83 protein-coding genes, 10 tRNA genes, 12 rRNA genes, 1 pseudogene and 1 riboswitch (1 of these 107 running past the window's edge) are annotated in these 115,343 nt (G+C 63.9%); of the genes and pseudogenes, 46 read left to right on the forward strand and 60 right to left on the reverse strand.

From position 1 onward, the window contains the following. Positions 1 to 6: 6 nt before the first annotated feature. From rrf (ACL58G_RS00005) to ACL58G_RS00045, 9 genes and pseudogenes are all read right to left on the reverse strand, one after another. Positions 7 to 119, reverse strand: a 5S ribosomal RNA gene (gene rrf, locus ACL58G_RS00005). Positions 120 to 245: 126 nt separating this feature from the next. Next, a 23S ribosomal RNA gene (locus tag ACL58G_RS00010) occupies positions 246 to 3,138 on the reverse strand. 219 nt (positions 3,139 to 3,357) lie between these two features. Beyond that, a tRNA-Ala gene (locus tag ACL58G_RS00015) sits at positions 3,358 to 3,433 on the reverse strand. Positions 3,434 to 3,444: 11 nt separating this feature from the next. Further along, positions 3,445 to 3,521, reverse strand: a tRNA-Ile gene (locus tag ACL58G_RS00020). Between the two features lie 80 nt (positions 3,522 to 3,601). After that, positions 3,602 to 5,130: ribosomal RNA gene (locus tag ACL58G_RS00025) — 16S ribosomal RNA — on the reverse strand. Together the 16S, 23S and 5S rRNA genes with 2 tRNA genes alongside form the textbook arrangement of a ribosomal RNA operon. A 380-nt stretch (positions 5,131 to 5,510) precedes the next feature. After that, entirely contained in the window at positions 5,511 to 6,356 is an 846-nt protein-coding gene (locus ACL58G_RS00030) for an alpha/beta fold hydrolase (RefSeq protein ID WP_413386560.1), read from the reverse strand. Between the two features lie 8 nt (positions 6,357 to 6,364). After that, on the reverse strand, positions 6,365 to 7,282 hold the full coding sequence (locus ACL58G_RS00035; protein ID WP_440964550.1) for an AraC family transcriptional regulator N-terminal domain-containing protein: 918 nt from the start codon (positions 7,280 to 7,282) through the stop codon (positions 6,365 to 6,367). Next, positions 7,266 to 8,728 (reverse strand): annotated as a pseudogene (locus tag ACL58G_RS00040) (aldehyde dehydrogenase family protein). Before ACL58G_RS00040 ends, ACL58G_RS00035 begins: the two are co-directional and overlap by 17 nt. A gap of 72 nt (positions 8,729 to 8,800) precedes the next feature. After that, on the reverse strand, positions 8,801 to 9,682 hold the full coding sequence (locus tag ACL58G_RS00045) for a LysR substrate-binding domain-containing protein (RefSeq protein WP_440964551.1): 882 nt from the start codon (positions 9,680 to 9,682) through the stop codon (positions 8,801 to 8,803). Between the two features lie 93 nt (positions 9,683 to 9,775). Between ACL58G_RS00045 and ACL58G_RS00050 the strand changes: the two genes are divergently transcribed. Further along, the gene (locus ACL58G_RS00050; RefSeq protein ID WP_440964552.1) at positions 9,776 to 10,783 is read left to right on the forward strand and encodes a YeiH family protein; all 1,008 of its coding nucleotides are present in this window, start codon (positions 9,776 to 9,778) and stop codon (positions 10,781 to 10,783) included. On the opposite strand, the gene ACL58G_RS00055 is transcribed toward ACL58G_RS00050, so the two are convergent. Continuing rightward, positions 10,746 to 13,661 carry a glycosyl hydrolase 115 family protein gene (locus ACL58G_RS00055; protein WP_440964553.1) on the reverse strand — a complete coding sequence of 972 codons (2,916 nt, stop codon included), beginning with the start codon at positions 13,659 to 13,661 and terminating at the stop codon, positions 10,746 to 10,748. The two genes, ACL58G_RS00050 and ACL58G_RS00055, sit on opposite strands and share 38 nt — an antisense overlap. Positions 13,662 to 13,861: 200 nt before the next feature. On the opposite strand from ACL58G_RS00055, the gene ACL58G_RS00060 reads away from it, so the two are divergent. Then, a complete protein-coding gene (locus ACL58G_RS00060; protein ID WP_440964554.1) occupies positions 13,862 to 14,308 on the forward strand; it encodes a VOC family protein in 447 nt (148 codons plus the stop codon). A 572-nt stretch (positions 14,309 to 14,880) separates the two neighbouring features. On the opposite strand, the gene rrf (ACL58G_RS00065) is transcribed toward ACL58G_RS00060, so the two are convergent. The 5 genes from rrf (ACL58G_RS00065) to ACL58G_RS00085 all read right to left on the reverse strand — a co-directional run bounded on the left by rrf (ACL58G_RS00065) (position 14,881) and on the right by ACL58G_RS00085 (position 20,004). Then, a 5S ribosomal RNA gene (gene rrf / locus ACL58G_RS00065) occupies positions 14,881 to 14,993 on the reverse strand. Between the two features lie 124 nt (positions 14,994 to 15,117). Next, positions 15,118 to 18,010, reverse strand: a 23S ribosomal RNA gene (locus tag ACL58G_RS00070). 220 nt (positions 18,011 to 18,230) lie between these two features. Continuing rightward, a tRNA-Ala gene (locus ACL58G_RS00075) sits at positions 18,231 to 18,306 on the reverse strand. An 11-nt stretch (positions 18,307 to 18,317) separates the two neighbouring features. Beyond that, a tRNA-Ile gene (locus ACL58G_RS00080) sits at positions 18,318 to 18,394 on the reverse strand. An 81-nt stretch (positions 18,395 to 18,475) separates the two neighbouring features. Continuing rightward, a 16S ribosomal RNA gene (locus tag ACL58G_RS00085) occupies positions 18,476 to 20,004 on the reverse strand. Between the two features lie 586 nt (positions 20,005 to 20,590). On the opposite strand from ACL58G_RS00085, the gene ACL58G_RS00090 reads away from it, so the two are divergent. After that, on the forward strand, positions 20,591 to 22,534 hold the full coding sequence (locus tag ACL58G_RS00090) for a sigma-54-dependent Fis family transcriptional regulator (protein WP_440964555.1): 1,944 nt from the start codon (positions 20,591 to 20,593) through the stop codon (positions 22,532 to 22,534). A gap of 4 nt (positions 22,535 to 22,538) precedes the next feature. Here ACL58G_RS00090 and ACL58G_RS00095 read toward each other — a convergent pair whose 3' ends face one another. The 7 genes from ACL58G_RS00095 to ACL58G_RS00125 all read right to left on the reverse strand — a co-directional run bounded on the left by ACL58G_RS00095 (position 22,539) and on the right by ACL58G_RS00125 (position 31,886). Then, positions 22,539 to 23,513: an FAD:protein FMN transferase gene (locus ACL58G_RS00095; RefSeq protein WP_413386550.1), complete on the reverse strand. Its 975-nt coding sequence runs from the start codon at positions 23,511 to 23,513 to the stop codon at positions 22,539 to 22,541. After that, positions 23,510 to 25,585, reverse strand: coding sequence for a 4Fe-4S binding protein (locus tag ACL58G_RS00100; protein WP_440964556.1), 2,076 nt, complete (start codon positions 25,583 to 25,585; stop codon positions 23,510 to 23,512). The genes ACL58G_RS00095 and ACL58G_RS00100 overlap by 4 nt, the downstream gene beginning before the upstream one ends. A 7-nt stretch (positions 25,586 to 25,592) precedes the next feature. Next, the gene (locus tag ACL58G_RS00105; protein WP_413342554.1) at positions 25,593 to 26,750 is read right to left on the reverse strand and encodes a porin; all 1,158 of its coding nucleotides are present in this window, start codon (positions 26,748 to 26,750) and stop codon (positions 25,593 to 25,595) included. A 287-nt stretch (positions 26,751 to 27,037) separates the two neighbouring features. Then, a complete protein-coding gene (locus ACL58G_RS00110) occupies positions 27,038 to 28,783 on the reverse strand; it encodes a PQQ-dependent methanol/ethanol family dehydrogenase (RefSeq protein ID WP_440964557.1) in 1,746 nt (581 codons plus the stop codon). Between the two features lie 65 nt (positions 28,784 to 28,848). Continuing rightward, positions 28,849 to 29,229, reverse strand: coding sequence for a DUF779 domain-containing protein (locus ACL58G_RS00115; RefSeq protein ID WP_440964558.1), 381 nt, complete (start codon positions 29,227 to 29,229; stop codon positions 28,849 to 28,851). Positions 29,230 to 29,245: 16 nt separating this feature from the next. Then, entirely contained in the window at positions 29,246 to 30,766 is a 1,521-nt protein-coding gene (gene adh / locus ACL58G_RS00120) for an aldehyde dehydrogenase (RefSeq protein ID WP_440964559.1), read from the reverse strand. Positions 30,767 to 30,944: 178 nt separating this feature from the next. Next, positions 30,945 to 31,886 carry a beta-propeller fold lactonase family protein gene (locus ACL58G_RS00125; protein WP_440964560.1) on the reverse strand — a complete coding sequence of 314 codons (942 nt, stop codon included), beginning with the start codon at positions 31,884 to 31,886 and terminating at the stop codon, positions 30,945 to 30,947. Positions 31,887 to 32,029: 143 nt separating this feature from the next. Between ACL58G_RS00125 and ACL58G_RS00130 the strand changes: the two genes are divergently transcribed. The 3 genes from ACL58G_RS00130 (at position 32,030) to ACL58G_RS00140 (ending at position 35,132) form a co-directional block, all read left to right on the forward strand. After that, the gene (locus tag ACL58G_RS00130; protein ID WP_440964561.1) at positions 32,030 to 34,132 is read left to right on the forward strand and encodes a TonB-dependent receptor family protein; all 2,103 of its coding nucleotides are present in this window, start codon (positions 32,030 to 32,032) and stop codon (positions 34,130 to 34,132) included. A gap of 72 nt (positions 34,133 to 34,204) precedes the next feature. After that, entirely contained in the window at positions 34,205 to 34,936 is a 732-nt protein-coding gene (locus tag ACL58G_RS00135; RefSeq protein ID WP_440964562.1) for a class II aldolase/adducin family protein, read from the forward strand. 10 nt (positions 34,937 to 34,946) lie between these two features. Further along, positions 34,947 to 35,132 (forward strand): 4-oxalocrotonate tautomerase, encoded by a 186-nt coding sequence (locus ACL58G_RS00140; RefSeq protein WP_440964563.1) that lies wholly within the window; start codon positions 34,947 to 34,949, stop codon positions 35,130 to 35,132. Here the strand turns inward: ACL58G_RS00140 and ACL58G_RS00145 are convergent, their stop codons facing one another. From ACL58G_RS00145 to ACL58G_RS00200, 12 genes are all read right to left on the reverse strand, one after another. Further along, positions 35,133 to 35,963 (reverse strand): substrate-binding periplasmic protein, encoded by an 831-nt coding sequence (locus ACL58G_RS00145; protein ID WP_440964564.1) that lies wholly within the window; start codon positions 35,961 to 35,963, stop codon positions 35,133 to 35,135. It lies immediately after the preceding gene. Positions 35,964 to 35,970: 7 nt separating this feature from the next. Then, positions 35,971 to 36,444: a cytochrome c-550 PedF gene (pedF, locus tag ACL58G_RS00150; protein WP_413342425.1), complete on the reverse strand. Its 474-nt coding sequence runs from the start codon at positions 36,442 to 36,444 to the stop codon at positions 35,971 to 35,973. A gap of 118 nt (positions 36,445 to 36,562) precedes the next feature. After that, positions 36,563 to 38,047, reverse strand: coding sequence for a DUF3482 domain-containing protein (locus tag ACL58G_RS00155; RefSeq protein ID WP_413386540.1), 1,485 nt, complete (start codon positions 38,045 to 38,047; stop codon positions 36,563 to 36,565). Next, positions 38,044 to 39,510, reverse strand: coding sequence for a DUF2868 domain-containing protein (locus tag ACL58G_RS00160; protein ID WP_440964565.1), 1,467 nt, complete (start codon positions 39,508 to 39,510; stop codon positions 38,044 to 38,046). Before ACL58G_RS00160 ends, ACL58G_RS00155 begins: the two co-directional genes overlap by 4 nt. A gap of 31 nt (positions 39,511 to 39,541) precedes the next feature. Next, positions 39,542 to 40,648, reverse strand: coding sequence for a DUF1624 domain-containing protein (locus ACL58G_RS00165; RefSeq protein ID WP_440964566.1), 1,107 nt, complete (start codon positions 40,646 to 40,648; stop codon positions 39,542 to 39,544). Between the two features lie 9 nt (positions 40,649 to 40,657). Next, entirely contained in the window at positions 40,658 to 42,715 is a 2,058-nt protein-coding gene (locus ACL58G_RS00170) for a TonB-dependent siderophore receptor (protein ID WP_440964567.1), read from the reverse strand. Positions 42,716 to 42,802: 87 nt separating this feature from the next. After that, positions 42,803 to 43,075 carry a hypothetical protein gene (locus tag ACL58G_RS00175; protein ID WP_440964568.1) on the reverse strand — a complete coding sequence of 91 codons (273 nt, stop codon included), beginning with the start codon at positions 43,073 to 43,075 and terminating at the stop codon, positions 42,803 to 42,805. Positions 43,076 to 43,303: 228 nt separating this feature from the next. Then, positions 43,304 to 43,416, reverse strand: a 5S ribosomal RNA gene (gene rrf / locus ACL58G_RS00180). 126 nt (positions 43,417 to 43,542) lie between these two features. Continuing rightward, positions 43,543 to 46,435 (reverse strand): 23S ribosomal RNA (locus ACL58G_RS00185). A gap of 221 nt (positions 46,436 to 46,656) precedes the next feature. Then, positions 46,657 to 46,732, reverse strand: a tRNA-Ala gene (locus ACL58G_RS00190). 11 nt (positions 46,733 to 46,743) lie between these two features. Then, positions 46,744 to 46,820: transfer RNA gene (locus ACL58G_RS00195), tRNA-Ile, on the reverse strand. Between the two features lie 81 nt (positions 46,821 to 46,901). Next, positions 46,902 to 48,430, reverse strand: a 16S ribosomal RNA gene (locus ACL58G_RS00200). Between the two features lie 467 nt (positions 48,431 to 48,897). Here ACL58G_RS00200 and cobT point away from each other — a divergent pair. The 15 genes from cobT (at position 48,898) to ACL58G_RS00275 (ending at position 63,437) form a co-directional block, all read left to right on the forward strand. Continuing rightward, positions 48,898 to 49,923 carry a nicotinate-nucleotide--dimethylbenzimidazole phosphoribosyltransferase gene (gene cobT, locus ACL58G_RS00205; RefSeq protein ID WP_440964569.1) on the forward strand — a complete coding sequence of 342 codons (1,026 nt, stop codon included), beginning with the start codon at positions 48,898 to 48,900 and terminating at the stop codon, positions 49,921 to 49,923. Beyond that, on the forward strand, positions 49,923 to 50,705 hold the full coding sequence (locus ACL58G_RS00210) for an adenosylcobinamide-GDP ribazoletransferase (RefSeq protein WP_440964570.1): 783 nt from the start codon (positions 49,923 to 49,925) through the stop codon (positions 50,703 to 50,705). Before cobT ends, ACL58G_RS00210 begins: the two co-directional genes overlap by 1 nt. Next, complete coding sequence (gene cobC / locus ACL58G_RS00215; RefSeq protein WP_440964571.1) at positions 50,702 to 51,229, forward strand: alpha-ribazole phosphatase family protein; 528 nt, start codon at positions 50,702 to 50,704, stop codon at positions 51,227 to 51,229. Before ACL58G_RS00210 ends, cobC begins: the two co-directional genes overlap by 4 nt. Beyond that, a riboswitch (cobalamin riboswitch) is annotated at positions 51,224 to 51,457 on the forward strand. Its footprint overlaps the gene before it by 6 nt. Before the next feature lie 62 nt (positions 51,458 to 51,519). Continuing rightward, positions 51,520 to 53,364: a TonB-dependent receptor domain-containing protein gene (locus ACL58G_RS00220; protein ID WP_440964572.1), complete on the forward strand. Its 1,845-nt coding sequence runs from the start codon at positions 51,520 to 51,522 to the stop codon at positions 53,362 to 53,364. A gap of 33 nt (positions 53,365 to 53,397) precedes the next feature. Continuing rightward, complete coding sequence (locus tag ACL58G_RS00225) at positions 53,398 to 54,420, forward strand: FecCD family ABC transporter permease (protein ID WP_440964573.1); 1,023 nt, start codon at positions 53,398 to 53,400, stop codon at positions 54,418 to 54,420. Then, a complete protein-coding gene (locus ACL58G_RS00230) occupies positions 54,417 to 55,196 on the forward strand; it encodes an ABC transporter ATP-binding protein (RefSeq protein ID WP_413344173.1) in 780 nt (259 codons plus the stop codon). The genes ACL58G_RS00225 and ACL58G_RS00230 overlap by 4 nt, the downstream gene beginning before the upstream one ends. Then, on the forward strand, positions 55,189 to 55,815 hold the full coding sequence (gene cobO, locus ACL58G_RS00235) for a cob(I)yrinic acid a,c-diamide adenosyltransferase (protein ID WP_440964574.1): 627 nt from the start codon (positions 55,189 to 55,191) through the stop codon (positions 55,813 to 55,815). The genes ACL58G_RS00230 and cobO overlap by 8 nt, the downstream gene beginning before the upstream one ends. Then, positions 55,815 to 57,113 (forward strand): cobyrinate a,c-diamide synthase, encoded by a 1,299-nt coding sequence (locus ACL58G_RS00240; RefSeq protein ID WP_440964575.1) that lies wholly within the window; start codon positions 55,815 to 55,817, stop codon positions 57,111 to 57,113. Before cobO ends, ACL58G_RS00240 begins: the two co-directional genes overlap by 1 nt. Then, complete coding sequence (gene cobU, locus ACL58G_RS00245; RefSeq protein ID WP_413344179.1) at positions 57,110 to 57,670, forward strand: bifunctional adenosylcobinamide kinase/adenosylcobinamide-phosphate guanylyltransferase; 561 nt, start codon at positions 57,110 to 57,112, stop codon at positions 57,668 to 57,670. The genes ACL58G_RS00240 and cobU overlap by 4 nt, the downstream gene beginning before the upstream one ends. Next, the gene (locus ACL58G_RS00250) at positions 57,664 to 58,605 is read left to right on the forward strand and encodes a CobD/CbiB family cobalamin biosynthesis protein (protein ID WP_440964576.1); all 942 of its coding nucleotides are present in this window, start codon (positions 57,664 to 57,666) and stop codon (positions 58,603 to 58,605) included. The genes cobU and ACL58G_RS00250 overlap by 7 nt, the downstream gene beginning before the upstream one ends. After that, positions 58,598 to 59,599 (forward strand): threonine-phosphate decarboxylase CobD, encoded by a 1,002-nt coding sequence (cobD, locus tag ACL58G_RS00255; RefSeq protein WP_440964577.1) that lies wholly within the window; start codon positions 58,598 to 58,600, stop codon positions 59,597 to 59,599. Before ACL58G_RS00250 ends, cobD begins: the two co-directional genes overlap by 8 nt. Next, complete coding sequence (locus ACL58G_RS00260; RefSeq protein WP_413386524.1) at positions 59,596 to 60,474, forward strand: cobalamin-binding protein; 879 nt, start codon at positions 59,596 to 59,598, stop codon at positions 60,472 to 60,474. The genes cobD and ACL58G_RS00260 overlap by 4 nt, the downstream gene beginning before the upstream one ends. Then, entirely contained in the window at positions 60,471 to 61,928 is a 1,458-nt protein-coding gene (locus ACL58G_RS00265) for a cobyric acid synthase (protein ID WP_440964578.1), read from the forward strand. Before ACL58G_RS00260 ends, ACL58G_RS00265 begins: the two co-directional genes overlap by 4 nt. A gap of 49 nt (positions 61,929 to 61,977) precedes the next feature. After that, a protein-coding gene (locus ACL58G_RS00270; protein ID WP_413381855.1) for an IS5 family transposase occupies positions 61,978 to 62,840 on the forward strand; the annotation gives its coding sequence in 2 pieces (ribosomal slippage) (positions 61,978 to 62,320 and positions 62,320 to 62,840; 864 coding nt in all). 195 nt (positions 62,841 to 63,035) lie between these two features. Beyond that, positions 63,036 to 63,437 (forward strand): DUF2061 domain-containing protein, encoded by a 402-nt coding sequence (locus ACL58G_RS00275; RefSeq protein ID WP_413386520.1) that lies wholly within the window; start codon positions 63,036 to 63,038, stop codon positions 63,435 to 63,437. 3 nt (positions 63,438 to 63,440) lie between these two features. Here the strand turns inward: ACL58G_RS00275 and ACL58G_RS00280 are convergent, their stop codons facing one another. The 9 genes from ACL58G_RS00280 to ACL58G_RS00320 form a co-directional block, all read right to left on the reverse strand. Continuing rightward, complete coding sequence (locus ACL58G_RS00280; protein WP_440964579.1) at positions 63,441 to 64,664, reverse strand: glycoside hydrolase family 5 protein; 1,224 nt, start codon at positions 64,662 to 64,664, stop codon at positions 63,441 to 63,443. A 26-nt stretch (positions 64,665 to 64,690) separates the two neighbouring features. Then, positions 64,691 to 66,733: a beta-galactosidase gene (locus tag ACL58G_RS00285; RefSeq protein ID WP_440964580.1), complete on the reverse strand. Its 2,043-nt coding sequence runs from the start codon at positions 66,731 to 66,733 to the stop codon at positions 64,691 to 64,693. A gap of 100 nt (positions 66,734 to 66,833) precedes the next feature. Further along, positions 66,834 to 68,012: a helix-turn-helix domain-containing protein gene (locus tag ACL58G_RS00290; RefSeq protein WP_413386515.1), complete on the reverse strand. Its 1,179-nt coding sequence runs from the start codon at positions 68,010 to 68,012 to the stop codon at positions 66,834 to 66,836. Between the two features lie 190 nt (positions 68,013 to 68,202). Further along, positions 68,203 to 68,315: ribosomal RNA gene (gene rrf / locus ACL58G_RS00295) — 5S ribosomal RNA — on the reverse strand. 126 nt (positions 68,316 to 68,441) lie between these two features. Beyond that, a 23S ribosomal RNA gene (locus ACL58G_RS00300) occupies positions 68,442 to 71,318 on the reverse strand. A 223-nt stretch (positions 71,319 to 71,541) separates the two neighbouring features. After that, positions 71,542 to 71,617, reverse strand: a tRNA-Ala gene (locus tag ACL58G_RS00305). 10 nt (positions 71,618 to 71,627) lie between these two features. Beyond that, positions 71,628 to 71,704 (reverse strand) — tRNA-Ile (locus ACL58G_RS00310). Between the two features lie 80 nt (positions 71,705 to 71,784). Next, positions 71,785 to 73,313, reverse strand: a 16S ribosomal RNA gene (locus ACL58G_RS00315). A gap of 380 nt (positions 73,314 to 73,693) precedes the next feature. Then, positions 73,694 to 74,470, reverse strand: a complete 777-nt coding sequence (locus ACL58G_RS00320) for an enoyl-CoA hydratase (protein WP_440964581.1) — start codon at positions 74,468 to 74,470, stop codon at positions 73,694 to 73,696. Positions 74,471 to 74,561: 91 nt separating this feature from the next. On the opposite strand from ACL58G_RS00320, the gene ACL58G_RS00325 reads away from it, so the two are divergent. Next, complete coding sequence (locus ACL58G_RS00325; protein ID WP_440964582.1) at positions 74,562 to 75,815, forward strand: MFS transporter; 1,254 nt, start codon at positions 74,562 to 74,564, stop codon at positions 75,813 to 75,815. Between the two features lie 3 nt (positions 75,816 to 75,818). On the opposite strand, the gene mltA is transcribed toward ACL58G_RS00325, so the two are convergent. Then, a complete protein-coding gene (gene mltA / locus ACL58G_RS00330) occupies positions 75,819 to 77,030 on the reverse strand; it encodes a murein transglycosylase A (RefSeq protein ID WP_440964583.1) in 1,212 nt (403 codons plus the stop codon). Positions 77,031 to 77,052: 22 nt separating this feature from the next. On the opposite strand from mltA, the gene ACL58G_RS00335 reads away from it, so the two are divergent. Then, a complete protein-coding gene (locus ACL58G_RS00335; RefSeq protein WP_267873821.1) occupies positions 77,053 to 77,181 on the forward strand; it encodes a hypothetical protein in 129 nt (42 codons plus the stop codon). Here ACL58G_RS00335 and apaG read toward each other — a convergent pair whose 3' ends face one another. Next, the gene (gene apaG, locus ACL58G_RS00340) at positions 77,182 to 77,556 is read right to left on the reverse strand and encodes a Co2+/Mg2+ efflux protein ApaG (RefSeq protein WP_413340250.1); all 375 of its coding nucleotides are present in this window, start codon (positions 77,554 to 77,556) and stop codon (positions 77,182 to 77,184) included. A gap of 110 nt (positions 77,557 to 77,666) precedes the next feature. Between apaG and rpe the strand changes: the two genes are divergently transcribed. The 10 genes from rpe to ACL58G_RS00390 all read left to right on the forward strand — a co-directional run bounded on the left by rpe (position 77,667) and on the right by ACL58G_RS00390 (position 86,850). Beyond that, the gene (gene rpe / locus ACL58G_RS00345; protein WP_413340269.1) at positions 77,667 to 78,347 is read left to right on the forward strand and encodes a ribulose-phosphate 3-epimerase; all 681 of its coding nucleotides are present in this window, start codon (positions 77,667 to 77,669) and stop codon (positions 78,345 to 78,347) included. Continuing rightward, positions 78,347 to 79,045 carry a phosphoglycolate phosphatase gene (locus tag ACL58G_RS00350; protein WP_413386513.1) on the forward strand — a complete coding sequence of 233 codons (699 nt, stop codon included), beginning with the start codon at positions 78,347 to 78,349 and terminating at the stop codon, positions 79,043 to 79,045. The genes rpe and ACL58G_RS00350 overlap by 1 nt, the downstream gene beginning before the upstream one ends. A gap of 206 nt (positions 79,046 to 79,251) precedes the next feature. Beyond that, a complete protein-coding gene (gene trpE / locus ACL58G_RS00355) occupies positions 79,252 to 80,748 on the forward strand; it encodes an anthranilate synthase component I (RefSeq protein ID WP_413386511.1) in 1,497 nt (498 codons plus the stop codon). A 1-nt stretch (position 80,749) separates the two neighbouring features. Beyond that, positions 80,750 to 81,319 (forward strand): anthranilate synthase component II, encoded by a 570-nt coding sequence (locus ACL58G_RS00360; protein WP_413340254.1) that lies wholly within the window; start codon positions 80,750 to 80,752, stop codon positions 81,317 to 81,319. A gap of 115 nt (positions 81,320 to 81,434) precedes the next feature. Further along, the gene (gene trpD / locus ACL58G_RS00365; RefSeq protein ID WP_413386507.1) at positions 81,435 to 82,469 is read left to right on the forward strand and encodes an anthranilate phosphoribosyltransferase; all 1,035 of its coding nucleotides are present in this window, start codon (positions 81,435 to 81,437) and stop codon (positions 82,467 to 82,469) included. A gap of 1 nt (position 82,470) precedes the next feature. Further along, a complete protein-coding gene (locus ACL58G_RS00370; protein ID WP_440964584.1) occupies positions 82,471 to 83,109 on the forward strand; it encodes a LysE family translocator in 639 nt (212 codons plus the stop codon). A gap of 8 nt (positions 83,110 to 83,117) precedes the next feature. Beyond that, the gene (gene trpC, locus ACL58G_RS00375) at positions 83,118 to 83,918 is read left to right on the forward strand and encodes an indole-3-glycerol phosphate synthase TrpC (RefSeq protein WP_413386503.1); all 801 of its coding nucleotides are present in this window, start codon (positions 83,118 to 83,120) and stop codon (positions 83,916 to 83,918) included. Between the two features lies 1 nt (position 83,919). Then, positions 83,920 to 84,405 carry a TonB family protein gene (locus tag ACL58G_RS00380; protein ID WP_440964585.1) on the forward strand — a complete coding sequence of 162 codons (486 nt, stop codon included), beginning with the start codon at positions 83,920 to 83,922 and terminating at the stop codon, positions 84,403 to 84,405. A 76-nt stretch (positions 84,406 to 84,481) separates the two neighbouring features. Continuing rightward, positions 84,482 to 85,288, forward strand: coding sequence for an alpha/beta fold hydrolase (locus ACL58G_RS00385; RefSeq protein ID WP_440964586.1), 807 nt, complete (start codon positions 84,482 to 84,484; stop codon positions 85,286 to 85,288). 5 nt (positions 85,289 to 85,293) lie between these two features. Beyond that, entirely contained in the window at positions 85,294 to 86,850 is a 1,557-nt protein-coding gene (locus ACL58G_RS00390) for a hybrid sensor histidine kinase/response regulator (protein ID WP_440964587.1), read from the forward strand. A gap of 207 nt (positions 86,851 to 87,057) precedes the next feature. On the opposite strand, the gene ACL58G_RS00395 is transcribed toward ACL58G_RS00390, so the two are convergent. From ACL58G_RS00395 to ACL58G_RS00420, 6 genes are all read right to left on the reverse strand, one after another. Further along, a complete protein-coding gene (locus ACL58G_RS00395) occupies positions 87,058 to 88,887 on the reverse strand; it encodes a M61 family metallopeptidase (protein ID WP_440964588.1) in 1,830 nt (609 codons plus the stop codon). Between the two features lie 234 nt (positions 88,888 to 89,121). Continuing rightward, entirely contained in the window at positions 89,122 to 89,712 is a 591-nt protein-coding gene (locus tag ACL58G_RS00400) for a nucleotidyltransferase family protein (RefSeq protein ID WP_413389059.1), read from the reverse strand. Between the two features lie 2 nt (positions 89,713 to 89,714). Beyond that, complete coding sequence (locus ACL58G_RS00405; protein ID WP_440964589.1) at positions 89,715 to 91,934, reverse strand: molybdopterin cofactor-binding domain-containing protein; 2,220 nt, start codon at positions 91,932 to 91,934, stop codon at positions 89,715 to 89,717. A gap of 10 nt (positions 91,935 to 91,944) precedes the next feature. Beyond that, positions 91,945 to 92,403, reverse strand: a complete 459-nt coding sequence (locus ACL58G_RS00410) for a (2Fe-2S)-binding protein (protein ID WP_413338139.1) — start codon at positions 92,401 to 92,403, stop codon at positions 91,945 to 91,947. Between the two features lie 156 nt (positions 92,404 to 92,559). Then, the gene (locus tag ACL58G_RS00415) at positions 92,560 to 93,282 is read right to left on the reverse strand and encodes a DsbC family protein (protein WP_371767897.1); all 723 of its coding nucleotides are present in this window, start codon (positions 93,280 to 93,282) and stop codon (positions 92,560 to 92,562) included. Between the two features lie 27 nt (positions 93,283 to 93,309). After that, a complete protein-coding gene (locus tag ACL58G_RS00420) occupies positions 93,310 to 94,548 on the reverse strand; it encodes an FAD-dependent monooxygenase (RefSeq protein ID WP_413386491.1) in 1,239 nt (412 codons plus the stop codon). Positions 94,549 to 94,684: 136 nt separating this feature from the next. On the opposite strand from ACL58G_RS00420, the gene ACL58G_RS00425 reads away from it, so the two are divergent. The 4 genes from ACL58G_RS00425 (at position 94,685) to ACL58G_RS00440 (ending at position 98,402) form a co-directional block, all read left to right on the forward strand. Further along, positions 94,685 to 94,760, forward strand: a tRNA-Phe gene (locus tag ACL58G_RS00425). Positions 94,761 to 94,966: 206 nt separating this feature from the next. Next, positions 94,967 to 97,810 carry a UvrD-helicase domain-containing protein gene (locus ACL58G_RS00430; RefSeq protein WP_440964590.1) on the forward strand — a complete coding sequence of 948 codons (2,844 nt, stop codon included), beginning with the start codon at positions 94,967 to 94,969 and terminating at the stop codon, positions 97,808 to 97,810. Positions 97,811 to 97,830: 20 nt separating this feature from the next. Then, complete coding sequence (locus ACL58G_RS00435; RefSeq protein ID WP_440964591.1) at positions 97,831 to 98,316, forward strand: hypothetical protein; 486 nt, start codon at positions 97,831 to 97,833, stop codon at positions 98,314 to 98,316. 15 nt (positions 98,317 to 98,331) lie between these two features. Continuing rightward, positions 98,332 to 98,402 (forward strand) — tRNA-Phe (locus ACL58G_RS00440). Between the two features lie 102 nt (positions 98,403 to 98,504). Here the strand turns inward: ACL58G_RS00440 and ACL58G_RS00445 are convergent. Then, positions 98,505 to 99,296: a PEP-CTERM sorting domain-containing protein gene (locus ACL58G_RS00445; RefSeq protein WP_440964592.1), complete on the reverse strand. Its 792-nt coding sequence runs from the start codon at positions 99,294 to 99,296 to the stop codon at positions 98,505 to 98,507. Between the two features lie 283 nt (positions 99,297 to 99,579). Next, positions 99,580 to 100,509, reverse strand: a complete 930-nt coding sequence (locus tag ACL58G_RS00450; protein ID WP_440964593.1) for an alpha/beta fold hydrolase — start codon at positions 100,507 to 100,509, stop codon at positions 99,580 to 99,582. A gap of 137 nt (positions 100,510 to 100,646) precedes the next feature. Between ACL58G_RS00450 and ACL58G_RS00455 the strand changes: the two genes are divergently transcribed. Further along, positions 100,647 to 101,480: a helix-turn-helix domain-containing protein gene (locus tag ACL58G_RS00455; RefSeq protein WP_440964594.1), complete on the forward strand. Its 834-nt coding sequence runs from the start codon at positions 100,647 to 100,649 to the stop codon at positions 101,478 to 101,480. Between the two features lie 15 nt (positions 101,481 to 101,495). Here the strand turns inward: ACL58G_RS00455 and ACL58G_RS00460 are convergent, their stop codons facing one another. Continuing rightward, complete coding sequence (locus ACL58G_RS00460) at positions 101,496 to 102,452, reverse strand: hypothetical protein (RefSeq protein WP_440964595.1); 957 nt, start codon at positions 102,450 to 102,452, stop codon at positions 101,496 to 101,498. Positions 102,453 to 102,492: 40 nt separating this feature from the next. Continuing rightward, on the reverse strand, positions 102,493 to 104,019 hold the full coding sequence (locus ACL58G_RS00465; protein WP_440964596.1) for a carboxylesterase/lipase family protein: 1,527 nt from the start codon (positions 104,017 to 104,019) through the stop codon (positions 102,493 to 102,495). A 199-nt stretch (positions 104,020 to 104,218) separates the two neighbouring features. Here ACL58G_RS00465 and ACL58G_RS00470 point away from each other — a divergent pair, with 199 nt between their 5' ends. Both ACL58G_RS00470 and ACL58G_RS00475 read left to right on the forward strand, forming a co-directional pair. After that, positions 104,219 to 105,211, forward strand: a complete 993-nt coding sequence (locus ACL58G_RS00470) for an alpha/beta fold hydrolase (RefSeq protein ID WP_440964597.1) — start codon at positions 104,219 to 104,221, stop codon at positions 105,209 to 105,211. A gap of 34 nt (positions 105,212 to 105,245) precedes the next feature. Next, on the forward strand, positions 105,246 to 105,662 hold the full coding sequence (locus tag ACL58G_RS00475; RefSeq protein ID WP_440964598.1) for an organic hydroperoxide resistance protein: 417 nt from the start codon (positions 105,246 to 105,248) through the stop codon (positions 105,660 to 105,662). Between the two features lie 213 nt (positions 105,663 to 105,875). On the opposite strand, the gene ACL58G_RS00480 is transcribed toward ACL58G_RS00475, so the two are convergent. Both ACL58G_RS00480 and ACL58G_RS00485 read right to left on the reverse strand, forming a co-directional pair. Continuing rightward, on the reverse strand, positions 105,876 to 109,142 hold the full coding sequence (locus ACL58G_RS00480; RefSeq protein ID WP_440964599.1) for a DEAD/DEAH box helicase: 3,267 nt from the start codon (positions 109,140 to 109,142) through the stop codon (positions 105,876 to 105,878). 80 nt (positions 109,143 to 109,222) lie between these two features. Continuing rightward, positions 109,223 to 109,738: a YgjV family protein gene (locus ACL58G_RS00485; protein WP_413386469.1), complete on the reverse strand. Its 516-nt coding sequence runs from the start codon at positions 109,736 to 109,738 to the stop codon at positions 109,223 to 109,225. Positions 109,739 to 109,832: 94 nt separating this feature from the next. On the opposite strand from ACL58G_RS00485, the gene ACL58G_RS00490 reads away from it, so the two are divergent. Then, complete coding sequence (locus ACL58G_RS00490) at positions 109,833 to 110,207, forward strand: COG4315 family predicted lipoprotein (RefSeq protein ID WP_413338162.1); 375 nt, start codon at positions 109,833 to 109,835, stop codon at positions 110,205 to 110,207. Between the two features lie 16 nt (positions 110,208 to 110,223). Here ACL58G_RS00490 and ACL58G_RS00495 read toward each other — a convergent pair whose 3' ends face one another. Next, positions 110,224 to 110,859, reverse strand: a complete 636-nt coding sequence (locus ACL58G_RS00495; protein WP_440964600.1) for a hypothetical protein — start codon at positions 110,857 to 110,859, stop codon at positions 110,224 to 110,226. Positions 110,860 to 110,866: 7 nt separating this feature from the next. Continuing rightward, entirely contained in the window at positions 110,867 to 112,012 is a 1,146-nt protein-coding gene (locus ACL58G_RS00500; protein WP_413386464.1) for a branched-chain amino acid ABC transporter substrate-binding protein, read from the reverse strand. 152 nt (positions 112,013 to 112,164) lie between these two features. Between ACL58G_RS00500 and ACL58G_RS00505 the strand changes: the two genes are divergently transcribed. After that, on the forward strand, positions 112,165 to 112,608 hold the full coding sequence (locus tag ACL58G_RS00505; RefSeq protein ID WP_440964601.1) for a nuclear transport factor 2 family protein: 444 nt from the start codon (positions 112,165 to 112,167) through the stop codon (positions 112,606 to 112,608). 10 nt (positions 112,609 to 112,618) lie between these two features. On the opposite strand, the gene ACL58G_RS00510 is transcribed toward ACL58G_RS00505, so the two are convergent. Beyond that, a complete protein-coding gene (locus tag ACL58G_RS00510; RefSeq protein WP_440964602.1) occupies positions 112,619 to 112,828 on the reverse strand; it encodes a M13-type metalloendopeptidase in 210 nt (69 codons plus the stop codon). On the opposite strand from ACL58G_RS00510, the gene ACL58G_RS00515 reads away from it, so the two are divergent. The 4 genes from ACL58G_RS00515 to ACL58G_RS00530 form a co-directional block, all read left to right on the forward strand. Further along, on the forward strand, positions 112,827 to 113,669 hold the full coding sequence (locus ACL58G_RS00515) for a CAP domain-containing protein (protein WP_440964603.1): 843 nt from the start codon (positions 112,827 to 112,829) through the stop codon (positions 113,667 to 113,669). The two genes, ACL58G_RS00510 and ACL58G_RS00515, sit on opposite strands and share 2 nt — an antisense overlap. Positions 113,670 to 113,744: 75 nt before the next feature. Beyond that, positions 113,745 to 114,236, forward strand: a complete 492-nt coding sequence (locus ACL58G_RS00520) for a MarR family winged helix-turn-helix transcriptional regulator (RefSeq protein ID WP_413386459.1) — start codon at positions 113,745 to 113,747, stop codon at positions 114,234 to 114,236. Between the two features lie 4 nt (positions 114,237 to 114,240). Then, positions 114,241 to 114,669 carry an organic hydroperoxide resistance protein gene (locus tag ACL58G_RS00525; RefSeq protein WP_440964604.1) on the forward strand — a complete coding sequence of 143 codons (429 nt, stop codon included), beginning with the start codon at positions 114,241 to 114,243 and terminating at the stop codon, positions 114,667 to 114,669. Positions 114,670 to 114,901: 232 nt separating this feature from the next. After that, on the forward strand, positions 114,902 to 115,343 hold the beginning of the coding sequence (locus tag ACL58G_RS00530; RefSeq protein WP_440964605.1) for a catalase. Its footprint extends 1,013 nt past the window's final position; the window shows 442 of its 1,455 coding nt (coding positions 1-442); it begins with the start codon at positions 114,902 to 114,904; the stop codon falls past the right edge of the window.

A 115,343-nucleotide genomic window follows, 5' to 3' on the forward strand; every position in this document is an offset into this window, starting at 1 on the left:
TAACTAGCCTGACGATAACCTACTTTCACACTGGTTGCAGCACTATCATCGGCGCAGAGTCTTTTCACGGTCCTGTTCGGGATGGGAAGGGGTGGTACAGACTTGCTATGGTCATCAGGCATAACTTGTACGAGTGCCGCTTGCATAACGCATGCGTCACTCTGAATCCGGAAGAAGCAGTTTTCGTAATCTGTTGTCTCAACAAACAGCTGAACCCTTGCGTTGGCAATGACTGCCAAGGTTATAGGGACAAGCCGTACGGGCAATTAGTATCAGTTAGCTTAATGCATTACTGCACTTCCACACCTGACCTATCAACGTCCTGGTCTCGAACGACCCTTCAAGGAGCTCAAGGCTCCGGGAAATCTCATCTCAAGGCGAGTTTCCCGCTTAGATGCTTTCAGCGGTTATCTCTTCCGAACTTAGCTACCCGGCAATGCCACTGGCGTGACAACCGGTACACCAGAGGTTCGTCCACTCCGGTCCTCTCGTACTAGGAGCAGCCCCCTTCAAATTTCCAACGCCCACGGCAGATAGGGACCAAACTGTCTCACGACGTTTTAAACCCAGCTCACGTACCACTTTAAATGGCGAACAGCCATACCCTTGGGACCGGCTACAGCCCCAGGATGTGATGAGCCGACATCGAGGTGCCAAACTCCCCCGTCGATATGAACTCTTGGGAGGAATCAGCCTGTTATCCCCAGAGTACCTTTTATCCGTTGAGCGATGGCCCTTCCATACAGAACCACCGGATCACTATGTCCTACTTTCGTACCTGCTCGACTTGTCGGTCTCGCAGTTAAGCACGCTTATGCCATTGCACTATTAGCACGATGTCCGACCGTACCTAGCGTACCTTCGAACTCCTCCGTTACACTTTAGGAGGAGACCGCCCCAGTCAAACTGCCTACCATGCACTGTCCCCGACCCGGATCACGGGCCAAGGTTAGAACCTCAAACGAACCAGGGTGGTATTTCAAGGTTGGCTCCACGAGAACTGGCGTCCCCGCTTCAAAGCCTCCCACCTATCCTACACAGATTGGTTCAAAGTCCAATGCAAAGCTACAGTAAAGGTTCATGGGGTCTTTCCGTCTAGCCGCGGGTAGATTGCATCATCACAAACATTTCAACTTCGCTGAGTCTCGGGAGGAGACAGTGTGGCCATCGTTACGCCATTCGTGCAGGTCGGAACTTACCCGACAAGGAATTTCGCTACCTTAGGACCGTTATAGTTACGGCCGCCGTTTACTGGGACTTCAATCAAGAGCTTGCACCCCATCATTTAATCTTCCAGCACCGGGCAGGCGTCACACCCTATACGTCCACTTTCGTGTTTGCAGAGTGCTGTGTTTTTATTAAACAGTCGCAGCCACCAGTTTATTGCAACCCTTTCACCCTCATGGAGTAAACCATTCAAGCTACCGGGGCGTACCTTATCCCGAAGTTACGGTACCAATTTGCCGAGTTCCTTCTCCCGAGTTCTCTCAAGCGCCTTAGAATACTCATCTCGCCCACCTGTGTCGGTTTGCGGTACGGTCTCGTATGACTGAAGCTTAGAGGCTTTTCTTGGAACCACTTCCGATTGCTTCGTGTCACAAGGACACACGTCTCAACCCCTTGAATTACGCGCCCGGATTTGCCTAAGCGCCTTCTATGAGTCAAGAACCAACTATTCCAACAGTTGGACAACCTTCCGCGATCCGTCCCCCCATCGCATCATACGACGGTGCAGGAATATTAACCTGCTTCCCATCAGCTACGCATCTCTGCCTCGCCTTAGGGGCCGACTCACCCTGCTCCGATGAACGTTGAACAGGAAACCTTGGGCTTTCGGCGAGAGGGCTTTTCACCCTCTTTATCGCTACTCATGTCAGCATTCGCACTTCCGATACCTCCAGCATCCTTTACAAGACACCTTCTCAGGCTTACGGAACGCTCTCCTACCATATGGATCAAAGTATAAATACTAAGAAACATATCCGCAGCTTCGGTGACTGGCTTAGCCCCGTTACATCTTCCGCGCAGGACGACTCGATCAGTGAGCTATTACGCTTTCTTTAAATGATGGCTGCTTCTAAGCCAACATCCTGACTGTTTTAGCCTTCCCACTTCGTTTTCCACTTAGCCAATCTTTGGGACCTTAGCTGGCGGTCTGGGTTGTTTCCCTCTTGACGCCGGACGTTAGCACCCGACGTCTGTCTCCCAAGCTCGCACTCATCGGTATTCGGAGTTTGCAATGGTTTGGTAAGTCGCAATGACCCCCTAGCCATAACAGTGCTCTACCCCCGATGGTGATACTTGAGGCACTACCTAAATAGTTTTCGGAGAGAACCAGCTATTTCCAGGTTTGTTTAGCCTTTCACCCCTACCCACAGCTCATCCCCTAATTTTTCAACATTAGTGGGTTCGGACCTCCAGGGCGTGTTACCGCACCTTCATCCTGGCCATGGGTAGATCACCTGGTTTCGGGTCTACACCCAGCGACTGTCGCCCTGTTCGGACTCGATTTCTCTACGGCTCCCCTATCCGGTTAACCTCGCCACTGAATGTAAGTCGCTGACCCATTATACAAAAGGTACGCCGTCACCCCACGAAGAGGCTCCGACTGTTTGTATGCACACGGTTTCAGGATCTATTTCACTCCCCTCCCGGGGTTCTTTTCGCCTTTCCCTCACGGTACTGGTTCACTATCGGTCGATTACGAGTATTTAGCCTTGGAGGATGGTCCCCCCATCTTCAGACAGGATTTCTCGTGTCCCGCCCTACTTGTCGTACGCTTAGTACCACCGTTCGAATTTCGTGTAAGGGGCTATCACCCTCTATGGCCAGCATTTCCAGGCTGTTCCACTATTCGATCGACTATCACGTACAAGGCTCATCCCATTTCGCTCGCCACTACTTTGGGAATCTCGGTTGATTTCTTTTCCTGCAGCTACTTAGATGTTTCAGTTCGCCGCGTTCGCTTTGCATACCTATGTATTCAGTATGCAATGACCTAAAAGGCCGGGTTTCCCCATTCGGAAATCTGCGGATCAAAGTGTGTTTGCTCACTCCCCGCAGCTTATCGCAAGCTACTACGTCCTTCATCGCCTGTAATCGCCAAGGCATCCACCATGTGCACTTATTCACTTGTCCCTATAACGTTGGCCCCTGCATGAGTATCAGGGAGCGTCATAGCAACAAGGATTCAGCTTACTTTGTTTGTTGATACATACAGATTTTCTACCCTAAGTGTGCATCTGACTTTCGCCAGCTACACGCTTAAAGAAAACTTTACTTCTTCCAGATTGTTAAAGAACGAGAACTACACTTATCTAAAGCTTGTGCCTTACATAAATGCAGTGAACAGAGAGTTGGTGGAGGATGACGGGATCGAACCGACGACCCCCTGCTTGCAAAGCAGGTGCTCTCCCAGCTGAGCTAATCCCCCATTTTGGTAACTGGTGGGTCTGGTTGGATTCGAACCAACGACCCCCGCGTTATCAACACGGTGCTCTAACCGACTGAGCTACAGACCCGAACTGTTCTCGTTTAACTTTATAACAGCCGATAAGCGTGGGCGCTTGATGATGGAGCGTTAGCTCCCGTGCCACTCTAGAAAGGAGGTGATCCAGCCGCACCTTCCGATACGGCTACCTTGTTACGACTTCACCCCAGTCACGAATCCTACCGTGGTAAGCGCCCTCCTTGCGGTTAAGCTACCTACTTCTGGTAAAACCCGCTCCCATGGTGTGACGGGCGGTGTGTACAAGACCCGGGAACGTATTCACCGCGGCATGCTGATCCGCGATTACTAGCGATTCCAACTTCACGCAGTCGAGTTGCAGACTGCGATCCGGACTACGATACACTTTCTGGGATTAGCTCCCCCTCGCGGGTTGGCGGCCCTCTGTATGTACCATTGTATGACGTGTGAAGCCCTACCCATAAGGGCCATGAGGACTTGACGTCATCCCCACCTTCCTCCGGTTTGTCACCGGCAGTCTCATTAGAGTGCCCTTTCGTAGCAACTAATGACAAGGGTTGCGCTCGTTGCGGGACTTAACCCAACATCTCACGACACGAGCTGACGACAGCCATGCAGCACCTGTGTTCAGGCTCCCTTTCGGGCACCCTCCAATCTCTCGGAGGTTCCTGACATGTCAAGGGTAGGTAAGGTTTTTCGCGTTGCATCGAATTAATCCACATCATCCACCGCTTGTGCGGGTCCCCGTCAATTCCTTTGAGTTTTAATCTTGCGACCGTACTCCCCAGGCGGTCTACTTCACGCGTTAGCTGCGTTACCAAGTCAATTAAGACCCGACAACTAGTAGACATCGTTTAGGGCGTGGACTACCAGGGTATCTAATCCTGTTTGCTCCCCACGCTTTCGTGCATGAGCGTCAATCTTGACCCAGGGGGCTGCCTTCGCCATCGGTGTTCCTCCACATCTCTACGCATTTCACTGCTACACGTGGAATTCTACCCCCCTCTGCCAGATTCAAGCCTTGCAGTCTCCATCGCAATTCCCAGGTTAAGCCCGGGGCTTTCACGACAGACTTACAAAACCGCCTGCGCACGCTTTACGCCCAGTAATTCCGATTAACGCTTGCACCCTACGTATTACCGCGGCTGCTGGCACGTAGTTAGCCGGTGCTTATTCTTCAGGTACCGTCATTAGCCCAGGATATTAGCCTGAGCCGTTTCTTCCCTGACAAAAGAGCTTTACAACCCGAAGGCCTTCTTCACTCACGCGGCATTGCTGGATCAGGCTTGCGCCCATTGTCCAAAATTCCCCACTGCTGCCTCCCGTAGGAGTCTGGGCCGTGTCTCAGTCCCAGTGTGGCTGGTCGTCCTCTCAGACCAGCTACTGATCGTCGCCTTGGTGAGCCTTTACCTCACCAACTAGCTAATCAGATATCGGCCGCTCCAGGAGCATGAGGCCCGAAGGTCCCCCACTTTCATCCTTGGATCGTATGCGGTATTAGCGTAACTTTCGCTACGTTATCCCCCACTCTTGGGTACGTTCCGATATATTACTCACCCGTTCGCCACTCGCCGCCAGGTTGCCCCGCGCTGCCGTTCGACTTGCATGTGTAAAGCATGCCGCCAGCGTTCAATCTGAGCCAGGATCAAACTCTTCAGTTTAATCTCTGTTTTTGCTACTTTCGTAGCAGATCGCTCACTCAAAATACTGACCGTTACTCATTGCTGAGCAACGTATTTCTTTTGTGTGAACATTTGATAATTTAAGCATTCAGCAGCCACTTACGCGGCTGCTGGCACTTCATCAAACGCCCACACTTATCGACTGTTGATTGTTAAAGAGCTGTATTCGGTACTGCCTTGCTGCGCTTGCGAATCGTTTTGTTCGTCAGCAGCAGAGAAGCGAGATTATGCAGTGTTTCGCGATGTTCGTCAACTTCTTTTTTCGCTTCGCGGCGTCGATTTCCTCTGGATTTCGACCGTGCCGTGAAGCGGACGCGCAGTATAGCAACCGCCCCGCAACCTTGCAAGCTCAGCCGCAATCAAATTGCCGGCGCCGCGGCATGCTGTTTCAGCCACGCCAGCGCACGCGGTGCCGCACTCAATATGGAGATATGACCATCTTCGGGCTGCAGCCACGACACGGCCGAAGGACAGTGACGCGCCAGCCATTCGGCATGCGACGTCGGCACCATCCGGTCCTGCCCGCCGTGCAGCAGGAGCACCGGCCGCGCAATACGCGCGCAATCAAAACCCCACGGCGAGACATACGCGACGTCGTCATCGATCAGGCCGTCGGACCCGGCCGCCAGCGCCGGCCCGACGACACGATCGAACCACGACCACGGTCCCGCCAACGCATTCCAGTCGGCCGCGATGAACGATTCCCGATCGAATTCCGGGGACGCGGCTTCGTACGCGACCTTCTCCGCCCTGCCCGCCCGCGCGGCGCGCAGGCCCGCGATGCCGGACGGCCGCATCCCGGCGAACCAGTCGAATCCCGCGGCGTCGAAGGGCGCCAGCCCGGCGATGCTGACGGCAGCCAGAACGCGGTCCGGCAACAGCGCGGCACAGCCAAGCGCGTGCGGACCGCCGCCCGAGTGGCCGACAACAGCGAATCGGCCGATGCCGAGCCGGTCGGCGATCCGCGCGACGTCGTGGGCAGCCGACGCGACATCGCGCCCCGGTCGCGGCGTCGAGCCGCCATAGCCAGGGCGGTCGTAGCCGATCCAGCGCAGCCCCAGACTGGCGGCGTCGGCAAACAGCGGCTCGGGCGGCAGACCGATGTTCGGCGTCCCGTGCAGCCAGAAAACCGCCGGGCGGCCACTCTCCTGCGCGTAAACGTGCAGCGTGCGCCCGTCATCCAGTGCCAGGTCTGTTTCCGTCATCTCGACTCCTACGGTTGTGCGCCGACCGGCTGCCGCCGCAACTGCTCCGCATCCTTCAACGGCGGCGCGCCGAACAGGCGGCGGTACTCGCGGCTGAACTGCGACGGGCTTTCATAGCCCACCTCGTAGGCGACACTGGCCGCCTCGACGTCGCCGCTCATCAGCAACTTGCGCGCCTCGAGCAGCCGCACCTGCTTCTGGTACTGCAAAGGACTCATCACGGTGGCGGCCTTGAAGCGGCGGTGCAGTACCGAGGGACTCATGTGCACCGTGCGCGCCAGCGCGTCGATGCTGAGCGGTTCGTTGTAGTGCGTGCGTATCCATTGTATGGCCTCGCCCACCGCGCGCTCGCGCTGGCCGCCGACGACGCCCCGGCTCAGCGTCGCCCCGCCCGGCGCCGTTACGAGGCGATAAATCAGCTCCTGCTTGAGCAGGCGGCCCAGCACGGGCAGGTCGCGCGGCCGGTCGAGCAGACGGAGAAGCCGCACGAACACGTCCAACATCGCATCGTCCGCACGTTCGACCGTGATCGCGGGCGGGTCGGCGTCCGCCAGCTGCAGCTGCAGTTGCATCTCCAGCACGAACGCCGCCACCTCCTTCGGATCGATGTCGACGCGGATGCCGTAGTACGGCGCCGCATCGGTTGCGCGTATGACCTGGCCGGACACGGGCATCGCCACGCCCGCCTGCACATAACACCCGGGGCCGTAGCGCAGCACCTGCGAGCCGACCAGCATCTCCTTCTCGCCCTGCACGAGCAGGCAGACGGACGGCGTCAGGATGCCGCGCCCGGCGGGCGTCGGCGCCGGCCGGCGTATGAGCCAGAGCCAGGGCAGACCCGTCGCCAGGTCGAGGTTGCCCGCGTCCGCGCCGCGCATCGCCTGCCCGACGAGGTCCAGGAGCCGGGTTTCAGAGTGCTGTGTCATGACCCATGATGGCTTTCGGTTCGAGATAGGTCTCCAGGCCGAAGACACCGAACTCGCGTCCCAGGCCGGACTGCTTGAAGCCGCCGAACGGGGCTTCCGGTGCATCATACAATCCATTCACGAACACGCGCCCTGCCTGAATGCCGGCCGCCACGCGGTTCGCGCGCGCCAGGTCCGCGCCGAACACGTACGCGTGCAAGCCATAGGGCGTATCGTTGGCGATGGCGATCGCCTCGTCGTCGCCGCGGTACGGGATGATGGACAGGACGGGCCCGAAGATCTCGTCGCGGGCGATCGTCATGTCGTTGCGGACGTCGCCGAACACGGTCGGCCGCACGAAATAGCCCCGTTCCAGCCGGTCCGGACGCCCAGGCCCGCCCGCCAGCAGGGTCGCGCCCTCCTCGATCCCCTTGCGGATATAGTCCTGCACGCGCTCGCACTGCCTGCGCGTGACCATCGGCCCCACGTTCACACGCGGGTCGTTCGTCGGACCGACGACCAGGTCCGCGAACGCGCGCACCGCCAGTGCATGCGCCTCGGCGACGCGGCTCGCAGGCACCAGCAGCCGCGTGCCCGCGATGCACGCCTGGCCGCTGTTCATCACGGCGGCCAGCGCCGCCAGCGGCATCGCCTTCGCGAAGTCGGCATCGTCGAGCAGGACGGTCGGCGATTTGCCGCCCAGTTCCAGCGTCACCCGTTTCATGGTGTCGACGGCGCCGCGCGCGATCGCCTTGCCGACGCTCGTGGACCCCGTGAACGAGATCTTGGCGATGTCGGGGTGGCGCGTGATCTCCGCGCCGACGACGTCGCCGCGGCCCGTGACGATATTGAAGACGCCCGCGGCAGTCCCGCACCGTGCATCACGCGGGTGATGAGCTCCGTCTGCGCGGCACTCAGTTCGCTGGGCTTGACGACGGCCGTGCTGCCGGCGGCGATCGCCATCGACAGCTTGGTCGCGATGAAACCGATGTTCGCATTCCACGGCGTGATCAGCCCGACGACGCCATGCGGCACCATCGTCACGCGCGCCCCGCCGACCTCGCGCTCGAAGGCATATTCACCCAGCAGGCGGCGCGCGATCACGAACGATGCGGCGGCGCGGCGCGCGGTCCCCGTCGCCATCGCCGTCGTGCCGCCGTATTCGGCGACCATGACGTCGACGATGTCCTGTTCGGCGGCGGCGACGGCGTCGTGCAGGCGCTGCAGCCAGTCCATGCGTTCTTCCCGCGTCGTGCGCGCCACCGCCGGCAACGCCGCCTTCGCCGCTGCGATCGCGCGCTGCGCGTCGACCTCGTCGGCCAGGATCACGGTCGTCGTTTCGCGCTCGGTGACCGGGTCGAGCAGGACGAGCGGCTCGCGCCCGTGCGGGGCAACGAACGCGCCGTTGATATAAATGGTATCGATGGTTTTCATGGCAGGACTCCTCGTGAACGATGGATTCATCATAGGAGTCCGGGCCCGCCCGGCGGTAGCAGGATACTGACGAAGGATTGCCCGATCCTGCCGATCTGGCGCGGATCAGGCAGTGCTGACCAGCGCCTCGAACGCCTGCGCCGCGCGGCTGCGATAGCGTTCGCGGTGGCGCAGCAGGAAGAAGTCGCGCGGCGGCAGGTCCACGCGCACCTTGGCGAGCAAACCCGCCGCGATGTACGGCGCCGCGACCAGTTCCGACAAGACGGCCACGAAGCCCGCGCTCATCACGGCCGCGCGCACGGCCTCGTTGGACGGCAGGGTCAGCGCGACCTGCAGCGCGGCCAGGTCGACGCCCTGCGCCGCCAGCATCTCTTCGAGCGCGGACCGTGTGCCCGATCCCGGCTCGCGCATGATCCAGCGGGCAGCCTGCAGGTCGGCGGCGGCGAGCCTGCGCTTGCGTACCCACGGATGGCCGGGCGCGACGACGATGGCCATGCGGTCCTGGCCGATGCGCTCCGCGACCAGCGCCGCATCGTCGATGCCGCCCTCCACGAGTCCGAGATCGGCCGCGCCCTCGCGCACCGCGTCCGCCACGGACTGCGTATTGCCGACGTCCAGCCGCACGTCGATCTGCGGATGCGTCTCGCGAAAGCGCACGAGCAGCGGCGGCAGCCAGTAGCTGGCGATCGTCTGGCTGGCCTGCAGCGCGAGTACACCGCGCGCCAGCCCGGCCAGTTCGACGAGCACGCGTTCGGCGCCGGCCGCGCGGGCCAGCGTGGCGCGCGCCTCCTCGAGGAAGATGCGGCCGGCGGCATTGACTTCGATGCGCCGCCCGACCCGGTCGAACAACGGCGTGCCGTAACGCTCTTCCAGCGCGCGCAGCGATGCGCTGACGGCGGACGGTGTCAGCGCGAGGACATTCGCCGCCTGCGTCAGATGCTGGCGTTCGGCGACGGCGACGAAGATGCGGAGCTGGTCGAGGGTCATCGTTCGATTGAAGTGAATGATCTGTGCGAAATTTTAAGATGGACCGAACGATCCTGTCGAGCCGATACTGCGGGCTCGAACCAGGAGAACACCATGAACGATAAAATCTTCACTCTCATTCCGGGGATCGCGCTGAGTGCCGCCGTCACGGGCGCCGCCGTCCTGCTGGAGCGCGGCGAGACCGCCCTCTTCGGCCGCGCATGGCTCGAAAGCCTCGTCCTGGCGATCCTGCTGGGGAGCCTGGTTCGCACCGTCGCGACCGTCCCCGCCGCGTGCGAAGCGGGCGTGCGCTTTTCCGCCAAGGTCGTCCTCGAACTGGCCGTGATGCTGCTCGGTGCATCCATCAGCGCCGGCGCGATCGCCGCGCACGGACTGCCGCTGCTGGGCGGGATCGCGCTGTCGGTCGTCCTCGCGATCGCATTCAGCTACACCGTCGGCCGGCTGCTGCGGCTGCCGCACGAGATGGCCGTGCTGGTCGCGTGCGGGAATTCGATCTGCGGGAACTCGGCCATCGCCGCCGTCGCGCCGGTCATCGATGCGCAGGGCAAGGACGTCGCGTCGTCGATCGCGTTCACGGCCGTGCTGGGCGTCGTCGTCGTGCTCGTGCTGCCGCTGCTCGACCGGGTCCTCGGGCTGACGCCCCTCCAGTACGGCATCTTCGCCGGCATGACCGTGTATGCCGTGCCGCAGGTGCTGGCCGCGGCGGCGCCCGTGTCGCAGGCGAGCCTGCACATCGGGACGCTGGTAAAACTGGTGCGGGTGCTGATGCTGGGACCCGTCGTGCTCGGGCTGGCGCTGTTCCGGCGCGACGGCGCGCGCCGCGGCGCGCTGCCGCTGGCGCACCTCGTCCCGTGGTTCATCGTCGGCTTTCTCGCGCTGATGACGCTACGGTCCGTCGATGCCCTGCCGGCCGTCGTACTCGAGCCGGCGCACGTGGCCTCGGGCTGGCTGACCAGCATGTCGATGGCGGCCCTCGGGCTCGGCGTCGACGCCCGCGCCATACTGCGCGCGGGCGGCAAGGTGACGGCGACCGTCGTCGTGTCGCTGGTCGGGCTGGGCGCGATCAGTTGGGGGCTGATTGCGCTGCTGGGGATCCGGTGACCGGATAGTACGGGCTTTCGAGCGGCCCGAGATAACTGGGCCGCAGCCCGCCCGCATCGATGACAAGGCGTTGCAGCACGAGACCCGGATCGAGCGCCCAGAACTTCACCGTGTGGCGGCCGGGGCGTGCGACACGATGCGTGGTGACGAACTGCGCGACGCCGTCCGAGACGATCTTGCTCCAGTGGCGTTCGGAACCGTCCGCATGGACGTTGACCACCTGCGGCGCCTCGTCGTCGATCGAGACGGCGTAGCGGAAGCCCGCGCCCGGCTGGAACTTGAGCGTCGGTCCGAGGACGGCCTGTAGTTTCAGCTCGCCGGCGGTGAACAGGTGCACCTCGTACTCGAGCCGCATGCCATCCGCGACCTTCAGCGCGTCCGCCGCGACCGGCAAAGTGGTCATGCCGGACAGCGTGCGGCCATAGCCGGGAATCCTCAGCCACTGCCGGCCGGATGGCGCCAGCGCGCGGGTGTAATGCTCCGCCTCGATCGCGACGACGCCCTGCGTTTCCACGTGACCCCGCACCGTATCGGGCGCCAGGCCGGCCGGTTTGTGCACGGGCACCTTGACCTCGACCTGCGCCTTGGCCGGACCGCTGATCGTCAGCGATGCCACCGTGGTGCCGGCGGGGACCGCGCTCCAGTCCACGTCGACGACGATGCGCTGCTCCTTGCTCACGCGGCCGGCCTTGTGACTCAGGCGGATCCACGGATGGCTCGCCGTGATGGCATAGTCGAACGGCTGGGCGCTCCGGTTGAACAGCTCCAGATGACGCGGCTGCTTTTCGAAGACGTCCAGCGGCGGCAAGACGAGCTGGCGGATCGGGAAGACGGGCCAGGCGATGGCATCGCCCTGCACCGCGACGCCCATCTGGTCGGACGGGTGAATGCCGTTCCGCGCCGCCAGCTGGCCGGGCGCGGGAACGCGCAGCTCCGACACGGCCGGCATCACGTCGCGGTAGGGCTGGTCCCAGTTGGTGTAGCCGAAACGCGTCTGCGACATCATGTGATTCCATTTGCCGCCGCTGATCTCGCGCTGGTATTGATTCGCGAGATCAGCGTCGCGCTGGAACAACTGGCGCACGCGCGCCGCCATGTCGTTCGTCGTCACGCGGCCCTGGCGTGCGTACAGGCGATTGAGGCCGGTCGACACGTACATGTCGAGCGCATTCGCGGACGCGCGCACGGGATACTCCACGAGCTGGAAGTAGGCGTCGCGCATGTTCGCGGGCAGCGTGCGGCCGACGCGCACCGCTTCGTCGGCGAGCGCGTTGTAGTCCGCGACGACGCGCTCCGCCTCATCGTAGTTGGTGAGGCTGTAGGTCTCGGGCTTCAGCTGTTCCGGATGGCGCCGCGCGTTGTAGCGCGTGTACTTGTCGACGATGGACGCGATGTCTTCCGCATGCGCCGCGCCGAATTCACGGGTGGCCCAGGCACGCAGGTACTCGGGCAGCCGCTCCGCCGGCCACGCTTGCGGGTTCCACGCATACGCCATGAAGAATTCGGTCGGCACCTCCATCGGCTTCAGGTCGCCCACGTTGACGACCCACAGCCGGTTCGCGCCGTACGCGTTCGCGAGGTTCATCTGCTCCCACACCTTGGCGATCTGGGTCACGTTCAACCATTTGTACGAGCGTGGACCGCCGACATAATCGAAATGGTAGTAAACGCCGGCGCCGCCGCTGCGCTTGCGTTCCTCGGCGGTAGGCAGGCGGCGGATATTGCCCCAGTTGTCGTCGCACCAGAGCAGCAGCATGTCGTCCGGGACGCGCATGCCCTTCTCGTAATAGTCCTGCACTTCCTTGTAGAGGGCCCACAACTGCGGCACCTTCTCCGGTTCCTGGCCGAGCTCCTTCCTGATGATCGCGCGCTGGTCGCGGACGATCTGCTGCAACAGGTCGACGTTGGCGTCTTCCGACATCGGCTCGTCGCCGTCGCCGCGCATCGCCATCGTGATCACCTTTTCGTAATCGCGCGTATTGCGCAGGCCCTGCGCCCAGAAGTCGCGCAGCACCTCGCCGTTGCGGTGGTAATCCCACGGCCCCTTGCCGTAGCGCTTCCACTCCTGCTGCGCCCTCATCATCGGTTCGTGGTGGGACGTGCCCATCACGATACCCATCGTGTCGGCGAGCTTGCCGTTTTCCTTGTCGTCGTCATAGAACGACGAGTACCACATGGCCGGCCACAGGTAATTGGCGCGCATGCGGAGCATCAGTTCGAACAGCTTTTCGTAGAACTTGTGATTGAAGCCGCCGAAGCGCTCCTTCGCCCAATTGGTCAGCACGGGCGCCTCGTCGTTGAGGAACAGGCCGCGGTACTGGACGGTCGGTTTTTCCATGATGCGCGTGTCGAGCGGCACGCTGAGCGAGCGGTGATGCACGACCGGCACGTCGGCCCACCAGTACCAGGGCGAGACGCCGATCTGTTCCGACAGGGTATAGATCCCGTAGATCGTGCCGCGCTTGTCGCTGCCGGCGATGACCAGGGCGCGCTGCACACCGGGCATCGGGTCCGCGACCGCCTGGATGACGAAGCCTTCCCACTGGCCGGCCAGCGCGCGCGTGTCGATCTTGCCCTGTTGCGCGAGGCGGTCGATCAGGCCATGGCGCCCGAGCGTGCCCACGATGATCACATCGCCCGACGCCGCCGGACGGTCGACCTGCCATTGCGGCGTCTTGCCCGTCACGCTGCCGATGTCGCGCTGCAGGTCGCGCGCCGCGCGCAGCACGCCGGGATACTCGTCCGTGCCGACGACGATGGGCGCGGCACGTCCGGCCTGGACCAGCGCCACCCCGGCCTTGCCCTCCGTGTCGACGAACCGCGCCGTGCCGATGGCGTGGACCTGGCCTGCGATCAGCAATCCCGCCACTGCCGTCACAAGGCGTCGCCATACATCCCTATTTGTACTTCGCTGCATGAACGTCTCCTCCGTTGAATGACCGACGGCCCCCGGATGTTATAAAACATTGCTTTATCGTTATTTTTGGTAGCGCAATCATTCGAGTCTACCGACTGCCGGGGTGCCGGTCAAACGGCTGCTACACTTCTATTTAGCCAATAAACAACAAAGGGGTCCCTATGCGCCAAGCCATCGTCCACATCGCCCTGCTCGTGCGCGACTACGACGAAGCCATCGATTTCTACGTCGGCAAACTCGGTTTCGAGCTGCTGGACGACACGTACCAGCCGGCGCAGGACAAGCGCTGGGTCGTGGTGGCGCCCCCGGGCGGCGCCGGCACCACCCTGCTCCTGGCCAAGGCATCGAAGCCGGAACAGGTGCCGTTCGTCGGCAACCAGGCCGGTGGCCGCGTCTTCCTGTTCCTGAACACCGACGATTTCTGGCGCGATTACGAACGCCTGCGCGGGCATGGCGTGCACTTCGTGCGCGCTCCGAAGGAAGAGGACTACGGCACCGTGGCCGTGTTCGCGGACCTGTACGGCAACCTGTGGGACCTGCTGCAGCTGCGGCCGGACCATCCCATCGCCGCACGTCTGCACCTTTATCAGCAGAGCAACGATGCATAGAATGCAAGATTCCACATGACCCCGAGGGCGACGCGTGAAACTGATCGGAACGGCGAGCCTGGTCCGGCGACAAATAGACGGCATCGTCCATTGTGAAACCGAGTTGTGCCTGGCCCCGGGCGCATCCGACCGCTACCTGGTCAATCTGCGCCAGGGCCACCTGGGCGAGGACGCATCGCCCGACTCCATCCCGCTGGCGCTCGGCATCCTGGCCACCTACGACGACCGCGACGCAAGCCGGGGCAACAGCCTCCGCACGGCCGGCCGCATGGCGTGGTATGCGGTCGCGCTGCAGGGCGTCGTTGCGCTGCCGTTGAGTCGTAAACTCGACAACAATGTGCCCGCTCTCGCCATGCTGGCGCTGTACTGGCTGTCGGTGCGGGTTCGCCGGATGCTCTGGATTTCCGTTTATCGTCGCGATGGTGCTGATCTGGGCGATGCTGGCGCCGCGCTGAAAAGCAAAAAGCCCGCTCAGTGCGAGGATTGGCAGTGCCAATCCGGGCGAGCGGGCTTCGTTTTTCCAAAACGAAAAACCCCGTCGAGATCACTCGACGGGGTTTTCTTAATAACTAGCCTGACGATAACCTACTTTCACACTGGTTGCAGCACTATCATCGGCGCAGAGTCTTTTCACGGTCCTGTTCGGGATGGGAAGGGGTGGTACAGACTTGCTATGGTCATCAGGCATAACTTGTACGAGTGCCGCAGCTTATGCATGCGTCACTCTGAATCCGGAAGAAGCAGTTTTCGTAATCTGTTGTCTCAACAAACAGCCGAACCCTTGCGTTGGCAATGACTGCCAAGGTTATAGGGACAAGCCGTACGGGCAATTAGTATCAGTTAGCTTAATGCATTACTGCACTTCCACACCTGACCTATCAACGTCCTGGTCTCGAACGACCCTTCAAGGAGCTCAAGGCTCCGGGAAATCTCATCTCAAGGCGAGTTTCCCGCTTAGATGCTTTCAGCGGTTATCTCTTCCGAACTTAGCTACCCGGCAATGCCACTGGCGTGACAACCGGTACACCAGAGGTTCGTCCACTCCGGTCCTCTCGTACTAGGAGCAGCCCCCTTCAAATTTCCAACGCCCACGGCAGATAGGGACCAAACTGTCTCACGACGTTTTAAACCCAGCTCACGTACCACTTTAAATGGCGAACAGCCATACCCTTGGGACCGGCTACAGCCCCAGGATGTGATGAGCCGACATCGAGGTGCCAAACTCCCCCGTCGATATGAACTCTTGGGAGGAATCAGCCTGTTATCCCCAGAGTACCTTTTATCCGTTGAGCGATGGCCCTTCCATACAGAACCACCGGATCACTATGTCCTACTTTCGTACCTGCTCGACTTGTCGGTCTCGCAGTTAAGCACGCTTATGCCATTGCACTATTAGCACGATGTCCGACCGTACCTAGCGTACCTTCGAACTCCTCCGTTACACTTTAGGAGGAGACCGCCCCAGTCAAACTGCCTACCATGCACTGTCCCCGACCCGGATCACGGGCCAAGGTTAGAACCTCAAACGAACCAGGGTGGTATTTCAAGGTTGGCTCCACGAGAACTGGCGTCCCCGCTTCAAAGCCTCCCACCTATCCTACACAGATTGGTTCAAAGTCCAATGCAAAGCTACAGTAAAGGTTCATGGGGTCTTTCCGTCTAGCCGCGGGTAGATTGCATCATCACAAACATTTCAACTTCGCTGAGTCTCGGGAGGAGACAGTGTGGCCATCGTTACGCCATTCGTGCAGGTCGGAACTTACCCGACAAGGAATTTCGCTACCTTAGGACCGTTATAGTTACGGCCGCCGTTTACTGGGACTTCAATCAAGAGCTTGCACCCCATCATTTAATCTTCCAGCACCGGGCAGGCGTCACACCCTATACGTCCACTTTCGTGTTTGCAGAGTGCTGTGTTTTTATTAAACAGTCGCAGCCACCAGTTTATTGCAACCCTTTCACCCTCATGGAGTAAACCATTCAAGCTACCGGGGCGTACCTTATCCCGAAGTTACGGTACCAATTTGCCGAGTTCCTTCTCCCGAGTTCTCTCAAGCGCCTTAGAATACTCATCTCGCCCACCTGTGTCGGTTTGCGGTACGGTCTCGTATGACTGAAGCTTAGAGGCTTTTCTTGGAACCACTTCCGATTGCTTCGTGTCACAAGGACACACGTCTCAACCCCTTGAATTACGCGCCCGGATTTGCCTAAGCGCCTTCTATGAGTCAAGAACCAACTATTCCAACAGTTGGACAACCTTCCGCGATCCGTCCCCCCATCGCATCATACGACGGTGCAGGAATATTAACCTGCTTCCCATCAGCTACGCATCTCTGCCTCGCCTTAGGGGCCGACTCACCCTGCTCCGATGAACGTTGAACAGGAAACCTTGGGCTTTCGGCGAGAGGGCTTTTCACCCTCTTTATCGCTACTCATGTCAGCATTCGCACTTCCGATACCTCCAGCATCCTTTACAAGACACCTTCTCAGGCTTACGGAACGCTCTCCTACCATATGGATCAAAGTATAAATACTAAGAAACATATCCGCAGCTTCGGTGACTGGCTTAGCCCCGTTACATCTTCCGCGCAGGACGACTCGATCAGTGAGCTATTACGCTTTCTTTAAATGATGGCTGCTTCTAAGCCAACATCCTGACTGTTTTAGCCTTCCCACTTCGTTTTCCACTTAGCCAATCTTTGGGACCTTAGCTGGCGGTCTGGGTTGTTTCCCTCTTGACGCCGGACGTTAGCACCCGACGTTTGTCTCCCAAGCTCGCACTCATCGGTATTCGGAGTTTGCAATGGTTTGGTAAGTCGCAATGACCCCCTAGCCATAACAGTGCTCTACCCCCGATGGTGATACTTGAGGCACTACCTAAATAGTTTTCGGAGAGAACCAGCTATTTCCAGGTTTGTTTAGCCTTTCACCCCTACCCACAGCTCATCCCCTAATTTTTCAACATTAGTGGGTTCGGACCTCCAGGGCGTGTTACCGCACCTTCATCCTGGCCATGGGTAGATCACCTGGTTTCGGGTCTACACCCAGCGACTGTCGCCCTGTTCGGACTCGATTTCTCTACGGCTCCCCTATCCGGTTAACCTCGCCACTGAATGTAAGTCGCTGACCCATTATACAAAAGGTACGCCGTCACCCCACGAAGAGGCTCCGACTGTTTGTATGCACACGGTTTCAGGATCTATTTCACTCCCCTCCCGGGGTTCTTTTCGCCTTTCCCTCACGGTACTGGTTCACTATCGGTCGATTACGAGTATTTAGCCTTGGAGGATGGTCCCCCCATCTTCAGACAGGATTTCTCGTGTCCCGCCCTACTTGTCGTACGCTTAGTACCACCGTTCGAATTTCGTGTAAGGGGCTATCACCCTCTATGGCCAGCATTTCCAGGCTGTTCCACTATTCGATCGACTATCACGTACAAGGCTCATCCCATTTCGCTCGCCACTACTTTGGGAATCTCGGTTGATTTCTTTTCCTGCAGCTACTTAGATGTTTCAGTTCGCCGCGTTCGCTTTGCATACCTATGTATTCAGTATGCAATGACCTAAAAGGCCGGGTTTCCCCATTCGGAAATCTGCGGATCAAAGTGTGTTTGCTCACTCCCCGCAGCTTATCGCAAGCTACTACGTCCTTCATCGCCTGTAATCGCCAAGGCATCCACCATGTGCACTTATTCACTTGTCCCTATAACGTTGGCCCCTGCATGAGTATCAGGGAACGTCATATCGACAAGGATTCAGCTTACTTTGTTTGTTGATACATACAGATTTTCTACCCTAAGTGTTCGATACATTTTTCAACGTATTGAACGCTTAAAGAAAACTTTACTTCTTCCAGATTGTTAAAGAACGAGAACTACACTTATCTAAAGCTTGTGCCTTACATAAATGCAGTGAACAGAGAGTGGTGGAGGATGACGGGATCGAACCGACGACCCCCTGCTTGCAAAGCAGGTGCTCTCCCAGCTGAGCTAATCCCCCATTTTGGTAACTGGTGGGTCTGGTTGGATTCGAACCAACGACCCCCGCGTTATCAACACGGTGCTCTAACCGACTGAGCTACAGACCCGAACTGTTCTCGTTTAACTTTATAACAGCCGATAAGCGTGGGCGCTTGATGATGGAGCGTTAGCTCCCAGTGCCACTCTAGAAAGGAGGTGATCCAGCCGCACCTTCCGATACGGCTACCTTGTTACGACTTCACCCCAGTCACGAATCCTACCGTGGTAAGCGCCCTCCTTGCGGTTAAGCTACCTACTTCTGGTAAAACCCGCTCCCATGGTGTGACGGGCGGTGTGTACAAGACCCGGGAACGTATTCACCGCGGCATGCTGATCCGCGATTACTAGCGATTCCAACTTCACGCAGTCGAGTTGCAGACTGCGATCCGGACTACGATACACTTTCTGGGATTAGCTCCCCCTCGCGGGTTGGCGGCCCTCTGTATGTACCATTGTATGACGTGTGAAGCCCTACCCATAAGGGCCATGAGGACTTGACGTCATCCCCACCTTCCTCCGGTTTGTCACCGGCAGTCTCATTAGAGTGCCCTTTCGTAGCAACTAATGACAAGGGTTGCGCTCGTTGCGGGACTTAACCCAACATCTCACGACACGAGCTGACGACAGCCATGCAGCACCTGTGTTCAGGCTCCCTTTCGGGCACCCCTCAATCTCTCGAGGGTTCCTGACATGTCAAGGGTAGGTAAGGTTTTTCGCGTTGCATCGAATTAATCCACATCATCCACCGCTTGTGCGGGTCCCCGTCAATTCCTTTGAGTTTTAATCTTGCGACCGTACTCCCCAGGCGGTCTACTTCACGCGTTAGCTGCGTTACCAAGTCAATTAAGACCCGACAACTAGTAGACATCGTTTAGGGCGTGGACTACCAGGGTATCTAATCCTGTTTGCTCCCCACGCTTTCGTGCATGAGCGTCAATCTTGACCCAGGGGGCTGCCTTCGCCATCGGTGTTCCTCCACATCTCTACGCATTTCACTGCTACACGTGGAATTCTACCCCCCTCTGCCAGATTCAAGCCTTGCAGTCTCCATCGCAATTCCCAGGTTAAGCCCGGGGCTTTCACGACAGACTTACAAAACCGCCTGCGCACGCTTTACGCCCAGTAATTCCGATTAACGCTTGCACCCTACGTATTACCGCGGCTGCTGGCACGTAGTTAGCCGGTGCTTATTCTTCAGGTACCGTCATTAGCCCAGGATATTAGCCTGAGCCGTTTCTTCCCTGACAAAAGAGCTTTACAACCCGAAGGCCTTCTTCACTCACGCGGCATTGCTGGATCAGGCTTGCGCCCATTGTCCAAAATTCCCCACTGCTGCCTCCCGTAGGAGTCTGGGCCGTGTCTCAGTCCCAGTGTGGCTGGTCGTCCTCTCAGACCAGCTACTGATCGTCGCCTTGGTGAGCCTTTACCTCACCAACTAGCTAATCAGATATCGGCCGCTCCAGGAGCATGAGGCCCGAAGGTCCCCCACTTTCATCCTTGGATCGTATGCGGTATTAGCGTAACTTTCGCTACGTTATCCCCCACTCTTGGGTACGTTCCGATATATTACTCACCCGTTCGCCACTCGCCGCCAGGTTGCCCCGCGCTGCCGTTCGACTTGCATGTGTAAAGCATGCCGCCAGCGTTCAATCTGAGCCAGGATCAAACTCTTCAGTTTAATCTCTGTTTTTGCTACTTTCGTAGCAGATCGCTCACTCAAAATACTGACCGTCACTCATTGCTGAGCAACGTATTTCTTTTGTGTGAACATTTGATAATTTAAGCATTCAGCACCCCGAAGGATGCTGGCACTTCATCAAACGCCCACACTTATCGACTGTTGATTGTTAAAGAGCTGTATTCGGTACTGCCTTGCTGCGCTTGCGAATCGTTTTGTTCGTCAGCAGCAGAGGAACGAGATTATGCAGTGTTTCGTTTAACTCGTCAACCCCTCGTCTATTTCTGCAACACACTCGATGTAATCGATCTGACAAGCTTAACTGGTTGATTCAGTTAAACTTTTTGTGCGCTGCAGAAGCAGGACGCGAACTATAGCAAACGCGCAGGCACCTGCGCAAGGCCTGTTTTGCAGTGCCTAAAAAGCTGGCATCCAGCTTGCTTACTGTGTGTTGCATAAAACAAAGCATCAATAAAACGGAGCATATTTACACGCTTGATTGTTCCGTTCTGGTACAGGTGCTACATTTATGAACAGTCGATTCCCAATATAGAGCCGCGGTCCAGGGCCAACCAGGAGACTTGGAATGACTTATCAACACGCAGGCTTGCTCGCCCCCGGCGACGACATGGCAACGATGATCGCGATCTCGCACCGACGCTCCGAACAATTCGGCCTGAGCCCCGATTCACGGCCCGATTTCACCCCCGTATCCGGCACCGACCTGTCCTATCTGGTCGAACAGAATCGCCTGCTGTACAGCCACGCGGTGCCCGCGATGGAAACGCTGTACCAGCAGATCGCCAACACCCACAACATGGTCTTGCTGACGGATGCGCAGGGCGTGATCGTGCATTCGCTGGGCGACGCCGACTTCCTCGAAAAGGCCAACCGCGTCGCGCTGACGGCGGGCGTCGCCTGGTCCGAGGAGAGCAAGGGCACGAACGCGATCGGCACCGCGATCGCGGAACGGGTGCCGACGACGATCCATGCGGACCAGCACTTCCTCTCCGCGAACCACTTCCTGACCTGCTCCGCGGCACCGATCACCGACCACCGCGGCAACGTGGTCGGCGTGCTGGACGTCAGCGGCGACCGGCGCAGCTTTCACAAGCACACGATGGCCCTCGTGCGCATGTCCGCCCTGATGATCGAGAACCAGCTGTTCGCGGCGACGTTCGAAAACGCGATCACCCTGCACTTCCACACGCGCCCCGAATTCATCGGCACGCTGATGGAAGGGATCGCGTCGTTCAGCCCGGGCGGCCGCTTCCTTGCCGCCAACCGCAACGGCCTGTTCCAGCTGGGCCTCTCGTATCCCGCACTGCAGGCCCATACGTTCAGCTCCCTGTTCGGCCTTCCCGTCTCCGCCCTGTACGATCACTACCGCACGGCGGCACCCGGCCTGCTCGACCTGTGCATGCACAACGGCGTGCGCGTGCGCGGCCGGGCGGAACTGCGGCTGACGAACGGCGTGCACGTGCTCACCGGCGCGTTCGACGATGCGACGCAGATGGCGCCCATCGCACAGGTGCCCGCGAAGGCACCCACGCGGCGCCTGTCCGGCCTGCGCTACCTGAACACGGGCGACCCGCAGCTCGAACAGGTCATCGACAAGGTCAACCGCGTGCTCGGGCGCGACGTGCCGATCATGATCATGGGCGAGACGGGCACCGGCAAGGAATTGCTGGCCCAGGCCATCCACAACGATTCGCCGCGCGCGCAAGGGCCGTTCGTCGCCGTGAACTGCGCGTCGATTCCCGAGACGCTGATCGAATCGGAGCTGTTCGGCTACGAGGACGGCGCGTTCACCGGCGCGCGCAAGAAGGGGGCGGTCGGCAAGATCCTGCAGGCGAACGGCGGCACGCTGTTCCTCGATGAGATCGGCGACATGCCCTATCCGCTGCAGGCCCGCCTGCTGCGCGTGCTGCAGGAACGGATGGTTACCCCGCTCGGCAGCGGCAAGTCGATCCCGGTGAACGTGGAAGTGATCTGTGCGACGAACCACAACCTGCGCCGCCGCATCGCCGAGGGCCTGTTCCGCGAAGACCTGTATTACCGCCTGAACGGCCTCGTGGTGAAACTGCCGCCGCTGCGCGAGCGCACCGACCTCGAAACGGTGGTGCGAAAAATCCTCTCTGTGGAGAACGAAACGGGCGGCACGCACACGATCTCGGACGAGGTACTGCGGCTGTTCAAGCGCCACAAATGGCCGGGCAACTTCCGCCAGCTGACGAACCTCCTGCGCACCGCCGCGATCATGGCCGGCGACGAGGAAGAAATCGGCCTGCGCCACATGCCGGACGACTTCCTGGACGACATCGCGGAGACGCCCGAAACCGCACCCGCGAGCGCGCCCGCCGCCCAGCAGATGATCGCGTCCGGCGCCAATCTCGAAGAGATGGAACTGGCCGCGATCCTCAAGTCGCTCGAGGCGAACGGCGGCAACGTGTCGGCGACGGCGCGCGCGCTGGGCGTCTCGCGCAACACCATTTACCGCAAGCTGCCGCATCTGAAGACCTCCCCATGAATGATCAAGCGGCCGGGAAGCCGGACGACTTCCAGCGCGCGCCGTCCTTGCCGATCGTGAGCAGGTCCACGCCCGGCAGGTGCGCGGCCAGCGCGTGCGCGCGGCGTGCGCCCATCACCATGAATGCGGTCGACAGGCCGTCGGCCTCCAGTCCGGTGGGCGCCAGCACCGTGACGCTGGCCAGCTCCGTCGGCGAATCGCCGCTGGCCGGATCGAAGATGTGGTGGTGGCGCAGGTCCGACGTGAACGCCGACGCGTAATCGCCCGACGTGGCGGCGCAGCGCCCGTCCAGCACCAGGCTCGCGGCCACCGCGTCTTCGTTGCGCGGATCGCGGATGCCCAGGTGCCATGGCCGCCCGCCGGTGCGGCCCAGCGCACCGTATTCGCCCGTGTCGACGAGCGCGTGGCGGATGCCGTGCCGGCGCAGCGCGGCCAGCGCGAGGTCCGTCGCATAGCCTTGCGCGAGGCCGTTCAGCGTGATCGCCATCCCCTTCCGTGCCAGCACGACGCGTTCCGGCCCCGCCTGCACCTGCGTCCAGCCGACGAGGCGTTGCGCGCGCATGCGTTCGGGCTCGGGCGGCACGCCGTGCGCCGAATCGAACGCGCGCCACAGCGGCTGCACCGTGATGTCGAACGCGCCCTGCGTCAGGCGCGACAAGGTGCGCGCATGCTCCAGCACCGTCAGCAGATGCGGGTCGGGCCCGTGCAACACCTTGTCGCGGTTCAGCCGGAACACCTGGCTGGGCGGCTGGTGGAGGCTCATCAGCGCATCCACGCGGCGCGCCTCGCCCAACGCGGCGGCGATGGCCTGCTGCGCGGCTTCCGGGTCCGCATGGCGCACGGCGACGCTGATCGTCGTCCCGAATGCCAGCGCGGCGCCGCTGTGCAGTGGCAGTTCGTCGGCTGCGGCCGCGTCGGCCACCGCGGCGCCGGCCATGCCGCCCAGGGTGGCGGCGATGAAGGTCCTTCTGTGCATCATGCTCTCCTGTCGATGACGTCCGGGGCCGGGACGATCGGAATCGTCCGGCTGCGCTTCCGCTCCAAGATCCGCGGCGCGCACTGTTCGTCGCTTGCGTGGATAACGACACATTCCATACATTGAAAACACTCCTCGTAGTCGACCTTCCCGCTCGGGACGATCGCGTTGTAGCCGCAGCGGTGGCGGCACGTTTGACACGGCGTGCCGCATTCGGCGCGCCGCGGGATCCAGTCGAGCAGGCGCACGCGGCCCAGCAGCGCGAGCGCCGCGCCGAGCGGACAGAGATAACGGCAGAACGCCTTGTTGACGACCATGGCGGCCAGCAGCAGGCCGGCGGCATACGCGACGAACGGCCAGGCGCGCACGAAATTCAGCGTGATCGCGGTCTTGAACGGTTCCAGTTCGACGAGCCGGTCTGCCTGCGCCGGCGCCCACACGGCCGCCAGCAGGATCGCCGCCAGCACGCCGTACTTCACGCGCTTCAGGCGCGCATCGAGCACGCGCCGCACGGCGACCTGCGGCAGCCGCAGCGCCTGTCCCGCGAGACCCGCGAATTCCTGCAGCGCGCCGAAGGGACACAGCCAGCCGCAGAACGTGCCGCGCCCCCAGACGAACAGGGAGACGAGCACGAATGCCCACAGCGCCACGGTCAGCGGATCGAACAGCAGGTAATCCAGGCCCCGCCCCGCCCGGAGGGCCTGCACGATGCCGGTGAGATTGACGATGGACAGCTGCGCCTGCGCCGCATAGCCGATGAAGCCGATGGTGAACAGCAGCCACGCGCGGCGCAGCCAGGCGAAGCGGCGCGCGTGGGCCACCAGCCGGCGCTGCTGCCACAGCGCGGCCGCGAGCAGGGCGAGCGCCACGCCCAGCACGAGCAACTCCACGCGGCGCGCCTTCCAGCTGGCCTGCCACGCCGGCGCGGCGCCCTCCGGGGCGATGTAGTACGCCTCCGGCAGGCGGTACGAGAACGCGATCTCGCGCGTGATCCGCTCGGGATAGACGATCCCCTTGCTGCGCGTGACGGGCAGCGCGAAGTCGAGGGCGCGCGCCGGATCCAGGCCCGCCTGCGCGATGACCCGGAGCAGCAGCATCTCGTCGGCCGGCAGGTGCACGCCGTCGGCCAGGCGCGGTTCGAGATCGAGGTCGCGCATCTCCACCGGCAGGCGGTCCTGGCGCAGCACGATGCCGCGCGGGACGCTGCCGCGCACGAAGTCCGCCCCGGTAAGCGTATGCGGACCGGCCGTCAGCACGAGCAGCGCGTGGTCGCCCGGTTCCAGCCTGCCCTGCAGCCGGTTCCACGTGCGCGGCGCCAGCAGGTTGCGGCCGACGGCCGGCACCGACGCCCACGCGACCCACAGGTCGATGAAGACGTCGTCAGGCTGCGCGAGCGCCTGTGCATCCAGTCCGGCGCCGCTACTCCCCGCGAACAGCCGCTCGACGTCGCCCCGGCGCACGCGGACATGCCGCACGAGGCCCGCATCGAGCATCTCCTGCAGCGACAGCGGCGCGAAGACATCCATGCGGATCCGGCCGATGCGGCCCGGATCGCGCCCCTGCGCAAAACCGAGCTTGGCGCGCGCCACCTTCAGCGCGGCCGACAGGACGCTCTGGTTGATGATGCGGACGGACGCCGTCGCCTTCGACACTCCGTCCAGGCTGCCCTTCGCGCCGCCGACCGTGATGCCCTGCCCCAGCGACCGCCCGCGGTACTGCTGCAGAAACTCCCGCAGGGGCGCTTCCCCGAGACCTTCCAGGAACACCGGTTCGTGCTGCGACAGCACCGCCACGTCGAGGAAGGTGCCTTTCGGGTCCATGACGACGAGGAGATTCGGCGGCACGCCGGCGAAGCCCGGCACCGGCGCCAGGTCGGCCGATTCGAACGCATAGCCGACCAGCTCCGTCACCGTGCCGTTCTGCTTGAACAGCGGCCAGGCCGGGATGTCGGCCGATTTTTCGCCGACGACCAGCGGCGCCGGGAAGCGCCGCGCCAGCTCCGCCTGCGTCAGCGTGCCGGCGTGCGCCGCGGCGCAAAGCAGGAGCCAGCAGATGACGAGGCGGAGCAGGTTCATGGCCGCATCAGAAGAAGATGATGCCGCCGACGGAACCGCCGTTCATGCGCGCGGTGGCGCCGCCGAAGCCCTTCGAGCGCGTCTGCCCGATCTCGGCCACCAGCGTGATCGCGCTGTTCAGCGCATAGTAGGCGCCGGCCGTCAGGTTGGCGTTCGACTTCAGGCCGCCCGTGCCGACGGTGTTGTCGTCGTTGGCGCTGCGGCCCCACGACAGGCCCAGTTTCAGCGCGTCGGTCGTCTTGAACGTACCCTGCACGAGGAAGTTCCTGGAGCGCACGTCGCCCTGGTCGGCGTCGGACAGGATGCCCAGCGCGCGGCCCGTCTGCGCGTTGACGAGCAGGCCGGCGGCGCCCAGCTGGTACGATGCGCCGGCTTCGAAGCCGTTCATCGTGAGGTCGCTCGCGCCCGGCGTCTGCGTTTCGAAGCGCTGGGTCTTGGCACCGAGCCAGGCCTTGAAGCCGTCCTGCGCGAACGAGAGGCGCGCCTGCACCTGCGGGCTCGAACGGGTCGAGTAGCGCGGGCCGGCGATGACCGGCGTGTCGGACACGGGGCTCATCACGCCGAAGTCGAAGCCGATGCCTGCGTCGTTCTTGGGCGTGCTGTAGACGATCTGGCCATACGTGCCCAGGTAGCTGTAGCCGGCGCCGATGTGGCCCAGCGTCACGCGGCCGCGCTGCGTGGCCTGCACCGGCGCGCCGGCGCCGACGAGGGTCATGTCGTTCAGGATCGCATTCGCGCCGAAGATGCCGTAGTCGCGGCCCAGCTTGAACGTGCCGAGGTCCGCGCGGCCGAACGTGAAGAAGGCCTGGCGCACGTCGACCGTGCTGTTTTGCGCGATCGCGCTGTCCGTCGCCGTGGCGACGTAGATGCCGATCTTGGCGGTGACGTCGAAGCCGCCCTGCGTCGACGACACGGACGTCACGAGGCCGCTGGGCAGCAGGCCGTTGCCGATGGTGGTGCGGTGATCCTCGCCGCCGCAGCCGAGCGCGCGGCCGCCCAGCGCCAGTCCGCCGACGGCGTCGCCGCTGCACGAGACGCCCGTGTAATAGGCGTTGACGATGCCGCCGACGTTGACCGTCCAGTCGCCGGCCTTCAGGTCGACCGCGGAAGCTTGCGTGCAGGCGCCGATCGAGGCCATGACGGCCAATGCGTGAACCTTCTTCATTTGTCTCCTCGCTTTCTTGTTTGTAGTGGGATACATCGTTGAGATGTACCGACAGTGATGGCAAGTTGCGTGCCCGGTCGCTCACCCGGGGAAAAGCGAGGAAACAGCGTATTTTTCTGTGGCGAATCGGATCAGGTGTTGCAGTTTTGACCGTCCGCACACCGAAACTAACTAAACGGTATAAATAAAAAAAACCGCGGCCGAAGCCGCGGCAAAACAGGGTCTTGACGCCGGCCGCCGCCGCAGCCGATGCATAACCCTCCCTGACCACTTACCTGGAGTTCAAATCAAATCTTGGTTGCGAGCTTGAAGACCCAGACCGAGCCGCCCTGCTCCAGGAAGTTCACCTTCTTCGCAACCTCGCCGCCCCACAGCGGCACGGCACCGCCCCAGCCGGAGACGACGGCCACGTATTGCACGCCGCCGTCTTCCCACGTCACCGGCGGCGCGACGACGCCCGAACCGGTCTGGAACTTCCACAGTTCCTTGCCCGACTTCGCATCGACCGCCTTCAGGAAGCCCTCGGGCGTGCCGTAGAACACGAGCCCGCCGGCCGTCGTCATCACGCCGCCCCACAGCGGTGCCGTGTTCTTGTTCTCCCAGACGATCTTGCCCGTCCTGGGATCCACCGCGCGCAGCGCGCCGATGTAGTCGTCGTTCAGCGGCTTGATCGTGAAGCCGGCACCGAGGTAAGCGCCACCTTTCTTGTACGTGATCGGTTCGTTCCAGATCTCCATGCCCCACTCGTTGGCGGGCACGTAGAACAGGCCGGTCTGCGGGCTGTACGCCATCGGCATCTGGTTCTTCGCGCCGAGGAAGGCCGGCGCGGCGAACACGGTCGAACCCTTCTTGCCGTCGCCCTTCGTCGGATCGCTGGGACGGTTGGCGGCGATGAAGTTCGGACGGCCCGTCTTGAGGTCGATGCCGCTCGCCCACGTGATCTTGTTCACGAACGGGAAGGCATTCTGCAGCTGGCCCGTCTTCGCGTCGATCACGTAGAAGAAGCCGTTGCGGTCGGCCTTGCCGCCGTAGCGCTTGCCGTTCATGTCGAACGTGACGAACTCGTTGGCGCCGTCGAAGTCCCACGAATCGTTCGGCGTGCTCTGGTAGGCCCACTTGATCTGGCCCGTCGTCGGATCGAGCGCGAGCGTCGACGACGAATACAGGTTGTCGCCAGGGCGCAGGTGGCTGTTCCACGGTGCCGGGTTGCCGGTGCCGATGTACGCAAGGCCCGTGGCCGGGTCATACGTGCCGCCCATCCAGGTCGACGCGCCGCCCGTCTTCCACAGCTCGCCCGGCCAGCTCTTGTTGACCGTGCCGGTGACGCCCGCATCAATCGCCTTGCCGTCCTTGTCGTACTTGTAGCCCATATGGCCTTCGACGGTCGGGCGCGACCACAGCAGCTCGCCCGTCAGCGGATTGCGGCCTTCCACGCGGCCCACGATGCCGAACTCGCCGCCCGAGACGCCCGTGATCAGGACGCCCTTGGCGATCAGCGGCGCGGCCGTCATGGAGTAGCCGGCCGCATAGTCGTCGACCTTTTCCTTCCACACGACCTTGCCGGTGTTCTGGTCGAGGGCGACCAGTTGCGCATCCAGCGTGCCGAAGATGACGAGGTTGCCGTACACGGCGGCGCCGCGGTTGACGACGTCGCAGCACGGCATGATCGCTTCCGGCAGGCGGTGCTCGTACTTCCACAGTTTATTCCCCGTCTTCAGGTCGATCGCATAGATGCGCGAATACGACGCGGTGACGAACATCTTGCCGTTGGCGATGATGGGCTGCGACTCCTGCCCGCGCTGTTTCTCGCCGCCGAACGAGAACGACCAGGCCGGGACCAGCTGGCCGACGGTCTTCGTGTTGATCTGCGTGAGCGTCGAAAAACGCTGGCCCTGCGTACCCATGCCGAAGGACAGCACGTTCTTCGTGTCCTTGGCCGCGTTTTCGATCATCGCGTTGGTGATGTCGGCCGCCTGGGCGATGAACGCCAGCGGGGCGAGTCCTGCGAGCAGGATGGTCATTCTCGTCTTCATGCTTGTCTCCTTTGTTGTCGTTGTATGGTGGGCACGTGGTGCCCACCCTACTGCTTTGTCGTCGTTTATGGTCCTGGCGCCTGGCTGCGCAGCTGGCCGTTTTCCTCGTCCGTGAACAGGCGCGAGCGCGTGAGGAAGCGCCGGCCCGTGCCGTTATCGAGCGAGAACATGCCGCCGTTGCCGTCCACCACATCGATGATCAGCTGGGTGTGTTCCCAGTAACCGAACTGCTCCAGCCCGATGTAGAACGGCGCGCCGTCCAGGTTGCCCAGGTAGACGTCCGTGTCGGACAGGTCGAACTCCCCGGCGGCGTAGCACATCGGCGTGCTGCCGTCGCAGCAGCCGCCGGACTGGAAAAACATCAGCGGCCCGTGGCGCCGCCGCAGCTCGCCGATGAAGGCCAGCGCGGCGGGAGTCGCCATCACGCGTTCGATATTGGCTGTCATGGCGCCTCTCTGCCAGTTAGAAGAAGCCCAGCGCTTTCGGGCTGTAGCTCACCAGCAGATTCTTGGTCTGCTGGTAGTGGTCGAGCATCATCTTGTGATTCTCGCGGCCGATGCCCGACTGCTTGTAGCCGCCGAATGCGGCGTGTGCCGGGTACAGGTGATAGCAGTTGGTCCACACGCGGCCCGCCTGGATCGCGCGGCCGACGCGGAAGGCGCGGCTGCCGTCGCGCGTCCACAGGCCGGCACCCAGGCCGTACAGCGTGTCGTTGGCGATGCGCAACGCGTCCGCCTCGTCCTTGAACGTCGTCACCGAGACGACCGGGCCGAAGATCTCTTCCTGGAAGATGCGCATGCTGTTGTCGCCCTTGAACACGGTCGGACGCACGTAGTAGCCGCCGGAGAGGTCGCCGTCATGCTTCGCCTGCTCGCCGCCGGCCAGCACCTGCGCGCCTTCCTGGCGGCCGATGTCGAGGTAGGACAGGATCTTTTCCAGCTGCTCCTTCGACGCCTGGGCGCCGATCATCGTGCCCTCGTCGAGCGGGTTGCCGGCCTTGATTTGCGCCACGCGCGCCAGCGCGCGCTCGATGAACTTCTCGTAGATCGATTCCTGGATCAGCACGCGCGACGGGCAGGTGCATACCTCGCCCTGGTTCAGCGCGAACATCGCGAAGCCTTCCAGGCACTTGTCGAAGAAGTCGTCGTCCGCGTCCATCACGTCGGCGAAGAAGATGTTGGGCGACTTGCCGCCCAGTTCCAGCGTTACCGGAATCAGGTTCTGCGCGGCGTACTGCATGATCAGGCGGCCGGTGCCCGTCTCGCCCGTGAAGGCGATCTTGGCGATGCGCTTGCTTGATGCGAGCGGCTTGCCCGCTTCTAGGCCGAAGCCGTTGACGACGTTCAGCACGCCCGTCGGCAGCAGGTCGGCGATCAGCTCGACCAGCATCATGATCGAGGCCGGGGTCTGCTCGGCCGGTTTCAGCACGACGCAGTTGCCGGCGGCGAGTGCCGGGGCCAGCTTCCACACGGCCATCAGGATCGGGAAGTTCCACGGGATGATCTGGCCGACCACGCCCAGCGGCTCGTGGAAGTGGTAGGCGTAGGTCTGGTCGTCGATGGTCGAGATGGCGCCTTCCTGCGTACGGATGCAGCTCGCGAAATAGCGGAAGTGGTCGATCGCCAGCGGGATGTCGGCCGCCATCGTTTCGCGGATCGGCTTGCCGTTGTCGATGGTCTCGGCGGTCGCGATCAGGCGCAGGTTCTGCTCCATGCGGTCGGCGATGCGGTTCAGGATGTTGGCGCGTTCGGCCGGCGACGTCTTCGCCCAGGCGTCCTTGGCGGCGTGGGCGGCGTCCAGCGCCAGCTCCACGTCCTCGGCCGTCGAACGGGCCACTTCGCAGAACGGCTGGCCGCTGATCGGCGTGACGTTGGCGAAGTACTCGCCCTTGACCGGCGCGACGAATTTGCCGCCGATGAAGTTGTCGTAGCGTTGGCGGAACGGATTGGCGACGCCGAGTTTGCTGATGTCTGCGAGATTCATGTCATCCTCTTTCGTTGTGGGTTGGGTGGCCGAATTGGTGGCCATTGCGGGCACTGGTGTTTGCTCGGTACATCCCTTCTTTCGCAAACCCCGTGCCAGCCCGCTTTCCCCTGTTTTTGCCGTGTTGGACCGCCTGGCGCCGGCTGTTTCTGGTACAGGTGTTCCAAACTTGAACAGGTCAGCGGATCACCACGCCCCACGGCAGCTGGCCCACGGCGATGTCGCCCGTCTTGCTGCCCGCGGCCGTGTCGATAACGGACACGCTGTCCGAGCGCCCGTTCGCCACGTACAGCCGGCTGCCGTCCGGCGTCAGCGCCATGTTCCACGGTCGCTTGCCGACGGCGATGGTGGCGTCCACCGCATTGCGCGCGGCGTCGATGCGCATCACGCTGCCGTCCGCGCCGTTCGACACGAATACCGTCTTCCCGTCGGGCGACACGACGATGCCGGCCGGGTTCTTCCCCGCCGGGATCGTGGCGATGCTGCGGCGCTTGTCGATGTCCAGCACGTACACCGCGCCCGCGAGCTCGCACGCGACGTAGGCCCGCGTGCCGTCCGGCGCGAAGCCGATGCCGCGCGGGCGCAGGCCCACCGCGATCGAACCGGCCTGGCGGCGTGCGGCCACGTCGATCACGTCGACCTGCTCCGCGTTCTCGGCCGAGACGAGCAGCCAGCGCCCGTCCGGGCTGAACACGGCGTGCTCGGGGTTCTTGCCCTGGACGGGAATGTCGGCGACGAGCTTGCGCGCGGCCGCGTCGACGAGCGCCACGCTGTTGGAATCCTCGACGGCGACGGCGACCCAGCGGCCATCGCGCGACGCATTCACGCCCTCGGGCGAGCTGCCGAGCGGGATCGTGGCCAGCGTCGCGCCGCTGGCGGCATCCAGCACGAGCAGCGCGCTGCCGGCGGCGTCCGTGACGTACAGCCGGCTGCCCGCCGGATCGGCCGCGATGCCGCGCGGGCGCTTGCCGGCCGCGATCTGGCGCACGGCCGCGCCGGTGGCGGTGTCGATCACGCTGACGCTGCCGGATTTTTCGTTGGGGACGTAGGCGAAGGGGGCGGCCTGCGCGGCGCCGAAGCTGCAGGCCAGCAGGACGATGAGGGAACGAAGACGTGACATGATGGTCCTTTGAGTGTGGTCGGTACTCTCCGGATTGCAAGCGCCATGCCATGCGGGCAGCACGTTTCCGGGCTGGCAGGTATATTGCATGCGCTCATGGTCAGCGCCCGGATGACAAGGGCGACCATTCGACAGGAGACAAGATGAATCACCGTTTGAATTTCGTGGCGGCGCTGTTCGTCGCCGCCCCCCTGGCGGCCGCCGCCGCACCCGATACGCCGATGAGCGTGGTCGTCGTCAGCGCCACGCGCGCCGAGCACACGAGCTTCGACCTGCCGGCCGCGATCGACGTCGTCGACGCGGACCGCATCGGCGCGGCCCAGCCGCGCGTCAACGCGTCCGAGGCGCTGGCCACGGTGCCGGGGCTCGTCGTGCAGAACCGCCAGAACTATGCGCAAGACCTGCAGATCTCCTCGCGCGGGTTCGGCGCCCGGTCCGCGTTCGGCGTGCGCGGCGTGCGCCTCGTCGCGGACGGCATCCCGGCCACCATGCCGGACGGCCAGGGCCAGGCCGCGACGTTCAACCTCGACATGGCCGAGCGCATCGAAGTCCTGCGCGGCCCCTTCTCCACCTTGTACGGCAACCACGCCGGCGGCGTGATACAACTGTTCACCCGTGATCCACGCGGCGCGCCTTATATCGAAACGAATGTCTCGGCCGGCAGCGACGGCATGCGCAAAACGGATGTCAATACGGGCGGCAAGCAGGGCGCGTTCGGCTGGCTGCTGGACGGCTCGCGCTTCGAGACGGACGGCTACCGCGCCCACAGCGCCGCCACGCGCGACCAGGCGTATGCAAAGCTCACGTTCGACACGTCCGCCACCGGCAAGCTGACGGTCACGGCCAGCGGCCTGCGCCAGGACGACACGCAAGACCCGCTCGGCGTCACTTGGGCCACGTTCCAGCGCGACCCGCGCGCCGGCGAGATCGATGCGACGGATCCGCAGACGCCGAAACGCACGCTGGCCGACCGCTACGACACGCGCAAGAGCATCCACCACACGCAGGTCGGCCTCGCGTGGGACGAGAAGTTTGGCCAGGATCGCCTGCACGTCGCGGTCTATGGCGGCAACCGCAGCGTGATCCAGTACCAGTCGTTCTCGAAGGCGTTCCAGGCACCGGCCAGCCATTCCGGCGGCGTCGTCGACTTCGACCGCGATTTCTACGGCATCGATGCGAACTGGCAGATGGCGCGCCCGCTCGGCGATGGGAGTCTCCGCGCGACCGTCGGCCTGGAAGCCGGCAAATCGAACGATGCGCGCAAGGGGTACGAGAACTACGTCGGCACCACGTTCGGCGTGAAGGGCAACCTGCGCCGCGACGAGGAAGACGACGTGCGCAACGTCGATCCTTACCTGCAGCTGGAATGGGAGCGCGGACAATGGGTGTTCACGGGCGGCCTGCGCCACAGCCGCGTGAGCTTCGACGTGGACGACCACTATCTCGCCAACGGCAACGACGGCGGCAGCGTCGACTACCGCCACACGACGCCGCTCCTGGGCGCGCTGTACAAGGTGACGCCCACGCTGAACGTCTACGCGAGCGCGGCGCGCGGCTTCGAGACGCCGACGCTGAACGAAGTCTTTTACTCGGGCACGGGCAACGGCTTCAACTACCGCCTCGGCGCGGCCACGAGCACGCAGCTGGAGCTTGGGGCCAAGGCCTTGGTCGGCCAGGACGTGCGCGTCAACGCGGCCGTCTTCCAGGTGCGCACGCGCGACGAGCTGGTCGTCGACAGTTCCAGCGGCGGCCGCACGAGCTACCGCAACGCGAGCGCCACCCTGCGCCAGGGCCTGGAACTGTCGCTCGACGCCGACCTGCGCGCGGGCTTCTCCGCCCGCGTGGCGGCCACGGTGCTGCGTGCGATCTACGACGAGGCATTCACCGGCGTCGCCGAAGGCAACCGCCTGCCGGGCGTGCCGAGAACGAGCCTGTTCGGCGAGCTGGCGTGGAAGGATGCGGACGGCCGCCTGCAGGCGGCGCTGGAAACCATCGCCAGCGGCAAAGTCAATCCGGACGACGCCAACGCGGCGACACCGGCGCCGGGCTATGCGATCGTCAACGCGCGCGTGCAGGCCAGCCAGCCGCTGGGCGCGTGGCGCGTGCGCGAGTACGCGCGCGTGAACAACGTGTTCGACCGTACGTACGTCGGCTCCGTCATCGTCGGCGACAGCAACAAGCGGTATTACGAGCCGGCGCCGGGCCGCAACTGGGTGCTGGGCGCGAGCGTCCAGTATCAGTTCTGAATACGCGAGGCGCATAACATTCATGCACGCCGGCATATGACCGGCGTGCGCGTTGCCTGTTACGCTCGCGTGATGGACAAACTCTCGGAATGGCAAACACGCGTCGACCTCGCCGCGTGCTACCGGTTATGCGCGCTGTACGGCTGGGCCGACGGCATCTACACCCACATCTCGGCCGCCGTGCCCGGCGAGCCGGGTCACTACCTGATCAACGCGTTCGGCCTGTGCTTCGATGAAGTGACGGCGTCGAACCTCGTCAAGGTCGACGGCGCCGGCAACGTGATCGGCGCATTGCCGGCGCCGGTGAACCGGTCCGGCTTCCGCCTGCACGCGGCCGTGCACGAGGCGCGGCCGGATGCGGCCTGCGTCATGCACCTGCATAACGTGGCCGGCATCGCCGTCGGCATGCAGCAGGACGGCCTGCTGCCGCTGTCGCCGTACGCGCTGCGCTTTCATGGCGAGCTCGCGTACCACGACTACGAAGGCATCGCGATGACGCTTGACGAGCAGGCGCGCCTCGTCGACAACCTGGGCCACCGCCCCGCCATGCTGCTGCGGAACCACGGCAGCCTGACTGTGGGCCGTACGATCGCGGAAGCCTTCGTGCTGATGGAAACCCTGGACCGCGCCTGCGAGGCGCAGCTGCGCGCACAGGCGGCCGGCGTGCCGCTCGTGCAACCGCCGGCTGCCACGTGCGCGACGGCCCATGCGCAGCTCGTGGGCGACGGCTCGCCCGAAGGCGTGCTCGAATGGCCGTCGCTGCTGCGCCGCCTGGACGCCGCCAGTCCCCGATACCGAACCTGAAGGAACCCCTATGCCGACCATTAACGTTCAACTGTTCGAAGGCCGCACGCCGGAACAAAAGCGCGCCTTCGTGAAAGCCGTCACGGAAGCCGCCGTCAGGACGCTGGAGTGTTCGCCCGACTCCGTGGACATCCTGATCCACGAAGTCAAGCGCGAGCACTGGGCCACGGGCGGTAAACTATGGTCCGACGAATGATCACGGCCTGACGACCTGCACCCCGTACTTCGCGAAGAGCGTCTTCAGTTCGCCACTGGCCGCCAGGTCGTTCAGCGCGGCCTGCAACTGGCGCGCCAGACCGAGGTTATCCTTCTTCACCGCCATGCCGACCGCCCAGCCGCCGCGCGGCAGGCGGTCGAACGGCACCTCCTGCAGCGGGAACGCGGGATCGCCCTTCATCACCGACTCGATCTGGGCGCGCGTGGCCAGCACCGCATCCAGGGCACCCGCCTTCAACTGTTCCAGCGCTTCGATCGCGGTCGGGTAGATGTGCACCTGCTCGCGGAAGCGTCCTCCGCCCTCGCCCAGCATCACCATGCCGGAGATCGACACCTTCTCCACGCCGATGCGCTTGCCCGCCAGCGCATCGACGCCGTCGAACTGCGGAATCGCCTGCGCGCTGCGCACGAGCCGCACGGTCTCCACGTAGTACGGCGCGAAGATCTCGACCTGCGGATTCGCGTTCATCAGCATGCGGTCCACGGGCACGTGCAGCATCACGTCGGCCGGGCCGTAGCCGAGGTAGTGGCCCTTCCACACCATGTTGCGCAGGTCGTCGTTGAGATCGTCGCCGGCATCGAACGGCAACAACGCCAGCTTCAGCCCGAGCTTGCCGGCCAGCGCGGCGCCCAGGTCGGCGTCGATGCCCAGGCCGTGGTTGGAGAACGGCGCCAGATCGTTGTAGACGGCCACCTTGAGGGTGCCCGCCGTGCGCAGCACGGGTGTGTCGTCGGCGAAGGCGACGCCGGTACCCAGCAGGAGGCCCGCCGCGAGCAGCCGGCGGCGCGACGGCGAAGTCAGGGTCGACATGACGGCCTCAGTCGGCGGCGCGGCGGGATTCGAGGTAGGTCTTGATGGCCCACATCGCTTCCTGGTTGAACACGCCTTCGAACGGCGGCATGTAGACGGCCCCGTTGCGCACCTTGCCGTGGCGGATGCTGGTCAGGAAGTAGTTGTCGATCTCCTTGTAGCAGGCATCCTTCTTCTTCTCGTTCTTGATGCCGGTGCAGTCGCGATCGAGCAGGCGCAGGTCGGGTGCGATCCCGCCCGACACCGCTTCCAGCCCGTGGCAGCGGGCGCAGTTCTGCCCGTAGGCCGACGCGCCGATCTTCAGCGCCAGCTTGTTGGTGCGGTACGGATTCTCGTCGCGCCATTTGTCGCCGAGGGCGGGCAGGCCCGTCGTGTCGACGGCTTGCGGGACCACGTTGCCGTGCGCGTTGGCCCAGAGCGAGGTGAGTGCGGCGGCGGCAACGGCGACTGCGCCGGCGGCGATGCGGAATTTGTGCTTCATGGTGATGTCTCCTGTAGGTTTATCGGTCTATCCCTACATGAGCAATCGGCGTGCCATGCTTCATACGCCCTGGATGGCGGCGTTCGCGGCCCGCGCCTGTCCCAATTTGCAACAGGTGTCACATGTCCGCACGTGCCAGCGCGCGTGCCGCCGCCTCCGGATACAGGCGTTCGAGCGTTTCCGCCATCACGCGGCCGAGCAGCGCCTGCACGGGCGCGGCGGCCGCCGCCGCATCGGGCGCGCCACGCACGGCCTTCCACAACGGCGCCAGTTCCGCCTCGTGCGCGGCGACGCTGCGTTCGACCTCGGCCTGCCAGAACGGCGGCGCCTCCCCTTCGACGAAGTTGCCGCGTCCGCGCCCAAAATGGGCGACCGCCAGGTAGCGCAGCACGCTGCCGACGAGGAGCGTGCGCAGGAACGGATCCGCGAACTGCACGGTCGGCCGGTCGCGGTCCGTCGTGGTATTGAAACCCCAGGCCGCGCCGGCCATCGTGAGCGCGCCGACGATCGCGCCGAGCAGCGCGCCGCCGCCCAGCGTGAGGCCGCCGGCCATCAGGTCGGCCGACAGGCCCGTCGCAGCGCCGGAAACGACGGCACCGAGCAGCCCCGCCTGCGCCTTGTCGATGGGCGCGCGCACGGCGAAGTTCTCGCGCACGCGGGCATTGATGCGGCCCGCGTCGCCCGGGTCGAGCCGGTGCAGGCGCAGGAGGCCGACCGTCGTGTCGCCGATGCGCCGCTCCAGCCGCTCGACGAGGCCGGCCATCGCCGCCTCCTGGCGCTTCTGTTCATCCTTGCCGAGACCGACGGCCTTCAGCGCCGACTTGAACAAATTCGCCTTGCCCTCCTGCTCGATGGCCTGGCTGTCGCGCGCGGCGCCGGCCAGCATCTGCGCGCCGAGCGTCACGGCCTCGCGGAACCGCTGCACGTTGTGCGCCTGCCACGCGGCGAGCAGCCGCGCATAGCCGTCGCGCTTGGATTCGTCGATCAGCTTGCCGACGCGCTCGTAGAACACGTCCTCGTGCACCCAGCAGCGCGCGAACGCGTCGAGCGCGAGCACGTCGCGCACGATCGAGAACTGGTCGAGGTGCGCTTTCCAGCGCGCCTGCTCCGCCTGCTCCTGCTCGTCCGGCCGCGGTGGCCCCAGCTGGTTGAGCAGCACGACGACCGGTTTGCCGAGCCATTCGAGGATCCGCATCTCGGCCGGCAGGTAGCCGGCATCGCGCGGGTCCTCGGACGAATTCACGAGGTACAGCACGACGTCGGCCGCGTCCTTCGCCGCGCGCAGCGCCTGCTGGCTGAGCCAGAACGGCCGGTCACGGTAGCGGTCGAATACCTCGCGCATGAACCAGCCGATCGGATTGCCGGCCTGCGCGAGGCGCTTGAGCAGCCGGACGGAATCGCCGAAGCCGGGTGTGTCCCACAACAGCAGGCGGTCGCCCGCGCCGCTGGCCTGCAAGGTATGCGCTTCGGCGAACACGGTCACGTGGGCGGCGTCGCGCACCTCGCCCACGTCCATGCCCACCAGGGTGCGTGCGAGGGTCGTCTTGCCGTTGTTCGTGTGCGAGACGAGCGCGAACTGGATATCGACGGGTTGCGCGCTCATGCGCCCCCCGACACCGGAAGGCCGCTGCCGAGATCGAGCGGATGGCGCTCCGGATGCAGCAGGTCGACGACGGTCCCCTGGATGTGGTGGTACTGGCAGAACTGGTGCCACAACGCGACGCGCTCGACGAGGCGAGCGTCGACGGCGCCGCGCTCCACGAGCCCCGATTCGTCCAGCAGCACGGCGATGCCGCGCGGCGTGTTCCGCGCCAGGTACTCGAGAAACGCGCCGTGGTTTTCCCGTTCCGGCGTGGCGGCGAGGTTGAACAGGACGGCCGTGATGGCGACGCCGGCATCGTCGAGGCGCGCATCGCGCAGCAGCTCCTTCGGCTCCTCGCCGTACGGGCACGATGGGCGCAGCATCAACTGCGCCTGTTCGCCGAGCACCATCGCCGCGACGGCCGCGAGGCCTTTATGACGCGGCTCGTCGACGGTGAAGCTGTACGGGATCACGCGCAGCACGGCCGGACCGGACGCGCCGACGCGGTCGGCCAGCAGCCGGTAATACGGCTGGCCGAGGTCGAGCGGAAAGCGGTGCGCGAGGCGGCGCGCGCGCAGTCCGGACACGAGCGCCAGTACGAGGCGCGGCAGCACGACGAGCAGGAGCAGCGTCGCCGCATACAGGTGCACCCAGCGTGCGCCGCCGGCGGACGACGGCTCCTGCACGAAGCGCAGCGCCTGGACGTCGGCCAAGGTAAAACCCTGCAGCGGGAACACGGCCAGCGCGGGTGCGAACAGGACCGACAGCAGCGTGTGCACCTGCTGGGCATCGAGGAACGTGCTCTCCCACCCGGCCGCGTATTGCGTCAACACGCCGCGCGCGTACAACGACGCGATCGCACCGAGCGCGAACGCGGCGGCCGCGAGGTGGATGGTGCGGCCGAGCCGCAAATGCGTGAGCTTGGCCGTCAGCGCCGACCAGTCCGTGAAGTATTGGGCGATGCCGGCGGCGAGCGGCGCCGGCAGTTTGCGCGGCAGCGCGGCCTTGCCGACGGACAGGCGGCGCAGCAGCCGCGGGCTCGCCCAGCCGGTGCGCTTCGACGGCACGAGCGCCCACACGATCAGCGCGACGTAGACCAGCAGGTTCCACGCGAGGACCGCGAGCAGCGGCGCCGACAGCAGGTCGACGCGATGCGGATTGCCGATGCGGTCCAGTCCCGCGCCGGCCGCGAAGCCGATGATGGGCAGCAGCACGGCCAGCATGGGCAGCAGGCTGCGCCGCTGGCGGAACGCGGCAAACGCGGGCGTGCGCTCGGCCAGCCGCTTGAGGACGAGTTCCGCGCGCTGGCCGAGGAAGTGGTCGAGCCGCGGCTCGCTCTTGCCTTCGGCCGCCTGCCAGTGCGCCAGCTCGCGCGCGCTGCGGCTGGCGTAGACGCGGTCGTCTTCGGTCAGGATCTCGCGCTTCGTGTCGGCGGTTTCGATGGCGCGCATCAGGACGACATCGCGTGCGGTCCGCTCGTTCATGGGCTCCTCTCTGGATGAGTTGACAAGCTTATCAGAAATACTTCACCCATCGTTTCCCGCTCGTGCGCTTGTACGCGCCGAACAGCCGCGTCGGCAGATACAGGACGACAGCCAGCAGCGCGGCGATCGCCCACACCTGCCAGACGTGCGCCACGTCCGCACGCGGCACGCCCAGCGCGGCGGCGGCGAGCTTCTGCAGCGCCAGTAGCGCATACAGGTGCAGCAGGTAGTAGAACAGCGGCGCCCCGCCGAACACCGCCGCCGCGCGGGTCGGCGCCGTGTCCACGCGCTCGACCCACGCGAGCACGATGGCGCCCACGCCGAGCGTCAACAGGAGGAAGTCGAGCGACGGTGGATACTTCGTGAAGTTGAGGAAGGCCATCGCGGCGCGCACGGGGTCAGCCTGCGACGTCCACGGCACGGGCTCGCCGTACGCGTTCACGCTGCGCAGGACGACGAGCGACGCGAGACAGGCGATGCCAACGAGGGTCAGCCAGCGCGTGCGCAGCGCGGGCGCGGCCGTCCTGGCATACAAGGGGCCGCACGCATAGCCCAGCAGGATCACGCCGATCCAGGCCAGCACGGGATAGCTGACCTTGATGCGGACCGGATCCAGCGCGAGGAAGCCGCGCTGTTCGAGGATCGTCCACGCCGCCGGGGGCAACGCCCCCTGTTCAAGCGCATTGTGCCCGCCCACGATGATCAGGCCCAGCACACCGGGCAGCGCGAGCGGCAGGCGGTGCAGCAGCGCCAGCGCGAGCATGGCGAGGCCGATGGCCCAGATCACCTGCAGGTAAATGGTGGACTGCGGCGTCCCCGACCAGGCGGCATTCACGACCGTGACCTCGAGCGCGAGCAGCAACAGGCCGCGCTTGACGAGGAACCCCGTCGCGCCGCGCGGGCCGCCGGGCGGGTGCGCATACAGCCAGGCCGACAGGCCGGTCAGGAACACGAACATCGGCGCGCAGAAATGCGCCGCCAGGCGGGTGAAGAACAGCGCGGGCGGCGTCGCGCCCACGTCCATCGGATCGCCGACCTGGTGCTGAAGATAGAACGTCTCGCGCACGTGGTCGACCGTCATCAGGAGCATGACGAGGCCGCGCATCACATCGATCGAGAGAATACGTCGGGTGTTCATGGCGGTTCCTCAGTAGCGGTAAGACAGGGTTGCCGTCGCCGTGCGCGTGCTGCCCGGCGCAACCCACAACCGGCTGTACGAACTGGCGTAGTAGCGGCGGTCGAACAGGTTGTCGACGTTCAGCGCGATGCGCCAGCGTTTGTCCGGCGCATACGCCGCCATGACGCGGGCCGTCGTGTAGCCGGACAGCGTGAAGCCGCTGGACGCCGCCACGTCGCCGAAGCGCTCGCCCACGTACGCGAGTCCCGCGCCGGCCGACAGCCGTGCATCGCCCGCGACCAGCAGCACGTTGGCGCTGTGGCGCGGCACGTTGGGAGCGCGGCTGCCGGTACGTATGGTGTTGTCGCCACGGGTTACGCGCGCGTCCGTGTACGCATACGACGCCGACAGCTTCAGGCCGCGCCGCAACCGGCCCGACACATCCAGATCCACGCCCCGGCTCGCGACCTCGCCCGCGGGAATCGCGTAGTCCGGGTTCACGGGATTCGTCGTGAGGACGTTCTTCTTGCGGATCCGGTAGACCGCCAGCGTGCCCGCCAGCCCGCCGGGCGTATCGAGTTTCGCGCCCACTTCGTCGGCGCGGCTCTCTTCCGCCGGGAACGCCTGGTTGTCGATGCCGATGCCGCTGTTCGGGCGAAAGCCGCGCGCGGTGCTCGCGTACAGCGCGACCGTGGCAGCCGGCTGGTAGACCAGTCCCGCGCGCGGGCTGGTGGCGCCGAGGCGCTGGTGGTTGACGGCCGCCGTGCGGTGGTTGATCACGGTCTGGCGGTACCGGTCGTGGCGCACGCCGACGAGCGCTTTCCAGCGCGCCGCCAGGTCCAACTGGTCCTGCACGTAGAGCCCCGTGGCGCGCTGGTGTTCGAGCGTATCGATCGACAGGGCGAGCGGCGCGGCCGTGCCGCCGTACACGGGGTCGATGATGTCGAGCGCGTACGGATTCGCGGCCGACGGATTGCGGCGCAGCTGCACGCGCCGGTCATCGAAGCGGTAGGTGTCGGCGCCGATCAGCACCGCGTGGTTCGCGAGCCTGCCCAGCAGTTCCAAGCGTGCGGAACGGTCGATGGCCGCGAAGTCGCGATGCCGCCGCTGGCGGCGCAGCGTCCGGCCATCCGCCGCGAGGTCGCTGGCTTCCGTCGAGTACCCGGCGAGCGCACTGTCGCGATAGGATGCGCCGCCCTGCACCGACCAGCCTTCGCCCAGCGCGTGCTGGACGAACAGCTGCTGCCCCACCGACTGCACGATGACCGGACCGTCGGCAGGCTCGCCGAGGAAACGCGAGACTGGCAACCGGCCCGGGATCGCGACGACGCCGCGATCGAACGGCGTGCGTTGGCGCGTCGCTTCGATCTCGTACGACACCGTCGTGTCTTCGCCCGCGTGCCACAGGATGGACGGCGCGACGTAGGTGCGCTCCGTGTGCACCAGGTCGCGGAAGCTGCCGCCCGCCTGGTGCGCCAGGTTGAACCGGTACGCGACACTGTCCGACAACGGCCCGGTCAGGTCGGCTGCGGCGCGCCGCGTGCCATGGCTTGCCAGCGCGGCGTCGATGCCGTATTGCGGCGCGAAGCGCGGCTTCTTCGTCACGATGTTGACCGTGCCGCCCGGCTCGCCGCGGCCATACAGCGCCGATGCGGATCCCTTCAAAATCTCGATGGACTGGGTACCCGCGACGTCGCGCAGGCCGTTGTAGCCGCGGCTCGAACTGAAGCCGTTGAGCATGTAGTCCGATCCGAAGTTCGGATCGCCCGTGAAGCCACGCATCGCGTAGCTGTCCCACAGGCCGCCCAGGTCGCTCTGGCGGGCGATGCCGCTGGCCAGTTCGAGCGCGCCGGCCAGGTTGGTGACGCCCGCGTCGCGCAGCAGGTCGGCCTCCAGCGTCCGGGTACTTTGCGGCAGGTCGAGCGGCTGCGCATCGGTTTTCGTGGCGCCGGCCACGGTGAGGGCATGGTAGGCCGTGCGCTGGCCGGTGACGAGCACGGTGCCGGCCGGCGGTTCGGCCATGGCGTGGAAAGACAGCGTACCGGCGAGCAGCGGCACGCACCGCAGATGGGTGTTCTTGATCTTCATGTTTCCAAATCCTGTTCAGCGAATAACGCGCAACGCCGCCAGGGCGCAGGCGCCATGGCGGTACGATGCATCGATTGGAGGAACTGATCAGGCTTGGGGTGGACCGCGCGGCTGGTAGACGTGGACCGGCTGCGGACGGATGCCGGTGCGAATCGGGTCGACGGGGCCCTCGTCCGCCAGCGCGAGCGGCACGAAGACATGCACCGATGGCGGCGCCGCGAATGCCAGCTGGGCGCCGTCGAGGCACAGTGCGCAGAGATCGCGCAATGCCGGCTTGCCGTCGGCACCCCGCTCCACCTGCGCTGCCGCTTGCGCGCTGCCAGCCTCCGCGACGTGCGTCGCCGCATGCTGCAACGACATCTGCTGCGTGATGAGCAGCAGGAGCGACAGCAGTACGTGGACGAAGGAGCGCGACATTCGGCGTAATGGAAAGACAACAGCGGGGCATTGTAGCTGAAGTCGGGGCGCGGAAAAGCAAAAAGCCCGCTCAGTGCGAGGATAGGCAGTGCCAATCCGGGCGAGCGGGCTTCGTTTTTCCAAAACGAAAAACCCCGTCGAGATCACTCGACGGGGTTTTCTTAATAACTAGCCTGACGATAACCTACTTTCACACTGGTTGCAGCACTATCATCGGCGCAGAGTCTTTTCACGGTCCTGTTCGGGATGGGAAGGGGTGGTACAGACTTGCTATGGTCATCAGGCATAACTTGTACGAGTGCCGCTTGCATAATGCGTGCGTCACTCTGAATCCGGAAGAAGCGGTTTTCGTAATCTGTTGTCTCAACAAACAGCCGAACCCTTGCGTTGGCAATGACTGCCAAGGTTATAGGGACAAGCCGTACGGGCAATTAGTATCAGTTAGCTTAATGCATTACTGCACTTCCACACCTGACCTATCAACGTCCTGGTCTCGAACGACCCTTCAAGGAGCTCAAGGCTCCGGGAAATCTCATCTCAAGGCGAGTTTCCCGCTTAGATGCTTTCAGCGGTTATCTCTTCCGAACTTAGCTACCCGGCAATGCCACTGGCGTGACAACCGGTACACCAGAGGTTCGTCCACTCCGGTCCTCTCGTACTAGGAGCAGCCCCCTTCAAATTTCCAACGCCCACGGCAGATAGGGACCAAACTGTCTCACGACGTTTTAAACCCAGCTCACGTACCACTTTAAATGGCGAACAGCCATACCCTTGGGACCGGCTACAGCCCCAGGATGTGATGAGCCGACATCGAGGTGCCAAACTCCCCCGTCGATATGAACTCTTGGGAGGAATCAGCCTGTTATCCCCAGAGTACCTTTTATCCGTTGAGCGATGGCCCTTCCATACAGAACCACCGGATCACTATGTCCTACTTTCGTACCTGCTCGACTTGTCGGTCTCGCAGTTAAGCACGCTTATGCCATTGCACTATTAGCACGATGTCCGACCGTACCTAGCGTACCTTCGAACTCCTCCGTTACACTTTAGGAGGAGACCGCCCCAGTCAAACTGCCTACCATGCACTGTCCCCGACCCGGATCACGGGCCAAGGTTAGAACCTCAAACGAACCAGGGTGGTATTTCAAGGTTGGCTCCACGAGAACTGGCGTCCCCGCTTCAAAGCCTCCCACCTATCCTACACAGATTGGTTCAAAGTCCAATGCAAAGCTACAGTAAAGGTTCATGGGGTCTTTCCGTCTAGCCGCGGGTAGATTGCATCATCACAAACATTTCAACTTCGCTGAGTCTCGGGAGGAGACAGTGTGGCCATCGTTACGCCATTCGTGCAGGTCGGAACTTACCCGACAAGGAATTTCGCTACCTTAGGACCGTTATAGTTACGGCCGCCGTTTACTGGGACTTCAATCAAGAGCTTGCACCCCATCATTTAATCTTCCAGCACCGGGCAGGCGTCACACCCTATACGTCCACTTTCGTGTTTGCAGAGTGCTGTGTTTTTATTAAACAGTCGCAGCCACCAGTTTATTGCAACCCTTTCACCCTCATGGAGTAAACCATTCAAGCTACCGGGGCGTACCTTATCCCGAAGTTACGGTACCAATTTGCCGAGTTCCTTCTCCCGAGTTCTCTCAAGCGCCTTAGAATACTCATCTCGCCCACCTGTGTCGGTTTGCGGTACGGTCTCGTATGACTGAAGCTTAGAGGCTTTTCTTGGAACCACTTCCGATTGCTTCGTGTCACAAGGACACACGTCTCAACCCCTTGAATTACGCGCCCGGATTTGCCTAAGCGCCTTCTATGAGTCAAGAACCAACTATTCCAACAGTTGGACAACCTTCCGCGATCCGTCCCCCCATCGCATCATACGACGGTGCAGGAATATTAACCTGCTTCCCATCAGCTACGCATCTCTGCCTCGCCTTAGGGGCCGACTCACCCTGCTCCGATGAACGTTGAACAGGAAACCTTGGGCTTTCGGCGAGAGGGCTTTTCACCCTCTTTATCGCTACTCATGTCAGCATTCGCACTTCCGATACCTCCAGCATCCTTTACAAGACACCTTCTCAGGCTTACGGAACGCTCTCCTACCATATGGATCAAAGTATAAATACTAAGAAACATATCCGCAGCTTCGGTGACTGGCTTAGCCCCGTTACATCTTCCGCGCAGGACGACTCGATCAGTGAGCTATTACGCTTTCTTTAAATGATGGCTGCTTCTAAGCCAACATCCTGACTGTTTTAGCCTTCCCACTTCGTTTTCCACTTAGCCAATCTTTGGGACCTTAGCTGGCGGTCTGGGTTGTTTCCCTCTTGACGCCGGACGTTAGCACCCGACGTCTGTCTCCCAAGCTCGCACTCATCGGTATTCGGAGTTTGCAATGGTTTGGTAAGTCGCAATGACCCCCTAGCCATAACAGTGCTCTACCCCCGATGGTGATACTTGAGGCACTACCTAAATAGTTTTCGGAGAGAACCAGCTATTTCCAGGTTTGTTTAGCCTTTCACCCCTACCCACAGCTCATCCCCTAATTTTTCAACATTAGTGGGTTCGGACCTCCAGGGCGTGTTACCGCACCTTCATCCTGGCCATGGGTAGATCACCTGGTTTCGGGTCTACACCCAGCGACTGTCGCCCTGTTCGGACTCGATTTCTCTACGGCTCCCCTATTCGGTTAACCTCGCCACTGAATGTAAGTCGCTGACCCATTATACAAAAGGTACGCCGTCACCCCACGAAGAGGCTCCGACTGTTTGTATGCACACGGTTTCAGGATCTATTTCACTCCCCTCCCGGGGTTCTTTTCGCCTTTCCCTCACGGTACTGGTTCACTATCGGTCGATTACGAGTATTTAGCCTTGGAGGATGGTCCCCCCATCTTCAGACAGGATTTCTCGTGTCCCGCCCTACTTGTCGTACGCTTAGTACCACCGTTCGAATTTCGTGTAAGGGGCTATCACCCTCTATGGCCAGCATTTCCAGGCTGTTCCACTATTCGATCGACTATCACGTACAAGGCTCATCCCATTTCGCTCGCCACTACTTTGGGAATCTCGGTTGATTTCTTTTCCTGCAGCTACTTAGATGTTTCAGTTCGCCGCGTTCGCTTTGCATACCTATGTATTCAGTATGCAATGACCTAAAAGGCCGGGTTTCCCCATTCGGAAATCTGCGGATCAAAGTGTGTTTGCTCACTCCCCGCAGCTTATCGCAAGCTACTACGTCCTTCGTCGCCTGTAATCGCCAAGGCATCCACCATGTGCACTTATTCACTTGTCCCTATAACGTTGGCCCCTGCATGAGTATCAGGGAGCGTCATAGCAACAAGGATTCAGCTTACTTTGTTTGTTGATACATACAGATTACTACCCTAAGTGTGCATCTGATCGTTAGACCAGCTACACGCTTAAAGAAAACTTTACTTCTTCCAGATTGTTAAAGAACGAGAACTACACTTATCTAAACCACGCGGGCTTACATAAATGCAGTGAACAGAGAGTTGGTGGAGGATGACGGGATCGAACCGACGACCCCCTGCTTGCAAAGCAGGTGCTCTCCCAGCTGAGCTAATCCCCCATTTTGGTAACTGGTGGGTCTGGTTGGATTCGAACCAACGACCCCCGCGTTATCAACACGGTGCTCTAACCGACTGAGCTACAGACCCGAACTGTTCTCGTTTAACTTTATAACAGCCGATAAGCGTGGGCGCTTGATGATGGAGCGTTAGCTCCCAGTGCCACTCTAGAAAGGAGGTGATCCAGCCGCACCTTCCGATACGGCTACCTTGTTACGACTTCACCCCAGTCACGAATCCTACCGTGGTAAGCGCCCTCCTTGCGGTTAAGCTACCTACTTCTGGTAAAACCCGCTCCCATGGTGTGACGGGCGGTGTGTACAAGACCCGGGAACGTATTCACCGCGGCATGCTGATCCGCGATTACTAGCGATTCCAACTTCACGCAGTCGAGTTGCAGACTGCGATCCGGACTACGATACACTTTCTGGGATTAGCTCCCCCTCGCGGGTTGGCGGCCCTCTGTATGTACCATTGTATGACGTGTGAAGCCCTACCCATAAGGGCCATGAGGACTTGACGTCATCCCCACCTTCCTCCGGTTTGTCACCGGCAGTCTCATTAGAGTGCCCTTTCGTAGCAACTAATGACAAGGGTTGCGCTCGTTGCGGGACTTAACCCAACATCTCACGACACGAGCTGACGACAGCCATGCAGCACCTGTGTTCAGGCTCCCTTTCGGGCACCCCTCAATCTCTCGAGGGTTCCTGACATGTCAAGGGTAGGTAAGGTTTTTCGCGTTGCATCGAATTAATCCACATCATCCACCGCTTGTGCGGGTCCCCGTCAATTCCTTTGAGTTTTAATCTTGCGACCGTACTCCCCAGGCGGTCTACTTCACGCGTTAGCTGCGTTACCAAGTCAATTAAGACCCGACAACTAGTAGACATCGTTTAGGGCGTGGACTACCAGGGTATCTAATCCTGTTTGCTCCCCACGCTTTCGTGCATGAGCGTCAATCTTGACCCAGGGGGCTGCCTTCGCCATCGGTGTTCCTCCACATCTCTACGCATTTCACTGCTACACGTGGAATTCTACCCCCCTCTGCCAGATTCAAGCCTTGCAGTCTCCATCGCAATTCCCAGGTTAAGCCCGGGGCTTTCACGACAGACTTACAAAACCGCCTGCGCACGCTTTACGCCCAGTAATTCCGATTAACGCTTGCACCCTACGTATTACCGCGGCTGCTGGCACGTAGTTAGCCGGTGCTTATTCTTCAGGTACCGTCATTAGCCCAGGATATTAGCCCGAGCCGTTTCTTCCCTGACAAAAGAGCTTTACAACCCGAAGGCCTTCTTCACTCACGCGGCATTGCTGGATCAGGCTTGCGCCCATTGTCCAAAATTCCCCACTGCTGCCTCCCGTAGGAGTCTGGGCCGTGTCTCAGTCCCAGTGTGGCTGGTCGTCCTCTCAGACCAGCTACTGATCGTCGCCTTGGTGAGCCTTTACCTCACCAACTAGCTAATCAGATATCGGCCGCTCCAGGAGCATGAGGCCCGAAGGTCCCCCACTTTCATCCGTAGATCGTATGCGGTATTAGCGTAACTTTCGCTACGTTATCCCCCACTCTTGGGTACGTTCCGATATATTACTCACCCGTTCGCCACTCGCCGCCAGGTTGCCCCGCGCTGCCGTTCGACTTGCATGTGTAAAGCATGCCGCCAGCGTTCAATCTGAGCCAGGATCAAACTCTTCAGTTTAATCTCTGTTTTTGCTACTTTCGTAGCAGATCGCTCACTCAAAATACTGACCGTTACTCATTGCTGAGCAACGTATTTCTTTTGCGTGAACATTTGATAATTTAAGCATTCAGCACCCCGAAGGATGCTGGCACTTCATCAAACGCCCACACTTATCGACTGTTGATTGTTAAAGAGCTGTATTCGGTACTGCCTTGCTGCGCTTGCGAATCGTTTTGTTCGTCAGCAGCAGAGGAACGAGATTATGCAGTGTTTCGTTTAACTCGTCAACTCATCTTTTTCGTCAGCGCAAGCGGCGTTGTCAAACCACCTAGCTCAACTGTTTGATTTCGCTGAACTTTTCTTGCACTGCCGAAGCAGGAGGCGAACTATAGCAAACCAGATCGGAGGTATGCAAGGGGCTTACCGTAAGAATTTTCGAGTTGCTTCTGTGCTATCTTTGCCGGCTTCCCCCCCATGGAGTCCCCATGCGCATCGCCCCCACGACGAATCCCGATCTGTCCGCCGCCCTCACCGCCGCCATCAATAACAAGACGAAGCCGCTCGGCAGCCTCGGCGCCCTCGAACGGCTGGCCAGCCGCCTCGGACTGATCCAGAATACGGTCGCGCCCACGATCCGGCAGCCGGCCATTCTCGTGTTCGCGGGCGACCATGGCGTCGTCGCGGAAGGCATCTCCGCCTACCCGCAGGACGTCACGTGGCAGATGGTCGAGAACTTCCTCGCCCAGGGCGCCGCCATCAACGTGTTCGCGCGCCAGAACGGTATAGCCCTGCACGTCGTGGATGCGGGCGTGAATCACGATTTCGGCGCACGCCCCGGCCTCGTCGACCGCAAGGTGGCACCGGGCACGCGCAACTTCGCGGTCGAACCGGCGATGACGCCCGCGCAATGCGCCGCCGCGCTGGAACATGGCGCGGCCCTCGCGGCCGACCTGCCCGGCAACGTGGTCGGCTTCGGCGAGATGGGTATCGGGAATACGACGGCGGCCGCCGCGCTGATGCACAAGCTGACGGGGATTCCCGTCGCGGACTGCGTCGGCGCCGGCACCGGCCTGTCGCCGGACGGCGTGCTGCGCAAGCAGCGCGTGATCGAAGCGGCGGCCGAGCGCCATGCCGGCGTCGACGATCCCCGCGCCGTGCTGGCCACGTTCGGCGGTTTCGAGATCGCGATGATGGCCGGCGCCATGCTGAAGGCGGCCGCGCTGCGCAAGGTCTTGCTGATCGACGGCTTCATCGTCACGAGCGCCCTGCTCGTCGCGGCGCGCATCGAACCCGCGATCCTGGATTACTGCGTGTTCGCGCACTGTTCGGACGAATCTGGCCACCGCCGCATGCTGGACGCGCTCGGCGCCGAGCCGCTGCTGCACCTGAACCTGCGCCTCGGCGAAGGCACGGGCGCCGCGCTCGCCCTGCCGCTGCTGCACGCGGCCGCGAACTTCCTGAACGAGATGGCGACCTTCGAGTCGGCCAGCGTCAGCGAAAAATCGGCCTGATGCATCAAGTCCGCCTGTTCTTCATCGCGCTGCAGTTCTTCACGCGGCTGCCGATCCCGGGCTGGGTCGGCTTCGAGGCCGCGTGGCTGCAGCATGCGTCGCGCTACTTCCCGCTCGTCGGCGTCGTCGTCGCGGCGGTTGCGGCCGGCGTCTATTACGCGGCCGCGCTCGTGCTGCCCGCGCCCGTGGCGGCCGTGCTGTCGACCGCGGCGTCGATCTATATCACGGGCGCATTCCACGAAGACGGCTTCGCCGACACGTGCGACGGCCTCGGTGGCGGCATGACGAAGGAACGGGCGCTGGAGATCATGAAGGATTCGCGCGTCGGCGCGTACGGCGCGATCGGCATCGTGTGCATGCTGGCGACCAAGCTGTCCGCGCTGGCGATGCTGCCGCCGCACGTGGCCGTGGCCGCGTTGTTCGTCGCGCATCCGTTCTCGCGCCTTGCCGCCACGGCGCTGATCTGGAAGCTGGAGTATGTGCGCGGCGAAGGCAAGGCCAAGCCGCTGGCGCAGCAAATGACGACGGCCGAATTCGCGATCGCGACGATCACCTGCACGCTGCCGGCCGCGTACGTTCTGGCCACGAATGCGCTGACGCCGGCCGCCATGCTGGCCGCGATCATCGCAGCGGCACTCGCCGCGGTGTGGCTGGGCCGTTTGTTCGTGCGCCGCCTCGGCGGCTACACGGGCGACTGCCTCGGCGCCGTCCAGCAGCTGGCCGAAGCGCTCATCCATGTCGCCGTGCTGGCCACGCTGGGCCACGGCGCCTGGAACGCATGACGCTATACCTGGTCCGCCATCCGCAACCGGACGTTGCGCCCGGCCTGTGCTACGGCGCCAGCGACGTGCCGATCACCGAAGCAGAACTCGCACGCGTGCAATCCGGGCTCGCCCTGCCGCGCGACCTGCCCGTCTACTCGAGCCCATTGCGACGTTGCGCCTTGCTGGCCGAGCGCCTGGCGCCGGGCCGCGTGACGCTCGACGCGCGCCTGGCCGAGATGGATTTCGGCGCGTGGGAGTTGCGCCCATGGCCGGATATCCCGCGCGCCGACGTCGACGCCTGGACCGCCGACCTGCTCCACCACCGCCCCGGCGGCGCGGAAAACGTGCTGGACGTGGCGCGTCGCGTGCAGGCCTTCGTCGCCGACCTGCGCGCACCGTCCGCGCTCATCGTCTGCCACGCCGGCACGATCCGCCTGCTGGCGGCGCTGCATGGCGGCGTGCCGCTGGAACAGGCGGCACTGAACGCGGCGCAGACGCCGCATCGCATCGGCTACGGCCAGCTGGTCGTGCTGGGCGTATAATGTCGGGGTTTTGGTGCTCGCGCTCCTCTCTGGGGCGCAGTTAAACGGGAAACACGAAGCGCTCTTCAGACAGGCGCCAACGTGTGCTGCCCCCGCAACGGTAAGCAAGTGCCGGCACGCTCCCACGCGTGCGCGGCAACCGTCCCCACATACCACTGTGCATCCGCATGGGAAGGTCGGACGGCCATACTCGCCAGCCCGGATACCGGCCAAAAGGTGGAAGCGCCCTGCGCTTCTGTTCACCTGGCTGACGGGGACGTCGGCCGGTTGTCCATCACAATAAAAACGTCATGTCCTTTCCTGTTTCCCGGCAGGCAGCCGCGCTTTCGCTCGCATTCGCTGCCGCCGCATCGGCCCACGCCGATCCCATTCCCGACACCGTCATCGTCACCGCGAATCGCACGCCGCAGCGCGCCGAAGACGTCATCGCGGACACCGTCGTCATCTCCAGCGACGACATCGCCCGCGCGGGCGCCGGCTCCGTCGCCGACGTGCTGCGCCGCCAGCGCGGCATCGAAATCTCGCGCAACGGCGGCGCGGGCACCAACACCACCGTGTTCCTGCGCGGCGCCAACAGCAACCAGGTCGTCGTCCTCGTCGACGGCGTGCGCATCGGCTCCGCCACCACGGGTGCGGCGTCGTGGAATGCGATCCCGCTGTCGGCCATCGACCACATCGAGATCGTCTACGGCCCCCTGAGCTCCCTGTACGGCGCGGATGCCATCGGCGGCGTCGTGCAGATCTTCACCAAGAAGAGCGAAGGCGCGCCCATGTTCAGCGCCAGCGCGGGCGGCGGCACGTACGGCACCAACCAGTACGACGCCAGCGTGCACGGCTCGACGGGCGGAGAGCACGGCGTGACGTATGCCCTCGCCGGCGCACACGAAGAATCGGACGGCTTCTCGTCCACGCGTCCCGGCTCGTCGAGCTACAACGCGGACGATGACGGCTACACGCGCAACAGCGTCAACGCACGACTCGCACTGCGCCTGGCCGAGGGTCACGAGATCGGCGCGCAATTCATGCAGAGCCGCGTGAGCGCGCAATACGACAGCGGCAAATCGGCCTTCGACACCCACAACATCCAGGAACTCGACAGCTACAGCGTCTTCCTGAACGACCGCTTCCTCCCGAACTGGCGCAGCAGCGTCCAGGCGGCACGCTCGGAAGATAAACTGGGCAGCTTCACGAGCACGACGCCGTCCGGCACCACGCAGCTGAACACGCGCCAGGACGAGTTCACGTGGCAGAACACGTTCGACATCGCCGGCGACACGCTGCAGGTGCTGGCCGGCCACCGCAAGGAACAAGTCCTGTCCAGCGCCATCAGGGACATCAACCGCACGCGCATCACGAATTCCCTCGCGGCCTCGTACGACCTGCGCCGCGGCAGCCACCTGCTGGACGTCAGCGCGCGCAACGACCATTCCGAATACGGCGGCAAGACGACGGGCGCCGTCGGCTACGGCTACGAGTTCACGCAGGACCTGCGCGCCACGGCGAGCTACGGCACGAGCTTCCGCGCCCCCACGTTCAACGAGTTGTACTACCCGGGCTATGGCCTGACGTCGAACCAGCCCGAACGGGGCCGCAATGCGGAAGTGGGCGTGCAGTACCGCGTGGCCGGCGTCGACCTGCAGGCGAACTACTACCGCAACCGCCTGACCGACATGATCGTGTCCGTCACGCCGTGCCCGGGCCGCCCGAACGGCAGCTGCGCGTACAACGTCGACCACGCCCTGCTGGAAGGCCTGACGCTGGCGGCCGACACCCGCATCGGCAACCTGGACCTGCGTGCCAGCGCCGACCTGCAGGACCCGCGCGACGAGACGACCGGCAAGCAGCTGGCCCGGCGCGCGCGCCGCCACGCCAGTTTCGCGGCCGACTACACCGTGGGTGCCGTGGAAACCGGCGTCGAGCTGCAGGCCTCCGGCCGCCGCTTCGACGATGCCGCCAACGCCAACCGCCTCGGCGGCTACGGCCTGCTGAACCTGTACACTACCTGGCACATGACGCGCGACTGGTCGCTGCTGGTCCGCCTCGACAACGCGGCCGACAAGCACTACGACCTGGCGCGCAACTATGGCACCTCTGGGCGCACCTGGTTCGCGGGTTTCCAATATGGTAGCCACTGAGAGAGTTCGCTAACCACCATGTTCCGACGAGCCATGCACCCTGTTCCACCGCCACTGCGCCAGCGCGCCATTCCAATCATCGTCACGCTGCTGTGCGTGGCGGTCGCCAGCCTGCTCGTCGCGGGCATGAGCGGATCGATTGCGGTCGCGCCGGCCGAGCTGCCGGACGCGGTGGCGCAGGTGCTGCGCGGCCGGCCGGAATCGCTGGCCGCATCGCTCGTCGAGCTGCGCGCCGGCCGCGCGCTGATGGCCTTCGTCACCGGCGGCGCGCTCGCGCTGGCCGGCGTCATGATGCAGGCGCTGCTGCGCAATCCGCTCGCCGACCCGTACGTGCTCGGCATCTCGGCCGGCGCGTCGGTCGGCGCGCTGTTCGCGCTCCTGATGATGTGCGCGGCGGCCACCGTGGACGGCGCGGCGATGGCCGGCGCGGTGACGATCGCCCTGCTGCTCTACCTGCTCGCGCGGCGCGACATGCGCAGCGGGGTCGCGGTGGAAGGCGGCACGTCGATGCTGCTGCTGACGGGCACGATCATGCAGGCGGCCAGCATGGCGCTCGTCACGCTGATGCTGTCGATCGCGCCGGAAGGACGCCTGCGCAGCATGGTGTTCTGGATGATCGGCGACCTGGCCGGCGCGCCGCTGCGCATCCTGCCCTGGATCGTGCTGGCCGCGGCGCTCGTGTACGCGCTGCGCAACGCGCGGGCGATGAACATGCTCGCGCTGCACGCGGAAGCCGCCGCCACGCTGGGCGTACGCGTGGGCGCCGTGCGCAAGGGCCTGTTCTTCGTATCGGCCGTGCTGACGGCGAGCGCGGTGACGAGCGCCGGCGCCATCGGCTTCGTCGGCCTGATCGTGCCGCATGCCTGCCGCTTCGCGTTCGGCCCGGACCACCGCGTGCTCATCCCGGCCGCCGTGCTGGGCGGCGGCAGCCTGCTCGTGCTGTGCGATACGGTCGCGCGCACGGTCGTCGCACCGACCCAGCTGCCCGTCGGCGCCATCACGGCGCTGATCGGCGCGCCCGTCTTCCTGTATCAACTGCACCGCCTGCACAAATGACGATCGCGACCCGACAACTGGAATTGCGCGCCGGCGACCGCGTGCTCGTGCACGGCCTGGACTGGGTGGTGCGCGCCGGCGAATGCTGGTCCATCATCGGCCGCAACGGCGCCGGCAAGAGCACCCTGCTGCGCACCGTGGCCGGCCTGCGCGCGCCCGATGCCGGCACCGTCGCGCTGCACGACCGCCCGCTGTCCGCCTGGCCGCTGGAAGCGCTGGCACATGAACGCGCGTACCTGCCGCAGTCGCGCAGCGACGCGTTCGCGTACAGCGTGATGGAAACCGTGCTGTCCGCGCGCCATCCTTACCACGCCAACCATTACTGGGAACAGAGCGACGACCACCACGCGGCCGTGAACGCCCTCGTGGCGATGGAAGTCGACCACCTCGCCACGCGCGATGTCCGTACGTTGTCCGGCGGCGAGCGCCAGCGCGTGGCCATCGCCGCGCTGCTCGCGCAGGACACGCCGCTGCTGCTGCTGGACGAGCCGGCGAACGCGCTCGACCTCGCGCACCAGGTGCGCACGATGTCGCTGCTGTCGCGCCTGTGCCGGCAAAGCGGCAAGACCATCGTGATGATCGGCCACGACCTGAACCTGGCACACAGTATTTCCACCCACGCCCTTCTGCTGATGGGCGACGGCCGCTGGCATGCCGGCACCGTCGACGACGCACTGCAGGCACCGCTGCTGAGCAGCTTTCTCGGCCACCCGATCGACGCGATCGAGAACAAGGGCCGTCGTATTTTCATTCCCTTGGAGGCCCCTCATGACTGACATGACCCCTGAACAAACCGCGGAACTGAACGAGCGCCACCGGGCGCGCATGGAGCGCAAGAAGGCCGTCATCGACGCCAAGATCGCCGCGGCCGACAAGAAGATCGGCATCATCATCGTCAACACCGGCAACGGCAAGGGCAAGAGCTCGAGCGCGTTCGGCATGGTCGCGCGCGCGCTGGGCCACGGCATGAAGGTGGGCGTCGTCCAGTTCATCAAGGGCGCGATGTCCACCGGCGAAGAGATGTTCCTGCGCCGCTTCCCCGACGACGTCGGCTTCCACGCGATGGGCGAAGGCTATACGTGGGAGACGCAGAACCGCGAGCGCGACATCGCCAAGGCCGAGGAAGCGTGGGAGCAGGCGCGCCGCTTCCTGGCCGATCCCGCCTACGGCCTCGTCGTGCTGGACGAATTGAACATCGCGCTGAAATACCGCTACCTGGACGTGCACACGGTGATCGCCGACCTGCTCGACCGCCCGGAGATGCAGCACGTCGTCGTGACGGGCCGCGCCGCGCCGCCGGAACTCATCGCCGTCGCGGACACCGTGACCGAAATGAACGTCGTCAAGCACGCCTTCAAGGCGGGCATCGCGGCGCAGGCCGGGACGGAGTGGTGATGGCCTCCGGCGCCCGCATGCTGCTGGTCGCGGCCATCGCGTCCGGCCAGGGCAAGACGACAGTGACGGCCGCACTGGCGCGGCGCCTGCGCCGCATGGGCCAGCGCGTGCACGTCTTCAAATGCGGGCCGGACTTCATCGACCCGATGGTCCTCGAGCACGCGAGCCGCGCGAAGGTGCACACGCTCGACCTGTGGATGGTCGGCCTGGAGCAGAGCCGCCGGCGCCTGGCCCGCGCCGCGCGCGAAGCGGACGTCGTATTGGTGGAAGGCGTGATGGGCCTGTACGACGGCGATCCGTCCGCCGCCGACCTCGCGCGCGCATTCGACCTGCCCGTGCTGGCCGTGATCGATGCGTCGGCAATGGCGCAGACGGCCGGCGCGGTCGTCATGGGCCTGCGCGACTACGGGCCCGTGCGGATGGCCGGCGTCGTCGCCAACCGCGTCGCGAGCGAAGGCCATGCACGCATGGTCGCGGCGTCGCTGCGCGACATCCCGTTGCTCGCGACCCTGCCGAAGCAGACGCGCCGGCTGCCGGAACGCCATCTCGGCCTCGTCGTGCCGGGCGAAGTCGCCGACATCGACGCCATCCTCGACGAACTGGCCGACCAGTTGCAGCTGGACTCGGCGCAGTGGAACGCCCTGGCGCCCCAGCTGCCGGACGAGGCGTTGCCGGAAGAACCGGTCGCGCCGCTGCTGGCGGGGCTCACGGTGGCGATCGCGCGCGACGCCGCGTTCTGCTTCCTGTACCCGGCCAACGTCGACACGCTGGAAGCGCTGGGCGCGCGCATCACGTGGTTCTCGCCGCTGGCGGACGAACCTGTGCCCGAGGATGCCGACGCCGTCTACCTGCCGGGCGGCTACCCGGAACTGCACGGCGAAGCGCTGGCGCAGGCCGGGCGCTGGCAAGAATCGATCCGCGCGGCGCATGCGGCCGGCCTGACTATTCTCGCGGAATGCGGCGGCATGATGGTGCTGGCCGAGTCGCTCGTGGACAAGGAGGGCCGCGACTGGCCGATGGCCGGCCTGCTGCCGGGCCGCGTGCTGATGCAGCCGCGTTTGGCCGGACTGGGAGCGCAGGGCCTCGCGACGAACGCCGGGCAGATGCGCGGCCACACCTTCCACTATTCGCGCCTGGAGACGCCGCTCGCGCCGGTCGCGTGGACCGTGAAACATCCGTCCGGCGCGCAGGGCGAAGCGGTCTACCGCGTCGGGTCGCTGACGGCGTCGTACTTCCACGCGTTCTTTGCCTCCAACCCGGCCGCCGTCGCGAGCCTGTTGCAGGGAGAGCTGGAATGAGCCGCACCCTCCTCCTCGGCGGCGCACGGTCCGGCAAGAGCGGTCTGGCCGAGCGGCTCGCGCGCGAGTCCGGCAAGGACGTCGTCTACGTCGCGACGTCGTACGCGGGCGATACGGAGATGTCGGCACGGATCGACCATCATCGCGCGCGCCGGCCGGCGGAGTGGAAAACAGTGGAAGAGCCGACGGCGCTCGCGGCCACGTTGCGAATCCTGTGTGCGCCGGAGCGCATCGTGCTCGTCGACTGCCTGACGTTGTGGCTCACGAACCTGATGTTCTCCACGCGGCAGGAATTTCCCGAGGTCGGCCCCATCGACCTGCCGCCGCTGTTCGTCGACGAACGCGCCGCGCTGCTCGACTGGCTGGACGCGACACCCGCCGGCGACGTCGTCTTCGTATCGAACGAAACCGGCATGGGCATCGTGCCCTACGGCGCCGTCTCGCGCGCGTTCGTGGACGAAGCGGGCCGCCTGAACCAGGACGTGGCCGCCCGCTGCGACCGCGTGCTGTTCGTCGCGGCCGGCCTGCCGCTCGTGCTGAAGGGCGCGCCATGCTGAGCGGACTGGCGCCCACGACGCTCGCGCTGGCGCTCGTCGCCGGCGTACTGCTCGACCTGTTGCTGGGCGAGGCGCGGCGCTGGCATCCGCTCGTCGGTTTCGGCCGGCTGGCGTCCGCGCTGGAACGCCGGCTCAACGGGGGGCGCTCGCGCATCGCGCGCGGGCTGCTCGCGTGGATGCTCGCCGTACTGCCGTTGTGCGCGCTGGCGTGGCTCGCATGCGCGTACGCCGGCGCGGCCGGCCATGCCGTGCTGCTGTACCTGGGCATCGGCCTGCGCAGCCTGCGCGACCATACGTTGCCGATCCATGCGGCGCTCGTGCGCGGCGACCTCGATGCGGCGCGCGGCCTGACGTCGCGCATCGTCAGCCGCGACACGGAGCAGGCCGGCGAATCCGACCTCGCCAAGGCCGGCGCCGAATCGCTGCTCGAAAACGGCAACGACGCCGTGTTCGGCACGCTGTTCTGGTTCCTCGTCGGCGGCGGCGCCGGCGTCGTGCTGTTCCGCCTCGGGAACACGCTGGATGCCATGTGGGGCTACCGCAATGCGCGCTTCAACCTGTTCGGCCGCGTGGCCGCGCGCATCGACGATGCGCTGAACTATGTGCCGGCGCGCCTGACTGCCCTGTCGTACGTGCTGCTGGCGGAACGGGGACGGCTGCGCGCGTGGCGCTGCTGGCGCGCGCAGGCGCCCGCGTGGAGCAGCCCGAACGCGGGCCCCGTGATGGCCAGCGGCGCCGGCGCGCTGGGCGTGCAGCTGGGTGGCGCGGCCGTGTACGACGGCGTGACGGAACAGCGGCCCCCGCTCGGCACCGGTCCGGACGCGTGCGCGGACGACATCCTGCGTGCCTGGCGCCTCGTGTGGCGTACCACGCTGCTGTGGGTCGTCGTGGCCGGCGCCGCGCTATTCGTATTGGATGGAGCGATCCATGCTTGAACACGGCGGCAACCTGCGCGCGGCGCAACAACGCTATGGCGGCACGGACTGGATCGACCTCTCCACCGGCATCAATCCGCACGGCTATCCGGCGCCCGCGCCGACGCCGGATGCGTGGCACCGCCTGCCGGAACGGGATCCAGAGCTCCTGCGCGCCGCATGCGCATACTACGGCGCACCGCACCTGCTGCCGGTGGCCGGCACGCAGGCCGCGATCCAGGCCTTGCCGCGCCTGCGCGCCGAGCTGGCCGGGCCGGCGCGCGTGACGGTGTCCGCGCCCTCGTATGCGGAACACGCGCATCACTGGGGCCGCCACGGCCACGTCATGCATCAGGTGGCGTACGACGCGCTCGACGACGCGGTGGACGGCAGCGACGTGGTCGTCGTCATCAACCCGAACAATCCGACCGGCGCGACGGTGGCGCCGGCACGCCTGCTGCACTGGGCGGAACGGCTCGCGGCACGCGGCGGCTGGCTCGTCGTGGACGAGGCGTTCGGCGACACGGCACGGGCGCTCAGCGTGGCCGCTCACGCCGGCCGGCCCGGTCCCCTGGGTCTGATTGTGCTGCGCTCGGTCGGCAAATTCTTCGGCCTGGCCGGCTTGCGGCTCGGCTTCGTCGGTGCGGATACGACCCTGCTGACGGCGCTGGACGACCTGCTCGGGCCATGGGCCGTCAGCGGCCCGGCGCAGGAGATCGCGATCGCGGCCTTGCGCGACCACGGCTGGCAACGGGCCACGCAAACGCGCCTCGCACGCGACGGCGCGCGCATGCACGCCCTGCTTGCACACTACGGCATCGACGCCCACGGCACCCCGCTGTTCCACTGGTGGGCGGAGCCGCGCGCCGAGGCTTTTCATGAACACATGGCGCGGCGCGCGATCTGGGTACGGCTGTTCCCCGACGCGGCGCGCGGCATCCGCGTCGGCCTGCCGGGGAACGAATCCGCATGGCGGCGCATCGAACAAGCACTCCGGGAATGGAACGACACATGAAACGATCGATCATCGCAGCCGCGCTCCTGTGCGCGGCCAGCCTGCAGGCGCAGGCTGCCGTCAGCGTCACGGACGACGCCGGCGCCACCGTCACCGTCGCGAAACCGGCCCAGCGCGTGATCTCGCTGGCGCCGCACGTCACCGAGCTGCTGTTCGCGGCGGGCGGCGGCAGCCATGTCGTGGGCGTCGTCTCGTACAGCGACTTTCCCGAGGAAGCGAAGACGATCCAGCAGATCGGCTCGAACCGCGAAGTCGACCTGGAACGCATCATGGCCTTGAAACCCGACCTGGTCGTCGTCTGGCGCCACGGCAGTTCCGAGCGCCAGATCGAGATGGTGCAGAAGCTCGGCATCCCGATGTTCCACAGCGAGCCGCAGAAGCTGGAAGACATCGCGGACAACGTGCGGAAGCTCGGCCAGCTGATGGGCACCGACGCCGTCGCCGGCCCTGCGGCGGCAAGCCTGCGCGGCAAGATCGCCGACCTGCGCGCCCGGTATGCGAAGCGCCCCGTCGTGCGCAGTTTTTACCAGGTGTGGGACAAGCCGCTGTACACGCTGAACGGCCGCCACATCGTCAGCGACGCGCTGCGCCTGTGCGGCGGCGAGAACATCTTCGACAAGCTGCCCGTGACGGCGCCCGTCGTGTCGATCGAAGCCGTGCTGCAGGAGAATCCGGAAGCGATCTTCGCCACCGCGGAAAAGAACTACGGCGGCGTGAGCCTCTGGAAGCCCTACGGGACACTCACCGCCGTCCGCAACCACAACCTGTTCACCATCGATGGCAACCTGCTCAACCGCTCCGGCCCGCGCATGATCGCCGGTGCCGCGCAGCTGTGCGAGAAGCTCGAACTGGCGCGCAGCCATCGTCCGAAATGACCCGCTTCCCGTATCCCACCCTGATGGTGCAGGGCACGACGTCGGACGCGGGCAAGAGCACGCTCGTCGCCGCGCTGTGCCGGCTGCTGGTGCGCCGCGGCGTGCGCGTGGCGCCGTTCAAGCCGCAGAACATGGCCCTGAACAGCGCCGTCACGAGCGACGGCGGCGAGATCGGCCGCGCCCAGGCGCTGCAGGCCGTCGCCGCGGGACTCGAACCGCACACGGACATGAACCCGGTGCTGCTGAAACCATCGAGCGACACGGGTGCGCAAGTCGTCATCCACGGCCGCGTGCGCGCCGAAATGAATGCGCGCGACTACCATCAGTACAAGACGGTGGCGATGCAGGCCGTGCTGGAATCGCATGCGCGGCTGCGTGCGCAGTACGATGCCGTGATCGTGGAAGGCGCCGGCAGCCCGGCCGAGATCAACCTGCGCGACCGCGACATCGCCAATATGGGGTTCGCGGAGGCGGTCGACTGCCCGGTGATCCTCGTCGCGGACATCGACCGCGGCGGCGTATTCGCCCACATCGTCGGCACGCTGGCCTGCCTGTCGGACAGCGAACGCGCGCGCATCAAGGGCTTCGTCATCAACCGCTTCCGCGGCGACATCAGACTGCTCGAACCGGGCCTGGACTGGCTCGAAGAACAGACGGGCAAGCCGGTGCTGGCCGTGCTGCCTTATCTGCACGGGCTGTATCTCGATGCGGAAGATGCCGTGCAGGCCGTGGCGCCCGGGACCGGCGCGTTCCGCGTGGTCGTGCCCAGCTATCCGCGCATGAGCAACCACACGGATTTCGATGCGCTGCGCGTCCATCCCGACGTCGACCTGCGCTTCGTGCGCGAAGGCGAGCCGGTGCCCGATGCGGACCTCATCATCCTCCCCGGCAGCAAGAACACGCGCGGCGACCTGGCCTGGCTGCACGCGCAGGGCTGGCCGGAGCGCATCCGCCGCCACCTGCGCTATGGCGGCAGGGTGATCGGCATCTGCGGCGGCTTCCAGATGCTGGGATCCTGCGTCGACGATCCGCACGGCGTGGAAGGCGCGGCCGGCCACTCGAAAGGCCTCGGCCTGCTGGGCCTGGGCACGACGCTGACGCGCCAGAAGCGCCTCGCGCAGGTGACGGGCCGCTGCGTGTTCGCGCCCGATGCGCTGGAGGCGGCGGTTACCGGCTACGAGATCCACATGGGCGTGTCGACGGGCGATGCGTTGGCGCGGCCCGCGTTCGAGATCGGCGGCCGCCCGGAAGGTGCCTGCTCGGACGACGGCCAGGTGCTGGGCACCTATCTGCACGGGCTGTTCGACCATGCCGATGCGTGCACGGCGCTGCTGCGCTGGGCGGGGCTGCACAGCGCGCATGTCGTGGACACGGCGGCGCTGCGGGAGGCGAGCCTGGACCGGATCGCGGATGCGGCGGCGCCGCTCCTCGACCGGCTGCTGGCGCTCGCCTAGGGTCTGTCTGACTGAGTGAACGAAATTTTGTTTGGTTGGTCAGATGGCGATGAGCCGAACTGATCTAACTGAACAGCAATGGCGGCAGCTGGAGCCACATTTGCCGCCCAATCCACGTCACGGTCATGCGTATGTCGGGCATCGACATGTGATCAACGGGATCTTGTGGCGATTGCGAACTGGCGCGCCCTGGCGCGACATTCCGCCTCGCTACGGTCCCTGGCAGACCTGCTACGACAGGTTTGTGCGCTGGTCGCGCAACGGTACATGGCACCGCCTTCTCAAGATCATGCAAGCGGCAGCGGATGCGTCTGGCCGCATCGACTGGGATGGCGCTGCGCTTGACGCGACCCATGTGAAGGCGCAACGAAGTGCGGCCGGCGCCCGGAAGACGCTTCCTTCGTCAGAAAAAAGGGGGATGTAACTGACGAGTGGCTGGGACATTCGCGTGGTGGCCTCACCAGCAAAATCCATCTCTGCGTAGACGGGCATGGCTTGCCTTTATCTTTCGTAGTCACAGCCGGGCAATGCAGCGACGCGGCGAACATCGGCACCGTCCTTGATGCCATCTCCGTGCCCCGATCGGGACGAGGGCGTCCGCGCAAACGCCCGACGTGCCTACGTGTCGACCGGGCATATGGCGCGCGTCATTATCGGCGAGAGATCCAGCAGCGGGGAATTCGCTGCGTCTGCCCGGAACGACTCGATGCACAGAAAAACCGGCTGCGCAAAGGGCGTCGGGGCGGATCGCCACCGCGCTTCGACGCTGAAGCGTACAAGGGGCGTAACGTCGTCGAGCGCGCCATCAACCGATTAAAAGACTTCCGCGCCGTCGCAACGCGATACGATAAACGCGGCCATAACTTCTTCACCGCCGTGCTTGTGGCGACAATTGTTTTATGGCTGCTCTGAGGTCAGTCAGACACGCCCTAGCCGCCGTGCCCAGCGCCGACATCGGGTAAATCTGCAGGCCGAGCGGCAGGTCCGTCACGGGGTCTCTTCGATGGTCGATAAAGCCAGCCTATCGCCGGCTTAAAATCATCCGATTGGCCCACTCAAATGAGAATCGATATCATTTGAGCGAGCTGGACGATAAAGGAGTATCTCATGGCAGCGGCACGCAAAGGCAGTCAGGTCATCACGCACATGGCGATCGGTTTCGCGATCGCCTATGCGTTCACGGGGTCGATCGCGCTCGGCGGACTCGCCGTGCTGGTCGAACCCGTGCTGAACGTGCTGCTGCTGCCGTTCCACGAACGGGCGTGGGCGCGCCGCGTGCATGCGGCCAGCGGGCGGCGCCGCTACTTGCTCGCCAGCCTCGAAAAGATCAGCCAGGCCACGATGCACGGTGGCGTGGCGTTCGGCGTCCTGTACCTGGCCACCGGGTCGGTGGCCTTCGGCGGCATGGCGGCGCTGCTCGAACCGGTCTGCAACGTGATCCTGATGCCGCTGCACGACCGGTTGTGGGACAACGCGATCGGCCGCGGCGTCGGTACGTCCCCGACCTGACAATCACTCCCCGGACGCGCCCTCGCGCAGCGCGTCGAGCGTCTGCCGGTCGAAGACCGTGCCGTTCTTCCGGTCGAACAGGCCGAAGCTGTTCGGGCCGAGATCGCCCGTGTCCCAGTAAAACGGGATCATGCCGTTCTTCAGGGCGGTCTTGACGACGTACTTGTGATAGTAAGCGCGGCCGGCGAGGTGCCGCTCGAGATCGCCGCCCGTCAGTTGCGAGCGGCGGATCGCGCCGAATTCGCCGAGGAGGACGGGGATGCCCTTGTCCACGAACTGCGCCTTCATGCGGCCGAACAGGTCGTCGACCAGTGCCTCCTCGCCCGCGGTCGCATTATGGGCGGTGTCGGTCCTGGAGTGATACGCCGCGCCCCAGTAATAGGCTTGCTTGCCCCACGCTTCGTCCTTCGTCATCAGGGCGAAGTTGAACGGGGTATAGAAGTGGACTTCCGCCATCAGACGGCCTGGGACCGTATCGGTCGGCATGGCCGTCATCAGCTTGTTGGTCTTCTCGATGTCGGTGCTTGGCCCCTGGACCACCAGCACGCGGTAGGCGTTGCGGCCGCCGGTCGAGCGCACGGCATCGACGAAGGTCTGGTGGTACGACGCCAGGATGGCCATCTGGCCGGCGTCCTTGACGTCCGGTTCGTTGGCGCTGGCGAAGAGCACGCGGCCATCGAAGTCGCGCAGCAGCGTGGCGATCTGTTCCCAGTACGCCTTCTGTTTCGCGTTGACGGCGGCCTGCCTGTCGGCCGTGAAGTTCTCCTGGAGCCAGCCGCCGTCCCAGTGGATGTTCACCAGCACGACCATGTCGTTGTCGACGCAGTACTGCACCACCTGCTTCACACGGGCCAGCCAGGTGTCGCTGATCTTGCCCGTCCCCGGGTCGGCATACTGGTCCCACGCCACGGGGAGGCGGATGGCATCGAAGCCGCTCTGCCTGACCAGCCGGATCAGGCTGTTGCTGACGAGCGGATTGCCCCAGTTGGTCTCGCCGCCGATGGCTTCCATCGTATTCCCGACGTTCCAGCCCAGGCGCATCCTGCCCGCCATGTGCACCGCGTCGTCGCGCATGCCCGACATGTCGGCGGGCAGCGGGTTCGAATTGTAGCTGGGGTAGTGTACCGGTACCGGCGCAGGCGTCCGGGCGCGCAGCGCGGCGAGCGCCAACCCCAGCACCAGCAGCGCGGCACAGGCAAGACCGATCTTCTTCATGAAACGATTCATTCCGTCTTCCCGAACATGGTCGGCGCTTATTTGCGCAGCAGCTCGGCGCCGAAGGGCTCGAGCCGCAGCGTGCCCTCCCACGCGCGGCCACCGAGCACGCCGGTGGCAGTACCGTCGAACTTCACGTCCTGCGGTTGCGTCGTCGTGTTGACGTACAGCGTGCGGCCATCGACCTCGCGGGCATAGACGCCTTCCGGTGTCGCGGGGCCCGGCCTGATGCCAAGTTCGCCGTACAGGCTGCGGTACAACGCCTGCATCACGGGGCGCTGCGCGGCCGTGGCGACGTAGATCGCCCTGCCCTTGCCGTAGCGGTTTTCGGTGATCGCGGGCGGCGCATCCGGCACGTTGGTCAGGCGCGCGACGACCTTCGCCGTGGACGGTTCCAGCACTTCGTAGAACTTCGTCGTCGTCTTCACGGTCTTGCCGTCGAAGCCGACGTCGAGCGGTGCGTCGGCGTTGTAGTACTCGCTGGTGCGCAAGCCGAACACGTCGCTGAGGCGGCCCGGCAGCGGGGTGTCGAACACCTGGCCCGTCTCGCTGACCTTTGCCGAGAAAGCCGTCATCACGACCGTGCCGCCGTCCTGCACGTAGCGGCGCAGCGCGTCGGCACTCGCCTTGTCCATCACGAGGTCGGCCGCCACCACGACCATCTTGTAGCGCCGCAGGTCGTCATGGCCCACGTGGATGACGGCGGTGTCGATGTTATCGTTGAAGATGGGCGCGAACGCGTTGTGGAGCTGGTCCATGTACGGGATCGTGAAGTACTGGCGCATCGTGTTCGACGGCCCCGGCGGCGTGGAAGCATTACGGCTGTCGAACGAGTACGCGAACGCGACCTGCGGTTCCGTGTGGCGCGGGAAGCCCAGCGCCTGCAGCGTCTTGAACTCGCGCGCGATCGTGCCGAATTCCCACAGCTTCCACGACGGCTTGCTGTCGTGGTCGAGAAGACCCATTATCATCTGTTCCTCGCCGCCGAGGTGGGAATTGTAGGTCCACGCCATCACGGATTGGGCGCCGAGCAGCAGGCCGAAGTGAGCCCACATGCGCGAGCGCCCTTTGGTCCCGTAGTAGCCGCCGCCGCCCGCCGTGAACTCGTTGAACCAGATGGGCGTGTCCAGGCCAGCCTTCATCATCAATGCTTCAAAGCCGGATCCGACCGGCTCGCCCGGATAAAAGCCCATCGCACCGTAATGCGCGTACTGGCGATACGTCGACAGATAGTCGAAGCCCTTGCGCCCGGCGCTGTCCCACAGGTTCGAGATCGCCGGCTTGTCCGGCGCATACTTCACGCGGACGGCTTCGAGATCCTTCAGCACGGCGATCGTGTTGTCGGACCAGAAGCGGCGCAGGTCGAGGTTGCGCTCGGCCGGGCCGGGACCGTCCGCATACGGCAGCTCCACTTCGTCCCACGACGACAGGTGGCGCGACCAGCGCTGGGTCGCCCACGCCTGGTTCAGCGCGTCCAGCGTACCGTATTTTCGTTTGAGCCAGGCGACGAAGCGGGTCCGGTCGGCCTTCGAATACGACATGAACGTGTTGCCGATCTCGTTGTCGAAGCCGATCGCGATCACGGCCGGATGCTTGCCGTAGCGCTGCGTCAGCTTCTCGGCCAGACGGACGGCGTGACGGCGGTAATCCGGGTCGCTGATGTCGAGCATGTAGCGCTCGGCCGGCTGCACGGTCGCGCCCTGTGCATTCACGAGGTTCACGCCGGGGTATTTGCGATGCAGCCACAGGGGCGCAGGCGTGCCGGGAATATCCACGATCACCTTGATGCCGTTCGCCTGCATGGCGTCCACGATGCGGTCGAATTCCTCGAATTTGAACTTGCCGTCTTCGGGTTCGAAGTAATCCCAGGACAGGTCGCCCATCCGGACGACGTTGAACCCGGCCTTCTTCATCAGGGCGATGTCGCGCTGGATCTGGTCGGGTGTGCGGTCGACGGGCTGGTAGCACGTCCCGACGAACAGTTGTCCCGGGCCGGGCCAGCCCACGGGGGCGGCGAGCGGGAGCGAGGCAGGCCCGGCCAGCGTGGCCAGGGCGAAGGCGATCTTTGCAATGAGTTTCATTTTGGATCTTTGAAGGTTTCTCGACCACAAAAGAATAAAGGTGCCCGGCGGCGCCTCGCTAACGCCAATGCGGAAGATTTAGCAAAAAATGCAGGATTTGTTATGAGTCGTGCTGCTCCTGCTGCGCGGCGCTCGCCACGCTCTTGAAAACCTTGGGCGTGCAGCCGTATTCTTCCTTGAACAGCTTGTTGAAATACGAGACGTTGGCGTAACCGACGGAGTAGGCGACCTCGGCCACGGTCACGGCCGGCGCCTCGGTGAGCAGCCGGGCCGATTCCGTCAGCCGCAGTTTTTTCAGGTAGGCCGTGAACGTCATGCCGAGTTCCGCCTTCAGTACTTCATTGACCTTGTTGCGGTTGGCGCCCGTTCCCGCGACGACGCGGTCCAGGTCCAGGTCGGGATTCGTGTAATTCGTCGCGATGAAACGCAGGACGGCCGCTTTTTCCTTGTCCTTGAACGGTTCGAGCGTCAGCTGCCGATAGGCGACGAGCGGCAAATCCTTCCTGAGCTTGCTGTCCAGGCTGGCCGCCAGTTCGCGCGCATGGGCCCGGAAAAACCAGAACGCGAACGCGCACCAACTGCCCACGAGGACGATCGCCAGCGCGACGAGATAGCGATAATCGCGACCATGCAACGTGACATGACTGATTTCCACGCGGCTGTCGCGGTCGCGCGGGGTCTGCTGGCTGACACCGAAGACGAATTTCGCCACCTGGGTCAGTTGATAAGACTGGTGCGACAGGTCGAGATGCATCCTGTCGTACCACCACTGGGGGATGGTCAGCCGCGTCAGGTCCAGCGATACGGGCGTACCCCGCTCATTGCAGGAGAAAAACGTGAGCGGCGACGGGTAGGTCAGGTAGTCGCCCGGCTTCGAGATGGCCGCGTCGAATGTCGGCAGGGCGAATATGAGGGCATTCATCGGATTGCATTTGGCCGTGAACGTGATGGTGTCGAATCTCGACAAATCCACCGGCACGGCATTGCCCTCGCCGTCCTCGAACAACATGTCGGCCGAGACGAACGGATACGTCGTCGCCCGCGTGAGCCGGAAGTCGAAACGAAGCGATCGCTGGGCGGTCTCGATGACGCGTATGGTCGAGGTACCGCCCTCCGGCGCGTCCGTCTTCGTGACCGGGCGCCAGTACAGGCCCCCGCCTCCCGGCGGCATCAGCGCGGCGGATGGATAACTTTGGTACACGCACAGGCAGGCGATCAAAGCGTCCGCGACCAGCAACAAAAGGAGCGCGTAAAGCGCTTTTTTATAGAAATTTTGCATCTTGGCTACATCGGGTGTCTCGTCAAGGAAGCTTAACGCCACCAGGCTTCAATATCGTATCAACGCTGCAGTTTTTTCTATGACGATGCGAAAATTTTCGTTTGCGAGGCTGAATTTGATATCCATTGTGGACAGCTGAAAAGCAAAAAGCCCGCTCAGTGCATACTGAGCGGGCTTCTGCATATAACTAGCCTGACGATAACCTACTTTCACACTGGTTGCAGCACTATCATCGGCGCAGAGTCTTTTCACGGTCCTGTTCGGGATGGGAAGGGGTGGTACAGACTTGCTATGGTCATCAGGCATAACTTGTACGAGTGCCGCTTGCATAGTGCATGCGTCACTCTGAATCCGGAAGAAGCGGTTTTCGTAATCTGTTGTCTCAACAAACAGCTGAACCCTTGCGTTGGCAATGACTGCCAAGGTTATAGGGACAAGCCGTACGGGCAATTAGTATCAGTTAGCTTAATGCATTACTGCACTTCCACACCTGACCTATCAACGTCCTGGTCTCGAACGACCCTTCAAGGAGCTCAAGGCTCCGGGAAATCTCATCTCAAGGCGAGTTTCCCGCTTAGATGCTTTCAGCGGTTATCTCTTCCGAACTTAGCTACCCGGCAATGCCACTGGCGTGACAACCGGTACACCAGAGGTTCGTCCACTCCGGTCCTCTCGTACTAGGAGCAGCCCCCTTCAAATTTCCAACGCCCACGGCAGATAGGGACCAAACTGTCTCACGACGTTTTAAACCCAGCTCACGTACCACTTTAAATGGCGAACAGCCATACCCTTGGGACCGGCTACAGCCCCAGGATGTGATGAGCCGACATCGAGGTGCCAAACTCCCCCGTCGATATGAACTCTTGGGAGGAATCAGCCTGTTATCCCCAGAGTACCTTTTATCCGTTGAGCGATGGCCCTTCCATACAGAACCACCGGATCACTATGTCCTACTTTCGTACCTGCTCGACTTGTCGGTCTCGCAGTTAAGCACGCTTATGCCATTGCACTATTAGCACGATGTCCGACCGTACCTAGCGTACCTTCGAACTCCTCCGTTACACTTTAGGAGGAGACCGCCCCAGTCAAACTGCCTACCATGCACTGTCCCCGACCCGGATCACGGGCCAAGGTTAGAACCTCAAACGAACCAGGGTGGTATTTCAAGGTTGGCTCCACGAGAACTGGCGTCCCCGCTTCAAAGCCTCCCACCTATCCTACACAGATTGGTTCAAAGTCCAATGCAAAGCTACAGTAAAGGTTCATGGGGTCTTTCCGTCTAGCCGCGGGTAGATTGCATCATCACAAACATTTCAACTTCGCTGAGTCTCGGGAGGAGACAGTGTGGCCATCGTTACGCCATTCGTGCAGGTCGGAACTTACCCGACAAGGAATTTCGCTACCTTAGGACCGTTATAGTTACGGCCGCCGTTTACTGGGACTTCAATCAAGAGCTTGCACCCCATCATTTAATCTTCCAGCACCGGGCAGGCGTCACACCCTATACGTCCACTTTCGTGTTTGCAGAGTGCTGTGTTTTTATTAAACAGTCGCAGCCACCAGTTTATTGCAACCCTTTCACCCTCATGGAGTAAACCATTCAAGCTACCGGGGCGTACCTTATCCCGAAGTTACGGTACCAATTTGCCGAGTTCCTTCTCCCGAGTTCTCTCAAGCGCCTTAGAATACTCATCTCGCCCACCTGTGTCGGTTTGCGGTACGGTCTCGTATGACTGAAGCTTAGAGGCTTTTCTTGGAACCACTTCCGATTGCTTCGTGCCACAAGGGCACACGTCTCGACCCCTTGAATTACGCGCCCGGATTTGCCTAAGCGCCTTCTATGAGTCAAGAACCAACTATTCCAACAGTTGGACAACCTTCCGCGATCCGTCCCCCCATCGCATCATACGACGGTGCAGGAATATTAACCTGCTTCCCATCAGCTACGCATCTCTGCCTCGCCTTAGGGGCCGACTCACCCTGCTCCGATGAACGTTGAACAGGAAACCTTGGGCTTTCGGCGAGAGGGCTTTTCACCCTCTTTATCGCTACTCATGTCAGCATTCGCACTTCCGATACCTCCAGCATCCTTTACAAGACACCTTCTCAGGCTTACGGAACGCTCTCCTACCATATGTGCAAGCACATATCCGCAGCTTCGGTGACTGGCTTAGCCCCGTTACATCTTCCGCGCAGGACGACTCGATCAGTGAGCTATTACGCTTTCTTTAAATGATGGCTGCTTCTAAGCCAACATCCTGACTGTTTTAGCCTTCCCACTTCGTTTTCCACTTAGCCAATCTTTGGGACCTTAGCTGGCGGTCTGGGTTGTTTCCCTCTTGACGCCGGACGTTAGCACCCGACGTCTGTCTCCCAAGCTCGCACTCATCGGTATTCGGAGTTTGCAATGGTTTGGTAAGTCGCAATGACCCCCTAGCCATAACAGTGCTCTACCCCCGATGGTGATACTTGAGGCACTACCTAAATAGTTTTCGGAGAGAACCAGCTATTTCCAGGTTTGTTTAGCCTTTCACCCCTACCCACAGCTCATCCCCTAATTTTTCAACATTAGTGGGTTCGGACCTCCAGGGCGTGTTACCGCACCTTCATCCTGGCCATGGGTAGATCACCTGGTTTCGGGTCTACACCCAGCGACTGTCGCCCTGTTCGGACTCGATTTCTCTACGGCTCCCCTATTCGGTTAACCTCGCCACTGAATGTAAGTCGCTGACCCATTATACAAAAGGTACGCCGTCACCCCACGAAGAGGCTCCGACTGTTTGTATGCACACGGTTTCAGGATCTATTTCACTCCCCTCCCGGGGTTCTTTTCGCCTTTCCCTCACGGTACTGGTTCACTATCGGTCGATTACGAGTATTTAGCCTTGGAGGATGGTCCCCCCATCTTCAGACAGGATTTCTCGTGTCCCGCCCTACTTGTCGCACGCTTAGTACCACCGTTCGAATTTCGTGTAAGGGGCTATCACCCTCTATGGCCAGCATTTCCAGGCTGTTCCACTATTCGATCGACTATCACGTACAAGGCTCATCCCATTTCGCTCGCCACTACTTTGGGAATCTCGGTTGATTTCTTTTCCTGCAGCTACTTAGATGTTTCAGTTCGCCGCGTTCGCTTTGCATACCTATGTATTCAGTATGCAATGACCTAAAAGGCCGGGTTTCCCCATTCGGAAATCTGCGGATCAAAGTGTGTTTGCTCACTCCCCGCAGCTTATCGCAAGCTACTACGTCCTTCATCGCCTGTAATCGCCAAGGCATCCACCATGTGCACTTATTCACTTGTCCCTATAACGTTGGCCCCTGCATGAGTATCAGGGAACGTCATATCGACAAGAGTTCAGCTTACTTTGTTTGTTGATACATACAGATTTTCTACCCTAAGTGTGCATCTGATCGTTAGACCAGCTACACGCTTAAAGAAAACTTTACTTCTTCCAGATTGTTAAAGAACGAGAACTACACTTATCGAAGACGCAGGTCTTGGATAAAGATAGTCTAAACAGTCGAATGGTGGAGGATGACGGGATCGAACCGACGACCCCCTGCTTGCAAAGCAGGTGCTCTCCCAGCTGAGCTAATCCCCCATTTGGTAACTGGTGGGTCTGGTTGGATTCGAACCAACGACCCCCGCGTTATCAACACGGTGCTCTAACCGACTGAGCTACAGACCCGAACTGTTCTCGTTTAACTTTATAACAGCCGATAAGCGTGGGCGCTTGATGATGGAGCGTTAGCTCCCGTGCCACTCTAGAAAGGAGGTGATCCAGCCGCACCTTCCGATACGGCTACCTTGTTACGACTTCACCCCAGTCACGAATCCTACCGTGGTAAGCGCCCTCCTTGCGGTTAAGCTACCTACTTCTGGTAAAACCCGCTCCCATGGTGTGACGGGCGGTGTGTACAAGACCCGGGAACGTATTCACCGCGGCATGCTGATCCGCGATTACTAGCGATTCCAACTTCACGCAGTCGAGTTGCAGACTGCGATCCGGACTACGATACACTTTCTGGGATTAGCTCCCCCTCGCGGGTTGGCGGCCCTCTGTATGTACCATTGTATGACGTGTGAAGCCCTACCCATAAGGGCCATGAGGACTTGACGTCATCCCCACCTTCCTCCGGTTTGTCACCGGCAGTCTCATTAGAGTGCCCTTTCGTAGCAACTAATGACAAGGGTTGCGCTCGTTGCGGGACTTAACCCAACATCTCACGACACGAGCTGACGACAGCCATGCAGCACCTGTGTTCAGGCTCCCTTTCGGGCACCCTCCAATCTCTCGGAGGTTCCTGACATGTCAAGGGTAGGTAAGGTTTTTCGCGTTGCATCGAATTAATCCACATCATCCACCGCTTGTGCGGGTCCCCGTCAATTCCTTTGAGTTTTAATCTTGCGACCGTACTCCCCAGGCGGTCTACTTCACGCGTTAGCTGCGTTACCAAGTCAATTAAGACCCGACAACTAGTAGACATCGTTTAGGGCGTGGACTACCAGGGTATCTAATCCTGTTTGCTCCCCACGCTTTCGTGCATGAGCGTCAATCTTGACCCAGGGGGCTGCCTTCGCCATCGGTGTTCCTCCACATCTCTACGCATTTCACTGCTACACGTGGAATTCTACCCCCCTCTGCCAGATTCAAGCCTTGCAGTCTCCATCGCAATTCCCAGGTTAAGCCCGGGGCTTTCACGACAGACTTACAAAACCGCCTGCGCACGCTTTACGCCCAGTAATTCCGATTAACGCTTGCACCCTACGTATTACCGCGGCTGCTGGCACGTAGTTAGCCGGTGCTTATTCTTCAGGTACCGTCATTAGCCCCAGATATTAGCCGGAGCCGTTTCTTCCCTGACAAAAGAGCTTTACAACCCGAAGGCCTTCTTCACTCACGCGGCATTGCTGGATCAGGCTTGCGCCCATTGTCCAAAATTCCCCACTGCTGCCTCCCGTAGGAGTCTGGGCCGTGTCTCAGTCCCAGTGTGGCTGGTCGTCCTCTCAGACCAGCTACTGATCGTCGCCTTGGTGAGCCTTTACCTCACCAACTAGCTAATCAGATATCGGCCGCTCCAGGAGCATGAGGCCCGAAGGTCCCCCACTTTCATCCGTAGATCGTATGCGGTATTAGCGTAACTTTCGCTACGTTATCCCCCACTCTTGGGTACGTTCCGATATATTACTCACCCGTTCGCCACTCGCCGCCAGGTTGCCCCGCGCTGCCGTTCGACTTGCATGTGTAAAGCATGCCGCCAGCGTTCAATCTGAGCCAGGATCAAACTCTTCAGTTTAATCTCTGTTTTTGCTACTTTCGTAGCAGATCGCTCACTCAAAATACTGACCGTTACTCATTGCTGAGCAACGTATTTCTTTTGCGTGAACATTTGATAATTTAAGCATTCAGTATCACCGAAGCGATACTGGCACTTCATCAAACGCCCACACTTATCGACTGTTGATTGTTAAAGAGCTGTATTCGGTACTGCCTTGCTGCGTTTGCGAATCGTTTTGTTCGTCAGCAGCAGAGAAGTGAGATTATGCAGTGTTTCGCTTAACTCGTCAACCCCTCGCTGTTTCTGCAACACACTGAATTCGTTCGATTTCATGCGCTGCAGAAGCAGGACGCGAACTATAGCAAACCCGCCCGCATCCGTGCAAGGGGTGTTGGGAATTACATACCCTCGAAATTCGGCTTGCGCTTCTCCAGGAACGCCGCCATCCCCTCCTTCTGCGCCGGCGTACCGAAACCCGCATGGAAGAAGCGGCGCTCATAACGTACGCCTTCGGTCAGCGTCGTCTCGAACGCACGGTTGACCGCATCCTTGATCTGCATGGCCACCGACACCGGCATCGCCGCGATCGTCTCCGCCACTTCCAGCGCCACCGTCATCACGAGGTCGGCCGGCACGACGCGCGACACGAGACCCGTGCGCTCCGCTTCCGCCGCATCGATCATGCGCGCCGTCAGCAGCATGTCCATGGCTTTCGACTTGCCGATTGCGCGCGGCAGGCGCTGCGTGCCGCCGGCGCCCGGGGTTACGCCGACCCTGATCTCCGGCTGGCCGAACTTGGCCGTCTCCGACGCGATCAGGAAGTCGCACATCATCGCCAGTTCGCAGCCGCCGCCCAGCGCGTAGCCCGCGACGACGCCGATCACCGGCTTGCGCACATTGAGGATGTGTTCCCAGTTGCGGCCGATGTAATTGCCTGGGTAGGTATCGGCATACGTGTAATTGGCCATCGCGGCGATGTCGGCGCCCGCGGCGAACACCTTGTCGCTGCCGGTCAGGATGATGACGTTGACGGCCGGGTCGGCGTCGAACTTGTACAGCGCGTCGCCCAGCTCGTTCATCATGTTGTCGTTGAGGGCGTTCAGCGCCTTCGGACGGTTCAGGCGGATCACGACCACTTTGTCGTGGTGTTCGATCAGCAGGTCAGAATATTCCATGGGACACCCCTTAATAAGATGAGCCCAGATTGTAGCGCCTGAACGACGCATGTGACGTATACGGCAATCATGCATTTGTTATCATCTACCCGTGCCCGCTCTCTCCCTCCTCAGCCGCCTGTCGACCGACCGCCAGCTGCGCAACGCCGACTTTCGCCGTTTCTGGTTCAGCAGCACGCTGACCAACTTCGGCGCCCAGATCACGCTGCTGGCCCTCCCGATCTGCGCGGCCCTGCTGCTGCACGCGACGCCAGCCCAGATGGGCACCCTGGCCGCCGTCGGCTCCCTGCTGTTCTCGCTGCCGACGGGCGTCCTGCTCGACCGCAGCCGGCGCCTGCCCGTCATGCTGGCCAGCGATGCAATGGTCGCGCTGAGCCTCGCCAGCGTGCCGTTCGCGTGGTGGCAGGGGTGGCTCAGCGTGCACTGGCTGTACGCCGTGCAGTTCATGTTGGGGACGGGATTCGTCGTGGGCGGCAGCGCGGAGCAGATCTTCCTGACGTTCCTCGTGGGCCGCGATGGCCTCATCGATGCGCAATCGAAGCTGGGCGCGACGGAATCCGCCTCGCGCCTGCTCGGCCCCGGCATCGCGGGCCTGCTCGTGCAGGCGCTGGGGGCGCCTGTCGCGATCCTGTGCAACGTGGCCGGCTTTACGGTCTCGCTGTGGAATCTGCGCCGGATCCGCACGCGCGAGCCGCAACCGCAGCCGCCGCAATCGCACGTGCTGCGCGACGTGGCCGAAGGATTGAAATTCGTGTGGAGCCAGCCGGTACTGCGGCTGCTCGCGTGGACGTCCGCGTGCTGGCACCTGCTGTTCTATGGCTACACGGCGCTGTACGTGCTGTTCGCCACGCGCGTGCTGGGGATGTCGCCGGGCCTGATGGGCACCTCGCAGATGCTGGGCGGCGCCGGCGTGTTACTCAGTTCCCTGCTATTGAAACCGCTGACGCGCCGCTTCGGCTCCGGCGGCGCCATCGCCGCGGGCCTGTGCATCTCGTGCCTCGGCTTCATGCTGATGCCGACGATCCCGCGCGACCTGCTGGGCAGCCGCGCCGCCACGGCGGCCGCCTATGCCGGCGTCGTGTTCTGCCTCGATTGCGGCGGCACCCTGTTCTTCCTGCCCTATCTCGCTCTGCGCCAGCGCGTCACGCCCGATGCGCTGCTGGGGCGGATGACGTCGACGATGCGCTTCATGACGGTGGCCGTGGCGCCCATCGGCGCGGCCGGTGCCGGTGCGCTGGCCGAGCGGCTCGGCGTGCGCGGCGGCCTCACGGTCGTGGCGGCGGGCGCCCTGCTGCTGACGCTCACCACGCTGTTCGGCACCCGCCTGCACCGGATACGGCAATAAGCCTCAGTTACCCGGTCGCGGCAACAGCGCCCAGATCTGCCCGCGCTGCTTCATGCGGCCCGCGTTGTCGGCCGCCTGGCCGCCGAAGCCGAAGAAGAAGTCCGCGCGCACGGCGCCCTTGATGGCGCCGCCCGTGTCCTGCGCCATCACGAGGCGCTGCAGCGGCACGTCGCCCGCCGGCTCCGTCGTCGACAGGAACAGCGGCGCGCCGAGCGGGATGAAGGCCGGGTCGACGGCGACGGAGCGCGTGGGCGTCAACGGCACGCCCAGGGCACCCTTCGGGCCGACGTTCGGATCGGGCAGGCGCTCCTCGCGGAAGAACACGTAGCTCGGGTTGACGTTGAGGAGTTCCTGGCGGCGCTCCGGATGCGCGGCGATCCACGCCTTGATGCCCTGCGCCGTCGCCTCGCCCGGCGCCAACTCTCCCTGCTCGATCAGCCAGCGGCCGATCGCCTTGTACGGATGGCCGTTCTGGTCGGCGTAGGCGATGCGCACGGTGTCGCCGTCGTCCAGCTGCACGCGGCCGGAGCCCTGCACTTCGAGGAAGAACGCCTCCACGGGATCGTCGACCCACACCAGTTCCTTGCCCGGGATGCGCGCGCGCTCGATATCGGCGCGCGTGGCGTACGGGACGACGGTCTTGCCGACGAGGCGTCCGCGCAGCCGCATGCCCTTCAGGCTCGGGTAGACGCTCGCCAGGTTCACGGTGATCAGGTCGTCCGGTACTTTATAGAGAGGCGTCTGGTACGCGCCGCCGCGCTTGCGGGCGCCGCGCAGCATCGGCTCATAGTAGCCCGTGATCAGGCCAGCGTCCGCGCCGTCGGGCGTGCGCACGAGATTCGGCACGAAATACGTCTCGAAGAACTGGCGGATGGCCGTGCCGTCGCCGGGGTCGACCGATTTGCCGGCCGCGCACGGCGCCTTCCAGTCCGGCTTCGCGCCCAGCGCGCGGCACGACGCCTGGAACGCGGGCCAGGCCTGGCGCAGGTCGTCCTGCTGCCAGCCTGGCAACGCATCGAACGTCACCGGCGTGAACAGGGGCGCGGGCGGCGGCGGTTGTTGCGGCTGCGCCGGCGGCTGGGTCGGCGGCACCGGCACGGGTCCGACGGGCGGCGGCAGCCTGACCGGCGGCTGCGGGGGCGGCGTCGTGGTACATGCCGCCAGCAAGGCGACGAGGGTCAATAAAGCGGGTACACTGCGGCGTGTCGAAAACATATGGGATGACAACGGAATGTGGATGCTGATGTTGGAGGCCGGCGTGGCCTTGTTCCTGCTGGTGTTCATCGTCTGGTGGACGATGTTCTCGGGCCGCAAGCCCGAGCAGAAGCCGTCCTCGACCAGGAAGAACGATACGCCCGAGATCTGATCAGTGCAATGCGTGCGGCAGCGACAGCACGAATTCGGGAATCTTGACTTCGAAACGGTGGCCGTCCTCGGCGACGAAGAAATACTCGCCGACCATCGAACCCTGCGGCGTTTCCATCTGGGTGCCGCTCGTGTATTCGAATTGCTCGCCCGGCTGCAGCAGCGGCTGGTGGCCGACGACGCCCAGGCCACGCACTTCCTGCACCTTGTTGTTGGCGTCCGTGATCACCCAGTGACGCGAGATCAGCTGGGCCGCCACGGTGCCCGTGTTCCTGATCGTGATCGTGTAGGTGAACACGTGCTGCGTCCGCTCCGGGTGGGATTGCTCCGGCAGGTATTGGGTCCTGACGGTGATCTCGAAATCGTAGGCGGGCATGGTGTTCCTTGTTGAAATGGCAAAAGAGCGCTTGGCCCACATGATACAACGTCGGCCGAAAGCACGGCGTCGGCGTACAATGCTGGCTTTGTCTTAAGCAACCCCGGCCCATCATGACCTACCGCATCGCTCCCAGCATCCTGTCCGCCGACTTCGCCCGCCTGGGCGAGGAAGTGCGCAATGTCGTCGCCGCCGGCGCCGACATCATCCACTTCGACGTGATGGACAACCATTATGTTCCCAACCTGACGATCGGCCCGCTGGTATGCCAGGCCATCCGTCCGCACGTGCAGGTGCCGATCGACGTCCACCTGATGGTCAAGCCGGTCGACCGCATCATTCCCGATTTCGCCAAGGCCGGTGCCGACATCATCACCTTCCACCCGGAAGCGTCGGAACACATCGACCGCACGCTGCAGCTCATCCGCGACAACGGCTGCAAGGCCGGCCTCGTGTTCAACCCGGGCACCCCGCTGCACCACCTGGAACACGTGATGGACAAGATCGACATGATCCTCATCATGTCCGTCAACCCGGGCTTCGGCGGCCAGTCGTTCATTCCGGAAGCGCTGAAGAAGATCGCGCTCGCGCGCCGCATGATCGATGAATCGGGCCGCGACATCCTGCTGGAGGTCGACGGCGGCATCAAGGCCGACAACATCGCCGCCGCAGCAGCAGCCGGCGCCGACACGTTCGTGGCCGGTTCCGCCATCTTCGGCAAGCCGGACTACAAGGCCGTCATCGACGCGATGCGCGCCGAACTGGCCACCGTCTCGAAAAAGGCCGCCTGATGAAAGCTGGCGCTGCGGCGATCCGGGCCGCCATCATCGACCTGGACGGCACGATGCTGCACACCGTGCCGGATTTCGAGCTTGCGCTGAACGGCATGCGCGCGGAATTCGGCCTGGCGCCGATCACCCAGCAGATCATCGAACCGATGGTCGGCAAGGGATCGGAAAAGCTGATCCGCGACGTGCTGGCCCGCGACTACGACACGGACCGCATCGACGCCGTGTTCGACGACGCGATGGCCGCCTACCAGCGCCACTACCTCGCCATCAACGGCGAACGCGCGACCTTGTATCCGCACGTGATCGAAGGCTTGCAGGCCCTGAAGGACCTGGGCCTGCGCCTCGCGTGCGTGACCAATAAACCCGTCGCGTTCACCCAGCCGCTCCTCGCGAAGAAGGGCCTCACACCCTGGTTCGAGCTGGTCTACGGCGGCGACTCGTTCCCGCGCAAGAAGCCGGATCCGATGCCGCTGCTGCAGGTCTGCCGCGACTTCGACGTGGAGCCGGCGCGCGTGGTCGCGATCGGCGACTCCAGCAACGACGCCGAAGCCGCGCGCGCGGCCGGGTGTTTCGTGTTGTCGGTCCCGTATGGCTACAACCACGGAAAACCTGTGCAAAGTATTAATTCCGATGGTATAGTTGGTTCGCTACTTGAAGCGGCTGAACTGATCAGCGCTCATAACAAAGCCAACTCCTAAACCATCTACTCCATGTTTTTCGCCAAAAAACACATCGTCAACCCAACCGGTGCCCATGAGGCCTGGCTGTGGCGACGCTGGCAATCCTGGTCCATCTGACCCAAGCTGATTGCTGCCGGTGCACGCCCTGTGCACATAGATACCGGCAGGTTTTTTGAAGAAATCGCCGCCCGTTCCCCTTCCCTGCGGGCGGCCCGGAGAAAAGCATGACCGAACTCGAATTCAAATCGCTCGCCACGCAAGGCTATAACCGTATTCCCCTGATCGCGGAAGCATTTGCCGATCTCGAAACCCCGCTCACCTTGTACCTGAAGCTGGCCCAGAGCCAGGACGCCGGCAAGAACACGTTCCTGCTCGAGTCCGTGGTCGGCGGCGAGCGCTTCGGCCGCTACTCCTTCATCGGCCTGCCGGCCAGGACGCTGCTGCGCACGCGCGGCAATGTCACGACGGTCGAGAAGAACGGGGACGTCATCGAGACGCACGAAGGCAATCCGCTCGACTTCATCGAGGCCTATCAATCCCGCTTCAAGGTCGCGCTGCGCCCGGGCCTGCCCCGCTTCTGCGGCGGCCTGGCCGGCTACTTCGGCTACGACACCGTGCGCCACATCGAGAAGAAGCTGGCGCACACGGCGCCGCGCGACGAACTGGACCTGCCGGAAATCCAGCTGATGGTGACGGAAGAGCTGGCGGTGATCGACAACCTGTCGGGCAAACTGTATCTCATCGTATATGCCGATCCGTCCCAGCCCGAAGCCTACAACAAGGCCCGCCAGCGCCTGAAGGACTTGCGCGTGATGCTGCGCCGGAGCGTGGACGCGCCGGTGACGTCGAGCTCCGTACGCACCGAGGCCGTGCGCGACTTCAGCAAGGAAGACTACCTGAAGGCCGTCGCCGTCGCGAAGGAATACGTGATGGCGGGCGACCTGATGCAGGTGCAGATCGGCCAGCGCATCCGCAAGCCGTACGTGGATTCGCCGCTGTCGCTGTACCGTTCGCTGCGCTCGCTGAATCCGTCGCCGTACATGTACTACTACAACTTCGGCGACATGCAGATCGTGGGTTCGTCGCCCGAGATCCTGGTGCGCAACGAGAAGGACGCCGACGGCGGCCGCAAGGTGACGCTGCGCCCGATCGCCGGCACGCGCCCGCGCGGTTCGACGCCGGAACGCGACGCCGAACTGGCGCACGAACTGCTGAACGATCCGAAGGAAGTGGCGGAACACGTGATGCTGATCGACCTGGCGCGCAACGACATCGGCCGCATCGCCACGACCGGCAGCGTGAAAGTCACGGACCAGATGGTCATCGAGAAGTACTCGCACGTGCAGCACATCGTCTCCAACGTGGAAGGCACGCTCAAGGACGGCATGTCGAACCTGGACGTGCTGCGCGCCACCTTCCCGGCCGGCACGCTGACGGGTGCGCCGAAGGTGCGCGCGATGGAAATCATCGACGAACTCGAGCCCGTGATGCGCGGCATCTACGGCGGCGCCTGCGGTTATCTCTCCTTCGGCGGCGAGATGGACGTGGCGATCGCGATCCGCACGGGCGTGATCAAGGACGGCAACCTGTACGTGCAGGCGTCGGCGGGCATCGTCGCGGATTCCATCCCCGAGATGGAATGGCTGGAAACGGAACACAAGGCGCGCGCCGTGCTGCGCGCGGCCGAGCAAGTGCAAGACGGACTGGATGGGGAGATCTGACATGCTGCTCATGATCGACAACTACGACTCGTTCACCTACAACATCGTGCAGTACTTCGGTGAGCTGGGCGAGGAAGTGCGCACCGTGCGCAACGACGAGATCACCCTCGAACAAATCGCGGACCTGGACCCGGACCGCATCTGCATCTCGCCGGGTCCGAAGTCGCCGAAGGATGCCGGCGTGTCGGTGGACGTGCTGCGCGAATTCAAGGGGAAGAAGCCGATCCTCGGCGTGTGCCTGGGCCACCAGGCCATCGGCGAAGCGTTCGGCGGCAGGATCATCCGCGCCAAGCAGGTCATGCACGGCAAGACGTCGAAGATCGCGCACATCGGCGAAGGCGTGTTCAAGGGCCTGCCGAGCCCCTTCACGGTGATCCGCTACCACTCGCTGGCGATCGAGCGCGCGTCGCTGCCGGCGTGCCTGGAAGTGACGGCGTGGACGGACGACGGCGAGATCATGGGCGTGCGCCACAAGGAATTCGACATCGAGGGCGTGCAGTTCCATCCCGAGTCGATCCTGTCGGAGCACGGGCATGCGATGCTGAAGAACTTCCTCGAACGCACCGCCTGAGCAAGAACGACGTCGTTCCCGCGAAGGCGGGAACCCAAGTTGCTTGCACGCCGCACAGCAATTGGGCCCCCGCCTGCGCGGGGGCGACGAGGTGTATATTCATACTGGACCTGCCATGATCACCCCACAAGAAGCCCTCCTCCGCTGCATCGAGCACCGTGAAATCTTCCACGACGAGATGCTGCATTTGTTCCGCCAGATCATGTCCGGCGAAATCTCGCCGACGATGGTCGCCGCGCTGACCATGGGCCTGCGCGTGAAGAAGGAAACCATCGGCGAAATCACCGCCGCGGCGCAGGTGATGCGCGAATTCTCCACCAAGGTCCCGATGGCCGACACGACGCACCTCGTCGACATCGTCGGCACCGGCGGCGACGGCGCGCACACTTTCAATATCTCGACCGCGTCGATGTTCGTCGCAGCCGCCGCGGGCGCGCGCGTCGCCAAGCACGGTGGACGCAGCGTGTCGTCGTCGTCCGGCAGCGCGGACGTCATCGAATCGTTCGGCGCGCACATCGACCTGAAACCCGAGCAGATCGCCCAGTCGATCGCGCAGACGGGCATCGGCTTCATGTTCGCCCCGAACCACCACGCGGCCATGAAGAACGTGGCCGCCGTCCGGCGCGAGATGGGCGTGCGCAGCATCTTCAACATCCTCGGCCCGCTGACGAATCCGGCCGGCGCGCCGAACATCCTGATGGGCGTGTTCCACCCGGACCTCGTCGGCATCCAGGTGCGCGTGCTGCAGCGCCTCGGCGCCCAGCATGCGCTCGTCGTCTGGGGCCGCGACAACATGGACGAAGTCTCGCTCGGCGCCGGCACGATGGTCGGTGAACTCGTCAACGGCGAAATCCGCGAATACGAGATCCACCCGGAAGACTACGGCCTCGCGATGATCGCCAGCCGCAACCTGAAAGTGGCCGACGCCACCGAATCGAAGGCGCGCATCATGGAAGCGCTGCGCGGCGAACCGGGTCCGGCCCACGACATCGTGGCGCTGAACGCGGGCACGGCGCTGTACGCGGCCGGCGTGGCGGCGTCCATCGAGGACGGCCTGCTGCGCGCCCGCACCGCCATCGCGTCGGGCGCGGCGCTGGCGAAGCTCGACCAGTTCGTGAGCGTCACGCGCCAGCTCGGCGCGGCGAGCTGACATGTTCGGCATCCACGACCTCGCGCTGTTCGTCGTGTCCGGCCTGCTGCTGAACATCATGCCGGGACCGGATTCGCTGCTCATCATGACGCGCAGCGCGACGCAGGGCTGGCGCGCCGGCAGCGCGGCGGCCCTCGGCATCGGCACGGGCACCTTCGTGCACATCTTCGCTGCGGCCCTCGGGCTGTCGGCGATCCTGGCCACGTCGGCCGCCGCGTTCACCGTCGTCAAGCTGCTTGGCGCCGCGTACATCCTGTACCTGGCTGTCGGCATGCTGCTCAGCAAGCGCGGCGACGGTGCCGCCGCTCAGCCACTCACCGTCGCCCCGCTGCCCCTGCGCCGCATCTACGCGCAAGGCATCCTGACGAACGTGCTGAACCCGAAGGTGGCGCTGTTCTTCCTCGCCTTCGTCCCGCAATTCATCGACGCGAACGCGCCGCACAAGGCGGCCGCCTTCCTGATCCTGGGCGCCATCTTCAACATCAACGGCATGTTGTGGTGCCATGCGCTGGCGCTGTTCACCGCGCAGGCACGCGCGCGCCTGAAACTGAATCCCGCCGCCGCGCAATGGCTCAACCGCGCCACCGGCGGCCTGTTCGTCTGGCTCGGCGTCAAGCTGGCGCTGGCGAAACAACACTGAATACCACCATGTCCGATATCCTGAACAAGATCCTCGACGTCAAAGCCACGGAAGTCGCCGCGGCCAAGCAGCAGCGCGATTTCAACAGCCTGCGCCGCGACGTCGAAAGCGATGCCGCCCTGCGCGCCGACCTGCGCGGCTTCGAGGCGAGCCTGCGCCGCAGCATCGACGCGGGCCGTGCGGGCGTGATCGCCGAAGTGAAAAAAGCGTCGCCGTCGAAAGGCGTGATTCGCGCCGACTTCCGTCCGGCCGAGATCGCCCGGAGCTATGCCGCGGGCGGCGCATCGTGCCTGTCCGTCCTGACCGACGTGCAATTCTTCCAGGGCTCGCCCGAGTACCTGAAGCAGGCGCGCGCCGCGTGCAACCTGCCCGTGATCCGCAAGGATTTCATCATCGACCCGTACCAGGTATACGAAGCCCGCGCGATGGGTGCGGACGCGATTCTGCTGATCGTCGCTGCGCTGGATCATGGCCTGATGGCGGATCTTGAGGCATGTGCCCAGGAACTCGGCATGGACGTGCTGGTCGAAGTCCATGACGGCGACGAACTGGATGCGGCCCTGAAGCTCAAGACGCGCCTGCTGGGCATCAACAACCGCAACCTGCGCACCTTCGAGGTCACGCTCGACACGACCATCGGCCTGCTGCCGCGCATTCCGGCGGAACGGCTCGTGGTCACGGAGTCCGCGATCCTGGCGCCCGCCGACGTCAAGCGCATGCGCGACGCCAACGTGCATGCGTTCCTGGTGGGCGAAGCGTTCATGCGCGCGCCCGATCCCGGCACGGAACTCAAACGCTTATTCGACTGACATGAACACGATCATCCGCGCAGGCCTCGTTCTCGTTATCTCGATCGCAGGCCTGGGCGGATGCTCGAGCGTCAGGACGGCCACCGAGGCCGTCACCTCTTCCGTCGGACGTATCTTCCATCCCGCCTCGCCGACGGCCCCCGCGCCCGCGGGCCTGGACGACTACAAGACCCAGGTCGCGCGCCACGTGGCCGACCACAATCCCGAACGCGCCTGGACGGGCACCTTGCCGCCCATGCTGCCGGCCATCGTCGTGCTCGAGATCACCGTCGACCGCGACGGCCAACTGGCGGACGTGGCCGTGCAGCGCTCGCGCAATCCGGATGCGTCCGAGATCGCGCTGGCGTCCGTGCGGCGCAGTGCGCCGCTGCCGCCCCCGCCGACGGGCCGGCTCACGTTCTCCGAAACCTTCCTGTTCGCGGACAGCGAGCGGTATCAGCTGCGCAGCCTGGCGGGGCCGCAGGCGTCGGAATCGCCGTCGCCGTGACCATGCGCGACGGGTGCGCCTGCTCGGCAATATTCGGTCTATAATTATTCGTTACACTTTTACACTTTTGATATTCATGTCGACAATACAGCACAGGAACAATGTCCGGCTGGCCGGCACCGGCCCGGCGACGATGGTGTTTGCCCACGGCTTCGGCTGCGACCAGACCATGTGGCGGTTCCTGGCGCCGGCCTATGAGGATCGCTTCCGCACGATCGCGTTTGACCTGGTCGGCAGCGGCGGTTCCGACCTGTCCGCGTACGACCGCGACAAGTACGGCACCCTGCACGGCTACGCGGACGACCTGCTCGAGATCGTCGACGAATGCGCGACCGGTCCCGTCATCTTCGTCGGCCATTCCGTCAGCACGATGATCGGCCTGCTGGCCACGATCAAGGCACCGGAAAAATTCGTCGCGCAGGTCATGGTGGGCCCGTCGCCCTGCTACATCAACGACGGCGACTACGTCGGCGGGTTCAGCCGGGAAGACATCGACGAGCTGCTCGAGACGATGGACGCCAATTACCTCGGCTGGTCGAGCAGCCTGGCGCCCGCAATCATGGGCGTGCCCGACCGTCCGGAACTGCGCAAGGAGCTGACCGAGAGCTTTTGCCGCAACGATCCCGAGATCGCCAAGCATTTCGCCCGCGTGACGTTCCTGTCCGACCACCGCGCGGACGTGCCCCGTTCGACCGTGCCGGCGTTGATCCTGCAATGCAGCGACGACCTCGTTGCGCCCCGTGCCGTCGGCGACTTCCTGCACCGGCACCTGCCGGACAGCGTCCTGCACGTCATCGAGAACGTCGGTCATTGCCCGCACATGAGCGCGCCCACGGAAAGCTCGCGCGCCATCGACAACTTCCTCGCGCACGCACTGCGCTGACATCCGTGCCGACCGCGCCCTCCGGCGACATCCTGTTCGATCAAGCCGCCTGCGCATTGCTGCTGACGGAGGCCGACGGCGTGATCCTGAGGGCGAACAGCATGGCGTGCACGTGGCTCGGCTATGCGGAGGAGGAGCTCGTCGGCAAGGTGCGCATGCAGGATCTGCTGCCGGTGGGCGCCCGCCTGTTCTACCACACGCATTGCCAGCCGATCCTGCAGGTGCAGGGCTCCGTGGCCGAGATCCAGGTCGACCTGCGCAACAAGCGCCAGGAGCGCCTGCCCATGCTGATCAACATCAGCCGCCGCCAGGAAGCGGACGGCATGATCGACCACTGGGCCCTGTTCAAGGCCTCCGACCGGCGCGCGTACGAACGCGAACTGCTGGCGGCCCGCAAGGCGGCGGAAGCGGCGCTGGACGCGCGCCGCAGCGCCGAGGAGGAATTACAAAAGCTGAATGCGCAGCTGTCGGCCGCGGACCGGCGCAAGGACGAATTCCTCGCAACCCTGTCGCATGAACTGCGCAACCCGCTCGCGCCGATGCGCAGCGCGCTCGACGTCCTCAAGCTGAAGTTCGGCCACGGAACGGACAACCGCCTGCTCCAGGCGTTCGACCGGCAGATGCGCCACCTGACGCGCCTCGTCGACGACCTGATGGAAGTCTCGCGCATCACGCAGGGCCGCATGCAGCTGCAACGCGCGCCAGTGGAATTGTCCGCCCTCGTGCAGGGCGCGGCACACGACCTCGCCGCGACGATGGAAGCGGCGCGCCACACGCTGCGCCTGTCCATCGCGGCGCCGCCCGTGGTCGTGGACGGCGATGCGACGCGGCTCGCGCAGGTCGTCATCAACCTGCTCACCAACGCGGCCAAGTACACGCCGGATGGCGGCACGATCGAGCTGCGGCTGTCGTGCGACGACGGCACGGCCGAGATCAGCGTGCGCGACAACGGCATCGGCCTGCCCGCCTCGGCGCTCGCCACCGTCTTCAACATGTTCTCGCAACTCGAACCGGCGCTCGAACGGTCGAAAGGCGGCCTCGGGATCGGCCTGGCGCTCGTGCGCGGGATCGTCGAACTGCACGGCGGCAGCGTGCATGCGGACAGCCCGGGCCCGGGCCTGGGCAGCACGTTCACGATCCGGCTGCCGCTGGCGCAAGGCGGCGTGTGGGCGCCGTCTTTGCAGGCACCGTCCGGAACGGCGGCGCCGGCCCAACTGCGCGTCCTCGTCGTGGACGACAACGAGGATGCCGCCGAGACGCTGGCGATGACGCTGGAGCTGCACGGCTGCGAGGTGAGAACGGCGGCGACGGCCGCCCAGGCGCTGGAGATGCTCCCCGGCTTCGCGCCGGCCGTGGCCCTGCTCGACATCGGCCTGCCGGACATGAACGGCTACGAACTGGCGCGCCGCGTGCGCCAGCTGTCTGCGGGGGCCGGCATCACGCTGATTGCGACGACCGGGTGGGGCCAGCAGAAGGACCGCGAGCGGGCGTTCGCGGCCGGGTTCGACCGTCACCTCACCAAGCCGATCGATTTCGATCTCTTGCGATCCTATTTGCCGTAGGGTGGGCACCCCGTGCCCACGCGTGACGTTCGCGACATGTTGGCGTTACGCGTGGGCGGAGGGCCGCCCACCCTACGCTCAGCTGGCGCTCGGCCGCATTTGCCGTAGGGTGGGGTAATTGATACCGGGGGCATCAATTACGTGCCCACGCGTAACGCCGGCGATGTGAAAGCATTACGCGTGGGCGGAGGGCCGCCCACCCTACGCTCAGCTGGCGCTCGGCCGCTTCACCGCCGGCCCCTTGCGCGTGCCCGGCGCCACCGAAATCTGCACGCATGGCACGCGGTCGCCCTGCAGGGTGACGTCGAACGCCATCAGCTCGTCGCGGCGGAACGCGTGCACGGTCACCGTGTCGCCCACGCGGTAGCGCGCGAGCAGCTGGTCCAGGTTGGACGGGTTGCCGTTCACGCGCAGGCTGTCGACGGCGATGAGGATGTCGCCGGCCGACAGACCCGCCTGGTGCGCCGCGCCGCCTTCGTGCACCTGCGTCAGCTTGATGCCGGCGGCGTCGCGGCCGATGCCGGCGTCCAGCGACGGCTTGGCGTTCTTGCGCTCTTCCATCACCTTCACGCTGAACGGCGCGTACAGCTTGGCCAGCGGGATGTCTTCCGTGCCGCGGATGTAGCGGTCGAAGATCGACTTCAACCGCACGCCGCTCACCTCGTCGAACAGGCTTTCCACCTCCTGCTCGGTGACCCCGCGCCCACCTCCTTCCTTGCCTTTGTAGAAGTCGCGGCCGTAGCGGTCCCACAAGGCGAGCATGATGTCGTCCAGCGACTTCGCGCCTTCCGTCTTCGCGCGGATCGTCAGGTCGAGCGCGAGGCCGACCAGCGAACCCTTGGTGTAATAGCTGATGATCGCGTTCGGCGCGTTCTCGTCCTGGCGGTAGTACTTGCTCCAGGCGTCGAAGCTGGACTCGGCAATGCTCTGCTTCGTGCGGCCCGTGCCGCGCAGGACGCTGCCGACCGTCTTGCCGAGCAGCTTGAAGTACGTGGCCTCGCTGATGATCCCGCTGCGCACGAGCATCAGGTCGTCGTAATAGCTCGTAAAACCCTCGAACAGCCAGAGCAGCGGCGTGTAGTTCTCGACCTGCAGGTCATACGGCGCGAACACGGCCGGCTTGATGCGCTTGACGTTCCAGGTGTGGAAGTACTCGTGGCTGCACAGGCCCAGGAACTTGATGTAGCCCTCGTTTGGCTCGGCGGTCTTCGGCGCGGCCGTCGTCGGCAGGTCGGTGCGCGCGCAGATCAGCGCCGTCGACGCGCGGTGTTCCAGGCCGCCGTAGCCGTCGCCGACGACCATCGTCAGGAACACGTAGCGGTCCATCGGCGCCTTCTTCGTCTTCGGCTCGAAGAACGCGATCTGGGTCTCGCAGATGGCTTTCAGGTCTTTTTCCAGGCGCGCCATGTCCAGGTTCGGCACGCGGCCCGTGATGACGATATCGTGGCGTACGCCGTGCGCGGTAAAGCCGCCCAGCACGAAATCGCCCATCTCGACGGGGTGGTCGATCAGCTCATCGTAGTCGCCCGCGACATAGGTGCCGAAGCCGTAGCGCTTCGCGCCCCCTTCCGGCAGCGAGGTGGCCACGCGCCACGTGCGGGCGGCCGGGTCGCCCGGACGCTGGATGTCGACCTGGTGCGGCCGCGTCTCCTGGCCCACGACGCGCAGGAACACGCTCGTGCCGTTGAAGAAGCCGTGGGTCTGGTCCAGGTGGGCGGCGCGCACCGACAGGTCCCACGCATACACCTCGTAATGCAGCGTCAGCGGCCCGGCGGCGGGCGCGGCCTGCCAGCTATGCTTGTCCAGCTTCGTGAGACGGACCGCTTCACCCGCGGCCTCGGCGCGGATGCGCACGATGTTGCGCGCGAACTCTCGAATCATGTAGCTGCCCGGGATCCAGGCCGGCAGCGCGAACACCTGCCCGTCCGGATGCGGCGCCGCCACGGTGACGGTGACGTTGAACAGGTGCCCGGCGAGGTCCTTCGGGACGATGGTGTACTGGATGGCCGGCGGCTGCTTCTGGGGTGCTTTTTTCATATGACGTGAACAATCTCTCTCCGATGCGCCGTAGTGTAATCGGATTTTTCAGAAAAAGAGCATGTTCACGCGGCCAGCGTGAACAGATCTGCATGTTCACGTGACCAGCGTGAACAGATCTGCATGTTCACGTGACCAGCGTGAACAGATCTGCATGTTCACGTGGCCAGCGTGAACAGATCTGCATGTTCACGCGGCCAGCGTGAACAGAACCGCATGTTCACACGGTTGGGATTACGTTCCCGTAAGGTCGCCCGGCAGGTCGATGTCGCGGAAAATCCCCGGGTCGTCGACCGGCACCTCGGTCACCGGAAACGCCTGCAACAGCCGCCGCGCGCCCGCGTCGCCGCTTAACGCCAGCAACGCGTCCAGGTGCACGGCCCCGAATCCGACCGGATTGCCGCGCCGCCCATCCAGCACGGGTGCCGCGATGCCCGCACCGGCGGCCAGTGTCTCGGCGAGGCGGCGCAGGGTGGCCGGATCGACATACGGCATGTCGCCCAGCGCCACGAGCCAGGCCTGCGGGTTCGATGGCAGCGAATAACGGATGGCATGCGTGAGCGAAGCCGCCATGCCGCTGTCGGCATCCGGGCACACGGTCACGTCGCAGCCGAGCGCGGCCAGTTGCCCGCCCACGCCGGCGTCAAGCGGCGGCACGACGGCGACGACGCGCGGGACGGCGGCCAGCAGCTTGCGCGCGCTGGCCACGACGACGGGTTCGCCGGCCAGCGGCTGCAGCAGCTTGTTGCGCACGCCGGCCGGATCGAAACGGCGCCCCCGGCCGGCCGCCAACAGAAGGCCGACAACATGCGCGACCGGGGACAGGTTCACGCCGCCGCCAGGTCGAACGGCAGCTTGCGCAGGCGCTTGCCGGTCAGCTTGAACACGGCATTGGCCAGCGCCGGCGCCAGCGGCGGCAGGCCCGGCTCGCCCATGCCCGTCGGCGGATCCTGCGACGGCACGATGTGGACGTCCACCTGCGGCATGTCGTTCATGCGCGCCACCGTGTAGTCGCCGAAGTTCTGCTGCTCGACGACGCCATCCTTCAGCGTGATGCGCGCACCCGGCAGCGTCGTGCCGAGGCCCATCAGCGCGGCGCCCTGCACTTGCGCCTCGATGGACATCGGGTTGACGGGCAGGTTGCAGTGCACGGCGGCCGTGACCTTGTGCACTTTCGGGCTGCCGTCGACGATCGACGCTTCGACGACGTAGGCGACGACCGTGTTGAACGACTCGTGCAGCGCGACGCCATATGCACGCCCTTTCGGCAGCGTCTTCTTGCCGTAGCCGGATTTCGCGACGGCGAGATCCAGCGCCGCATGATGGCGCGCATGCTTCGCGTCGATCAGCTTCTTGCGGTACGCGACCGGGTCCTGGCCGGCAGCATGGGCCGCCTCGTCGATCAGCGTCTCCATCACGAACGCCGTGTGGGTGGACCCGACGGAGCGCCACCACAGCACGGGCACGTTGGCTTTCACCGCATGCGCCGTCAGGTTCAGCGGCACGTCGTACGGCTCGCCCATGCCTTCGACCATCGTGGCGTCGACGCCGTTCTTGACCATCATCGGTTCGAACGCGGTGCCGGTGATGATCGACTGGCCGACGATCGTGTGGTCCCACGCGACGATGTTGCCGCCGGCGTCCAGGCCGATGTCCGCGCGGTGGATGTGCGACGGACGGTAGTAGCCGCCGCGGATGTCGTCCTCGCGGCTCCAGATCAGCTTCACCGGACCCGCATGGCCCGCCGCTTTGTAGGCCTTGGCGATGTTGACGGCTTCCACGATGAAGTCCGACGTCGGCACGGCGCGCCGGCCGAAGCCGCCGCCCGCCATCATCGTGTTCAGGGTGACCTGCTCGGGCTTCAGGCCTGCCGTCGCGGCGGCAGCGGCCTGGTCGATAGTCTGGAATTGCGAGCCGACCCACAGGATGCACGCGTCGTCCTTCAGGTCGACCGTGCAGTTGATCGGTTCCATCGGCGCGTGCGCCAGGTACGGGAATTCGTAGACGGCCGAGATTTTCTTGCTGGCGCCCGCGAGCTTCGACGTATCGACCTTGCGGGCGACGGCGCCCGGCGTCTTCGCCAGTTCCGCGAACTGCGCCAGCTGTTTGGCGCTGTCGACTTTCTCGACGGCGCTCGTGTCCCACTCGATGGCGAGCAAGTCGCGCGCCTGTTTCGCCGGCCAGTAGCCGTCGGCGACGACGGCCACCCCGCGGCCGCCCCGGTCCACCGGAATCTCCAGCACGGCGATCACGCCGCGCACGGCCTTGGCCTTGGCCGCATCGAACTTCGCCACCTTCGCGCCAAACACGGGTGGGTGCGCGACGACCGCGACCTTGGTGCCGGCCGGCTTGACGTCCAGGCCGAACTGCTGGCGGCCCGTCGACTTGGCGCGCGCGTCCAGGCGCGGCATGGGCTTGCCGATGTAGCGGAACGCCTTCTGGTCCTTCAACGTGACGGTCTGCGGCACCGGCAGGGCCATCGCCGCTTCGGCCAGCGAGCCATAAGTCGCCTTCTGGCCCGCCGGGCCGTAGACGACGCCCTTCGCCGTGCGGCACCGGGACGGATCCACCTTCCACTGCTGGGCGGCGGCCTGGACCAGCATCGCGCGGGCGCGGGCGCCCACTTCGCGGTATTGCGTGAACGAGTGGGCGATGGTGCCCGAGCCGCCCGTCATCTGGATGCCGAAGGCCGGATCCTTGTACACGTCGGCGGCCGGCGCGAGTTCGCCGCGCACCTGGCTCCAGTCGGCATCGAGTTCGTCCGCGATCACCATCGGCAGCGCCGTGTGCACGCCCTGGCCGAACTCGAGACGGTTGACCAGCACGGTCACCGTGTTGTCCGGCGCCACGCGCAGGAAGGCGTTCGGCGCGTAGACCGTCGGCTTGGCGGCATCGGCGGCGCGGGCGAAGCGGCCGCCAGTTGGCAGCACGAAGCCCAGCACGAGGCCACCGGTCGCCAGCGTGCCGGCTTTCAGGAAACCGCGGCGCGAGGTCGGGGCAAAGCGGCCGCCGGCGGGAGCCGCATTTTTCATCTGTTCGAATAGCATGCGGGCCTCCTTACGCCAGGGTTTTGGCGGCATCCTTGATGGCCGCGCGGATGCGTTGGTAAGTGCCGCAGCGGCAGATGTTGCCGCTCATGGCGTTGTCGATGTCGGTGTCGGTCGGCTTCTTGTTCACGCGCAGCAGGGCCGTGGCGCTCATCACCTGGCCGCTCTGGCAATAGCCGCACTGCGGGACGTCATGCTTGACCCACGCGTCCTGCACGGCCTTGCCGACCTTGTCGGATTCCATCGCTTCGATGGTCGTGATCTTGTGGCCCGTGGCGGCGGAGATCGGCGTGACGCAGGAGCGGATCGCCTGCCCGTCCAGGTGCACCGTGCAGGCGCCGCACAGGGCGGCGCCGCAGCCGAACTTGGTGCCGGTCATGTTCAGGTTGTCGCGCAGCGTCCACAGGATGGGCGTGGAGGGATCGGCGTCGACCTGGACGTCGCGCCCGTTGATGTTCAATGTGAGCATGTCTTCTCCCTTGTTTTGGTATGGTGGTTTGTTGGTTTGCCGGTCTGGTGTTGCGGTCGCATCGTGGGCTCGGGGAGCCCACCCTACGGCACTCCATGCCCACCAAACGTTTGCACATGCGAGCAAAAAAAGCCCGGCGGTGCCGGGCTTTTCGCTTTACTGCTTGAGGGCGGCCAGTTTGGCCTCGAGCGTCTTCTGGTCGACGGCGCCCGGAATCCGGCTGCCGTCCGAGAAGAAGATCGCCGGCGTGCCGGTGATGTGCAGCTTCTGGCCCAGCGCCAGCACCTTCTCGTTCGGCGACTCGCAGCTCGCCGGCGCGGCCGGTGCCGGCTTGTTGTTGATCATCCAGTCGTCCCAGGCCTTGGCGCGGTCCGGGGCGCACCAGACATTCTTCGATTTCTCGAACGAGTCCGGCGACAGGATGTTGTACAGGAACGTGTAGATCGTCACGTTGTCCATGTTCTTCAGCGTCGTCTGGCGCAGGCGCTTGCAGTAGCCGCAGTTCGGGTCTTCGAACACGGCGATCACGCGCTTGCCGTCGCCCTTGACCTGCTTGATGGCGTCGTTCAGCGGCAGGTCGGAGAACTTGATCTTGTTGATGTCGTCGATGCGCTCGCGGGTCAGGTCGCGCGTCGTCTTGGCATCGTAGACGTGGCCGATGATGAGGTATTCACCTTTCTTGTCCGTGTACAGGATGTCGCCCGCGACGCGCAGTTCGTACAGGCCGGCGTACGGCGTTTCCTTGATCGACTCGATCTTGGCGCCGCCGAGGCGCGGTTCGATCGCCTTCTTGATGTTCGCCTCGACCGAATTCTGCGCGCCGACGCATGACGTGATCAGGCCGGTCGCCAGCAGGACGGCGAGCTTCGTTTTACCCATGAGTGAATTCCTTAATGATGTGCCGCGTTACCTGCCCATCGCGTGGGCGATCAGCCGTCGCTTGATCAGAGGCAACTTATCCAGCAAGTTTAATCCTAAATTGCGAACCACGCGCACGGGCTCAAGATTTGCGCCGAACAAGCGCTCCAAGCCATCCGTGGCGAGTTGCATCAGCAATACGTCTTCCTTGCGCGCTCTCGCGTAGCGCGCCAGCAGGCGCTCGTCGCCGATGCCCTGGTGGTCGTCGCGCGCGGCGAGCGTGTCGAGCAGCGCATTGATATCGCCGAAGCCCAGGTTCATGCCGTGCCCGGCCAGCGGATGCACCGCGTGGGCCGCGTCGCCGATGAGCGCGACGCGCGGCGCCGTGATCGCGTGCGGGCGCACGAGCGCCAGCGGGATCGCCTTGACGTTTTCCGGCTGCAGCGGCTTCAGCAGGCCCAGCCTGTTTTCCGAATACTCGCCCAGGCGGATCGCCAGTTCGCCCAGCGATTCGTTCATGATCGTGTCCGCCAGCGTGTCCGGCGCGGACCACACGAGCGACACTTTATTCCCCGGCAGCGGCAGCAGCGCGACGATGCCTTCCTTGCACGTGAACCACTGATAGGCGACGTTGTGATGCGGCTTCTCACACGCAAAATTCGCCACGATGGCGCGCTGGTGGTACGAACGGTAATCGATGCCGATGTCGCACTGCCCGCGCACCCAGGAATCGCGGCCGTCGGCGCCGACGAGCAGCTGGGCCGCGAGCACCTTGCCGTCTTCCAGCTCGACCTCGACGTCTTCCGCGCTGCTCACGATGCGGCAGGCGCGTCCCGTGACGGTCTCGACGTTCTGGGCGAAGCGCAGCGCCGCGTCGAGCGCCTGGTTCAGGTTGCTGTCCTCGACGATCCACGCGAGCGAGCCCGCATGGGCGCCGAACGCATCGAACCCGAGATGGCCGCCCTGCTCCCCGTCGCCCTGCACGTCCATGGCGTCGACGGGCGCCACGCGCGCCATGTCGAGCGCGCCCCATACTTTCAGCGACGACAACAACGTATGCGCCGTATGGTTGAGCGCGTACACGCGCACATCCCAGGGTTTTTCGGCGCCGGTCGACGCCTCCGGCGCATCCGGCCGCGCGGGCGGCACGAGCAAGGTGACGCTGTGCCCGGCCTGCGACAGGCCCAGGGCCGCCGTCTTGGCGATGGCGCCATTGCCGACGATGCAGATGTCGCTGCGGCGGGCGACGTTGCGATGATGTGCGGAGGAAGTGGTCTGTGTGCTCATGATGAACATTATAGACCGTCACCGTGGCCTGCTTCCTGCGAACGGGACGGGCATATCGTCCTGGCCGTTGCCAAAAAAAACTGCTCGACAGGCCCTTGCAGCTTCGCAAACCCGTCGCTATAATCATGCCTCCTTTGGCCTGGTAGCTCAGTTGGTAGAGCAGAGGATTGAAAATCCTTGTGTCGGTGGTTCGATTCCGCCCCGGGCCACCAAAGTTTCAAGCGAAAACGCCGACCCCTGCAGGTCGGCGTTTTCGTTTCCGGCATCCGAAATCTTGCATCCTGTCTATTTCCGGTACAAAGCGGCGTTGAGGCGGCGGCATCAGACCCAATTGTCCAGGCTGGCTCATCCAATCTGACTAATCCACAGTATCGGTATCGATTAATTTTTATTCCATATCAATACGTGACAGGCTTCCATGAAGATCCTCGAATACATCGAATTTTCCCCTCCGCGCAACAAAAACCAGTATGCCAGAGTACGAGAAGCGATCGAGCGCGACGACTTCCGCGCGGCCGATGTCAAGAAACTGACCAACCTTACGCAGGGCAAGTTTTATCGAGCAAAACTCGATTATGCCGACCGCTTGCTGTTCTCCATCGTCCGCTACGATGGAGAAACCTATGCCCTGATGCTGGAAGTGATCGAGCAGCACGCCTACGACAAGTCGCGCTTTCTCCGCGGGGCCAGTATCGACGATACCAAGATTCCGGCAGCCGATCTGGCCGAAGCCATCCGGGAAGCCGAGCCGGTGGGGTATGTAAACCCGAACCGGCCACAGGTGCACTGGCTCGACAAGGTCATTTCGTTCGACGATGCACAGCAGGCAGTCTATTTGCAAGCCACCCCCTTGATCATCGTCGGTAGCGCGGGAAGCGGCAAGACCGCGCTGACGCTCGAGAAGATGAAGCAGGCGCAGGGCGATATCCTGTACGTGACGCTGTCGGCCTACCTTGCCCAGTCGGCGCGCGACCTGTACTACGCGCATGGTTTCGAACGCGAAGGACAGGAAACGGATTTCCTGTCCTTCCGCGAGTTCCTCGAGTCGATCCGGATCCCGCAAGGCCGCGAAGCCAGCTGGCGCGATTTTTCCACTTGGTTCGCGCGCATGCGCCAGCAATTCAAGGGCATCGACGCCCACCAGGCATACGAAGAAATCCGGGGCGTGATCACCGCTGACGCCGCGGGCGTGCTGACGCGCGACCAGTATGCGGCGCTCGGCGCACGTCAATCGATCTTCTCGTCCGGCGATCGCACCGCGTTGTACGACCTGTTCGAAAAATACCGGGTCTGGCTGCAGGAGGCCCGGCTGTTCGACTCGAACCTGGTGTCGCACGACTGGCGGCGGCAAGTGCAGCCGCGCTACGATTTCGTGGTGATCGACGAGGTGCAGGACCTTACCCCGGTCCAGTTGGCGCTCGTGTTGCGCATGCTGAAGAAGCCGGGACAATTCTTGCTGTGCGGCGACTCGAACCAGATCGTCCACCCGAATTTCTTTTCATGGGGGAAAGTCAAGAGTCTGTTCTGGCACGATCCCGAACTGGCCGAACGACAGCAACTGCAAGTCCTGCGCGCCAATTTCAGGAACGGCAGGCAGGTCACGCGGATCGCCAACACGCTCCTGAAAATCAAGCACAAGCGCTTTGGCTCCATTGACCGCGAGAGCAATTTTCTGGTCGAAGCCGTCAAGCAGGATGAGGGCGCCGCCAGCCTGCTGACCGACAGCGATGCCGTGCGGCGCGACCTGAACGCGCAAACACGCCGCTCGACCCGCTTTGCGGTGCTGGTATTGCGCGACGAAGATAAGGCCGAGGCGAGAAAGCACTTCGACACCCCGTTGATCTTCTCGGTACATGAAGCGAAGGGCCTCGAGTACGACAGCATTGTCCTGTACCGCTTTGTTTCGGACAACCGCGCCCAGTTCGCCGCAATCGCGGAGGGAGTCGGTGAATCCGACCTTACCGGGGATGAACTGCAGTACGGCCGCGCCAGGGACAAGGGCGACAAATCGCTCGAAATCTACAAGTTCTACGTCAACGCGCTGTACGTGGCGCTGACGCGGGCTATCCACAATGTCTACCTGGTCGAATCGGATAAAGGACATCCGCTGCTGCGCCTGCTCGATATCGCAAACCTGGACGCCCCGGAGAAAACGGCCGCGCAAGCATCGAGCCTCGAGGATTGGCAGAAGGAAGCGCGCAGGCTGGCATTGCAGGGCAAGCAGGAACAGGCCGACGCGATCGAACGCATGATACTGAAGACCTCACCCGTCCCCTGGCCCGTGCTCGACGAGGCCAGACTGCGTGAGACGCTGTCCAGGGTGTTCCGCGAACAGGTACCGGGCAGCAAAGCCAAGACCCAGCTGTATGATTACGCAACCTGCTTCGACGAACCGATCCTCGCCTATTTCCTGGTGCACGACGCCGGCTTCGGCCAGGCACGCGGTTTTCCCATACATGCCGTCACGTTTGGCCAGCGCCATTACCAGCCCTATTTCGCTCGCAATTTCAAGGACATCCTGAAATTATGCGATAAACATGGCGTCGAGCATCGGACGCCGATGAACCAGACGCCGCTCATGGCGGCAACGGCGGCCGGCAACGTTCCCCTGGTGACTGCATTGCTCGAACGCGGCGCCGATACCACGGCCGTCGATCACCTGGGCCGCAACGCGCTGCACTGGGCGATCGCGACTGCGCTGCGCGACGATGAGTACGCCAAGGGGCCGTTCGGCGCGGTCTACCAGTTGGTGGCGCCAGCTCGCATCGACGTGATGGTCGGCGAGCGCCTCGTGCGCATCGACGCGCGCCAGTCCGAATACCTGATACTGCAAACGATGTGGGTGCTGTTCAAGTCGTGCTTCGGCAATGCGGACGCCAGCGACCGAGGCGGCTTCGATGCCGGGATGCTGCTCGGCGCTTACGAAAGGATGCCGGCTGCCGTACTGCCTCCGGAACGCAGGAAGCGGGCCTTCATCTCGGGCGTATTGGCCCGCAACGAGGTCGATCGCGACTACGCCTATAACCGGCACCTGTTCAAGCGCGTGGCAACCGGGGTCTACCAGTTGAATCCGGCATTGTCGCTGCGCAGTCGCGGTCCTGATGGCAGTGACGAATGGGTGCCGGTGTATTCAGCCCTCAACCTTCCTCTCGTCAAGGAACTGGCCGATCCGCGCTACGATCGGCATATCAATGATCTGCTCGGGCTTGCCGGACTGCCGGTCACGGCCGAGCCGATCATCCGACGCGCCGGACGGCAATGATCTTGTGCGTACCGACGTCCGTGAACGCCTCCAGCCCGGCCGCAACGGTCTTGATCGTCCACACAAGTGAGCGGTACTGCGACGCTACGGTATTTTTTGACCAGATCCACCGCCAGCAAGCGGCTTACGACAACGAGGTAACTACAATGGACCCGAAGAATGATTTGCAACTCGGCGTTTGCCAAACCATCGAAACCCACCTCAGAGCCGAGTACGAAGCCATACCCGAACTGACCGATGCCTTGTGTATCGTGGGTCTCGACAATTCGATCATCGCAGTGAAACAAAAATTCGGCTTCGCGAAAAACGAGAAGGTGCTGAACCATCCAGCCATCGACGGCATCGTCGCCCACGTGGTCGATATTGGCGTCGACAACATCGGCAAAGACAACGATCTCACGCTCAAGGATTATGTTGCTCTTATCACCTTGATCAAGAAATCGGTGATTCGCCATTCGTCCTTCGGGCCGCGCGCCTACTACGAGTTCATCAGGAACTTCGTCTGAGCTGTCACGCCAGGAGGCAGCGCAAGCGACCGCGCGCAGGAATGAAAATCCCTGTGTCGGTGGTTCGAGTCCGCGCCGGGCCTCCAAAGTTTCAAGCGAAAACGCCGCCCCTTGCAGGTCGGCGTTTTTGCTTTCAGGCTATCGATATTAAAACGCCATCCGCGGATGGCGTTTTATTCATACGTGTTTTATTTAGCCTGCTTGCGACGACGCGAACGCAGCATTGCGCCGGCACCCAGCAGCATCAGCGCGGCCGATGCCGGTTCCGGAACTTTTACCGGCGGGATAACCGCGCCAAAACCGTCGATATAGGCATAACCCGTGTGTGCGGACGGCTGGCAATCGGCAGCCAGAATCGACAGCGTGAAATCGTGGCCCGACAGCGACGAATCGATCGCGAGCTGTTCGATTTGCCACGCCGACGTATAAAACAGGTCGCCATTCATGGTGAAACGGCTGTCGACACCGCCGCCGCCGTCGCCGGCATTGTAGACGCGATTGATCAGGACCGTGCCCGTCGTATCGTCGGTCAGCGTGATCAGCAATTCGGCCGATTCATCGGCGGTGTGGCCGCCATTTTCCAGCACGGCTTTCCAGGCGAAGAAGATGTTCGATTCGGTGTAATTCGTCACTTTCTGGCTGAGGACCGATGCATTACCGCCGTCCGAAGTGTCTTCGACACGATACGAGTACTGGCCCGAATAAACGGTCGAACCCAGCAACGAGCCCAGCAACGGATCGACCGTGCCAGCGGCGTTGACGGCCGAGCGGGTTGCCGGCCCCGTGTACTTGCTGCCGCCCGGCAGGAAAGTGGCGGGCGACAGGCTCGTATTCAGCGTATCCCAACGATACCCTTCCCCAGTCGTCCAGCCGTTTGCATTGCCATCTTCAAAACCACCATTGATAAAGGCGCCGGCGTGTGCGGTACCGGTAATGGCGGTGAATGCGAGGGCAGCGGCCAGCGCGAATTTTAATTTCATCTGTGTAGTCCTTTCAAGTCAATAAGAGTTATGGGTGCAACTAATGCACTGCGACACCTTAGCAATTCCTGTGCCACGCACTTATCTACTTGAAAGAAAATGGATTTTTTAAATCCGCATCGATATAGATCCTGTAACTGTTAAATACACCGACATTTAAATCGGGTAAATCGGCGATAGAATATAAAACATATGCATTCATTAAACCCGATACGGCTTCATATTATGTTCATCCTCTTATTTAATTAGGGAAAATCTCGATAATTTTAATCAACTCTTGTATTCAACCAGCACGCCATAATCGCAATACCTCTTCCGCAATTACATCGGGAAATTCCTCCTGAAAAAATAATTTTCCTTTTGGAACTCGATATATTCCCTGCGAGCGCGGGAAAATACGGTCAAGATAAGCGGCATCCGCCAGCGGAAAGATCATGTCGCTGGCGCCCCATACCATCCGCACCGGCGCCGTGGTGCGTTTGAGCGCCGCCTCGATGCCCGCCAGCGGATTCGGCGCGAGCGCGTCGTGGAATGCGTGGTACTGCCTGCGCCGCAACGGCGTGCTCACCATCGGTGCCACGTAGTAGTCGATGATGTCGTCCGTGAGCAGCGCCGGATCGTGGTACGCGGCCGCGCCGAACGTCGCGCGCGCCAGGTTTCCGTCGGCCAGCCACTGCGCGGAGTCGTCGGCCAGCGTGCCCGCACGGGCCATGTCGAGCACCGGCTGGATCAGCGGCGGCGGGCTGTTGGGCTCCGTGTCGCAGTTGGTGAGCACCAGCGTGCGCACGCGCGCCGGAAAGCGAACCAGGAACAGCTGCGCGACCGCGCCGCCGCTGTCGGAAGCGACGATGTCGGCCTGGCCGACGCCCAGCGCATCCAGCAGCGCCGCCAGCATCGCCACCTGGGCGGCGGGCGCCACCGACTGGTCTGCGGGGACCTGCGAGTAGCCGAGGCCCATGAAATCGGGGGCGATGCAGCGCCGGTACGGGGCGAGGCGGTCGAGCGCCCCGCGCCACTGGAAGCCGTTGAGCGGCGCCCCGTGCAGGAACAGCGCCGCGGCACCCGTGCCGCGCTCGACGTAGGCAATCCGGCCGCACGGCAGGTCCACATGGCGCCGCGCGTGGCGATAGCGTTCCACCTCCGTCTGCGCCGCCTGCGCACGGCCGGCTACGACCGCTGCGGCGGTCACGTACAAGAAATCCCTGCGTTTCATGCTCGACTCTCCTTCGCTGCGTTGGACATGGAAGGATGCTAGCGACGCCGAGCCGACCCGGCGCGCACCGGCGGCCGGCGGCGGACACAAACGGATGATTTCCTTGTACATTGGCGGGACGCGTACCGGAGGATCAGATGACCGACCGCCCATCTTGCTATCCCAGCCCAGCGACGGCCCCGCTGCCGCTCCTCGACGTGCTGACGTCGCCGGTGCCGTCGGGCCGGTTCGATTCGCCCGTGGACGAACGCCACGTGTTGTGCCTTCACCTGGGCGGGCCGGTGCCGGTGTCGTACCGGGCGGGCAAGGCCGAGCGGCAGGGCGTACGGTTGCACGGCCAGTTCTGCGTCGTGCCGGGCGGCTCCAGCACGCGCTGGACCCTGGCGCAGCCGGCCACCTCGCTGCTGCTCCGGCTCGCGCCCGCGCACCTGCGCGCCACGGCCGACGACATGGGACACGGCGCGCGCGCCTTCGACCTCGCGCCGGCGATCCACGTCCGCGATCCGCAGATCGAGCGCATCGGCTGGATGATGCAGGCCGAGGACCATGACGCCCACCCGGGCGGGCGGCTGTTCGCCGACAGTCTCGCGTCGGCGCTCGCCGTGCGCCTCGTCGCGCTGCAGTCGCGGTCGAGGACCGTGCCGGCACGGGCGCTGCCCGCCTGGCGCCTGCGCCACGTCGTCGACTACATCGACGCCCACCTGGACCAGGACCTGACGCTCGCCGAACTGGCCGCCGTCGCGGGGTTCAGTCCTTCGCATTTCAAGGCCTTGTTCAGGCAGGCGACCAGTACGCCGGTCCACCGGTTCGTGCTCGAACGGCGCGTGGAACGGGCGCGGCTGCATCTGCTCGAGGGGCGGCTCAGCGTCACGGAAGTCGCGTTGGAAACCGGCTTCGCGCATCCGAGCCACATGGCGCGCTGGATGCGCCGCATTGTGGGATTGAGCCCGTCGCAGATCCGGGCCGGCTGACGCGCGGCGAACGTCTTATGCGCTCAAGGGATCGACACGTCCCTCGGAAGTCATTTTTTCGATCACCCTGACAGCCGTCCCGCCGCCGGGAACGACCGCGCTGGCCAGTTCCGATCCCAGTTCGAACAGCATTTCGCGGGTGGTAAACGCCTGCAGCGTTTCCTTGAACCACTGGCCGTTCTCGATGACTTCGCCGGTCAATCCATCGACTTCGATCACGCCGACCTTGTCCTCGGTCGTCCAGGCGAATTCGAAAGCGAACACGGGACGGTAGTACAGGTGGACCTTTTCTACCGTAATAAGATCTTCCTGAAACTCGTGCGCATGAATGGTCTCCGCGGCGAGCGTCTGGCGGATCTTCTGCAGCAGCATGGGCAAACGCAACTGCGGAACGACAGCTTCGGGCAGTTCGAGAACCGAGTGTTCCTGCACCTTGTATTTGTTGATGTAGTTTGCCAGTGCCCCTTTTTTCGGATCGCGCGACAAACCGTCGAGATGATCCTCGTACTTGATCTTCCTGTGCGAATATTCGACGGCCTGCATGCTGATCGTCCGCTTGTTCCCCTGCTCCGCGATCGAATATTCCTTCCCGTTGATGACGACCTTGTGCGCATAGGCGTTGCCGATGTCGACCGGATAAATCAGCTCGCGCGAATAATCGACCGAACGGGTCGTCACCACGTGCCAGAACGGCTCATAGCGCAACACGTGCTTCGACAGCAGGACCGTTTCGTCCCTGGGGCGTTTGAACGGATTCAGCTTGGTCCAGAAGCCGAACGCATTCAGCTTTTTCTGGTTGGCCTGCTCGTTGGCGGCGCTTAATGGGTAGACCTGGTCGAAAACGAATACTTTTTCAGCATTGTCGATGTATTGCAGATGCTCCGTCATAGAAATCCCTGAAATTGTTGTCATGTTGAGCGATTGATTTCCCGATTCTGCCTGACGGAGCGGCACACTGTCGATACCGGGCAAGACGCGGCAAATACTGCGTCAAGGATCCGGCCACGCTGTTTCAATGCTTGCCGGTCTCCCCGAACAAGGAAAAATCCGGCAGCCTGCCCCGCGCCTGCAGGTCAGCCGCGTCGCCGATGCGCAGGATGGTCGCCGGCCGGCCGTCGAACGCGGGCCAGTCGGGCAAGCCCTTGCCGTTCGGCGTGCCCGTGCGCGCGAAGCTTGCCCACGTGTCGGCCAGGCGCGCGGCCAGCTGGCGGTCGTATGCGGACCACGGCCGCGGATCCTGGCCGAGGTGATCGAACACGTACTGGATCTCCGCGCCATGCCCCGCTCCGCAGCCATAGCCGCACGGCGTCAGGGGTTCGGTCGGCCGGTGCGTGAAATAGTAGAGGTAGGGCCGAGCCTGGCCGTACTGCGCCTGCAGCGCCGCCCAGTACCACGTGCGCCAGCCCCACCAGTCGGTCGTGAGCCGGTCGATCGACGCCCTGGCTTCGGCATCCGTCGCACCGGGATACGTAGCCAGCACGGCGGTGGACGGCGCATGGCCCAGCAGCTTCGCCACGAGCGCCTTGTGGCTGGCGGCCGTGAACTTGTCGGTGCCGAGGATTTCCGGCGCGAGGTCCTTGCCCTCTTCCGCATTCCAGCCCGCGAGCAAAGGCACGTCGTTCTGGCGATGGTTGCGGTACGTCGTCGTCAAGTCTTCGCGCAGCAGATGGCCGTCGACGATCGGATGCGGCGCCCATGCCGGTTTCTGCAGCGCGGCGACGGGCAGCGCGCGCAGGTCCGCCAGGCGCTTCGCGCCCACCGCCCTGGTGAACGCCACGCCGGCCTGTTCCGCGGCTGTGCGGTCGAACAAGGCGTTCTCGCTGGCGTCGATCGGCATCGCGAAGTTGCCGCTCTGCGAGATCGCGCGCTGGAACAGGCCCTTGGCCAGCGGTGACGCGACGAGCACGGCGACCGATTCGCCGCCCGCCGATTCGCCCATGATCGTGACGCGCGCCGGATCGCCGCCGAAGGCCGCGATATTCTGCCGCACCCAGCGCAGCGCCGCGACCTGGTCTTCCATGCCCTGGTTGCCCGACGCCTTGTCCGGCGACTCCGCCGTCAGCTCGGGATGGGCGAAGAAGCCGAAAATGCCGAGGCGGTAGTTGATGGTGACGACGACGACACCGCGCCGCGCCAGGTTGCCGCCGTCATAACCGGGCTGGGCGCCCGTGCCGCCGTAATAGCCGCCGCCGTGGATCCAGACGATGACGGGCAGCTTCCGCGCCTGCGCGGGCGCCCACACGTTCAGGTACAGGCAGTCTTCGCTTTTCGGATCCGGGATCCACGCCGCCGTCTGCGCGCAGGCCGGCGCGTAGGCCTGCGCGGTCTTCACGCCCTGCCACGGCACGACCGGCTGCGGCGCGCGCCAGCGCAGTTGGCCGACGGGCGGCGCCGCGAACGGCACGCCCTTGAATACGTTCACGCCGTCGGCCGCCGTGCCGACGATCCGCCCTCCCGTGACCTGCACCGGGTCCGTCACCTGCGCCGCCTGGGCCATTCCAGCGAGCAGGCATCCGGCGACAACAGCCGCACCTTTCATGTCGTCTCCTCATATTTGTCGAAAAGACATTTTAGCGGCCTCGTTTTCTGGCAGGCCAGCGTGTCAAAAATAATTATCGAAATAATGGTTTTCGCGCTTGCAAAGCGCCCGGCGCTCGGATAAAGTTATCGACATAATGATTATCGTGATAAGTAATTTACGGCAGCAGACCATCTGACCAGTTACCGGAGGAATCGAAATGAACCAGCTCATCGCCCGCACGCTGCGCAACGTCTTCGGCGCAGCCGCCCTCACCGTCGCCGCCCTCGGCCCGGCCCACGCCCAAACGTCCGAAACCTTCCCGTCCGTCAGGCAGATCGATGCGGGCGTGCTGAACGTCGGCTACGTCGACGCGGGGCCGGCCAACGATCCCGTCGTGATCCTGCTGCACGGCTGGCCGTACGACATTCACAGCTATGTCGACGTCGTGCCGCTGCTGACGAAGGCCGGGTACCGCGTGATCGTGCCGCACCTGCGCGGCTACGGCACGACCCGCTTCCTGGATCCGAAGGCCGTGCGCAACGGCGAACCGGCCGCGCTGGCGCAGGACGTCGTCGACCTGATGGATGCGCTGAAGATCGACAAGGCGATCCTGGCCGGCTACGACTGGGGTGCGCGCAGCGCCGACATCGTGGCCGCGCTGTGGCCCGAGCGTGTCAAAGGGCTGGTGTCCGTGAGCGGCTACCTGATCGGCAGCCAGCAAAGCGGCAAGCAGCCGCTGCCGCCGGCCGCCGAGCTGCAATGGTGGTACCAGTTCTACTTCGCCACCGAGCGCGGCGCCGCCGGCTATGCGAAGAACCGCCACGATTTCGCCAAGCTGATCTGGAAGACCGCGTCGCCGCGATGGCAGTTCGACGACCGCACGTTCGAGCGCAGCGCGGCGTCGCTGGAGAACCCGGACCATGCCGCCATCACGATCTTCAACTACCGCTGGCGCCTCGGCCTGGTCCAGGGCGAAGCGAAATACGACAAATTGGAACAGCGCCTGGCCACCTTCCCGGCCATCACCGTGCCGACGATCACCCTGGAAGGCGACGCCAACGGCGCCCCGCACCCGGAACCGGCCGCGTACGCCAGGCGCTTCACCGGCAAGTACAAGCATGAACTCATCAAAGGGGGCATCGGCCACAACCTGCCGCAGGAAGCGCCGCGCGCGTTCGCCGATGCCGTCATCGCCGTCGGCCACCTGTAATCCGCATTTCCTCATCTAATCGAAAGGACATACCATGAGCAAGATCGACAAGGTTCTCTACACCGGCAAGACCCGCACCACCGGCGGCCGCGAAGGCCGTGCAAAAAGCGCCGACGGCCGCCTCGACATCACGCTGTCGCCGCCGGGCAGCCACGGCAAGGGCACGAACCCGGAACAGTTGTTTGCCGCCGGCTGGTCGGCCTGCTTCATCGGCGCGCTGGGCCACGCCGCGCGCGACCGGCACGTGACCCTGCCGGCAGACACGGCAGTCGATGCGGAAGTCGACCTCGGCACCGGCACCGACGGCTATTCGCTGCAGGCGCGGCTGACCGTGAGCCTGCCCGGCGTGCCGCGCGACGCCGCGCTGGACCTGGTCCATGCCGCGCACCAAACGTGCCCGTATTCAAAAATGTCGCGTGGGAATATCGACGTGAACATCACCGTGGCGTAAGCCCGGAAACGACAACGCCACCGGTTGGTGGCGTTGTCATCAGTGAAAGAACAGGTACAGGATGACCAGCACGATGGCCGGTACGCCCATGATCCAGGCCAGGAAATATTTGCCCATGATCGTACTCCTTTCGTTTGCGATTGATCACGGGTTCAGGATGCCGCAGGCGGGCGCGGGCGTCCGTACGGTAATGCACGCAGCGCGCGTGCCGGCCTAGGGTTGCGCGAACAGCACCTGCAGGTCGTCCCGGCCGATGGCCGCCGCGAGCCCGCCTTCGGCATCGAGCACGGCATTGGCCAGTTCGCCCTTGCGGCGCTGCATGTCCTGGATTTTTTCCTCGAGCGTGCCCTGCGCGATCAGCTTGTAGACGAACACGGGCTGGTCCTGGCCGATGCGCCAGGCGCGATCGGTCGCCTGGTTCTCGCTCGCTGGATTCCACCATGGATCGTAATGAATGACGGTGTCGGCCGCAGTGAGGTTCAGGCCGACGCCCCCGGCCTTCAGGCTGACCAGGAACACGCTCACGTCACCCCGCTGGAACGCGCCGACGGGAGCGTCGCGATCGGCCGTGTCGCCTGTCAGTTGGACGAATGCGATACCGCGCGCGTCCAGCGCGGCGCCGATCAGTGCCAGCATGCTCGTGAACTGGGAAAACACGAGGACGCTGCGTCCCTCGCTCAGCAACGTGTCGAGCAGTTCCAGCAGCGCGTCCAGCTTGGCCGACCCCACCCTGGCGGCCGCGTCCAGCAGGCGCGGATCGCAGCAGACCTGGCGCAATTTCAACAAGGCATCGAGAATAATGATCTGGCTGCGCGCGAGGCCCTTGGCATCGATGGCGTCGCGGACCTTCCTGTCCATCGCCACGCGCACGGTCTCGTACAGGTCGCGCTGGGCGCCGTCGAGTTCGATGGGCAGCACGATCTCCGTCTTGGGCGGCAATTCCGTGGCAACCTTGTCCTTGGTCCGGCGCAGCATGAAAGGTTTCACGCGGCGTGCCAGCAGGTTCTTGCGCTGGACGTCTCCGCGTTGCTCGATCGGCTTACGGAACACGGTATTGAACTGTTTGTCGTCACCCAGCAGACCCGGCATCAGGAAATGGAACTGCGACCACAATTCACCGAGGTGGTTCTGCACCGGCGTACCGGTCAGGCACAGGCGGTGGCGGGCGTCGAGCAGGCGCACGGTCTGCGCCGCCTTCGAACGGCTATTCTTGATGTACTGGGCTTCGTCGAGGATGAGAAGGTGATAGCGGTGCCTGCGCAGCGCCGGCTCGTCGCGGCCCAGCAGGGCATACGTCGTGAGCACGAGGTCGGCGTCGCCGACCAGGTCGAACGAAGCCTTCCTGTCCTTGCCGTGCAGGAGCAGCACGCGCAGGCCGGGCGCGAAGCGCGCCGCTTCGGCCTGCCAGTTGCCCATCAGGCTCGTCGGCGCCACGACGAGCGCCGGCGCATCGAGGCGGCCCGCCTCCTTTTCGGCGAGGATGTGGGCGAGCGTCTGGATGGTCTTGCCGAGTCCCATGTCGTCGGCCAGGATGCCGCCGAAGCCGTATTCGCGCAGGAACTGCATCCAGTCCAGGCCCGCGCGCTGGTAAGGGCGCAACTGCGCCGTCAGGCCGGCGGGCACGTCCACCGGCCGGATGCCGTCGAAGTCGTGCAGCTTGCGGCCCAGTTCACGCAAGCGTTCGCCGCCCAGCCAGCGCAGGCGCGCGGCCCGCTCCAGTTCCGCCAGGCGTGCCGCATCCAGCGCCGGCAGCTGGATCTTCGCGCCGATGCGGTCGCCGAAATACAGCTCGCCCAGCGTGGCCAGGATGGGTTTCACACGGCCCCACGGCAGGGCCACGCGCGTGCCGTCGGACAACGTCAGCGGCAAATCGTCGGTATCGGCACGGGCGGCCAGGGCGTCGATACCGAATTCGAGCGGCGTCTTGCGGATCATGTCCACCAGCAGCGGCAGCAGCGGATGGCGCGCGCCGCCGACGATGATGCCCAGTTCCAGGTCGAACCAGCCGTTGCCGTCGCCCTCGCGTTCATCGAGATCGGCATACCACTCGTCCACGTGCGCGAAGTCGTAGCGGAAATCCGGGTCGATCTCGATCGACCATCCCGCTTCGCGCAGGCGCGGCAGGCCGTCGCGCACGAAGGCCAGCCAGGCCGTCTCGTCTGGAAGGGACAAGGCGTCCGGCCAGTACTCGCGCATGGGCGAGTTCGCCGGCGCCGGCATGAAACCGAGCGCGGCCAGCATGTTGCCGGCCGCCGCTTCGGCCTTCCGGTCGCGCACGATCACGTCGACACCGTCCTCGCGCGCAATGCGCAGCACGGGCTCGGCGACGCCGTCCGTCGACATGCCGTCATAATCGAACGACAAGAACGCGAGGTCGCAGACCACCCAGTCGCGCCGCCCCGGAACGTCCTGGCTGTCGAGCACGAGACGCGGCACGGGCACGACGTCGTGCCGCTCGCGCACTGCCATCGTCGCGGGAACGGGCACGAATTCGTCCAGCCCCAGTTCGAGCAGGCGGACCGCGACCCCGCCGCGCTGTTCCGCGATCAGCACCGGCGCCTGTTCCACGATGTCCATCAGGGCCGCCGACGGGACGCCGGCGAGCGCCTCCGGCACCGCCAGTTCGCCCACGACGAGATCGTCCATGTAGTACATGGGATCGGTCGGCAGGATCTGCACGCCCTTCTCGCCTCCGCTCATCTGCCAGCCCAGCAAGACGGCCTCGGGGCTGGCGGGATGCGCATGCCATGCAGTGCCGATGGCGCGCCGCGGCCCCGGCGTCATCCGCAGCAGTTCTCCGCGCGTGGCCTTGTGCTGGCTCGCCGCGCGCCACAGCCGGCCGGCGGCGGCGAGTTCGCCCAGCAGCCGTCCGCCGACCACCCCCGTTGGCCTGGGCGCGCCCTGGCCCATGCGCAGCGCGGCCAGCAGGAGCAGCGGCTCTTCGTCCTCGGGCCGGACGAACGGCGGCCGATGCGTCAGCAGGTGCAACGGGTCGTTCACGATGGTGGCCGAGCCGAAGCGGCCGGCCTCGTCCAGGTGCACGATGTACGGATGCAGGCTCAGCGCCTTGTCATGGCGATCGGGCACGAGCACGTACTCGATCCTGAAGGCCTGCGCCGACGGATCGTGCGCGCCCTGCACGTGGTTCTTTACCCTGGCCAGCAGCGCCAGCCAGCGCTCGGCCGCGAGCGGCACGTCGGGCGCGGCGCGGTCCAGCAGCGTCAGCAACACGGCCACGACATGCTTGCAGTTATAGCTCATCGGGCAATCGCAGTCGCCCTTGAACTGGACGCCGCGCTTGCCGGTCGTCACGCGGATGGCCTGCCCGTAGAATTTGCCGCCGCTGCCTTCGACTTCCCCATGGATCGTCGCGCCATCGACGTCGATCGCGACGACGCGGTCTTCGCTGCAATAGGCTTCGCCCCGGGCAAAGGTGCGGGGATCGAACTGGTGTTTGACGTCGTCGCGTGTGAATTCCATGTGCAGGTGAACGATGGTCGAATCGAGGCGACATTATCCGCGATCGCCGCGCCACGCTCCACGGGCGGCGTTGACGGACGTCAGGCCGGCTGCGCCACCCGCGCCGCGCGCGCCATGCGCCAGATCGTCGTGCCGTTCACGACCGCCATCACGATCTCGAGCGCCGTGCCCCCGATCGAGCCGGCGATGATGTTGTTCGCGATCCATAGAAAGGTTCCGCACAGCATCGCGAGGCGCATCGGAACGCCGCGCAGGAGAAACAGCGCGAGCGTGCCGATGCAGGACGCGCCCAGGGGCAGCCAGTCCGTCATGCGCGTGGCGAGCGTCAGGCCCAGGGCGAGGTTCATAGCGACGACGCCGACCGCCACCCACACCGAACGCGTGTACAGCGCCAGCACGGAGCGCAGCAGCGACATGGTCGTGCTGGCGACGGGCGTCGGGTTCCCGAGCAGGGCGAAGTGGACGATGTAGGCCAGGCATTCGCCGGCCATGAACAGCTTGAAGCGGCGGTCGTCCTTTTGCATCGCGCAGGCGACGCCGAGGACGAACGCGATGTAGCCGACGCATTGCGCCGGCGCGAACCAGTCGAGGGACATGGGAAACTCTTCGGGAAGGAGCGGCATTATAGCCCGCATCCTGGACTAGAATGTCCGGGCAGTCCTGACAACCGATGTCTTCCAAGGAGCTACCATGAAAGCATTGAAATTCGGTATCGCCTGTCTGTCCGCCCTCCTCGCCCTGTCCGCCCACGCCGCCGATCCGGCACCGGTCAAGAAGATGAACGGCGTCCTCGTCGACGCCCACGGCATGACGGTCTACACGTTCGACAAGGACGTCGCCGGCAGCGGCAAGAGCGCCTGCAACGGCCCATGCGCGGAAAACTGGCCGCCGGTGAAGGCCGGCGACGCGGCCGTGTCCGCGCCGTACTCCACCGTCACGCGCGACGACGGCAGCAAGCAGCTTGCCTACCAGGGCAAGCCGCTGTACACGTTCGTGAAGGACAAGAAGGCGGGCGACCGCGCAGGCGACAAGAAGATGAACGTCTGGCACGTCGTGACGGATTGACGGCCGCGCCGCGGCATCAGGCGGCCGGGTCGTGGTCGTCGTGCCGCTGGCCGGGCGCTAGTCCGGCGCCCATGCCGCCGCCCCCGTCCATGCCGCCGCCTCCACCGCCCTTGCCGCCGCCCTCCCCTTTGCCGCGGCTGCCCGCACCCTGCGTGCGCGTGGGGCCCTGCAGCGGGATCGCGACGCCGTCCGGGACCGGCCCCAGGTCGAGCGCTTCGCGGATGAAGGCGCGCAGCGAGATCACCAGGTCGGCCGTGTGGATCGGCCGTCCCGCCGCGAGGTCGCTCGCGGCCTGGCCCGCGAGTCGGCAGTGTTCCTCCGTGCCGAGCAGCAGGATGTCGGCCAGCGCCGCCTCGACGGCGTCGCGGATGCGGCGCGCGCGGTCCGAACCGGCGTCGAGGCCGGCCGCGCGCAAGTCGCGCAGGTGCTTGGGATCGACCGTCAGCTCGCCCGTGAACGAGCCGCCCAGTGTGCGGTACGCGGCGATCAGGGTGCGCAGGCGCTCGTTGATCTGGCGGTTCATGCGCTCGCGCCGCTGCTGGATCGTCTGCATCATGAGCACGCGGATGCCCACGCCGATCAGGGTGAAGACGGCGAGACCGAGGAAGGTCGTCGCCAGCGCCTGCCACGAACTGAAGTCCAGGTAGCGCATCGTTCGCTCAGTTCACGCTGTCGCGCACCACCCGCAGCTTCGTCAGCTGGCCACGGCGGTAGGTGTACAGCGTGAGGGCCGCGTCGCGCAGGTCGCCGTTCGCATCGAAGGCGATGGTGCCCGTGATGCCCTGGTACCTGATCTTTGCGAGGGCCGGCAGGAACTTCGCCGGGTCGGACGATCCGGCCGCGCGCATGGCGGCGGCGAAGGTCATCGTCGCGTCGTACGCGTACGGCGCATACGTCTGGAAGCCCATGCCGTAGCGCTTCCTGTAGCGCTCCGAAAACGCGGCCATCCCCGCCTCCAGCGGCGCATCGACGCCGCCCGCCACGACGCACACCACCTTGTCGTCGCCGAGCGCGCTGCCTGCCAGCTGCGGCAGCTTTTCCGAGCACACGCCGTCGCCCGACACGAACTTCGCGGTGATGCCCAGCGCCTGCATCTGCTTGAGCATCGGTCCGGCCGTCGCGTCCATGCCGCCGTAGAAGATCACGTCCGGCCGGCGCGCGCGGATCTGCGTGAGGATCGCATTGAAATCCGTCGCGCGGTCGTTGGTGAACTGGCGGCTGACGATCTCCGCGCCCTTCAAACGCTTGACGTCTTTCGCGAACTGGTCGGCGAGGCCCTGGCCGAACGCGGTGCGGTCGTCGATGATGGCGATCTTCTTCGCCTTCAGCGTGTCGATGGCGTAGCTGGCCAGCACGCGGCCCACGAGGTCGTCGTTGGCGACGATGCGGAATGCCGTTTTATAGCCCTGGTGCGTGTACAGCGGCGTCGTTGCGGCCGGGGAGATTTGCGGGATGCCGGCGCTGTTGTAGATCTTCGAGGCAGGCACCGTCGTGCCGGAATTCAGGTGGCCGACGACCGCCACGACGCCGCCGTCGACGAGCTTTTGCGCGACGGCCGTGCCGAGCTTCGGATCGCTGCCGTCGTCTTCCGCCTGCAACACCCATTTGACCTTCTTGCCGGCTATCGCCGCGCCCTGCGCATTCAAGTCGTCGATCGCGAGGCGCGCGCCGTTCTCGATGTCCTTGCCCTGGTGCGCGCTGGGACCGGACAGCGGCGAGGCGCTGCCGATCTTCACCTGCGATTGGGCGTGGGCGGCCGGCACGCAGGCCAGCGAAAACAGGGTGGCGAAGCAGATCAAACGCATGGGCTATTCCTTCAGGGTGATGTCGCGATTGTAATGCCCAGCGACCGCGTTTACGACAACCAGAAGTCACAGGCCATTCTTGACTTCCCGCGCCGGGCGTCTAGGCTGCATGAAGCGGCCCCGCCGCACCACAATCACAAGGAGAAAGAGACATGGACGCACAAGACAACAAACGGCTCGTCCTGGAAGGCTACCGGCTGTTCCAGAGCGGCGACATTCCCGGCATGATGGCCTACGCCCACGACGACGCCGAGTGGATCGGCCCCGACGCCGAAGCCGTCCCCTTCGCCGGCAGCTTCCACGGCAAGGCGGAAGTCGGGCGCTTCTTTTCGGAGCTGATCACGGCCATGCAGCCCACGCGCTTCGTCATCAAGGACGTCATCGCGGAAAACGACAAGGTCGTCGTCCTCGGCGAGGCCATGTGGATGGTCAGGTCCACCGGGCGCAGCTACGACAGCCAGTGGGTCCACGTGTTCACCATGCGTGACGATAAGTTCATCCGCGTCGAGTCGCTGTACGACACGGCGTCGGCCGAACGCGCGTTCCGCCCCGACCGGCCGGACGTGACGGCCGCGGCGACCTCGCTGCGGCACTGAACCGGACGCGTTACCAGAACACGACGCGGTCCTGTGGCGCCAGGTACATGCTGTCCCCCCGTTTGACGGCGAACGCGTCGTAGAAGCCCGGGTGGTTGCGCAGGCTGCCGTTGACGCGGCATGCCGACGGCGAGTGGGGATCGGATTTCACTTGCGCGATCGGCGCCGCGTCGCGCGCCTTGCCGCGGCGCGCCGGCGTCCCCATCTGGGTGAGGACCATGCCTGCCCTCACACGCCTACTCCTGCTCGCCGCCACGCTGGCCGCCGCCGCGCCCGCGCGTGCGGACGAGCTCGCCAACCTGATCAATGCGTACCGTGCCGCGCCCGGTATCTGCGACGACGCTGCGGCAGCGCCGGTTGCGGCGCTGAATGTCGAACCGGCCCTGTCCCGCATCCGCATCGGTCCAGGTACGTTCCTCGAATTCGCGCTGCAGCGCGCCGGCTACGAGGCCGCACATGCCGAGGCAATCACGGTCACGGGGCCGCCGGATGCGCGCGCCGCAATGGAGGCCATCGCACAAAAATACTGCCGCACCTTGCGCGCCGCGGACTTCGTGGCCGTCGGCACGGCGCACATCGGCGACGACTGGCAGGTCGTGCTGGCGCGGCCCATCGTCATTCCGCCGCTGCCCGAGTGGCCGGACGCGGGCCGGGACATCCTCGCGCTCGTGAACGCGGCACGCGCGCAGCCGCGCACGTGCGGGACGCAGGCGTTCGGTCCGGCCGGTCCGCTGGTGTGGAACCCGCTGCTGGGCCAGGCCGCCCTCGTGCACAGCACGGACATGGCGCAGAAACACTACTTCAACCACAAGCAGCCGGATGGCAGCGTGCCGGCCGACCGGGCGACGCAAGCCGGCTACCGCTGGGCGCGCGTCGGGGAAAACATCGCATCGGGACAGCGCACGCCCGAGGAAGCCGTCGCGTCGTGGCTGGACAGTCCCGGCCACTGCGCCAACATCATGAATCCGACGTTCACGGAGATGGGCGCGGCCTACGCGATCAATCCGCAGAACCGCAACCGCACCGCCTACTGGACGCAAGTCTTCGGCACGCCGCGTTGATCATAGCCCCATGCTATGGCGTTCATAAAAACAAACATATTGCGCACAATTTAATTGCGCGCTATAGTTCAACCCATGGAAACGAACGACGCAAACGCAGCGCTCCTGCTCGACAACCAGTTGTGCTTCGCACTCCACTCGGCATCGCTGGCGATGACGAAGGTGTACAAGCCGCACCTGGACAAGCTGGGCGTGACGTACCCGCAGTACCTCGTGCTGCTGGTGCTGTGGGAGCGCGACGGCCTGAGCGTGTCGGACATCGGCGAGCGCCTGTACCTCGATTCCGGGACGTTGACCCCGCTGCTGAAGCGCCTGGAGGCGCAAGGCCTGGTCGACCGGTCCCGCGATCCGCAGGACGAGCGCCGCGTGGTGATCCGGCTGACGGCCGCGGCGCGAGCGCTGAAGGACGACGCGGCCGCCATCCCGGCCTGCATCCTGGGCGCCACCGGTTGCGACGTGCAGGATGTTGTAAGACTCGTCGGCGAAATTCAGGCGATGCGCGCCAGGCTCGCCGGCGCAATGCAAGACGATTTATGCGCAGTACGAACTCAACCACTGAAAGGATAACGCCATGACCACCAAACTCGATAAAGTCCTGTACACCGCCAAGGCCCACACCACCGGCGGCCGCGACGGCGCCTCCCGCACCGACGACGGCCTGCTGGACGTCCGCCTGGCACCGCCGAAGGAAATGGGCGGCAAGGGGGACGCCACCAACCCGGAACAACTGTTCGCCGCCGGCTACTCGGCCTGCTTCATGGGCGCCATCAAGTTCGTCGCCGCCCAGAAGAAAGTGGTCGTCCCGGCCGATGCGTCGATCGACGCCAGCGTCTCGATCGGCCCGATCCCGAACGGTTTCGGCCTGGCCGTGGAACTGGCCGTGAGCCTGCCGGGCCTGGACCGCGCCGTGGCGCAGGACCTCGTCGACTCGGCCCACATCGTGTGCCCGTACTCGAACGCGACCCGCGGCAATATCGACGTCACGCTGAGCCTGATCTAAATCAAACCGGGGTCAGAGCCCTGATTTGGGAAATTTACCAAAATCGGGCTCTGACCCCGGTGTTCGAGCAATAGTCCGCTGCTACGAGGATGCTTTTAGTTAATTAATTTTATCTATTAGATCCATATAAACGGATAGTTTGCACGAATACCCCACAAGCTCTACCATGGTTATGAATAGATCGCAGCTATCGATGAAAAATCTTCGATAGCTTAACCATGAAAGAGCCGCCATGACCCAACTGACCACCGCCTCCGGCATTCCCGTCACCGACAACCAGAACTCGATCACGGCCGGTCCGCGCGGCCCCGTGCTGCTGCAGGATTTCCACCTGATCGAGAAACTGCAGCACTTCAACCGCGAGCGCATCCCCGAGCGCGTCGTGCACGCCAAGGGTTCGGGCGCATACGGCACCTTCACCGTCACCCATGACGTGAGCAAGTACACGAAGGCGAAACTGTTTTCGGCCGTCGGCAAGCAGACGGAAACGTTCCTGCGCTTCTCGACCGTCGGCGGCGAAAAAGGCTCGGCCGACACGGAACGCGATCCGCGCGGTTTCGCCGTCCGCTTCTACACCGAGGAAGGCAACTGGGACCTGGTCGGCAACAACACGCCGACGTTCTTCCTGAAGGACGGCATCAAGTTCCCGGACTTCATCCACACGCAGAAACGCG

The organism is Massilia sp. GER05 (assembly GCF_052056005.1).
GTDB classification, from domain to species: Bacteria; Pseudomonadota; Gammaproteobacteria; order Burkholderiales; family Burkholderiaceae_D; genus Telluria; species Telluria orientalis.

Excerpts from the sequence above, each read along its gene's own strand:
- ACL58G_RS00260 (WP_413386524.1), top strand. The coding sequence starts at position 59,596 with ATGAAACGATCGATCATCGCAGCCGCGCTCCTGTGCGCGGCCAGCCTG.
- ACL58G_RS00520 (WP_413386459.1), top strand. The coding sequence starts at position 113,745 with ATGGAAACGAACGACGCAAACGCAGCGCTCCTGCTCGACAACCAGTTG.
- ACL58G_RS00170 (WP_440964567.1), bottom strand. The coding sequence starts at position 42,715 with ATGAAGATCAAGAACACCCATCTGCGGTGCGTGCCGCTGCTCGCCGGT.
- ACL58G_RS00350 (WP_413386513.1), top strand. The coding sequence starts at position 78,347 with ATGAAAGCTGGCGCTGCGGCGATCCGGGCCGCCATCATCGACCTGGAC.
- ACL58G_RS00275 (WP_413386520.1), top strand. The coding sequence starts at position 63,036 with ATGGCAGCGGCACGCAAAGGCAGTCAGGTCATCACGCACATGGCGATC.
- ACL58G_RS00290 (WP_413386515.1), bottom strand. The coding sequence starts at position 68,012 with ATGCAAAATTTCTATAAAAAAGCGCTTTACGCGCTCCTTTTGTTGCTG.
- ACL58G_RS00395 (WP_440964588.1), bottom strand. The coding sequence starts at position 88,887 with ATGAAAAAAGCACCCCAGAAGCAGCCGCCGGCCATCCAGTACACCATC.
- mltA (WP_440964583.1), bottom strand. The coding sequence starts at position 77,030 with ATGTTTTCGACACGCCGCAGTGTACCCGCTTTATTGACCCTCGTCGCC.
- apaG (WP_413340250.1), bottom strand. The coding sequence starts at position 77,556 with ATGCCCGCCTACGATTTCGAGATCACCGTCAGGACCCAATACCTGCCG.
- ACL58G_RS00455 (WP_440964594.1), top strand. The coding sequence starts at position 100,647 with ATGACCGACCGCCCATCTTGCTATCCCAGCCCAGCGACGGCCCCGCTG.
- ACL58G_RS00510 (WP_440964602.1), bottom strand. The coding sequence starts at position 112,828 with ATGGTCCTCACCCAGATGGGGACGCCGGCGCGCCGCGGCAAGGCGCGC.
- ACL58G_RS00115 (WP_440964558.1), bottom strand. The coding sequence starts at position 29,229 with ATGACAGCCAATATCGAACGCGTGATGGCGACTCCCGCCGCGCTGGCC.
- ACL58G_RS00405 (WP_440964589.1), bottom strand. The coding sequence starts at position 91,934 with ATGCTATTCGAACAGATGAAAAATGCGGCTCCCGCCGGCGGCCGCTTT.
- ACL58G_RS00230 (WP_413344173.1), top strand. The coding sequence starts at position 54,417 with ATGACGATCGCGACCCGACAACTGGAATTGCGCGCCGGCGACCGCGTG.
- ACL58G_RS00475 (WP_440964598.1), top strand. The coding sequence starts at position 105,246 with ATGAGCAAGATCGACAAGGTTCTCTACACCGGCAAGACCCGCACCACC.
- cobU (WP_413344179.1), top strand. The coding sequence starts at position 57,110 with ATGAGCCGCACCCTCCTCCTCGGCGGCGCACGGTCCGGCAAGAGCGGT.
- ACL58G_RS00415 (WP_371767897.1), bottom strand. The coding sequence starts at position 93,282 with ATGGGTAAAACGAAGCTCGCCGTCCTGCTGGCGACCGGCCTGATCACG.
- ACL58G_RS00220 (WP_440964572.1), top strand. The coding sequence starts at position 51,520 with ATGTCCTTTCCTGTTTCCCGGCAGGCAGCCGCGCTTTCGCTCGCATTC.
- ACL58G_RS00090 (WP_440964555.1), top strand. The coding sequence starts at position 20,591 with ATGACTTATCAACACGCAGGCTTGCTCGCCCCCGGCGACGACATGGCA.
- ACL58G_RS00525 (WP_440964604.1), top strand. The coding sequence starts at position 114,241 with ATGACCACCAAACTCGATAAAGTCCTGTACACCGCCAAGGCCCACACC.
- ACL58G_RS00210 (WP_440964570.1), top strand. The coding sequence starts at position 49,923 with ATGCATCAAGTCCGCCTGTTCTTCATCGCGCTGCAGTTCTTCACGCGG.
- ACL58G_RS00165 (WP_440964566.1), bottom strand. The coding sequence starts at position 40,648 with ATGAACACCCGACGTATTCTCTCGATCGATGTGATGCGCGGCCTCGTC.
- ACL58G_RS00060 (WP_440964554.1), top strand. The coding sequence starts at position 13,862 with ATGCGCCAAGCCATCGTCCACATCGCCCTGCTCGTGCGCGACTACGAC.
- ACL58G_RS00240 (WP_440964575.1), top strand. The coding sequence starts at position 55,815 with ATGGCCTCCGGCGCCCGCATGCTGCTGGTCGCGGCCATCGCGTCCGGC.
- ACL58G_RS00285 (WP_440964580.1), bottom strand. The coding sequence starts at position 66,733 with ATGAAACTCATTGCAAAGATCGCCTTCGCCCTGGCCACGCTGGCCGGG.
- ACL58G_RS00445 (WP_440964592.1), bottom strand. The coding sequence starts at position 99,296 with ATGAAATTAAAATTCGCGCTGGCCGCTGCCCTCGCATTCACCGCCATT.
- ACL58G_RS00250 (WP_440964576.1), top strand. The coding sequence starts at position 57,664 with ATGCTGAGCGGACTGGCGCCCACGACGCTCGCGCTGGCGCTCGTCGCC.
- ACL58G_RS00480 (WP_440964599.1), bottom strand. The coding sequence starts at position 109,142 with ATGGAATTCACACGCGACGACGTCAAACACCAGTTCGATCCCCGCACC.
- trpC (WP_413386503.1), top strand. The coding sequence starts at position 83,118 with ATGTCCGATATCCTGAACAAGATCCTCGACGTCAAAGCCACGGAAGTC.
- ACL58G_RS00470 (WP_440964597.1), top strand. The coding sequence starts at position 104,219 with ATGAACCAGCTCATCGCCCGCACGCTGCGCAACGTCTTCGGCGCAGCC.
- ACL58G_RS00035 (WP_440964550.1), bottom strand. The coding sequence starts at position 7,282 with ATGACACAGCACTCTGAAACCCGGCTCCTGGACCTCGTCGGGCAGGCG.
- ACL58G_RS00360 (WP_413340254.1), top strand. The coding sequence starts at position 80,750 with ATGCTGCTCATGATCGACAACTACGACTCGTTCACCTACAACATCGTG.
- ACL58G_RS00495 (WP_440964600.1), bottom strand. The coding sequence starts at position 110,859 with ATGCGCTACCTGGACTTCAGTTCGTGGCAGGCGCTGGCGACGACCTTC.
- ACL58G_RS00225 (WP_440964573.1), top strand. The coding sequence starts at position 53,398 with ATGCACCCTGTTCCACCGCCACTGCGCCAGCGCGCCATTCCAATCATC.
- ACL58G_RS00420 (WP_413386491.1), bottom strand. The coding sequence starts at position 94,548 with ATGAGCACACAGACCACTTCCTCCGCACATCATCGCAACGTCGCCCGC.
- cobC (WP_440964571.1), top strand. The coding sequence starts at position 50,702 with ATGACGCTATACCTGGTCCGCCATCCGCAACCGGACGTTGCGCCCGGC.
- ACL58G_RS00130 (WP_440964561.1), top strand. The coding sequence starts at position 32,030 with ATGAATCACCGTTTGAATTTCGTGGCGGCGCTGTTCGTCGCCGCCCCC.
- ACL58G_RS00515 (WP_440964603.1), top strand. The coding sequence starts at position 112,827 with ATGCCTGCCCTCACACGCCTACTCCTGCTCGCCGCCACGCTGGCCGCC.
- ACL58G_RS00265 (WP_440964578.1), top strand. The coding sequence starts at position 60,471 with ATGACCCGCTTCCCGTATCCCACCCTGATGGTGCAGGGCACGACGTCG.
- ACL58G_RS00430 (WP_440964590.1), top strand. The coding sequence starts at position 94,967 with ATGAAGATCCTCGAATACATCGAATTTTCCCCTCCGCGCAACAAAAAC.
- cobD (WP_440964577.1), top strand. The coding sequence starts at position 58,598 with ATGCTTGAACACGGCGGCAACCTGCGCGCGGCGCAACAACGCTATGGC.
- ACL58G_RS00505 (WP_440964601.1), top strand. The coding sequence starts at position 112,165 with ATGGACGCACAAGACAACAAACGGCTCGTCCTGGAAGGCTACCGGCTG.
- ACL58G_RS00320 (WP_440964581.1), bottom strand. The coding sequence starts at position 74,470 with ATGGAATATTCTGACCTGCTGATCGAACACCACGACAAAGTGGTCGTG.
- ACL58G_RS00380 (WP_440964585.1), top strand. The coding sequence starts at position 83,920 with ATGAACACGATCATCCGCGCAGGCCTCGTTCTCGTTATCTCGATCGCA.
- adh (WP_440964559.1), bottom strand. The coding sequence starts at position 30,766 with ATGAATCTCGCAGACATCAGCAAACTCGGCGTCGCCAATCCGTTCCGC.
- cobT (WP_440964569.1), top strand. The coding sequence starts at position 48,898 with ATGCGCATCGCCCCCACGACGAATCCCGATCTGTCCGCCGCCCTCACC.
- ACL58G_RS00045 (WP_440964551.1), bottom strand. The coding sequence starts at position 9,682 with ATGACCCTCGACCAGCTCCGCATCTTCGTCGCCGTCGCCGAACGCCAG.
- ACL58G_RS00105 (WP_413342554.1), bottom strand. The coding sequence starts at position 26,750 with ATGAAGAAGGTTCACGCATTGGCCGTCATGGCCTCGATCGGCGCCTGC.
- pedF (WP_413342425.1), bottom strand. The coding sequence starts at position 36,444 with ATGAAGCACAAATTCCGCATCGCCGCCGGCGCAGTCGCCGTTGCCGCC.
- ACL58G_RS00110 (WP_440964557.1), bottom strand. The coding sequence starts at position 28,783 with ATGAAGACGAGAATGACCATCCTGCTCGCAGGACTCGCCCCGCTGGCG.
- ACL58G_RS00385 (WP_440964586.1), top strand. The coding sequence starts at position 84,482 with ATGTCGACAATACAGCACAGGAACAATGTCCGGCTGGCCGGCACCGGC.
- ACL58G_RS00280 (WP_440964579.1), bottom strand. The coding sequence starts at position 64,664 with ATGAATCGTTTCATGAAGAAGATCGGTCTTGCCTGTGCCGCGCTGCTG.
- ACL58G_RS00490 (WP_413338162.1), top strand. The coding sequence starts at position 109,833 with ATGAAAGCATTGAAATTCGGTATCGCCTGTCTGTCCGCCCTCCTCGCC.
- cobO (WP_440964574.1), top strand. The coding sequence starts at position 55,189 with ATGACTGACATGACCCCTGAACAAACCGCGGAACTGAACGAGCGCCAC.
- ACL58G_RS00370 (WP_440964584.1), top strand. The coding sequence starts at position 82,471 with ATGTTCGGCATCCACGACCTCGCGCTGTTCGTCGTGTCCGGCCTGCTG.
- trpD (WP_413386507.1), top strand. The coding sequence starts at position 81,435 with ATGATCACCCCACAAGAAGCCCTCCTCCGCTGCATCGAGCACCGTGAA.
- ACL58G_RS00335 (WP_267873821.1), top strand. The coding sequence starts at position 77,053 with ATGCTGATGTTGGAGGCCGGCGTGGCCTTGTTCCTGCTGGTGTTCATC.
- ACL58G_RS00485 (WP_413386469.1), bottom strand. The coding sequence starts at position 109,738 with ATGTCCCTCGACTGGTTCGCGCCGGCGCAATGCGTCGGCTACATCGCG.
- ACL58G_RS00145 (WP_440964564.1), bottom strand. The coding sequence starts at position 35,963 with ATGTCGACCCTGACTTCGCCGTCGCGCCGCCGGCTGCTCGCGGCGGGC.
- ACL58G_RS00160 (WP_440964565.1), bottom strand. The coding sequence starts at position 39,510 with ATGAACGAGCGGACCGCACGCGATGTCGTCCTGATGCGCGCCATCGAA.
- ACL58G_RS00155 (WP_413386540.1), bottom strand. The coding sequence starts at position 38,047 with ATGAGCGCGCAACCCGTCGATATCCAGTTCGCGCTCGTCTCGCACACG.
- ACL58G_RS00450 (WP_440964593.1), bottom strand. The coding sequence starts at position 100,509 with ATGAAACGCAGGGATTTCTTGTACGTGACCGCCGCAGCGGTCGTAGCC.
- ACL58G_RS00100 (WP_440964556.1), bottom strand. The coding sequence starts at position 25,585 with ATGAACCTGCTCCGCCTCGTCATCTGCTGGCTCCTGCTTTGCGCCGCG.
- ACL58G_RS00135 (WP_440964562.1), top strand. The coding sequence starts at position 34,205 with ATGGACAAACTCTCGGAATGGCAAACACGCGTCGACCTCGCCGCGTGC.
- ACL58G_RS00095 (WP_413386550.1), bottom strand. The coding sequence starts at position 23,513 with ATGATGCACAGAAGGACCTTCATCGCCGCCACCCTGGGCGGCATGGCC.
- ACL58G_RS00410 (WP_413338139.1), bottom strand. The coding sequence starts at position 92,403 with ATGCTCACATTGAACATCAACGGGCGCGACGTCCAGGTCGACGCCGAT.
- ACL58G_RS00125 (WP_440964560.1), bottom strand. The coding sequence starts at position 31,886 with ATGTCACGTCTTCGTTCCCTCATCGTCCTGCTGGCCTGCAGCTTCGGC.
- ACL58G_RS00500 (WP_413386464.1), bottom strand. The coding sequence starts at position 112,012 with ATGCGTTTGATCTGCTTCGCCACCCTGTTTTCGCTGGCCTGCGTGCCG.
- trpE (WP_413386511.1), top strand. The coding sequence starts at position 79,252 with ATGACCGAACTCGAATTCAAATCGCTCGCCACGCAAGGCTATAACCGT.
- ACL58G_RS00050 (WP_440964552.1), top strand. The coding sequence starts at position 9,776 with ATGAACGATAAAATCTTCACTCTCATTCCGGGGATCGCGCTGAGTGCC.
- ACL58G_RS00140 (WP_440964563.1), top strand. The coding sequence starts at position 34,947 with ATGCCGACCATTAACGTTCAACTGTTCGAAGGCCGCACGCCGGAACAA.
- ACL58G_RS00175 (WP_440964568.1), bottom strand. The coding sequence starts at position 43,075 with ATGTCGTTGCAGCATGCGGCGACGCACGTCGCGGAGGCTGGCAGCGCG.
- ACL58G_RS00465 (WP_440964596.1), bottom strand. The coding sequence starts at position 104,019 with ATGAAAGGTGCGGCTGTTGTCGCCGGATGCCTGCTCGCTGGAATGGCC.
- ACL58G_RS00030 (WP_413386560.1), bottom strand. The coding sequence starts at position 6,356 with ATGACGGAAACAGACCTGGCACTGGATGACGGGCGCACGCTGCACGTT.